Below are 115,343 nucleotides of genomic sequence, written 5' to 3' on the forward strand. Positions count from 1 at the left end.
GTCCGTGCAGAAACCTGGCATGGCACACAGTTGCAAAGTGAAGCGCGTTACCGCTACGACTGCTTGGGTCGGCGAATTGGCAAAGAGGTCACCCGCAACGGTCAGACCGAGCGCATTACGTTCCTGTGGCAAGGGTTGCGCCTGTTGCAAGAGCAGCAAGCGCAATTGCGCAGCCTGTATATCTACGAGCCGGACAGCTACGCCCCGCTGGCGCGCATCGACAGCGATCCCGAGCAGCCGGAACGACCCGGCAAGTGGTTGCCGTTGGTGCCCTGGATGGAGAGGGTGAGAGAACGCTGGCTTGCCTGCCTGAACATTTAATGCCGTTAAGGTCAGGTAGCGTTGAGGTGGTAAGCGCCGACGGCGCGGAGTACCGTCGGCAGGTTCACGCGTGGTTACACCGAGACCGGGGTACGCCAGTCGTCGGAGCCGGACGTGCCGGAGACCTCGTGGGTCCAAGTAATCTTGCGGTAGGTAAAGTAGACGTCTTCCAGATGGGTGAAGTGCGCCATGTTGGGGTCTTGGCAATTAGCCATGTTGGACTGCACGTCGACGATGATCGCGTCTTCGAGCTTGATGGTGTAGTAGTGCTCTTGAGTGCCGGAGGCCGAGGTGCGGAACCACTTCAGGGTGCACTCCTTCAGGCGCTCACCACTCGTCAGGGCAGTGAAGATCAGTGGTGAGGACTTATCGAACACCTTCGTGATCTTCAGTGGTTTGTGCACGCGCTGGCCGGTCGGCTGTCCGGACTGCGGGTCACGCGGAATGATCACCTGGTGGTCGAAGGCCTGCACCAGGATCTCGTCCTCATGGCCTTCCTGGAAGATGTTGCCGACCGAGTCCTGGGTGAAGGTGCCGGCGGTCATGAGGCCTTGTTTGGTGCCTTGCAGGGTCAGATACGCGGGTGTTGGCATTGCAGCTCTCCTTGCGGAATAGGTATGGATTGGCCGGGTATTTCTGGTCCGGTCACGCCAGTTCTAATCAAGTTGCATGCCATACATTAAGAAACCCAATAAAATCACGGGTTTGTTGATGTCGGACATTTTTCAGTGCGTCGGTATGATGGGATTCAGGGCGAATGTGCGCAGCTTTCTGCGCGGCAATGTGCAAGAAGTTGCGCACCGTGTCCCGGCGCCTGTCAAAAGGGTGCCTGATAGGTATCATCTTCTATTTCTTGTAAATGGTTGCGCAACTTTTTGCGCAGTTCGCTATCTGTGGATTTCCTGCTTTTAGCTCTTTGAGTGTGAGTGGGTGTTTTCTATGGTGCATATAAATAATGCGCACTCTAAGAGGTGCCAATATCTTGTAGGAAAATTCGTTGCAGCGTGTAGGACTCGCCCTTCGAGTGTGTAGGAAAGATTCTGCTACTTGACCTGAGTCGCGCGTCGAATCAATCGGTTCTATGCCTCTAGGGTGCAGGTTTCAAGGGTGATTCTGCTTGTTTTTAACGTGCTCGGACCTGTTCGAAAATACGTTGGGTGGCAAGATGTATAAATAGAGTGAGCGGTTTAAGGGCGCTTGCGTCTTGCTGGGTCACCATTTATGCTCCAATTAACTGCCCCTCTGGCGTAGCGTTCCAAGTATGCGAATCTTCATTAGCTTGTTTAATGAAGGGTTGCTCGTGGCACGCCAAAAAACCGTTAAAAGGCCGCGGATGGCGTATTCAAATAAGTTGTGCACTCGTTATCTAGAACTCGTGAAATCGCCTGTTTCTGGTGCTGCATTCGCTGGTGAGGACGTGCGCTTTTCCAACGAATTCGAGGCGCTGGAAGAAGAACTCAACAAGGACTCGGCAATGCATGATGTCGGGCGCACCGACTGGGCCAAAGTGATCGACGGCTGCGAGGTTCTGCTGCGCGACCAGACTCGTGATCTGCGCGTTTGCGTGTGGCTTATTTGGGCGCTGCATCAGCGCGAATCTTTCGTCGGACTGGTGGCCGGCTTGGGCATGTTGCGGTACCTATGCCGGCAGCACTGGGCCGAGCTGCACCCGCTGAAAGTGCGTACCCGCGCTGGCGCCTTTGTTTGGCTGATGTCGCGTCTGGAGCAGACGCTGACCGATGACGTACCGGTTAAAGAACAGCTGTTGCTGTTCCGTGCCATAGTTGAACACCTTGAGGCACTCGACGAAACGCTTGCCGCCCAGCTGGGCGATGACGCGCCGCTGATCCTGCCAATGTGCCGGCGCTTGGCCAAGATGGTCGAGCGCGGTGGCGAAGGCCAGCCTGGGCCCGGCAGCGTCGGTGCGATGTTGGCTCAGGTCAAGCACGCCGCCACCCAGTTAGTCACGCCGGGCGCAACCATCGACAATGAAAAGGATGCCCACAAGGCCTTGCGCGCCCTGCAGGACGGTGGGCGGCCGCTAGGTGCCTGGTGGCTGAAGCAGAAAGCAAGCGACCTGCGGGCGTTGCGGCTGAATCGCACTCTGGCCTGGTTGCCAATCGAAGGCTTACCTGGCCGCAACGCTGAGCAGGTCACCGCGTTGCGCGGCTTGCCCACCGACAAGCTTAACGACTATCGCCAGCGCTTCGAGGCCGGCAAGTACGCTGACCTGTTGGTGGACGTCGAGGCCAGCTTAGCGCTTTCGCCGTTCTGGTTCGATGGCCAGTGTTTGGCCTGGGAATGCTTGCACGCCTTGGGCAGCGAGGCGGCTATGCGCGAGGTGGAGATAACCTTCGCGCTGTTCCTGCAACGCCTGCCAGGCATCACCGACCTGCGTTTTCACGATGGTCAGCCGTTCGCCAGCGCCGCCACCTTGAGCTGGATAAGCGCCACAGTGTTGCCGCACCTGGCAGCCCCAGTCGCCGCGCGCCTGGTTGGGCCCGATGAGCAGGAGCGTCTGCCAGCCTGGGAGCTGGCGCTGGAGACTGCCCAATCTGTATTGCACGAGGACGGTCTGAAGGCTGCGGTTCAGCAGCTCAAACAGGGCATGCAGTCCGCTCAGGGCGGGCGGGAGCGGTTTTTTTGGCAATTTAGCCTGGCTCGGCTTTGCCACCATGCCAAGAAGTACGAACTGGCCCGTACCCAACTCGAATCCCTCGATCGCCAGCTGCATGGAGCAGGACTGGATCCCTGGGAGCCGGCGCTCGTGCTGCAGGTTCTGCAGTTGTTGCACAACTGCTGTGAACTGCTGCCGCAGAACCATGAGGTGCGCGAGCGCAAGGACGAGGTTTATCGCAGGTTGTGCCACCTTGATCTTGAGGTGGTGCTCGATTAGGCCCTCGGGCCGTAACCGCAAATGGAGAAGACCGATGGCCAAAGAAGGCTCGGTAGCACCCAAGGAACGCATCAACGTCACGTTCAAACCAGCCTTGGGTGATGCCCAGGAAGAAATCGAGTTGCCGCTCAAGCTGCTGGTGCTGGGTGATTTCACCCAGCGTGCCGACGATCGCAAGATCGAGGACCGTAAGCCAGTCAGTATTGATAAGAACAACTTCGACGATGTGCTGGCCAAGCAGAGCCTGAGCCTAACCCTCAGTGTGCCGAATCGCCTGCAGGACGACGTGGCCGAAGGCGAAGAGCTGGCGGTGGAAATCAAGGTCTGCTCCATGCAGGACTTCAACCCAGCCAACCTGGTCGAGCAGGTCCCGGAGTTGCAAAAGTTGATGGAGCTACGCGAGGCACTTGTGGCGCTCAAGGGGCCGCTGGGCAACGCCCCGGCCTTCCGCAAGGCTATCGAAGGCGTTTTGGCTGATGACGAAGCGCGCAACCGTGTGCTGGGCGAGCTCGGCATGGATGCCTCCCCCAAGCAGCACGCTTGAGCCCGGACTGTATAAGGACACTGACCCATGAGCACCGAAGTACAACAAGTAACCGAAAGCCTCGCCGAGTTCGGCATCCTCGATCAGATCATCGCCGAAACCAGTCTCACCCCGGAAGACGATGCCTACGGCATCGCCAAGCGTGGCGTCTCGGCCTTCATCGAAGAGCTGCTCAAGCCGCAGAACCAGGGCGAGCCGGTCAAAAAGGCAGTCGTCGACCGGATGATTGCCGAGATCGATGCCAAGCTCAGCCGACAGATGGACGAGATCCTGCACAGTCCCGAGTTCCAGTCACTGGAAGCTTCCTGGCGTGGTCTGAAGATGCTGGTGGACCGCACTGATTTTCGCGAAAACATCAAGCTCGAGCTGCTCAACGCCTCCAAGCAGGATTTGCTGGACGATTTCGAAGACTCTCCGGAAGTTATGCAGGGCGGCCTCTACAAACATGTGTACACCGCAGAGTACGGTCAGTTTGGCGGTCAGCCGGTGGGCGCGATCATCGCCAACTACTTCATGTCGCCCAGCGCACCTGACGTAAAACTGATGCAGTACGTTTCAAGCGTATCGTGCATGTCCCACGCGCCGTTTATCGCTGCCGCCGGCCCGAAGTTCTTTGGCCTGGAGGCTTTCACCGGTCTGCCAAACCTGAAGGATCTCAAGGATCACTTCGAGGGCCCGCACTTCGCCAAGTGGCAGAGCTTTCGTCAGTCCGAAGACTCGCGCTACATGGTTCTGACCGTGCCGCGCTTTCTGCTACGTAACCCCTACGATCCTGAAGAAAACCCGGTTAAGACCTATGCGTATCGGGAGATGGTTGCCAACAGCCACGAGCACTACCTATGGGGCAACACCGCCTTTGCGTTTGCTACCCGCCTGACCGACAGCTTCGCCAAGTTTCGCTGGTGCCCGAACATCATTGGGCCGCAGAGCGGTGGCGCGGTCGAGGACTTGCCGCTGCATCAGTTCCAGAGCATGGGCGAGATTGAGACCAAGATCCCGACCGAAGTGCTGATATCGGACCGCCGCGAGTACGAGTTGGCCGAGGAAGGTTTCATTTCCCTGACCATGCGCAAGGGCAGCGACAACGCCGCGTTTTTCTCTGCCAACTCGGTGCAGAAGCCCAAGTTCTTCGGCAACAGTGAAGAAGCCAAGAGCGCTGAGCTGAACTACAAACTCGGTACACAGCTGCCGTACATGATGATCATCAACCGCCTGGCACACTACCTGAAGGTGCTGCAGCGCGAGCAACTGGGGGCGTGGAAGGAACGCACCGACCTCGAGGATGAGTTGAACAAGTGGATCCGCCAGTACGTGGCTGACCAGGAGAACCCGAGCGCAGAAGTACGTGGCCGTCGCCCGCTGCGTGCTGCCGCCATTGCCGTCAGTGATGTCGAAGGCGAGCCGGGCTGGTACCGCGTGAGCCTGAACGTGCGCCCGCACTTCAAGTACATGGGGGCTGATTTCACCTTGTCTCTGGTCGGCAAGCTCGACAAGGCTTGATTGGAGTAGTGCATGAGCGGATACGGCAGTCTGTTCGAGCGCCTCGCTGGTGAGGCCGCCGGACGCAGCGAGTACGACCGCGAAGTCAGCGTGACCACCTCGGTGGCCAGCCACCTGAGCAAGATGCTTAGCACCCGCGCTGGCAGCGTGCAGATGCTGCCCGACTATGGGCTGCCGGACCTCAACGACATGCGTTTGAGCCTGCATGACGCCTTGGCCCAGGCCAGGGAGGCGATCCGACGCTTCATTGAAACCTACGAGCCGCGCTTGGGCAGCGTCCAAGTGGTCTCGCAGCCGCAGGGCGGCGATCCGCTCACTCTCACGTTCGCCATCGAAGGTTGGCTTGAAGTGGAGGGGATCCGCTGTGCGGTCTCCTTCACCGCCCACCTCGATGGCAGCGGCAAGGTCAAGGTTCGATAAGGAGTTTCGACATGGGCGAACCCGCTGCATGGGTCAGTGCCCCAACCATTTCGCAACAGAGGTAATTACCCAGTGTCGTTCAACCACTACTACCAGAGCGAACTCACCGCCCTGCGCCAGTTGGGACGGCGCTTCGCCGAACGTAGCCCGGCGCTGGCGCCGTACCTGGGCCAGAGCGGGCGCGACCCGGACGTCGAGCGCCTGCTCGAAGGTTTCGCCTTTCTCACCGGGCGCCTACGCCAGAAGCTCGATGACGAGCTGCCCGAATTGACCCACTCGCTGATGCACCTGCTGTGGCCCAACTACATGCGTCCGCTGCCGTCGTTCAGCATGCTGCAGTTCGAGCCGCTGCTACAAGCCGGCCCGGCGCAGACGGTCGCGCGCGAAACCCCGGTGGAAAGCGTCCCGGTCGATGGCGTGCGTTGTCGCTTTCGCACCTGCTACGCCACTGAGGTACAGGCCCTGGACCTGGCCGCCATCGATTACGCTGTCATGGGCGACGGCGCGGTGCTGACCCTGCGCACCGAGATGAGTTGCGATGGCTTTCTCGCCGAGCTGGAACTCAAGCGCCTGCGCCTGCATTTGGCCGGCGAACGCTATATCAGCCAGATGCTCTACTTGTGCCTGCTGCGCAACCTCGAAAGCATTGAGCTGGTGCCACTGGACCAGCACGGCAAGCCGTTCTCGCGCATCAGCGCCCCCGATCTGAGCTACACCCTGGGCGGCGACAAGGTTTCTGCGGTTGGCTTTGGTGAGGAGCACGCGCTGATTCCGTACCCGCTCAACACCTTCCGCGGCTATCGTTTTCTGCAGGAATATTTCTCCTTCCAGGACAAGTTCCTGTTCGTCGACCTCGAAGGCCTGGAGGCGCTGGCGGCCATTCCCGAGACGCTGCAGGAGCAAGTGCGCGGCGTGGCAATCCGCTTCAACATCCGCAAGAGCGGCATCCAGCGCCTGCGCCCGAGCCTTGAAAATATCAAGCTGCACTGCACCCCCATCGTCAATCTGTTCCGCCACGACGCGCTGCCGATTCGCTTGGACGGCAAGCAGGACGAACACCTATTGCTGCCGGCTGAGTATGACCTGCAAAGCTGCGGCGTGTTCGCTGTGGAAGGGGTGACCGGTTGGCTGCCGGGCGGCGTGGGCTACCGCAACTATGTGCCGTTCGAGTCGTTCGAGCACGACGCCAGCTTCGATGTGAAGGAATGCAGCCCGCACTACAGCGTGCGTCAGCGTAGCTCGCTGCTGCACGAAGGCCTGGACACCTATCTGAGCTTCGGCATCCGTCAGACCCAGTCCCACGAGACACTGTCGATCGAGCTCACCTGCACCAACCAAAACCTGCCGCTGCGCCTGCGTGAGGGCGATATCTGCCTGATAGCCGAAGGTACCCCGGAATCTCTGCGCTTTCGCAATATCACCGCCGCCACCCCTAGCTATGCGCCGCCCATCGGCCGGGACTTCCTCTGGCGGCTGATCAGCAACATGTCGCTGAACTACCTGTCGCTGGCAAACGTTGAGGCGCTCAAAGTGGCACTTGAGACCTACGACCTGCCGCGCTACTACGACCAGCATGCGGAAAAGGTCAGTAAGCGACTGCTCGGCGGCCTCAAGTCCGTGCGTCACGAGCATATCGACCGACTACACAAGGGCCTGCCGCTGCGCGGTCTGCGCACCGAGCTGACGATCGACCCGGAGGGCTACGTAGGGGAGGGCGACCTGTTTGTTTTCGCTTCGGTGCTCAACGAGTTCTTCGCACTCTACGCCAGCCTCAACTCGTTCCATGAGCTGAGAGTCAAAAGCACACAAGGAGAGGTGTACCAATGGGCACCACGCATGGGCCTACAGCCTCTGCTCTGAACGATCTGACGCGCCATATCCGCGAATATTCATTCTACCAAGCGGTGCTGTTGGTGGTCGATCGTCTGCGCGAAGACAGTCCGTGGCTCGACCAGGACGAGCTATACGAGCGCCTGGAGTTCGAAGCTAACCCGAGCTTGGGCTTCCCCGGCAGCGATGTTGATCGTGTGCAGTTTTTCCACGAGCGCGGTGAACTATGCGCGCGCTTGCGGCTGAACGTGGTTGGCCTTGTGGGCGCCAGCTCTCCATTACCCGCTTTCTACGCTGAGCAGGCGATCGGTGACAGCGACGAAGGCAATGCTACCCGCCAGTTCCTCGACCTGTTCCACCACCGGTTGCAGCGCCTCATGTTGCCGATCTGGCGTAAGCACCGCTATCACGTGCGCTTCGAGGCCGGCGCCACCGACCCGTTCTCGGCGCAACTGTTCGCCCTGATCGGCCTGGGCGGCGAAACCATTCGCCAGGCCAGTGAGCTGAACTGGCGGCGCCTGCTGCCATATTTGGGCCTGCTAAGCCTGCGCGCCCATTCGGCGGCGTTGATCGAGTCGGTGCTGCGTTACTACTTCAAGCACGAGGAGCTGCTTATCGAGCAGTGCGTTGAGCGCCGTGTGGTGATCCTCGACGAGGAACGTAATCACCTAGGTTTAGCAAACAGCCTATTGGGCAACAACGCGGTGCTGGGTGAGTGCTTGCGCGATCGCGGGGGCAAGTTTCGCATCCATGTGTATCAGCTCACATGGGAGCAATTTCACGGGTTCCTGCCGGTCGGGCCCGGCTATCAGCCCTTGTGCGCACTGGTGCGTTTCACCTTGCGCGATCCCCTGGACTACGACCTGCGCCTAGTCCTCAAACACGAGGAAATTCGCGAGTTGCGCATCGGCGAAAACAACGCCTGCCGCCTCGGCTGGACCAGCTGGCTCGGACGCGAACGCGCCGACGGGGTCGTCACCCTCGGCAGCCGGATTCATTGAGGACCAATAAAATGATCAACGTCGATTTGCAACAGCTCATCAAGGCGCTGGACGCCGAAACCCGCCGCGACCTGGAAGGCTGCGCGCAGCGTTGTGTCGGTCGGGGCGGCAGCAAGATCCTCGTCGAGGACCTGCTGCTGGCCCTGCTCGAGCGCCCCGAAGGCCTGCTGGCCAAGGCCCTGCAGGATGCCGAGGTGGACGCCCAGGTACTCGCCGCGGCGCTACAGCCGTTGCCCGAGCACAGCGCTTCGCGCAATCCCGTGTTCGCCCCAGAGTTGGTGCTATGGCTCCAAGACGGTCTGATGGCCGCCAGCCTGGAACTGGGGCAGAACCAGATCGACCAGGCCGCTCTGATCCTGGCCCTGCTGCGCAATCTGGTGCGCTATGCCGGCAGCCGCTACCAGCCGTTACTGGTATGCATCGATGCTGCTCGCTTGCGCGAATATGCGCTGGCCCAGCGCCCTGAGGTCGCCCCAGGCAAAACCGCCGCCGGTGGCGAGTCGCTGCTGGCCAAGTTCACCCACAACCTCACTCAGCAGGCCCGCGATGGCAAACTTGACCCGGTGCTGTGCCGTGACGGCGCGATCCGACAGATGGTGGATATCCTCGCTCGTCGGCGCAAGAATAACCCCATCGTGGTTGGCGAGGCCGGTGTGGGCAAGACCGCAATCGTCGAAGGCTTAGCCCTGCGCATCGCCGCTGGCGAAGTACCCGAGTCGCTCAGGGGCGTCGAGGTGGTGGCCTTGGACATGGGCTCGCTGCAGGCTGGCGCCAGCATCAAGGGTGAGTTCGAGCGTCGCCTGAAGGGCCTGATCGACGAGGTCAAGGCCTCACCCAAACCGATCATCGTGTTCATCGATGAAGCCCATACCTTGATCGGCGCGGGTGGCCAAACCGGCGGCGCCGATGCCGCCAATCTGCTCAAACCGGCCCTGGCCCGTGGCGAGCTGCGCACCATAGCGGCCACCACCTGGGTCGAGTACAAGAAGTACTTCGAGAAAGACCCAGCCTTGGCCCGGCGGTTCCAGCCAGTGCAGTTGCACGAGCCCACTGTCAGCGAGGCGGTGACTATTCTGCGCGGTCTGGCGCCGGTGTACGAGAAGAGCCACGGCATCTACCTGCGTGATGACGCGGTGGTCGCTGCTGTTGAGCTGTCGGCCCGCTACCTGTCCGGCCGGCAACTGCCGGACAAGGCTGTAGATGTGCTCGACACCGCCTGCGCCCGAGTGCGCATCAGCCTGGCCGCCGCCCCCGAACGCATCGAGTGCCTGCGCGCTGAACGGGCCGAGGGTGAGCGCCAGGTGCAGGCCCTGCGTCGCGATGCCGAAGCCGGCCTGCCGGTCGAACACGACGCCTTGCAAGCACTGGAAACCCGCCTGCAGCAGGCCAGCGACGAGCAACGTGCACTCCAAGCCCTGTGGCAGGAGCAGCGCAACCTGGCTGAACGCCTGCTCGACCTGCGCCAGCGCCTGGCCAACCCGCCGGGTGGCGACGAAAGCTCCGATGCCGTGCAGTGTCAAACCGAATTGCTGCAAGTGCATGGCGCGCTGACCGACGCTCAGCAGCGCGAACGCCTGGTCAGCTTTGAAGTGTGCCCGCGCCTTGTGTCTGAGGTCGTCAGCGCCTGGACCGGAGTGCCGCTGACCCAGCTGGCCCGCGAACACAATGCTAAGGTAATCAACTTCGCTGACGACCTGCGCCTGCGCATCCGTGGCCAGGAGCAGGCCGTCCTGGCCCTCGATCGCGCCATGCGCGCCACTGCTGCCGGCCTGAACAAGCCAGATGCGCCGGTGGGCGTGTTCCTGCTGGTCGGCCCCAGCGGGGTGGGCAAGACCGAAACCGCCCTGGCGCTGGCCGACCTGCTGTACGGCGGCGAGCGCTTCCTGACCACCATCAACATGTCCGAATTCCAGGAGAAACATACCGTTTCGCGCCTGATCGGCGCGCCGCCTGGCTATGTCGGTTACGGCGAGGGCGGCATGCTCACCGAGGCGGTGCGCCAGAAGCCGTATTCGGTGGTGCTACTGGACGAGGTGGAAAAAGCCGACCCTGACGTGCTTAACCTGTTCTATCAGATCTTTGACAAGGGCGTGGTCAACGATGGTGAAGGGCGCGAGATCGATTTTCGCAACACTCTGATCCTGATGACCTCGAACCTGGCCAGCGAGCGTATCAGCCAGCTCTGCGAAGACGGCCAGCGGCCCTCGGCTCAGGACCTTGAAGCGGCCATCCGCCCGGCCCTGAACAAGCACTTCAAGCCGGCCCTGCTGGCGCGCATGCGCGTGGTACCGTACTACCCGGTGGGCGGTGCAGTGCTCAACGAACTGGTGCAGATCAAGCTCGGCCGCCTGGGCGAGCGTCTGCAACGCCGCCAGTTGGGTTTCAGCCACTGCCAGGCATTGGTCGAGCACCTGGCCCAACGCTGCATTCAGAACGACAGTGGCGCGCGTCTGATCGACTACCTGATCGATTCGCACTTGCTGCCGAGCATCGCTGACCGCCTGCTGGATGCCATGGCTAGCGGTGAACGACTGACTCAGGTGCACGCAACCCTCGACGGCAACGGTGGGGTGGTTTGTGAGTTCGGTTGAGATGACCGGGCTGTTCGGCCAGATCCCTAGGCCGCTGGGCTACGCCGAGCGACTGCTGGCTGCGTTTGGCGTGCTGTCGCAAGCTGCGGAGCAGGGCGCGTTACTGGATGCCTTCGCAAGCCAGGCCTGCGCCCTGAGCGGCTGCGAGCTGGCACAGGTCTACCTGCTTGATGCTGGCCACAGTGCACTGCGCCTGGGCGTCGAGTGCCTGCGTGGCAAGCTGCGTACGGGCGATGGCGCGGTGCTGTCGGCCGACTACCGCGGCGATGAGCTGCTGCAGTTCAGCCTGTGCCAGAACCGCGTGCTGTGCCTGGACTCTCTCGGCGACGGGCTGTATTCGACCAACTTTCTTCCGGCCAGCGGCGACGCCTGGCGCAGTCTGCTGTGCGTGCCGCTGAACAATGCGGCGGGCGAGGTGGGCGGCTTGCTGATCAGCGCAAGCCCGAGGGCACTGGAACTGCAACATTTCGTCGCTTCGCTGGCACAGCTTGGTCGCTTCGTGCTCACTCAGGCTGCGCTGATGCTGCGTCTGCGCGGCAGCGCCGTGGTAGCAACTGCTACCCCCGACAGCAACGTGTGCCCCAGCGACTACGGCCTGATCGGCACCAGCGAGGCTATGCGCAAGACCTATCGGTTGATCAGCAAGGTGCTGCACAGCACCTACACCGTGCTGCTCAACGGCGAGACCGGCACCGGTAAGGAAGTGGTAGCCCGCGCCTTACACGAATGCGGCTTGCGCCGCAGCAAAAATTTCATCGTGCAAAATTGCGCGGCGTTCCCCGAGGACCTGCTGGAGAGCGAACTGTTCGGCTACTGCAAGGGCGCCTTCACCGGCGCCGATCGCACCCGGATGGGCCTGTTCGAGGCCGCCGACGGCGGTACCTTGCTGCTCGATGAGATCGGCGACATGCCCTTGGCGCTGCAGGCCAAGCTGCTGCGGGTGCTACAGGACGGCGAGATCCGCCCACTGGGGAGCAATCAGACGCGCAAGATCGACGTGCGCATCATCGCCGCTACCCATCGCGACCTACCTGCCATGGTTGCCCAAGGGCAGTTTCGCGAAGATCTCTACTACCGCCTGGCGCAGTTCCCTATCAGCCTGCCGCCTCTGCGCGAACGCGGCGATGACCTGTATTTACTGGCTGAGCACTTCGTCGCCAAGGCCTGTAACTGCATCGGCCGCGGCCCGCTGCGCTGGTCCGAGGCCGCGCTGGCGCATTTGGCAGGCCACGGCTTCCCCGGCAACGTGCGCGAGCTCAAGGGCATGATTGAGCGCGCGGCGCTGCTGTGCGACGGCGATGAACTGCGCGCAGAGCACTTCGGAGTATGTGACGAGGCGCCGGCAGAACCGAACAACCTGCACCTGCGTGAGTACATGGAGCGTGTCGAGCGCGCCTACATGTTGGGGTGCCTGCGCCGCAACAAAGGCAACCAGACCGTCGCCGCCCTGCAGTTGGGGCTGCCGCGTCGCACCCTGTTGTACCGACTCGACCGCCTGAACATCGACCCGAGCGAGTTCAAGGCGTGATCTTCGATTACTTGATATCGCATGGGGACTTTTTGATGCCTTCACGTCCATGGCTTCTCTCCGCCGGGCTGGTGCTGCTGCTCGGCCTTGCCGGTTGCCACGGCAACTACAAGTTTAACGATGACCAATACCGGCCCCTGGGTGAACCCCAGGTGGTAAACCGCGGCCGATGACCGCAAGGAGTGCACAAACACATGGAACTCGTGCTCGAGATTCAGAACACCCGGCAACTGATTCCCCTGCATGCCCGCACCTGCCTGTTCGGCGTCGCCGGCGGGATCATCGGTCGTGCCAGCGATTGTGAGTGGATCATCCCCGATGGTAAGAAGCACCTGTCAGGACACCACGCCAAGGTCAGCTGCGAGCGGGGCACCTTCTTCCTGACTGACCTCAGTCGCAACGGCGTGTTCACCGGCTCCGGCGCGCTGTTGCCCAAGGGCGAGCCATTTCGCATCGATCACGACAGCGTGTTCCGTCTGTGTGACTTCGAGATTCACGCACGCCTTGTGCGTGAGCCGGCGCGTTTCGACGGCGAGATCGGGCGAGCGGTGCCGGCCGGCAGCATCATCCCTGACGATGCCTTCCTCGCCCTCAACCCACTCAGCGCCTTCACGGCGTCGGCCGACAACGCCTTCGCCAGCGCTTGGCACGAGCCGGTGCAGCGCAGTGATTCTGCGCGCATCGACACTGAGAACCTGATCGTCCCGGAACTGGTGCCGGAGCCTGTGGACGAGCGGGGCTACCAGGCCCCGGCGTTCAAAGGGGAGGCAGTGTCGGAGCCGTTCTGGGCGCGCTTCGGCGAGGCCCTTGGGGTCGATGTGCATGCCCTTGATGGACCTGCCCGCGAGGCCCTGGCGGTGAAGGCTGCGAGCTTGCTCAAGCAGAGCATCGGTGGCCTGCAGCAGAGCCTGCGCACCCGCAACGACCTGAAGAACGAGCTGCGCCTGGGCCACACCACCGCACAGCAGAGCAGCAACAACCCGCTGCGCCAAGCCGGCGACAGTGCTCAGGCCCTGCGGCTGCTGCTGCAGCCCGGGCAGGGCTGTTCCGAGCAGGTACTGGCCAGGAGCTTGCGCGACTTGCAGGCGCATCAGGTGGCGCTGCTGGCCGGTAGTCGCGCGGTGGTGCGCAGCACCCTGGAGCACTTCACCCCTAGCCAACTGACCCTGCGTTTCGAGCGTGAGCGCGGCAAGCCGCTGCTGGCCACCGCGGGTAGCCGCTGGCGCGCCTTCCAGCGCTATCACCAGGCCTTGAGCCTGGACGACGATTTTGCCGAGCGGTTGCTGGCCCGTGATTTCGCCCAGGCCTATGAAGAGCAGGTTCGCCTGATCGCCACCCTGCACAGCGAGCATGAAGGATGAACCCCATGCCTCCCCTCAAGAACTTGATCAGTGCACTGGGCCTGCTGTTGCTGGCCGGCTGTTCGGCGCTGTCGCCGTATTCGACCCAAACCAAGCTGCAGCTGAGCTTGGTTAGCAACGAGCGCCTCAACCCCGACGTCAACGGCCGTGCCTCGCCGATTGTGCTGCGACTGTATGAGCTCAAGCACCCGGTGGCGTTCGAAAACGCCGATTTCTTCAGCCTGTACGAGCGTGGCAAGGAGGTGCTGGCCCAGGACCTGGTCAACAGTGAGGAGTTGGAACTGCGTCCAGGCCAGGTCATGGACCTCAAGCTCAGCGTCGCCGGTACGAGCCGCTTCGTCGGAGTGATGGCCGCCTACCGCGACATCACCGACACCCAGTGGCGCTACGTGATCACTGTGCTTCCCGAGAAGATCACCCGCATCCAGCTGGTGCTGGACCAGAACGGCATCCACGATGCCGCCGAGCCTATCGCCAAGGTGGATGACCGCACATGAACATCGACAAAGTCATCTGGCAGGAAGGCATGCTGCTGCGCCCGCAGCATTTTCAGCAAAACGATCGCTATTACGATAACCAGATGAAGTCGCGCACCCAGTTGCTGGGGCGTTACAACTGGGGCTTTCTCGGCCTGGAAATCGACCTGCAGTTCCTCGGTATGGGCAAGCTGGTGGTCAGCCAGGCCAGCGGAGTGCTGCCCGACGGCACCCTGTTCAACCTAGAGAGTAGCCGTGAACCGTTGGCTGTGGATGTGCCACCGAACATCACGAAGATCCCGGTGTACCTGGCCCTGCCGCTGGTCACCGGCGGCCATGTCGAGGCCCGCCGCCCCGACCAGCCCGATGTGCTGGCGCGTTACACCGCCTATGGCTTGGAAGTGAATGACTCCAACGCTGGCGAGGATGCCAGCAGCCAGGTCAGCTGCGCTCGCCCTGACTTTCGTCTGCTGCTGGGCGAGCAGCAGAGCGACCAGGCCTACGTCAAGCTCAAGGTGTGCGTGATCAACGACACCTCGCCCGACAGCGTGATCACCCTCGACAGCGACTTCGTGCCGAGCTTCGTCGACAGCCATTCTTCCCCATACCTGCTGTCGTGCCTGAAGGAAGTGATCAGCATCCTCGACAACCGCGGCGATATCCTCGCCGACCGTATCCACGCCAACGGCAAGGTCGGCGGCGCCGAGGTCGGCGATTTCCTCATGCTGCAGCTGATCAACCGCACCAGCCTGCTTTTGCGCCACTACATGGGCGTGGAGCAGGTGCACCCCGAAGAGCTGTACCGCACCCTGCTGACCCTGTTCGGCGACCTGTCGGCGTTTTCCAGCGACAGCAAGCGCCCGCGCAACGACAGCCGCTACGAGCACAGCGACCAGGGCGCGAGCTTCCGCAAGCTGATGGAATCGATCCGCCAGGTGCTGTCGATGGTGCTTGAGCAGCACGCCATCGAGATGGCCCTGCAGGAGCGCCAGTACGGCATCTTCGTGGCCCCGTTGCATGACCATCAGCTGCTCGGTCACGCCCAGTTCGTGCTGGCGGTCAAGGCCAACTGCGACACCGAGGAGCTGCGACACCGCCTGCCCAGCCACCTCAAGGTCGGCCCGGTAGAGCAAATCCGGCAGTTGGTCAATCTGCACCTGCCGGGCATCAAGGTACGGCCTATGCCGGTGGCGCCGAGGCAGATTCCATTCCACTCGGACAAAACCTACTTCGCTCTCGATTTCAGCACCGAAGACCTGGCTAGGCTCGAACGCTCTGGCGGTTTTGCCTTCCACGTTTCCGGTGAGTTCTGCGAGCTTGAATTGAAATTCTGGGCCATTAGGAACGCATGAGCATGACCAAGGAAATGGAGTGCAGCCAGGACGATCGTACGGTCCTGCTCAATCAGCACGGCGAGCGCCCAAGTAATGAAGCTTTGACCGACTTTGCCCGCCCGCCGCGCTATGAGGACCTTGAGGAACGCATGGTGTATGCCTCCAATCGGCGGCTGGAGCAGCGCTTCAACATCAGTCTGAATCCATTGGTAGCAGCAGCTTCACCGCTGCTGTCGGCGATCATCGAGATCAAGTCCAGCGGCGAGGGCAGCAACCTCAGTACCCTCAAAACCAGCCTCGTCGAGCACCTGCGCCATTTCGAGACACGAGTGCTTGAGGAAGGTGTGGACCACGGTGAAGTGATGATGGCGCGCTACGTGCTATGCACCGTCACCGACGAGGCGGTGGTAACCACCAGTTGGGGCAACGAGAGCGAGTGGTCGACCATCAGCTTGCTAAGTAGCTTCCATAACGAGACATCTGGGGGCGAGAAGTTCTTTCAGCTCTTGGAGAACATGGGGCGAAATCCGATGAAACATCTGGCCATGTTGGAGCTGATGTACATCTGTATGTCGCTGGGCTTCGAAGGCAAGTTCCGCGTCCAGGCACGCGGCAACATCGAGTTGGATGCCATCCGCGATGGCGTCTACCGGCAGATCCGCCAGTTGCGCGGCGATGTACCGCGCGAGTTGTCACCGCGCTGGGCGGGCTTTACCAGTGCTCGCCAGGGGGTGGTGCGCATGGTGCCCTGGTGGCTGGTGACGGTCTTCACCGGCATCTGCCTGGTGGTGATGTTTTCGGGCTTCGCTTATGTGCTGGGTGACAAGCGCGAAGCGGTACTGCAGCGCTACCAGCCGGCCGACCCGGTGGTGGTCGAGGCCAGGTCGTAACTTCAGGGACGTACCATGAACAACTTTTTCCGTAAGACCTGGGCATTCTTGACCAAGACCTGGGTCTGGACCCTGCTGCTGGTGCTTTTGACCGCATTGTTGGTGTGGTTTGTCGGCCCGTTGCTGGCGATCGCAGACAATAAATTCTGGGAGGACTCCAGTTCGCGCTTGCTGACCATCGCGGTGCTGTTTCTGCTGTGGGGCCTGTTCATCGTCTTCGCCAGCTGGCGCGGCAATGTGCGCAAGAAGGAGGTTGCGCAGAGCGAGACCGGCCAGGCCGACCTGGCCCGCCGCGCTGCAATCGAAGTCGCCGAGCGCACCCTGCGCGAGCGCTTCAAGGATGCTCTGCGCACCCTCAGGACCTCCAGCATGTACCGTGGTCGCAGTGAGCGCTGGCGCAACGACCTACCGTGGTACCTGGTGATTGGCCCCCAGGGCGCCGGCAAGACCAGTCTGCTGGACTTCTCTGGCCTTGAGTTCCCGATCAACAAGGTCGAGCGCAAGCTCAGCCGTGATACGAGCAGCACCGCTTTTTGCGACTGGTACTTCGCTGAAAATGGCGTACTGATCGACACCAGCGGCCGCTACATGGATCAGAGCGACAGTGACGTCGACGGCGCTGGCTGGTCGACCCTACTAGGGCTTTTGCGCTCGCGCCGCCGCAATCGGCCGCTCAATGGCGTACTGATCACCGTCCCGGTGACTACGCTGCTCAGCGGAGATCGCGAAGGCATGGTGGTCCTGGGGCGCTCCTTGCGCGACCGCCTGCAGGAGATCCAACAGCAACTGCACGCCGACGTGCCGGTGTATCTGGTGCTGACGAAGGCCGATAAGATTCTCGGTTTCGACGCCTTTTTTGACCAGTTAGCGCGCGAAGAGAGCGATCAGGTACTCGGCGCCAGCTTCGGCAAGGACCAGAATGGCGCCGATGTGGCAGTGCTTAACCACGAGTTCGAGGACCTGCTGTCGCGCCTTGGCGCCCAGGTGATCACGCGCATGCATCAGGAGCGCGATGCCCAGCGCCGTGGCCTCATCCTCGACTTCCCGCAGCAATTGGGTCAGGTGAGGGCCAACCTCGGCATGCTGGTGGATGCTGCATTCACCGGTAACCGTTATCAGCGCGCCAGCACCCTGCGTGGCTTTTACTTCACCAGTGCGCCGCACACCAACGCCGCCGGGGCAGTGGACGCCAAGGGCCAGCCGCTGCCAGTGACCTACAGCGGTCGCACACGCTTTATCTATGATCTGATGACCAAGGTGGTGTTTCCCGAGGCGGCCCTGGCCGGTCTCGACAAGCGCGAAACCAACCGTATCAAATGGAGGCAACGTGCGTTGTACGCCGGGGCGCTGTGCTGCATGGGGCTGTTCGGCCTGTTGTGGGCAGGTAGTTTTTCGGCCAACGACGGTAACCTGGAGAAACTCAGGGTCTTGGCCGACCGCCACGGCCGCGAGGGCTCCGCACTGACCGCCCGTGACGATGACATGGCAATCCTGCCGCTGCTGGACAACCGCTACGCCGCTACTCAAGTGTTCCCGGCTCCGGGCGATGCCTCCTACGCCGAGCGCGGTGGTCTGTATCAGGGCGATGAAGCCAGCGCGGTACTGCTGGAGGCTTACAACCGTGAGCTGATCGAGCAACTACTGCCACGTGTGGCGCAAACCCTCGAAGGGCAAATCCGCAGCAGTATGGGCAACCGCGAACGCCTGCTGGCCAGCCTGCGCGCCTACCTGATGCTGAACATGCCCGACCGGCGCGATAACGCGTTGCTCAAGGAATGGATGGCCAAACAGTGGTCGGGGCGCTACCCCGGCAACACCAAGCTGCAGGACGACCTTAACACCCACTTCGAGCGCCTGTTGGCGCTGGGTTACAGCCAGCCGCTGAACGACCCGCTGGTGGCTCAGGCACGCCAAGTACTGCGCCGTGAATCGCTGGCGGCGGTGGTCTATCGGGTGCTGCGCGAGCAGGCCCGCAGCCTGCCCGAGTACCGTCTGAGCCAGCACACCGGCCCGCAGGGTGCGGTGTTCGCCGGCATCGACTACGTGATCCCGGGTTTCTACACCCATCGTGGCTACCAGCAGTATTTCATAGCCCAAGGCTCTGTCCTGGTGCAGGAAATCCTGCGCGACAACTGGGTGCTCGGCGAGGGCGTCCGCCTCAGTGGCATGGACATGCGCAAGTTGCTGGTGCAACTGGAACAGTTGTACTTCAACGACTACGCCAACTACTGGAGCGAGGCCATTGGTCAAGTGCGCCTGGCAACCTTCACCAACAGCGACGAGGGCGCTAACCAGCTGGCCAGCCTGAGCGCGGCCAATTCTCCATTGCTGCTGATGCTCGCCGAAGTGCGCGAAAATACCCGCTTCCCGGCCGTGGCCGACGCCGCCGATGTGGCGACCGAAGCGGCGCAGCAGGCCGCAGGCAAGCTGGGCAACGTAGCCGCTGCTACTGCCGGGTCCGCCAGCCAGGCCCTGGCCAAGCGCCTGCCGGACACCTCGCGCAAGGCCCTGGAGCGGCGCTTCGAGTCGTTGCACCGGCTGTTGGACGAGGACAACGGCCCGACCGCTGATCTGGGCATGGCGCTGCAGGCGCTCAACGACCTGCAACTGCAGCTGCTGGGCCTGGCCCGATCCAGCCAGCCTGAGCTGGCCGCCTTCGAAGTGGCCAAGGGGCGCATGGTCGGTAATCAGGGTGACCCTATCAGCACCCTGCGCAACACCGCCAACCGCCTACCACGGCCGGTAAGTGGCTGGTTTTCGACGCTGGCCGAGGATAGCTGGATGCTGGTGCTGGACAACAGCTACGAGCACATCAACCAGCGCTACGAGACCCAGCTGTACAACGTCTACAGCAAGACAATCGACGAGCGTTACCCGTTCCATGCCCACAGCAGCAGCGATGTGGCGTTGAACGACTTCCGCGAGTTCTTCAAGGTCCAGGGCATCGCCGACCGCTTTTTCGACACCTACCTCAGGCCATTCGTGATCGGCGAGCCAGGCAGCTACCGCCTGCGCGCCGTCGATGGTCGCAGCTTGCCGGTGTCGCGTGAGTTTCTTGTCCAGATGAACAACGTGCAGACCATCCAGCGCGGCTTCTTTGCCGACAACCCCAACGAGCCGCAGGTACAGTTCAAGCTAGAGCCATACACACTGGATTCCACTGTCGGCCGCGCCGAGTTTCGCTTCGGTGCCCAGCAAATAGTGTACCGCCACGGACCGATCGTGCCGATGGCCTTCAAATGGCCGACTGATGCCGACGACGGGCGCACCAGCCTGGCTCTGGAAGGCCTCGACGGCAAGGCTACGGTGCTGGAGAAGAACACCGGCCCGTGGTCGCTGTTCCGCCTGTTCGACCTGATGCAGACCGAGTACCAGAGCGGCCGCGATGTACTGATGATCAAGGGCAATGTCGGCGGCATGCGGGTCAACTACTTGGTGCTGACCCAGCGTTCGCCCAACCCGTTCGATCTAAGCGCGGTGCGTAACCTGCGCATGCCGGTGGCGCTGTGACGCTGGTGACGGGACATTGGCGCAGCGCCGGGCGCACCGATCCAGGGAAGGTGCGCAGGCGCAACGAAGACGCCTACCTCGACTGCCCCGAGCGCTGCCTGTGGGCGGTCGCCGACGGCATGGGGGGCCACCAGGCTGGTGATCTGGCCAGTCAGATGGTGGTCGGAGCCCTCAACGGTCTGGCGCTGGAGGGCAGCCTAGACGAGCAGGTGCGTGAGGTGCGTCAGTGTCTGCATTGGGTCAATCGCCGCTTGGGCGAGGCGCTGACCGTGGTCGTTGGGCGCGCTGAGCCGATCATGGGTAGCACCGTGGTGGTGCTGCTAGTGCGCGAAGGGCGTGCTGCATGCATCTGGGCCGGCGACAGCCGCTGCTACCTGTGGCGCGGCAAGCGCTTGTTCCAGCTGACCCGCGACCACTCGTTGCGCGAGCAATTGATCGACCAAGGCCGCTACAGCAGCGAAGAGGCCGGGCAGCAGCCCGGCGCTCACGCCCTGACCCGCGCTCTGGGCGGTGATGAAACACTGCGTCTGGAGGTACTGGAATTCGGGGTGATGCCCGGCGACACCTTCCTACTGTGCAGCGACGGTCTGTATCAGGGGCAGAGCGACGAGAGCCTGAGCAAGGCGTTGAGTCAGGCCCAGCCGCCCCGGGCCCTGGAATTCCTGTTCGACAAGGTGCTGCAGGGTCGAGCCCCGGACAACCTTACCGGCGTGGTAGTGCGCCAATGAACGCTGTCGAGTTGCTGGGCAGCGCCAGCGATTACCGGAGTTACTTTGCTACGGTCGCCACGCCGCTGCCTGGCGTGCTGCCACCGCTGCTGAACGGGCGCTACAAGCTAGAAGGCTTGCTCGGTGCTGGCGGTGTGGGCATGGTCTACCGCGCCCGCGATCTGCTGGCTGAGCAGTGTGGCGAACCGCAGCCGTTGGTGGCGATCAAGCTGCTGCGCGACGACGTCGCCGCTTGTCCCGATAGTGCTGCTTTGCTGTACAGCGAGTACGCACTCACTCGCCATCTGTCGCACCAAGGCGTGGTACGGGTGCACAGCTTCGAGGTGGACGCCGCCAGCCAACGGGCCTTCTTCAGCATGCAGCTGTTGTCCGGTATGCCTTTGGACCGACTGCTGTGCGAGCAACCTCTGGGCTTGGCTTGGGGTGAACTGAGCAGCATTGCCATGGGCCTGTTGGACGCACTGGCCTTTGCTCATGGGCACGGTGTGTTACATGGTGATATCAAACCCAGCAACTTGATTCTCGGCGAGCAGGGCGTGCAGCTGCTCGACTTTGGCCTGGGCCAAGCCATGGACGGCGTGCTCGATGGCCTGGCCCGGCTCAGCCGCAATCGTATCAGGGCTTGGACCCCGGCCTATGCCGCTCCTGAGCTAATCGATGGCGCGCCCTTGTCGACAGCTTCCGACCTGTTCGCCGCCGCCTGCGTCATTTACGAGTTGGCCGGGGGCAAGCAACCGTTTGATCGCGTTGGTGCTCGAGCCATGGGTGAACAGTATCCAGGCCAGTCGCTGGACCGGCCTGCCAACCTGCCGGCCAAGGTGTGGCCGGCACTGCGCCAGGCCCTGGCGCTGGACCCTGCGGCCCGCCAGTCCGGTGCCCGGGGGCTGCAACAGGCCCTGGTGATCCCCTCCCTTTCGTTATTGCGCCGTTGGTTCGGCCAACCCCAAGGATATCTTGCGGACACGGAGAGCCCCCATGTTCAACCCTAGCGATGCAACTCACTTCAGCCTGACCCTGGAAAACGCCGATGTCGACTTTCAGGTGCTGTCGTTCACCGGCCACGAGGCCGTCAGCCAACCCTACTGCTTCAAGGTGGAACTGGTCAGCGAACGCCCTGACATCGATCTGGAAATCCTGCTGCACAAGCAGGCGTTCCTGGCCTTCGACCTTGACGGTAACGGTATCCACGCGCTTGTTTACCAGGTCGGCCAAGGCGATTCGGGCAAGCGTTTGCACCGCTACCGAATGGTGCTGGTGCCGCACCTGGCGTACCTGGCGCACCGCACTAACCAGCGCATATTCCAGCAACTGAGCGCCCCGCAGATCATCGGTACGATCTTCGAAGAGCACGGCCTACCGAGCGACGCCTACCGCTTCAGCCTCAGCACCCCGTGCCCTGTGCGCGAGTACTGCGTGCAGTACGACGAGACCGATCTGCACTTCGTGCAGCGCCTGTGTGAAGAAGAGGGCATGCACTACCACTTTGAGCACAGCCGCGAAGGCCATCTGCTGGTATTTGGCGACGACCAGACGTTCTTTCCCAAGCTGAGCGCTCCGGTGGCCTACATGCAGGGCAGCGGCATGGTCGCCGATGAGCCTGTGATAAAGCGCTTCAACGTGCGTTTAGAAACCCGCCCCAGCCGCGTTACTCGTCGCGACTACGACTTCCAGAAGCCACGCCTGCTAATGGAAGCCGCGTATAAACCAGCCCAGCCGGCTTTCGCTGAGCCAGATCTGGAGGACTACGACTACCCGGCTGGTTTTACCGATCGCACGCGCGGCAAGCAACTGAGTCAGCGCGCGTTAGAACGCCATCGTGCCGACTTTTGCCTGGCCGAGGGCCAGGGTGATGTGACCCGTTTGGTGAGTGGGCACTTCATGGGGTTGTCCGAACACCCGCGCGCCGAGTGGAACGACCTGTGGCTGCTGACCGAGGTGCATCACGAAGGCAAGCAGCCGCAGGTACTGGAAGAGTCGGTGACCAGCGACACAACCGACGATAAGGAAGACTTCCACCAGGGGTACCGCAACCGTTTCCTGGCTACCCCATGGGACGTGTTCTACCGCCCGCCGCACAAACACCCCAAACCCCAGGTGCTAGGCAGCCAGAGCGCCATAGTCACCGGCCCGAAGGGCGAGGAGATCTATTGCGACAAGTACGGCCGGGTGAAGGTGCAGTTTTTCTGGGACCGTGAAGGCCAGGGCGACGAGACCACCAGCTGCTGGCTGCGGGTGTCGTCCAGCTGGGCGGGCGGGCGATACGGCGGTGTGGCCATCCCACGGGTTGGCATGGAAGTGCTGGTCGGTTTTCTCGAAGGTGATCCTGACCGCCCGCTTGTGAGTGGATGCCTGTATCACGGCGAGAACGTCCCGCCTTATGAACTACCGGCGCACAAGACTCGCAGCGTGTTCAAAACCCTGAGCAGCCCCGGTGGCGGCGGCTTCAACGAGCTGCGTATCGAGGACAAGACAGGCCAGGAGCAGATCTTCGTGCACGCTCAGCGTGACTGGGACCAGCACATCGGCCATGACCAGAAGGTCTACGTCGGCAACGAGCGCCACGATACCGTGGTGGGCAACAGCTACAGCAAGTCCGAGGCCGAGGAACACCGCACCACGGTGGGCGACCGCAAGACCGAGATCAAGCTCGACGACCACCTGACCGTGGGCAACAGCCAGCACGTGAAGATCGGTGGCTCGCAGTTGGTGGAGGCGGGCAGGGAGATTCACATCAAGGCTGGGGAGAAGGTCGTGATCGAAGCGGGGCTGGAGCTGACGCTCAAGGCCGGTGGCAGTTTCATCAAGCTCGATCCCGGAGGGGTGACGGTGCTGGGCTCGCAGATCTTGCTCAATGCCGGTGGTTCGCCGGGCAGTGGCAGCGGGATAGCGGTGAAGGCGCCGGCGTTGCCGGGGGCGGTGGATGCAGATCAAGCGGGGGCGGTGCCTGCGCCGCTTCAGAAGCACCGTGGGCGGTATCAGCTGCTTGACGAGAAAACGGGCAAGCCTCTCGCGGGAGCCGCCTATGTACTCGTACAACCTGACGGGACGCGTTTGGCTGGGTATAGCGATGAAAAGGGCTTCACCTTCCAGGCGGTGACAGAGGGGCCAGCGGATTTGAATCTGCTGACGCCGCAACGCAAGCCTGAGCCGGTAGAGCAGTTGTTCAGGGCGGGTGAAGCAGCGCCTCAGGAGTTGAACATGGACCACAAAGATATCTAGTCAGAGGGATGACGTATGGCTATGCCACAAATGCCAGAACTGCCGCAGGGTTGTACCAAAACGAGTATCGAGGGTACGGTCAAGGACGCCCCGTTGCCTTCGCTTGGAAATAAGCCGTATTTGATGGAAAAGGCCGAGTATGCCATGAAGTTTCCCAAGCTGAGCATGCGGAGTAGTAAGAGTGGCGGGAGCAACTCTATTGAGCTGAAACAGATTGTTATGAGCGGCTTGATCAGGGCGGACGAGTACCGTTTTGCATTTAACTGGGCCTACAAGGCTGAGGTTAGCTTTGATATGAGGTTTTCTCCGCCTAAGCCCTTTTTAAGCTCGTCGGGCGGAGTGCAGGATTCAGGGCGGCGGCATTCATTGACACCATTTCCGAAAGGATTCATGGGGGGAAAGCTCAGGCGGCCCGATGTGACAATTGTCACGAATAAGAGTATCAGGTGGCCTGGGCAGGCGGGCCCAGATCATCAGGGAGTCGAGCATCCGAATAATTTGGAACGTATTGTTGAGGTCAAGTTTCCAGGTGATGTGCTAGGCAGTGAACAACGTAGGGACTATATCCGGATTGCGGGCAGTTCAAAAAAATTTTCGGTTCTGGAGGTGACTGACTGCCGAGAGAACGAAGAGCGTGAAAAGGATCGTGAGTACAATGCTCACACCAATCCGACGCAAGCGTACGACTCTCGACAGTGGCCTGTCCCGTTCGAGCGGCCTCGGAAGGCTCCAACACCAGTACCTGTTTATGGCCCAACAGCGACATCCAAACCTGCCTATGTTGAGGCGTGGACTTTGGCTCAGGAAGCTGTGGAAAGTTTACGCGAAGGCGGAAAGAATGCGATCGATGCTTTGTCTCAAGAGGTCAGGCAGTATTTGGAGAGCGCTAGCGCCTGGCTGACGCAGCAAGGTAAATGGATTCGCCAAGAAGCCGGAAAGGCCTGGGAGTGGGTGAGCGAGAGCACAGGAGAAGTGCTGCGATGGACAGATGAACAGTTGAGGGAAATGTGGCAGCAGGTACAACGCTACACTGACTTGACCCTTGACATGCTCAAGGAAATTGATTGGGTACAAGTTCTAGTAGATATCGGCATCGTCGTGGGTACCGTTGTGGTGGTAATTGCCATCGGTGCTGGGTTGGTGGCCGCTGGCGTACCTGCGGCTATTGTGAGTGCTCTTGTTGTTTTGGTCAGGCTTGCTCAAATGTTCTGGGGAGTTTTAGCGGCTGTTCTCGGAGGAGGGGCAGTGCTGACTGCCGCCTCAGCGTGAAGGATATGACAATGAACAATATTGAAAAAATTAAAAATGAACTCGCCGGTCTCGAATTCGACTCTTCCGAGGGCGTTCCGGTAGTCAGACTAGGCTTGGTCGTTACGTTGTATTTTAAAAATGGCTACACGCCTGCAGTTATAAGTAATATAGTCGCCTGCTTTCGGAAATTCTCAGTGGAGTTTGAAGGCTCGCTTCGAAGTATGGTTTATAAGCGCTACAAGAAGTACTCCGGCAAGTCGCTGGAAAGTGCCTTGGAGGCAGTTACAGCGAAAGCGGATCAATTTGAATTGTATTTGAGTAGCGCTTCCTCTGCTTATGACGTTGGTGTCTACAGTTTGGCGGTGCTTACTACCCTTGAGGATCTCGGTGATTCTCTAAGGTCTTACATTAAGTTGACCGTGCCCTGGGAGGAGTTGGGCACGCCTGACGGCGTTGAGCGGTTTCAGGAGTGGGTGCTGTATCTCAGTGAGCAGGTGGATGCCGAGCACGGCTATGGCGGCTTATCCACTTTGTTACCGTATGACTTCGACAGGTATATGCCAATCGAATACGAGCTTTCACAGAAGTACCCAGGATTGGAAGTCGATACCATGGCAATGGCCCATTCACTGAGGCTGGTCGGGTCTATCAAGGGCGTTAACTGGTTCACCATCGTGGGTCGATCACTGCTAGAGCGGCTGGGCGGCCTGGACACGGTTTGCCGCAAGCTGTCCTCTCAAGGAGGCATCCAATGCCTCGAGTACAGCAGTGGGTTGGTCGTCAGGGCCGGTGCCTTACCTGAGCTGGGCTCTGTAACAGAACTGCCCAAGCTGTACGTTGCCGCTAACCGTGTATTGAAGCCGTTGCGTTCGTCGGACCCGGATACGCTGCAATCGTACTCCGAGTATGGCAATGGCTATGACGAGGAACGTTCGCTGCGTTGGTATGCACGCTTCGATGAGGATGAGCCGGTCGCGCAAAGCCCGAGAAAAATCGCCGCAGGTGGCATCTGTACCCATACCGGGTATTGGTTCAGCCCAGCCCAGGCCGACTCCCGTCGTTTCTTCAACGCAGGCGAGGTTATGCCGGAGTTTGTAGGCTCTGCATGGGGGGCGACCTTCTGGTATTGGGCAGGCCAGGAATAGTGGTGCTGAAAGCTTAAGGTTGGGGTGTCACTTCGGATCGCTTCAACTTCGTCGGTGGCGAGTACACCTTCAATAACAAGTGTACGCTGCTTGGCGGGTGGGGGGCGGAGTTAAAGGATATCTGCCGCCAGCAGATGATCCAGATCACTCACAGTCAGCCCATGGGTAAATGGACCCTGGGTGCGAACATCCAGTGGTACACCGGTAAGGATGAAGGGCGGTCGCTGGCGGGGGATCTCGACAATCGGACCTGGTCCGGATTGTTTTCAGCGATGTATGGCGCGAACACCTTTTATATCGGCTTGCAGAAGGTTTCCGGTCAAGACGGCTGGATGAAAGTCAACGGTACTTCGGGTGGATCGCTGGCCAACGACAGCTTTAGTTCCAGTTACGAAAATGCCAATGAGCGCTCCTGGCAGGTGCGTCACGATTATAATTTCGTGGCATTGGGCGTTCCCGGTCTGGTCATTATGAATCGTTATATCAAAGGTAGCGGTATTCATGTAGGAGGTGAAATCGGCGTCAAAGAGTGGGGGCGGGAGACAGAGCTTGCTTACCTGTTCCAGGCTGGCGCGCTCAAAGACTTGAATATTAAATGGCGTAACTCGACCTTGCGTCGGGGGTGGGGTGCCACACGAGCTTTAATGAAAATCGTTTGGTCATGAACTATCCGCTCTCATTATTTTGATACTTTGTGATGCTCGGTGTTCTGTGCCCGCTGTACATAGTTGCAGCGGGGGCGGCTGACAGCGTCGAGCAGTGCCTCAATCACTGCCCTTTGGCAGCGGGCGCCAAGAAGCTAGTTACTGAGCCTCTGTCTTGATCCCCCACCCGCAAAATCAGTACGAACTCACCCCGCCTTCCCCTAGCCGTGACGCCGTGGGCTACCTGGGCATATCGCTGATCCCGTCAGCGGGCATTTCAAAAATTTCTGCCGCGCCCAACAGGTCCACTGCGGACAGCAAGACATCGTGGTCGATTGGGCCTTCCAGGATCAGGGTGTGCTGGGTGTGATTGTCGGTCAGGCGCAGCGTAGGGGTAGGGTTGAATCCGGTTTCCAAGGCTTCCGCTTTTTGCGTGTCCACGACTTGGGCTGCCCGTTCGCCGGCCAGGCAGCGTTGTAGGGACGGGCTGATGTCTGGATAGTCTTGTTCAGAAGCCAACCGACGGCCGTTGCCTTGGGTATGGAGGTAGATCCAGACCACCTTCCCCCACAAGCCTTCGCGTCCTTCAGGCTGACCCACGCATTCCATCCGCCGCGCTTCCCGACTGGCGGCCGGTTCATGCAGGGGGAGGGGCAGGTGACGCCAGGCGAGGTTGACGTGATCATTGGTGACGATCCAGCGCTGCAGTTGCGGCAGGTAGACCTGGCAGTGCGGGCATTCCAGGTCGGCGTAGAGGGTGATAGTGAAGCGCGCTTCGGGGTTGCCGTAGATCCGCGGCGGGCCATCATCGGCGGTGGACCGAAAAGGTAGCGGCAGCCACCAGCACAGTGCCAAAACCGCGGCTGCGAGCCAGCCGCAGGCCCACTTTAGGTTGGTTGCACTCATCCGTTCGTGCATGCTGTTGCTCCTCGCAATTCCAGGTCGAACGGCTCGATACCACGTGCACTGTCCATATCCTGAGGGGTGCGGATTGCGGCATCGAGTCCACTGATGCCGAGTTGCTGCATGAGGCTATGACGCTGGCATTTTCTTCAGGTTCCCTCATCGCCCATCGAGGCGGCGCGGGGGCGACTTGGAAGTAAATTCACAGGAGTTCGCGCTGGTCTGGCAGGACCAGGGTTTGCAGGTTGCCCGGCGCGTCATTGTGGGACTGCAACAAGCCAGCGCTAGCAGTTGCACGTTGGCGTCGTCGAAGTCTACAGCTTCTTCCAACAGCGTCTGGCCGAGCGCTACCCCTTCGTTGTCAGGGTACCCGACGCTTCGCTGGAAGACTTTGAAGCGTTCTTCGGGCCGAATGGGTGACTGCCGCCAGCCAGGCTATCGATAAACTGAAGTTGGGTGCGCGCGCGGTGCGTGTTCACGGGCAAGGAAGTACAGCCATGCTGAAGCGCTGATCAAGCCCACAACCCAACCAGCACCAACGCCGCCACACCAAGCCCGACTGCAACCGAGCAGCCACCCAGCGACAGCGCCGCCCGGCCTTGCCGATACCAGCCGTCATGGCCCAATTGCCGTGCCGGCGCCAGCAGGCTGCGCCACCGCAGTTCCGTGTCGTGAAACGCCTGCAAATTCGCCGTATCGGCATCCAGCCAGCGGCGGAAGTCGATCCGCTCGCACGCCGTCACCTGCGGGCTCTGCAAGCGCACATACCATTGCCCGGCCACGCTCGCCAGCACATCCCGGCGCGAGCGGCCAGCCTGCAGCGCCTGATCCATGTTGCGCTCGATACTCGCCAGTGGCAGGTCAAGGCGCACAGCAATGCTGGCGAAGTCCAGTTGATCGAGGCGGTTGAGCAGGAATACCTGCTGTACGCGCCGTGGTAGCCGCTTCAGTGCATACAGCAGGGCATCGTCGGCATCGTGCTCGGCAGCAGGAGCGGGGTGTTCAAGGGGCAGCATCAGACGGGTCATGGACAGCTCCTTGCTCTTTAAAGGGGGAGGGGGCATCTTCCGTGATGCGGAAACAGCGTAGGCGAAACGAGATTGATTCTCAAGTGCTGATTCCGCAAAGTTTTGTAACGAGCGTTCACGCCCTGAAACACCTTTGCTATCATGCGCGCCATCACGATCTTCATTAGCCTGAAGAGCCAAAAAAAAGACCCGGCAAAAAAGCCGGGTCAAAAACCGTGATTAGCCTGATGAGGAGATAATCTGAGAGCGACCTAAGCTTTCAGGTTATCCAGCGGATCTCGCGATCAGCTGAGTGCAATAATAATCGTTATCATTTGCCAGTCAAATGAATTTTCGCTAATCCGGTAAAAAAGTTTTACCGGCGCGCTTCCTTGTCCCGGCAATCGGGGCCTTTGCCGTTACCCGGCCATCACGTCTTCTCCCTTCTTTCGTAGCTAGAAACCCGGTTCGCCGTTGGGTTTGTGCTCCAGCAGGGCACGCGCCATATCCATCATGTGCATCAGGGCATAGGTCAGCTCGCGCTGGCTGCCGTGCTGGTGCGTGGCGGTTTCCTGCGCGGTAGCGGCGGCACAGCGCAGCAGGGCGATCGCATGTTCCAGCGCCTGCTCGCCGGTCACCCCTTCGTGCAGGGTCCAGATTTTAGTGTCCAGGGTCGGGCGTGGCGGGTTGGGGTTGAGGTAGTAGTCGAGCGCGCGGCGGGCAGCTTCGCTGTCGAGATCTGTTTCGTCGTTTTTCGGTGGTTTCATCCTGATACCTGCTAGAGCCAGTAGGGGAAGGGGTCCGACCGATAATAATACCTCGGGTATTTTCACGCCCTTTGATAAATAATACTGAATGTTTATTGAGCGGTGAAAGGCAGTCCGTATCGTGCCAGCGATGAATATGGATAAATGGATTGCCCTCGTCCGTGACCGGATGGAGGAGCTTGGTCTCACTCAAGAGCAGCTTGCCGAGCGCGTTGGCGTGTCTCAAGGCAGCGTAGGGCATTGGGTGAACAAGCGGCGTCAGCCGAAGATCGAGTCGATGAACCGCACGTTCGTCGAGATTGGCATGCCTCATTACAACGTCAGCCTGCAGCTGCGCATTCAGGGCCAGGCTGGCGAGGAGCGTGGCGTCTATCAGATGGATGAGGCAGATGACGATCTGGATCTCATGCAGTACATCGTGTGTTTCCGCTACCCGGTGTTGGCCTGGAATCAGCTAGGTGTTACAGAGCGTGATGAGCCTGGTGTGTTCGAGCAGACGGACTACCTGGCCCAGGGCAAGGCATTCTGGTTGACGGTTGAAAATGACGCGATGAGCGCCGTCAGCGGTCGCAGTGTGCCGCAGGGCATGCGGATGCTGGTGGACCCGGGTGTGGAGGCTGAGGCGGGGCGTTTGGTTATCGCGCGTCAGCCTGGCAAACCGGCGATTTTTCGCGAGCTGGCCGAAGAAGGTGGGCAGCGTTATCTGAAGGCATTGAACAGTAACTACCCGGCGCTGTTGTGCGAAGAGGGTTGCGAATTTCTCGGGGTGGTCGTGCGGGTGCATGGGGCCTTTTGAACGGGTTTGAATGGGTGATGGGGCTGGAGGGCGCAAGCCTTGGGTTTTGGGGCGCCTTCGAGATCGAGCGCCGCCCGCGCGGCGCTCGATCTCGAAGCCACCCCAACACTCAAGCCAAGCGCCCCCACCTCACTCAGCCAGTTCGACCAGCACCGTCCCTTCGCTGACCATATCCCCTTCCTGACAGAACAGCGCCTTCACCGCCCCGCCATGCGGCGCCCGAATGCTGTGTTCCATCTTCATGGCCTCCAGCACCACCAGCGCAGTACCCGCTTCCACCACCTGCCCAGGTTCGACCAACACGCGCACGATGCTCCCATTCATGGGCGCGCCCAGGCCGCCTTGATGGCTATGGCTGGCCTCGGCTTCAGCAACCGGGTCGAATGCCTGGATCGCGTGCATTTCGCCATCCCATTGCAGGTACAGCGTGGCACCGCGACGCATCGCCAAGTACTGGCGACGCACACCGGCCTGATCGTGTACCAGTTGCTCGCCCACCAGCTGCCAGGTGGATGCAGCGCTGTGCTCCAGGGCAACGGCCTGGTCCTGTCCGCCGCTCACCAGATGCAGGCTGCTGCGTGCCGGCAGGCCCAAACGCAGGCCGTTGCGCTCACCCCACGGCGAACAGCGGTCGTCATCGCGCTGATGCCCGGCCTGGCCCTGCAGCCAGGCTTCGGCTGCCGCCTCCCAGAAGCCAGCCGGCAGCGCACGTGGCGCCGGCAGCAGCACATCCTCGTGGCGGGGAATGAAGCCGGTGTCCAGCTCTGCCGCCGCGAACGCAGGGTGCGCGAGAATGCGGCGCAGGAAGGCGATGTTGGTCTTCAATCCGCCAATGGCAAACTCGTCGAGCATGGCCAGCAAGCGCAGGCGTGCCTGTTCGCGGTTTTCACCCCAGGCAATCAGCTTGCCCAGCATTGGGTCGTAGAACGGCGACACCACATCGCCTTCACTAACCCCGCTGTCCACGCGCCGGCCTTCGCCAGGCGCCGACTCACGGTACAGCACCAGCTTGCCGGTAGCGGGCAGGAACTCGTTGGCCGGGTCTTCGGCGTACAACCGTACTTCGATGGCATGGCCGATCAGTGGCACCTGTTCCTGAGTGATCGGCAGAGACTCGCCGCAGGCCACGCGAATCTGCCAGGCCACCAGGTCCAGGCCGGTGATGGCCTCGGTGACCGGGTGTTCCACCTGCAGGCGGGTGTTCATCTCCATGAAGAAGAACTCGCCACGTGCATCAAGCAGAAACTCCACGGTGCCGGCACCCACGTAACCGATAGCCTGGGCGGCACGTACCGCCGCTTCGCCCATGGCCCGGCGCAGTTCGGGCGACAGGCCGGGGGCAGGGGCTTCCTCCACCACCTTCTGATGGCGGCGCTGAATGGAACAGTCGCGTTCGTTAAGGTACAGGCAGTTGCCGTGCTGGTCGGCAAACACCTGGATTTCGACATGGCGGGGCTTGAGCACGTACTTTTCCACCAGCATGCGCGCATCGCCGAACGACGACTGTGCCTCACGCTGGGCCGAGGCCAGGGCGTCGGCCAACTGGCTTTCTTCCTCGACCACTTTCATGCCCTTGCCACCGCCGCCAGCGCTGGCCTTGAGCAGCACCGGGTAGCCGATGCGTTCGGCAGCGGCGCGGAAGGTGTCCAGGTCCTGGGCTTCGCCGTGGTAGCCCGGCACCAATGGCACGCCGGCCGCTTCCATCAGTGCCTTGGCCGCCGATTTGCTGCCCATGGCGTCGATGGCGCTGGCCGGTGGGCCGAGGAAGATCAGCCCGGCCTGTTCGATCGCGCGGGCGAAGCCTGCGTTCTCGGACAAGAAACCATAACCCGGGTGAATCGCCTGGGCACCGCTGGCCTTGGCTGCTGCCAGCAGCTTGTCGATCAGCAGGTAGCTTTCGGCGGCCTTGGTGCCACCGAGATCCACGCGGATATCAGCTTCGCGGCTGTGGCGGGCGTCACGGTCGGTGGCGCTGTGCACGGCGACAGTGGTCAGGCCCATGGCCTTGGCTGTGCGCATTATCCGGCAGGCGATTTCGCCACGGTTGGCGACCAGCAGGGTGGTCAAAGCGGGGCGGCTCATGGGCGCGGTTCCTTCTTGTCATCGGTTTGCCACGCGGGGCGGCGTTTTTCGAGGAAGGCGCGCAGGCCCTCCTGGCCTTCGGCGCTGACGCGGATGCGGGCAATGGTGTTTTCGCAGTAACGGCGCAGGGCCGGGCTCAGTTCTCCGTCGTCCACTTCGCGCAGCAGGTCCTTGGTGGCGCGCAACGCTTGCGGGCTGTTCTGCAACAGGTTATTCACCCACGCTTCGACCTGGGCATCCAGCTCACTGGCTGGGTACACTTCGGCCAGCAGGCCCAGTTCGCGGGCGCGTATACCGCTGAAACGCTCGGCGGTGAGGGCGTAGCGGCGCGCGGCCCGCTCGCCAATGGCCTTGACCACAAACGGGCTGATGACCGCCGGTGCCAAGCCGATGCGCACTTCCGACAGGCACAGCTGGGCGTCTTCGGCGCCAATGGCCATGTCGCAGCAGCTGATCAGGCCTAGCGCGCCGCCGAAGGCTGCGCCTTGCACCACGGCCAGGGTCGGGACCTTGAGGCGGTGCAGGGCGTACATCAGTTCGCCCAGTTCGTGGGCGTCATCCAGGTTGGTGTTGAAGTCCAGTTGTGCCGACTGCTGCATCCAGGCCAGGTCGGCACCGGCGCTGAAATGCCGGCCACGGCCACGCAGCAGCACAAAGCGCAGGCTGGCGTCTTCGGCCAACTGGTCGATGGCCACGATCAGTTCGCGGATCATCTGTGCGTTGAAGGCGTTGTTCTTGTCCTCGCGGCTGAGCCACAGGGTGGCAAAGCCGCGCGGGTCGCGGATCACTTCAAGGGTGCTGAAATCGCTCATGGGTCACATCCGGAAAATGCCGAAGCGGCTCGGTTCGATCGGCGCGTTCAGCGCGGCGGACAACGCAAGGCCGAGCACATCGCGGGTCTGCGCCGGGTCGATGACACCGTCATCCCACAGGCGGGCACTGGAATAGTAGGGGTGGCCCTGGTGTTCGTACTGGTCGAGGATCGGCTGCTTGAGCCTGGCTTCGTCTTCGGCACTGAATGGCTGGCCGCTGCGTTCGCTCTGCTCGCGCTTGACCTGTGCCAGCACGCCGGCGGCCTGTTCGGCGCCCATCACGCCAATCCGTGCGTTGGGCCACATCCACAGGAAGCGCGGGTCGTAGGCGCGGCCGCACATGCCGTAGTTGCCGGCACCAAAGCTGCCGCCGATGATCACCGTGAACTTCGGCACCTGGGCGCAGGCCACGGCGGTGACCAGCTTGGCGCCGTGCTTGGCGATGCCGCCTTCTTCGTATTTTTTGCCGACCATGAAACCGGTGATGTTCTGCAGGAACAGCAGCGGGATGCCGCGCTGGCAGGCCAGTTCGATGAAGTGCGCACCTTTTTGCGCGGCTTCGGCGAACAGGATGCCGTTGTTGGCCAGGATCGCCACCGGGTAGCCATGCAGGTGGGCGAAACCGCACACCAGCGTGGTGCCGAACAGTGCCTTGAACTCATCGAACACCGAACCGTCGACCAGGCGTGCGATCACTTCGCGTACATCGAACGGCTGCTTGGCATCCGCCGGCACCACGCCGTACAGCTCGTCGGCGGCGTATAGCGGCGCCACGGGGGCCAGGCGCTGCAGCTTGCCCAGCTTGTGCCAGTTGAGGTTGGCCACGCTGCGCCGCGCGATGGCCAGGGCGTGTTCGTCATTGTCGGCATAATGGTCGGCGACGCCACTGGTGCGGCAGTGCACATCGGCGCCGCCGAGGTCTTCGGCGCTGACCACTTCGCCAGTGGCGGCTTTCACCAACGGCGGCCCGGCGAGAAAGATGGTCGCCTGCTGGCGTACCATGATCGCTTCGTCGGCCATCGCCGGCACGTAGGCGCCGCCTGCGGTACACGAGCCCATCACCACGGCGATCTGCGGGATGCCTTGCGCGCTCATGTTGGCCTGGTTGAAGAAGATCCGCCCAAAGTGCTCGCGGTCAGGGAACACTTCGTCCTGGCGTGGCAGGTTGGCGCCGCCCGAGTCCACCAGGTAGATGCACGGCAGGCGGTTTTGCAGCGCGATGGTCTGCGCGCGCAGGTGTTTTTTCACCGTCAGCGGATAGTACGAGCCGCCTTTGACCGTGGCATCGTTGGCCACGATCATGCATTCCACGCCTTCGACGCGGCCAATGCCGGCGATCACGCCCGCAGCCGGCACGTCTTCGCCATATACCTCATGGGCCGCCAGCTGGCCGATCTCGAGAAACGGCGAGCCCGGATCCAGCAGGCGGTCTATGCGCTCGCGCGGCAGCAGCTTACCGCGCGAAGTATGCCGCTCCTGAGCCTTGGGCCCGCCGCCCTGGGCGACCTGGGCCAGCAGGCCGCGCAGGGCTTGGACTTGTTCGAGCATGGCCGCACTGTTGCCGGCGAATTCCGTCGAACGCGGGTTGATCTGGGTGTGCAAGGTAGCCATGTGCGCCCGTTCCTTATGTTCAGCGGGTTTCGTTGAACAGTTCGCGGCCAATCAGCATCCGGCGGATTTCGCTGGTGCCGGCGCCGATTTCGTACAGCTTGGCGTCGCGCAACAGGCGGCCAGCCGGGAATTCGTTGATATAGCCGTTGCCGCCGAGAATCTGGATCGCTTCCAGGGCCATCTGCGTGGCGCGCTCGGCGGTGTACAGGATCACCCCGGCAGCATCCTTGCGGGTGGTCTCGCCACGGTCGCAGGCCTGGGCCACGGCATACAGGTAGGCGCGGCTGGCGTTCAGCTGGGTGTACATGTCGGCAATCTTGCCCTGGATCAGCTGGAACTCGCCGATGCTCTGACCGAACTGCTTGCGGTCGTGGATATACGGCACCACCAGGTCCATACAGCTTTGCATGATGCCGGTCGGCCCGCCGGACAGCACCACACGTTCGTAGTCCAGGCCGCTCATCAGGACGCGCACGCCGCCGTTGAGTTGGCCCAGAATGTTCTCTGCCGGCACTTCCACGTCATCGAAGAACAGCTCGCAGGTATTCGAGCCGCGCATGCCCAGCTTGTCGAACTTGTTGCTGCGGCTGAACCCTTTCCAATCGCGTTCGACTATGAAGGCAGTGATACCGTGCGCACCCTTGTCCAGGTCGGTCTTGGCGTAGATCACGTAGGTGTTGGCGTCTGGCCCGTTGGTAATCCAGGTCTTGCTGCCGTTGAGCACATAGTGGTCGCCGCGTTTTTCGGCGCGCAGCTTCATCGAGACTACGTCGGAGCCGGCGTTGGGCTCGCTCATGGCCAGGGCGCCGATGTGCTCGCCGCTGATCAGCTTGGGCAGGTACTTGAGCTTCTGTTCGTGGTTGCCGTTGCGGTTGATCTGGTTGACGCACAAGTTGGAGTGCGCGCCGTAGGACAGTGCTACCGAGGCCGAGCCACGGCTGATTTCCTCCATCGACACCACGTGGGCGAGGTAGCCCAGGCCGGCGCCGCCGTATTCTTCCGCCACGGTGATGCCCAGCAGGCCCATGTCACCGAACTTGCGCCACATGTCGGCGGGGAACAGGTTGTCGTGGTCGATCTGCGCGGCGCGCGGGGCCAGTTCGGCGGCGACGAAGGTGCGCACCTGGTCACGGAGCATGTCGATGGTTTCGCCCAGGGCGAAGTTCAGGGAGGGGTAATGCATGCTGGGGCACCTTGTTGTTCTTGGAAATTGGGTAACACCGTAGCTCAAAGGCTTTGTGCCGACCCTGCGGGAGCGGGTCGGTGCCGTGCCGATGAACTCGGGATCGTTCATCACCTTTACGTTAACGTAAACCTGCAAGGGTGGACTGTCAATCTGCTTGTCACCTTTACGTAAACGTAAATCTGCGCCAGAGTATTCCCGCTTGCTTCAGCCGTGCCCAAAACAACCACAAGAAGGGACACCCATGAGTCAACCGAGCTATACCCGCGGTCGCCAGGACCGACCTTTGCTGACCCAGACCATCGGCCAGGCCTTCGATGCCACCGTTGCCCGCTGTGCCGACGGCGAAGCCTTGGTATCGCGTCACCAGGGCTTGCGCTACAGCTGGCGGCAGTTGGCCGAACAGGTCGAAGTACATGCCCGCGCGCTGATGGCGCTGGGCGTCAACACTGGCGACCGTGTTGGTATCTGGTCGCCCAACTGCGCCCAGTGGTGCATCTTGCAGCTGGCCAGTGCCAAGGTCGGTGCCATCCTGGTCAACATCAACCCGGCCTACCGTGGGGGTGAACTGGAATACGTGCTGCGCCAGTCCCGCTGCCGCTGGCTGGTATGTGCTGAGGCCTTCAAGACGTCTGATTACCACGCCATGGTGCAGGAGCTGGTGCCTGAACTGGCCAGCGCCGCGCCTGGTGAGCTGGCCAGTGAATGCCTGCCCGAGTTGCGTGGCGTCATCAGCCTGGCCGCCAACCCGCCTGCCGGCTTCCTGCCCTGGCACGCATTGACCGAGCGTGCAGGGCAGACATCTGCCGAGGCCTGCACAGCCCGCCAGCAAAGCCTGCAATTCGACCAGCCGGTAAACATCCAGTACACCTCCGGCACCACCGGTGCGCCCAAAGGTGCCACGCTCAGTCACTACAACATCCTCAACAACGGTTTCATGGTGGGTGAAAGCCTTGGCCTGGCAGCCAGCGACCGTATGGTGATTCCGGTGCCGCTGTACCATTGCTTCGGCATGGTCATGGCCAACCTCGGCTGCATCACCCACGGCAGCACCATGATCTACCCCAACGATGCCTTCGATGCCGAGCTTACCCTGCGCGCCGTGGCAGAAGAGCGCGCCACCATCCTCTATGGCGTACCGACCATGTTCATCGCCATGCTCGACCACCCGTCGCGTGCCCACATGGACCTGTCGACCCTGCGCAGCGGCATCATGGCCGGCGCCACCTGCCCGATCGAGGTGATGCGCCGGGTCATCGGCCAGATGCACATGGCAGAAGTGCAGATCGCCTACGGCATGACCGAAACCAGCCCGGTGTCGCTGCAGACCGGCCCGGACGATGATCTGGAGCTACGCGTGACTACCGTCGGCCGCACCCAGCCACAGCTGGAGAACAAGCTGGTGGACGCCGATGGCTGTATCGTCGCGCGCGGTGAGATTGGCGAGCTGTGCACCCGCGGCTACAGCGTCATGCTTGGCTACTGGGACAACCCCCAGGCCACGGCGGATGCCATCGACCCGGCCGGCTGGATGCATTCGGGCGACCTGGCGGTGATGGACGAGCAGGGCTATGTGCGCATCGTCGGGCGCAATAAGGACATGATCATTCGCGGCGGCGAGAACATTTACCCGCGTGAGCTGGAAGAGTTTTTCTACACCCACCCGGCGGTGGCCGATGCGCAGGTGGTCGGCATCCCGTGCAGCCGCTATGGCGAAGAGATCGTCGCCTGGATCAAGCTGCACCCGGGGCATAGCGCCACGGTCGAGGAACTGCAGGGCTGGTGCAAGGCGCGCATTGCCCACTTCAAGGTGCCGCGGTATATCCGTTTCGTTGACGAATACCCCATGACAGTGACGGGCAAGGTGCAGAAGTTCCGGATGCGGGAGATCAGTGTCGTGGAGTTTATGGTGGGATCGACCGAGTAACGTTGTAGCGGTGCCGGTCCGCAGGGCAAGACCCGCGAATGGCCGGCACAGCTAGCCCGTTTTGGTCAAGCCATCCTAACTAAAACCAGAGTTCCGGATGTTCCAAGGAACTACGAATAATACGTATATGTCCCATTAACTTTCTATATCGCTCCTGTGGGCTGATGTAGTAATCGGCGTCGCCGAAGTAGCTAGGGTTTTGCATTTTTCTTACCTCTGCTTCTATTCTGTCAAGGCTGGATATATCTGCTTTGGTTAGCAAGCCATCGTTTCGGTAATCGGTTACTTGTCCACCCATGATGTTTGCAGCCTGTTTCAAATATCTTTCTGTTGTGATGCGGTGGACAATTCTGGGCGTTACACCGGTTTTGAAGGGGTCTGAGGCTGCTGCGGTTAAATCCCCAGGTGCTAAATATTGGCCTATTTTTTCTACTGGGTGGGGGGCCGGCTTGGAGAGTTCATTCAGTATGCGTAGGCCGTCTCCCATAGCTATCAACCTGAGCCGTGCAGTTTCTTCAGGGCTTTGGCCGGGGAGCTGTACATTTTGCTTGTTAAAATTAACGTTTATGTTGGGCTTTTTGAAAAAGATTTTGTATAGCCAATTCAGGGGACGTAAAGCGAGTTGGGCGAGTCGAGCGAAAGCAACGGCTCCACTTGGGTCTGTGCGGTTGACTGGATCGCCATTGCAATAGGCGTAGCTATTAATTCCTCCACGTCCAAAGGGGCTAATACGATCCGGGGAGATGAATCTCATCAGTGTAGGGCTGAAGGCGCGATAGCCTTGTCCCAAATGGTAGTAATGTGCGTGATGGTCAAAATGTGCACCGTTGAAGCCGGTCAGGCGAGGTTTCAGGGTTAGCGCTTTGCTGTAGCCGTAAACGCAGTAGCTGACATGAGTGTCAGGGATGACAGTGGTGGATGCTGACATGGTACTGCCCCGTGTGAAAATCAATGTTGTCGAAGGCTTCAGTCTAGCCATGAGGCGTCTGACAAGTTTTATTGGCGCTGAACAGGGGGTGTTCATCGGTTCGGCGAGTTCACGAGCTTGAGCAACAAGGCGGTGGTCGCTCTCCCGACGGGTGTTGTGTGGTTTATATAGTGTAAGCAGCGATCTTACGAAACTGGTAAAAATAGCAGTTGTAAAAGGGGGCTACAGGTCCCGCGCTGCCCGGGCGTCGAGAATAATTGCCCTGATGGGGCGAAGTGCATACCGCCGCACACCTACCGTACAGCGTAATCCAAGCAGCGATAACGTATAGTCCAGATTGCCCGGGATGAACGCGCGGCGCCTAACTGCGAAAGTTGGCCCCTCACGCCATCCGTGCTACCAGATGTAATCGCGCGCTTCTGACATGACTCAACCATCTCCGGGCAAGGATCGATGGTCATGCGAGCTCCAGTAGAACGCAACTGACAGACATATCAGTTCCGTGGTCTACCCTTAAGCCTTCACCGGTGGCTCCTGGCTCGGCGGGTCACCTACCGTCGGCGGCACGGTCGGCTTGATCGGCAGCTCGTCCGGGTCTTCTTCCGGTACGGGTGGCGGCAAGCTCGGGTCGTCGATGTTCGGATCGGGGGTTTCCGGTGGAATGGGAATGTTCATGGCCTGACCTCGCGTGGGTGGGTGAAGAGGTGCTGTAGGCTCTGACCGCTGGCAGCTGCCGTTCGCTCAATTATTTTGAACCCCCCGCCTGTGCCCGGCTCTGAACCCTTACCGCCACCAGCCTGAGGGAGCAAGGTCGATGTCACGAAACGAGCCCTTTGAAAGCGTGCCCACGGCGAACGATCACCCGGATCAGGCCATTGGCCTGTCCCAGGCGCTGTTGGCGCCGCGCATCGTCATCGAAGACACCCAACCCGTGCTCGACGCTGGCACCTTCGCCGCCAAGGCCATCAGCGGCCAGCCAGTTGCGGTCAGCAGCAAAGTCTACAGCGATGGCCACGACCGCCTGGCGGTGATGCTCAACTGGCGCCAGGCCAACAGCCGGCGCTGGCATTGCGTGCCCATGCAGTCGCCGGGCAACGACCTGTGGCTGGCCGAATTCACCCCCACCGAGCTAGGCCCGCACCGGTTCAGCATCGAGGCCTGGATCGACCCGTTCGCCACGTACTGCCACGACCTGGAGAAGAAGTACCACGCCGGTGTCGAGGTCAGGCTGGAGCTGGAAGAAGGTCGCTTGATGCTGGGCCAGGGCATTGCCTTGTGCAACGGCGCCCTGCGTGAAGCGTTGCAGGCCCTGCAACAGCGCATGGGCGAGTTGGGTGTCGACGACCAGGTGGCACTGCTTCTCGACCCCACCACCAGCCGCCTGATGAGCGAAGCCGAACACCGCAGCTACCTGGCCCGCAGCCGTGAGTTCCCGGTGGATGTCGACCGCCCGGCGGCGCAGTTCGCCAGTTGGTACGAACTGTTCCCGCGCTCCATCACCGATGACCCCCAACGGCATGGCACCTTCAATGATGTGCACGAACGCCTGCCGATGATTCGTGACATGGGCTTCGACGTGTTGTACTTCCCGCCCATTCACCCCATAGGCATGCAGCACCGCAAGGGCCGCAACAATGCGCTCAAGGCCGAACCGGGCGACCCGGGTAGCCCGTATGCCATCGGCAGCGCAGAAGGCGGCCACGAGGCGATCCACCCGCAACTCGGCAGCCGCGATGACTTCCGCCGTCTGGTGGCTGCGGCTGCGGAACACGGCCTGGAAATCGCCCTCGATTTCGCCATCCAGTGCTCCCAGGACCACCCGTGGCTCAAGGAGCACCCGGGCTGGTTCAGCTGGCGCCCGGACGGCACCATCCGCTACGCCGAAAACCCGCCGAAGAAGTACCAGGACATCGTCAACGTCGACTTCTACGCCCCCGATGCCGTGCCCAGCCTGTGGCTGGCCTTGCGCGACGTGGTCATCGGCTGGGTCGAGGAGGGCGTCAAAACCTTCCGCGTCGACAACCCGCACACCAAGCCGCTGCCGTTCTGGCAATGGCTGATCGCCAATGTGCGCAGCCAGTACCCAGAGGTGATCTTCCTCGCCGAGGCGTTCACCAAGCCTGCGATGATGGCGCGCCTGGGCAAGGTCGGTTATGCGCAGAGCTACACGTACTTCACCTGGCGCAATACCAAAAAGGAACTGAGCGAGTACTTCGAGGAACTCAACCAGCCGCCGTGGAGCCAGTGCTACCGGCCCAACTTTTTCGTCAACACGCCGGACATCAACCCGTTCTTCCTGCACACCTCTGGCCGCGCCGGCTTCCTCATACGCGCCGCGTTGGCCACCATGGGCTCGGGCCTGTGGGGCATGTATTCAGGCTTTGAGCTGTGCGAGGGCACGCCGTTGCCGGGCAAGGAGGAATACCTGGATTCGGAGAAGTACCAGCTGCGCCCGCGCGATTTCAGCCAACCCGGCAACATCATTGCCGAAATCGCCCAGCTCAATCGCATCCGCCGGCAGAACCCTGCGTTGCAAACCCACCTCGGCGTGGCGTTCTTCAATTGCTGGAACGACAACATCCTGTACTTCGCCAAGCGCACCCCCGAGCGCGACAACTACATCCTGGTGGCGGTCAGCCTCGACCCGCACAACGCCCAAGAGGCGCACTTCGAGTTGCCATTGTGGGAATTGGGGCTGGACGACAACGCCGAAACCCATGGTGAAGACCTGATGAACGGCCACCGCTGGTCATGGTACGGCAAGACCCAATGGATGCGCATAGAGCCCTGGCACCAGCCGTTCGGCATCTGGCGCATCGAAAAAGCCCGTTAACCAGGCTCTGACTGTGCCCCCTGTGGTATCGAGCAAGCTCGGATGTCTGTGCATGCAATTGAAAGGAGTCGCACATGGCCAAGCGTTCCCGCCCGGCAGCCTTTATCGACGACCCGCTGTGGTACAAGGACGCCGTCATCTACCAGTTGCACATCAAGTCGTTCTTCGACTCGAACAACGATGGCATCGGTGATTTCGCCGGCCTGATCAGCAAGCTCGACTACATCGCCGAGCTGGGCGTCAACACCTTGTGGCTGCTGCCGTTCTATCCCTCGCCACGCCGTGACGACGGCTACGACATCGCCGAATACAAGGCCGTGCACCCTGATTACGGCAGCATGGCCGACGCCCGCCGTTTCATCGCCGAGGCGCACAAGCGCGGCCTGCGGGTGATCACCGAGCTGGTCATCAACCACACCAGCGACCAGCACCCGTGGTTCCAGCGCGCCCGCCACGCCAAGCCCGGCAGCAAGGCGCGCGAGTTCTACGTGTGGTCGGACAACGACCAGAAGTACGACGGTACCCGCATCATCTTCCTCGACACCGAAAAGTCCAACTGGACCTGGGACCCGGTCGCCGGCCAGTACTTCTGGCACCGGTTCTACTCGCACCAGCCGGACCTCAACTTCGACAACCCGCAGGTGCTCAAGGCGGTGATCGGGGTGATGCGTTTCTGGCTGGACCTGGGGGTCGACGGCTTGCGCCTGGATGCCATCCCTTACCTGATCGAACGCGACGGCACCAACAACGAGAACCTCGCCGAAACCCACGACGTGCTCAAGGCGATCCGTGCCGAAATCGATGCCAACTACCCCGACCGCATGCTGCTGGCCGAAGCCAACCAGTGGCCGGAAGACACTCGCCCGTACTTCGGCGAAGGCGATGGCGACGAGTGCCACATGGCCTTTCACTTCCCGCTGATGCCGCGCATGTACATGGCGCTGGCCATGGAGGACCGTTTCCCGATCACCGACATCTTGCGCCAAACTCCGGAAATTCCTGCCAACTGCCAGTGGGCGATCTTCCTGCGCAACCACGATGAGCTGACCCTGGAAATGGTCACCGACCGTGAGCGTGACTATTTGTGGAACTACTACGCCGAAGACCGCCGCGCGCGCATCAACCTGGGCATCCGTCGGCGCCTGGCACCGCTGCTGCAGCGTGACCGCCGACGTATCGAGTTGCTCACCAGCCTGCTGCTGTCGATGCCCGGCACGCCCACCCTTTACTACGGCGATGAACTGGGCATGGGCGACAACATCTACCTCGGCGACCGCGACGGTGTGCGCACGCCCATGCAGTGGTCGCCGGACCGCAATGGCGGTTTCTCCCGGGCTGACCCGCAGCGCCTGGTGCTGCCGCCGATCATGGACCCGCTGTATGGCTACCAGACGGTCAACGTCGAGGCGCAGAGCCACGACCCGCACTCCCTGCTGAACTGGACCCGGCGCATGCTGGCGGTGCGCAAGCAGCAGAAGGCCTTTGGTCGCGGCACGCTGCGTACCCTCACCCCGAGCAATCGGCGCATTCTTGCCTACATCCGCGAATACACCGATGCCGATGGCAACACCGAGGTCATCCTGTGCGTGGCCAACGTCTCCCGCGCCGCCCAGGCCGCGGAACTTGAGCTGTCACAATTTGCCGACAAAGTACCGGTGGAAATGCTCGGCGGTAGCGCCTTCCCGCCGATCGGCCAACTGCCGTTTCTGCTGACCTTGCCACCTTATGCCTTCTACTGGTTCCTGCTGGCCTCACACGACCGCATGCCCAGCTGGCACATCCAGGCCACCGAGGGGTTACCCGAATTGACTACGCTGGTACTGCGCAAGCGCATGGAAGAACTGCTGGAAGCACCTTCCAGCGATACCCTGCAAACCGCCATCCTCCCGCAGTACTTGCCCAAGCGGCGCTGGTTCGCCGGCAAGGAAGGCCCGATAGACAGCGTACGCCTGTGCTACGGCGTACGCTTCGGCAGTGCCACCACGCCCGTGCTGCTCAGCGAAATCGAGGTCATCAGCGAGGGTACAGCCAACCGCTACCAACTGCCGTTCGGCCTGCTGCGCGAGGAGCAGATCAACAGCGCGCTGCCGCAGCAGCTGGCGCTGTCGCGGGTGCGCCGTGCCCATCAGGTCGGCCTGATCACCGACGCCTTTGTGCTCGAACCCTTTATCCGCGCCGTGTTGAGCGCCTGCCAGGACGGCCTGCGCCTGCCCTGCGGCAATGGCGAGGGTGACCTGCGGTTTGAGAGCACCGCGCAATTGGCCAGCCTTGAACTGAACGACGAAAGCGAAGTGCGCTACCTCAGCGCCGAGCAATCCAACAGCTCGGTGGTGATCGGCGACCGTGTGGTGCTCAAGCTGATCCGCCGGGTCAACCCGGGTATCCACCCAGAGCTGGAAATGAGTGCCTACCTGACCGCTGCCGGCTTTGCCAATATTTCGCCGCTGCTGGCCTGGGTCAGCCGCGTTGATCAACAAACGGCACCCCATTTGCTGATGATCGCCCAAGGCTACCTGAGCAACCAGGGCGATGCCTGGGCCTGGACCCAGAACACCCTTGAGCGAGCCATTCGCGACCAGATGCAGCCCACCCCAAGCGACGCCGAAGTGCATACCGACGCCCTGGCCGAACTCACCGGCTTTGCCGCCTTGCTCGGCCAGCGCCTGGGCGAGATGCACCTGTTGCTGGCTGCGCCGACCGACGATGAAGCCTTCCAGCCGCGCCCAAGCGATGCGCAAGACAGCCAGCGCTGGAGTGCACAGATCGGCGCTGAACTGACCCACGCGCTTGACCTGCTGGCCCAACACCGCGACAGCCTCGACAGCGACAGCCAGGCACTGGTCGACGACCTGCAGCAACAGCGTGAGGGCCTGGCCCAGCACATAAGCCGGTTGGCCGAACAGGCTGAAGGTGGTTTGCTGATGCGCGTGCACGGTGACCTGCACCTGGGCCAGGTGCTGGTGGTGCAGGGCGATGCCTACCTGATCGATTTCGAAGGCGAGCCGGCCCGGCCACTGGAAGAACGGCGGGCAAAACACAGCCCCTACAAAGATGTCAGCGGCGTGCTGCGATCCTTCGACTATGCTGCTGCGATGATCTTGCGCAGCGCGTCTGCCGTGGACCTTTCCGACCCGGCGCGGCAAGCCCGGCAACGGGTTGCGCGGCAGTACTTGCACCAGTCGCGGCATGCCTTTGTCGAAGCCTACGGCTTGGCCACCGCTGCCATGCCCCACGCCTGGCAGCAGGCCGAAGGCGAGCGTGCGGCACTGGAATTGTTCTGCCTGGAAAAAGCCGCCTACGAAATCACATACGAAGCCGAGAACCGTCCAAGCTGGCTGGCCGTACCTTTGCATGGCCTGCATGGACTGATCAGTACCTGGGGAGAGTCAGAATGAACGTAACAACGCGTGAAAACGGCGGCCTTCGGCAACGGGACCTCGATGCCCTGGCCCGCGCCGAACACGCCGATCCATTTGCGGTACTCGGCCCCCACGGCGACGGCGCAGGCGGGCAGGTGGTTCGTGCCTTCCTGCCCACTGCCCTGAATGCGCGCATCCTCGCCCGGCATGACGGGCGCATCCTTGCCGAAATGGAGCAGGGCAGCCTGCCCGGGTTGTTCAGCGCGCACCTCGATGAGGCACAGCCCTACCTGTTGCAAATTGGCTGGGCCGGTGGCGAGCAGGTCACCGAGGACCCTTACAGCTTCGGGCCGCAGCTAGGTGACATGGACCTGCACCTGTTCGCCGAAGGCAACCACCGCGACCTGTCCGGGCGTTTCGGTGCGCAGCCGATCCAGGTCGAGGGTATCGACGGCGTCTGCTTCTCGGTCTGGGCTCCCAACGCCAGGCGGGTCTCGGTGGTCGGTGACTTCAACAACTGGGACGGCCGCCGCCACCCTATGCGCCTGCGTCACAGTGCCGGGGTGTGGGAACTGTTCATCCCGCGCCTAGGCGTGGGGGAAACCTACAAGTTCGAAGTGCTCGGCAAGGATGGCATCTTGCCGTTGAAGGCTGACCCGCTGGCCCGCGCCACCGAACTGCCGCCGAGCACGGCGTCCAAGGTGGCCGGTGCGCTCAGCCATGCCTGGCAAGACCATGAATGGATGGCGCAACGCGCCCAGCGCCATGCCTACAACGCGCCACTGTCGATCTACGAACTGCACCCGGGCTCATGGCGTTGCGAGCTGGACGAGGCGGGCGAAGTCGGGCGCTACTACAACTGGCGCGAACTGGCCGAACGTCTGGTGCCGTATGTGCAGGCGCTGGGCTTCACCCATATCGAACTGCTGCCGATCATGGAGCACCCGTTCGGTGGTTCCTGGGGCTACCAGCCGCTGTCGATGTTCGCACCCACCTCGCGCTACGGCACGGCCGAGGACTTTGCCGCCTTCATCGATGCCTGTCACCAGGGCGGTATCGGTGTGCTGCTGGACTGGGTACCGGCGCACTTCCCGACTGATGAACACGGCCTGGCGCGGTTTGACGGCACGGCGCTCTACGAATACGACAACCCGCTGGAAGGCTACCACCAGGACTGGAACACGCTGATCTACAACCTGGGCCGCAACGAGGTGCGTGGCTTCATGATGGCCTCGGCGCTGCACTGGCTGAAGCACTTCCACATCGACGGCCTGCGGGTCGATGCGGTCGCCTCGATGCTGTACCGCGACTATTCGCGCAAGGCCGGCGAGTGGGTGCCCAACCGCCACGGCGGGCGCGAGAACCTTGAAGCCATCGACTTCATCCGCCACCTCAATGGGGTGGCAGCACACGAGGCCCCGGGCGCGCTGATCATCGCCGAAGAGTCCACCGCCTGGCCCGGGGTCAGCCAGCCTACCCAACAGGGCGGCCTGGGCTTTGCCTACAAGTGGAACATGGGCTGGATGCACGACACCCTGCACTACATCCAGAACGACCCAGTGCACCGCACCTATCACCACAACGAGATGAGCTTCGGGCTGATCTATGCCTATTCCGAGCACTTCATCCTGCCCATTTCCCATGATGAGGTGGTGCACGGCAAGCACTCGCTGATCGACAAGATGCCCGGCGATCGCTGGCAGAAGTTCGCCAACCTGCGTGCCTACCTCACCTTCATGTGGGCCCACCCGGGCAAGAAGCTGCTGTTCATGGGCTGCGAGTTCGGCCAGTGGCGTGAGTGGAACCACGACAGCGAACTGGACTGGTACCTGCTGCAATACCCCGAGCACCAAGGGGTGCAGCGCCTGGTGGGCGACCTCAACCGTCTCTACCGCGAAGTGCCGGCGCTGCACGAGCAGGATTGCCAGCCGCAGGGCTTCCAGTGGCTGATCGGTGACGACGCGCAAAACAGCGTGTACGCCTGGCTGCGCTGGAGCAGCAGCGGCGAGCCAGTGCTGGTGGTGGCCAACTTCACCCCGGTGCCGCGTGAGGGCTACCGGATTGGCGTGCCGTTCGGCGAACGTTGGCAGGAGCTGCTGAACAGCGATGCCGAGCTGTATGCCGGGTCCAACGTGGGCAATTTGGGCGCAGTGGCCAGTGAGGCAGTGGCCAGCCATGGGCAGCCATTGTCGCTTGCGCTGAACCTGCCGCCGCTGGGTGTGTTGATTCTCAAGGCCGCCTGATCGGCTGCTCATCAAGAATGACTACTTTCCCAGGGGGAACAAGCGAAGGGCTGTTATTTCTGCTAGTTGTGCCGCTGCGATGCCAAGTGACATCTTGCTCCTGATCATTCCTGATCTCAGCTGGAAAGGAGCAGAACCATGCCAGCATGCAGAAGTTTTTTTTACCAACGAGAGCGGCTGGCGGTGTCAACGGACCCAGTCGAAAAGTGGCCCAGTCGTATCCTGCGACATGGGCCCGTTGCTTTGTCTTGTCGTACGGACGGCCCGCAGGCGGGCTCGACGAGTTTGTACAAAGTTGACGTGGCCGGATCGGTGCATGGGGACCAGCAGTCGCACACTATTGCCTATTCTCCATATGGGCATCGACCCGAGTGTCCAAACATACAACTGGGCTTTAACGGCGAATGCAAGGATCCTGTCATCGGTGGGTACTGGCTTGGGAATGGAAAAAGAGTCTACAGCCCAATACTCATGCGCTTTTTTAGCCCTGACGACTTGAGCCCATTTGCGGAAGGCGGGCTGAATTGTTACGCCTACTGCCAGGGTGACCCCGTCAACAAATCCGATCCCACAGGCAGGTCACCTGCTTTGCTTTCGAAAATCGACATCTTGTTCAACGTCCTCAAGAGGGCGATCGGTTTTATGAGCGGCCTGCGCCTGCCAGGGAGTCAACATTTACGGGTGAAGGGTTTTATCATGCATAAGAAGGGGGCTAGCGGAACCCCCTTTACACTGAAGCTCGCGGGCGATAGCTATGAAGTGAAGTTCCATCCACAATCCGGTCCGCCCGAGGTCTTGACGGGCTATCGTCATCGTAAAACCAATACGTACTTCTATGTGGGTAAATCGGGTACGCCCCCAAGGCAGTCACGTCCCTTTGCTCGGTCAGCTGCGCCGCGCCCATTGGCCGATGTTGCTGCTCCAGCACAGACAGGTCAGTCTGATGTAGCGACTCAGTGGTCAGCCTCCGAGTCTCATAAGGAGCTTTTGGCGTTAAAAATCGACTATGCAGAGTGGAAAATGTTCAATGATCCCGAGGTCTATGCCTACGTTCAGCCTATCAGGCAGGGGACTGCGCTAGGTAATGTCTAGACAGCTGTAGCTGTGGACACTGGCCTGCCGCTTGGCAGTGCTGAATATGTTCAACTTCCGTTTATGAGCGGCGGTGTAGGTTGTCAGGCGCATCAACGCGCCTGACAACTTGAATAGTCGTTTTACCACCGCATCCGCACACCCAGGCTGCCAATCAGTCCATTCAGATCGTTGTCATCCACATCACTGCTGTAATCGGCACTCACGAATAACGCCACTGCCGGTGTCACTCGTGCCACCAACCCCAACCCCAATTCCACCGTGGTCGAATAGCGCGAACTGGAGATCTTGTCGACCTGGTCCAGCTTCACCTCATCGGCATTGCTGAAGTCATACCACACGTTGGTCCGCACATAGGGCTCGATCGGCATGCCGCGCACTTCGTAGCGCCCGGACAGTTTGGCACCGACCCGGCCGCTCCAGCTCGGCTGGCTGTCGAAGGCCTGCAGGGTCTCCTCCTGCACCTGGTTGCCAGGGAAGAACTGCTGGTTGATCAACTGTGCCTGGGGTTCGATGACCCAGTTGCCGCCCAGGCGGATCGGGTAGCCGCCTTCCACCGAGAACGTCATTGCATGGCCGCTTTCATCAAGGCGCTGGCCGTTTTCGCCCCGGCCCATCACATCGATCCGCGAACCCATTGCCACGGCATCAAGGTGCCAGCCCTGCTCATGGGTCATGCTCCAATATACGCCTAGGCTTTCCCCGCTCAGGTTCACGGCGTTGCGTTGCTTGTCGCCCAGCAGCGGGCGCATGCCGTTGAAGCTGCTCTGCAAATTGTTTTGCCCCACGAAAATCCCCGCCCGGTGCACGTTGCCCGCGGCCGTCTCGCGCACGAACAGGTCTGGGCCGATCATCAACTGCTGGCTGGGAGCTTCCAGCTGCTCTGGGGGCTGCGCCCCGTTGCGTGTGCCAGTGGGGAAGAATTGCGACCACTGGCTGGCGATCAGGTCCGGTGCGGCCTGGCCGTGACGCCCGCTCATTTGCTGGGAAAACGCATTCAGGGTACCGAGACTCAAGCCACTGGCGCTCACCGGATCAAGTGACAGCTGCGGTACTGCCGCCTGCTGCAGATAACGGGGTGATAGGGGGTCATCCTGCAGCTCGTACGCGAAGGTTTCCACCGGGGTTGCCAGAAGCAGCGACGTGGAAACCGCGTAGAAAATACGGTCGAAGCTTTTGGGGCCCGAGGTGTTTTTCATGGCGGATCTCCTTTGTTTTTGTGGGGTACAGCCCGAGGACCTGGCCTGTTGTCACGAGCTGTACGGCAAAAACAGAGGGCGACCCAAACCAGCACGCCAGCTTTCGCAAGCGCGCACAAAGGCGCGAGCTAGAGGCCCGGCGCGAGATCTTTACTACTAGATAATGTTCAGCTAAGGAGAGGACGACGCTTGCGTCAAGAAAGCGTGAAGAAACCGTTCATCTTTCGTGGTCTGCACCAACTGATTGATATTGCTGTAGAAAGACCGCTGCATAGCGGGGTTCGCTATTTGCCGCCGCCTGGCTATGAAGAATGATTGCTAGAGGTGCACTTCCACCGCCAATGGCAGATGATCTGACAGGTGCGACCAAGGTTTGTGCCCCAGAATCCGCGGCCCGTGGCTTTCGGCGTTGCGCAGGTAGATCCGGTCCAGGCGCAGCAAGGGCAGGCGAGCAGGGTAGGTGCGGGCGAGGTGGCCATGATGGCGCTCGAACGCCTCGTGCAGGTCACGTTGCAACCCGAGGGTGCGATTGCCATGCGCCTTCCAGTCGTTGAAATCGCCGGCGATGATCACCGGTGCGTCGACCGGCAACGCATCCAGCAATTTGCGCAGCAGCTGCAGTTGCTTCTGGCGGTGGCTTTCCAACAGTGAGAGGTGCACGCAGATCGCGTGCACCTGGCCTTGGCCGGGCACCTCCAGGATGCAGTGCAGCAGGCCTCGGCGCTCGGGGCCGGTGATCGACACATCGAGGTTGCGGTGCTCGACGATCGGGTACTTGGACAACAGCGCGTTGCCGTGGTGGCCGTCGGGGTAGACGGCGTTGCGGCCGTAGGCGAAGTCGCTCCACATGCTGTCAGCGAGGAACTCGTACTGCGAGGTCTGCGGCCAGCCAGGGTAGCGTGCGGCGTGTCGGTCGTGGCTGCCGAGCACTTCCTGGAGGAAGACGATGTCGGCCTGGGTGCTGCGTACCGCTTCGCGCAGCTCCGGCAGGATGAAGCGCCGGTTGAAAGCGGTGAAGCCCTTGTGCGTGTTCACCGTCAGCACCCGCAGCCGCTTCACGGCTGGGGCCTGGTCGACACTGGCGAAACCTTTACTGCCGGCCTCGAGGCTCACAATTCCTCCTGAAATCAGCCCTTTCCAAATGCCGCTAAATCCTGTGGGAGTGGGTTTGCCCGCCCCCACAGGTATGGCGTGGCAATTAAAATGTAGGACCCGCCTGGGTTATCACGGTTCACTCCTCGTCATGCTGCAACACCATCAGCAGCATCGACCGGCCCTTCACCTCGAAGGTGCTGTCGAACTGCAGGTGCTGCCCCTTGCGCAGCTCTGGCCGGTCGGTGTCCACCAGGCAGCTCCAGTAGTCGCCTTCGGGTACGGTCGGCAACTTGAACGGCACGACATCATGGTGGGCATTGACGATCAGCAGCACGGTAGCCTCGGCACCAGGCCGGGCGATGCCACTGACCTGCGCGCGGCCATCGATCAGCATGCCCAGGCAGCGCCCGTGCGGGTCTTCCCACTGCTCCACGCTCATCTCGCCGCCATCCGGTGCCAGCCAGGTCACGTCCTTGACCCCGATCGCCTCATTGTAGTCGCCGACCAAAAAGCGCGAACGACGCAGCACCGGGTAGGCCAGGCGCAGGCGGGTCAGGCGCTTGACGAAGGCCAGCAGCTCCTGGCCTTCCTCGTCCAGGTCCCAGTTCACCCAGCCGATCTCGCTGTCCTGGCAGTAGGCATTGTTGTTGCCGTGCTGGGTGCGGCTGAACTCGTCGCCGGCCACAATCATTGGCGTGCCTTGGGCCAGCAGCAACGTGGCGAAGTAGTTGCGCATCTGACGCATGCGCAGGGCATTCACCGCCGGGTCATCGGTCGGCCCTTCGACACCGCAGTTCCACGACAGGTTGTTGTCGGTCCCGTCCTGGTTGTTCTCGTCGTTGTCTTCGTTGTGCTTGTGGTTGTACGACACCAGGTCACGCAAGGTGAAACCGTCGTGGGCGGTGATGAAATTGACCGAGGAGTAAGGCCGCCGGCCGCGGTTGTTGAACATGTCGCCCGACGCGGTCATGCGGGCGGCAAAGTCGGCAAGTTGGCCCTCGTCGCCTTTCCAGAAGGCGCGTACGGTGTCGCGGAAACGGTCGTTCCACTCTGCCCAGCCCGGGGCGAAGTTGCCCACCTGATAGCCGCCCGGGCCGCAGTCCCACGGCTCGGCAATCAACTTGACCTGGCTCAGCATCGGGTCCTGGCGGCAGGCGACGAGGAAACCGTGGCGCTCGCTATAGCCGTCGTGGTAGCGGCCAAGGATGGTCGCGAGGTCGAAGCGGAAGCCGTCCACGTGCATTTCACCGGCCCAGTAGCGCAGCGAGTCGGTAACCAGTTGCAGCACGCAGGGGTGGCTCAGGTCCAGGGTGTTGCCCGTACCGGAGTCGTTGATGTAGTAGCGCTTGTCATCCGGCATCAGGCGGTAGTACGAGGCGTTGTCGATACCGCGCATGGACAGGGTCGGGCCGCGTTCATTGCCTTCGGCGGTGTGGTTGTAGACCACGTCGAGAATCACTTCCAGCCCGGCATCGTGCAGGTGCGCGACCATCTCCTTGAACTCGGCGATCTTGCCACTGGCCAGGTAGCGCGGGTGCGGTGCAAAGAAAGCGATGCTGTTGTAGCCCCAGTAATTGTTCAGGCCCTTGTCCAGCAGGTGCTGGTCGTTGACGAAGGCGTGGATCGGCAGCAGCTCGATGCTGGAAACGCCCAGGTCCTTGATGTGCTTGAGCAGTTCGTCATTGGCCAGGCCGGCGAAGGTGCCGCGCAGTTTTTCCGGCACTGCCGGGTGGCGCATGCTGATGCCGCGGGTGTGCGCCTCGTAGATGATCGTGCGTTCCCAGGGGATCTGCACCCGCTGGTCGCGGCCCCAGGTGAAGGCCGGGTCGATCACCTTGCATTTGGGTACGAAAGGCGCGCTGTCGCGTTCGTCGAATGACAGGTCGCCATCAGGGTGGCCGATGGTGTAGCCGAACAATGCCTCGGACCATTTCAGGCTGCCGACCAGTTGCTTGGCATACGGGTCGATCAGCAGTTTGTTGGGGTTGAAGCGGTGGCCGTTTTCCGGTTCGTAGGGGCCGTACACGCGGTAGCCGTAGACCAGCCCAGGGTGCGCGTCGGGCAGGTAGCCGTGGTAGATCTCGTCAGTGTATTCGGGCAGTTCGATGCGCTCGATTTCCTGTTCGCCGGTGGAGTCGAACAGGCACAGTTCGACCTTGGTGGCGTTGGCCGAGAAGAGGGCGAAGTTGACCCCAAGGCCATCCCAGGTGGCGCCGAGGGGGAAGGGCATGCCTTCGCGGATGCGCGATGGTGCGACCGAGCGGGTTTTCTTTGGGGTGCGGGGGCTCATGACGATCCTCAAGTGGCCGTGATGGAAGGGGAATGTGCAGTCCTGCGGTGGCCTGTTTACCGGGAAACCCGATGCCACAGGTACTGCATGGCTTTGAGCGCCTGTGATGAACCTGTGGCAGTGGGTTTACCCGCGAAGAAAGCCGGGACAGGCTTAACCGGCAGTAGGCTTTTTCACCGCCCGAGGCTTTTTCGCCGCAGCCGGTTTAACGCCCGGCAGGGCAGTTACCTTGGGCTCGGCAGGCGCTTTGGGCTCCGCTGCAGCCTTGGGCTTGGCCGGCGCCCGCTTGCGCGGCGCTGCCTTGGGTGCCAAGGCTTCAGCCTCGGCCAGCTTGCGGGCCATTTCCCAGTGGCGATCTTCCTGGCCGGCGGGTTTACCTTCGGACTCCCAGATCTGGTAGGCAAATTCGCGAATACGCTTTTCATCGACACTCATCGTGACGCTCCTGATGCTCAAGATTGTTGTATCAACAGGTTGACCGGAAACTCCGCCAGCACGGCGCTCACATGCAGCTCCCTAGAAGGGCTGACCGCAGCACTGGAAAAAAGTCCCGTCGAGTTGGCAGGCGACAAGGCAAACGGCAAGATCACCCGGGTGTCGTCCCAGTTCTGTGCCGGGATCAACGGTGTAGCAGCGCCGCCAAGCAGGCCGCTGGCCAGGCGCGGGGCGACGACAATGGCGCGTTCACTGTCACCCAGGCGGGCAAAAGCGATCACCTTGTCAGCGTGCCGGCCGTGTACGGCAAGTGGCAGGTAGGCGCCACGGCGGAACAGTTCGGCATGGGCCTGGCGGCAATCGAGCACCTTGGCGACCAGGGCCTGCTTGAGGCGGCCGTCGCGCCAGTGCGCCAGCAATTCGGTCAGCGGCGCGGCATCGTCCAGGGTGCGGCGCCTCAAAGCGTAGTCCACGGGGCGGCGGTTGTCCGGGTCGACCAGGCTGAAGTCCCAGTATTCATTACCTTGGTACAAGTCGGGCACGCCCGGTGTGGTCATGCGCAGCAACGCCTGGACCAGGCTGTTGAGGGCGCCGGGGCAGGCCAGCAGTTGCGCGGCATCCGCCAGGGATTTGCGCAGTTGCTGGTTTTCGCTGCCCAGCAGCAGGCTGTCCAGATAGCGTGCACAGGCCGTTTCGTAGGCCTCGTTCGGCGCGCTCCAGCTGCTGCGCAGCTTGGCTTCGCGCAGGGCCTTCTGCTGCCACTGGCGAACGCGCTCGGCGTACTGGCGCACGGCGTTGTCGTCGTGCAGGTCAAGCTCCAGCGGCCAGCTGCCGAGCAGGGTCTGCAACAGCATCAGCTCGTCGCCGGGGCTCGGCGCCAGGCCATCGTCCAGCTGCGCACGCAGCGGCGCCGCCAGTTCGCGCCAGTGCTCCACCCGGCTGGCCAGCCAGGGGCCGCGTTCGCTGAGCACAGCCAGGCGTGCGCGGGTGTCTTCGCCGCGCTTGTGGTCATGAGTAGCGGTGGCCAGCAGGTTGTCAGGGAAGTCGCGCAGGCGCCGCTGGGCCTCGTTGTGAAAGTCCATGAGCGGTGCGCTGAAACGCTCGGCCTCGAACCCCACATCGTTGCGCGACAGCAAGCGCGCACTGCGGTAGAACGCAGTGTCTTCCACGGCCTTGGCGGCGCTGGGGGCGGTCAGTTGCTGGAAGCGCACGCAGGCATGGCGCAGCTGCTTGCGTACCCGGCCCGGTGGTAGCTGGCGCCAGGCTTGGCCGCCCAACCATTGTTCCAGCTGCTCGAGCAGTGGCCAATCGGCTTCGCCCAGGTCTTGGCGGGCATCGGCCAGTGCTTGCTGGAAAAAAACCTCGTCTTCAGCCGGGCGCCCGCAGGCATTGAAGTAGGTGCGGTACACCGGGTAGTGCGCGACCAGCGCCTGCAAGGCGCGGCGAATGGCGCCCAGGGTCAGGTCGCGGGTCATCAGGTCGTTGCGTGCCACCTGCAGCAGCGCCTGGGCCACCGACTCGCAATCGCCGGCCAGGCTGGCGTTGAGCACCAGGTGGCGGGCTTGGCGCACTTCTTCGGGGAAGTCCGGGCGCTCGCTGACAGTGGCCCACAGCTCGGTCAGCGGCGCTTCCCCGGCCGGATCGTGCTGCAGCAACGACACCTGGTTCATGAACTCGTAGCCGGTGGTGCCGTCAGTGAGCCAGTCGCGGTGCAGGTGTTCGTTGGCGCCGAGGATTTTCTCGACGTAGATCGGGAAATGCTCCAGGGCCGCGTTCAGTGGCCGCTTCGCCATCAGGCCATCGACCCTGCGACGCAGTTTGCGGCAGTAGCCACGCGGGTCGGCGAGGCCGTCGATATGGTCGATGCGCAGGCCGTCGACCAAGCCCCGTTCGATCAGCTCGAACAACTTGGCGTGGGTGGCCTCGAACACCACTGACCGCTCGACGCGCAGGCCGCCGAGCTCATTGATGTCGAAGAAGCGCCGCCAGTTGATGTCGTCGGCGGCCGTGCGCCAGCTGGCCAGGCGGTAGGTCTGGCGCTCCAGCAGCAGGTGCAGGCGCTTGAAGCCGTTTTCGGCGCGGCTGTCGAAGGCTATCAGGGCCGATTCAAGGTCGGCCCCTTCACTTACCAGGCGCGCCAGTTCAGCGTGCAGGGGCAGGGCATCGGCCAGCGGTGTGGCGGATTCGCCCAATGCCGTGAAATGCTCTGCCAGTGCCTTCAGGGCCGGCTCCGGGCTGAGCGCCAGGATCCAGCCGTAGTCGACCGGGCAGATCGGGAAGCGGTGCTCGTAATGGGCCACCTGCAGCAGGCCCCGTTGGTTGTCGAACTCAAGCGGGATTTCGCCATTTTTCAACGCTACCCCGTAGTCGCTGCCGAGGAACGGCAGCAGCAATTGCCCGGCCAGCAGCGGGTCGCTGGAATGCCACTGGATATCGAAGAACGCTGCATAGGGGCTGCGCCGGCCCCAGGCCAGCAGGCTTTGCCACCAGGGGTTGTCGGCCCCGCCCACGGCCATGTGGTTGGACACTGTGTCGAGAATCAGCCCCATGCCGTGCTGGCGCAGTGCGGCGACCAGCCGTTCCAGTGCGGCCTCACCGCCGAGTTCGGGGTTGACCCGGGTCGGGTCGACCACGTCATACCCATGCCGTGAGCCGGCGCGGGCCTTGAGAATGGGCGAGGCATACAGGTGGCTGATGCCCAACTGGGCAAAATACGGCACCAGCGGCACGGCCTGGTCGAGGGTGAAGTCGCTGTGAAACTGCAGGCGCAAGGTGGCGGTCATTGGCTTCATTGGTCACGCTCCCAAGCCTGTTCGCGAGCCTGGGCCAATAGCTCCAGGCGCCTTGCGGCATCTTCGTCGTCCAGCAGTTCCCGCACCGGGCGGGCGAAGCGCCGCCGCCAGTTGGGGTGGCCGCTGGTGGTGCCCGGCAGGTTGGGTTGTTCGTCGCAGCCCAGCAGGTCTTCCAGCGGTACCAGCACCAGCGGCGCGCGGGTATGGCCCACGTAGCGGATAGCCGCGTCGATCAGCGCGTCGGTGTCCTTCATTTCGCCGTAGTTGGCTTGCAGGGTGTGGCGCAGGCCGTCATGTTCCTTTTGGCGTTCGTGGCGCCAGTGGAGTTCGGTGGCAGTGTCGATCAATTGCAAACGGTGGCTCCAGTCGATATCGCGGTTGGCCAGCCAGCCGGCTAGCGGTGCCAGGTCGTGGGTGCCGGTAGTGGCCAGGGCATGGTCCGGCCAGTCCAGAATCGGCTTGAACTGGCCGGGCTGGGTCTGTTCGAACGGCAGCACGCGCATGCCCAGCACGGCTTTCTCGGCCAGCGTTTCGCGCAGGCCTTCCGGCACCGTGCCGAGGTCTTCACCAAGAATGATCGCCTGGTGGCGCACCGACTCCAGCGCCAGCAGGCGCAGCAGGTCCTCCAGTGGGTAATTGAGGTAGGCACCCTCACTGGGCTTGGCCCCTTGCGGGATCAGCCATAGCCGACGCAGGCCCATGACATGGTCGATGCGCAGGCCCCCGGCGTGCGCCAGGTTGGCCCGCAGCATTTCGATGAAGGCGCGGTAACCGTTGCGCTTGAGGCCTTCGGGCGAGAAGGCGCAGATGCCCCAGTCCTGCCCGGCGCGGTTGAGGATGTCGGGTGGCGCACCGACTTTCAGGCCTGACAGCAGTTCGTCCTGGCGGCTCCAGGCCTGGCTGCCGGCACCGTCGGCGCCCACTGCCAGGTCGGCGATCAGGCCCACTGCCATGCCGCTGCTACGGGCGGCTTCCTGGGCACGTTGCAGGCTGCGCTCGGTCAGCCATTGGCAGAAAGCGTGGAACTCGACCTTGGCCGGGTAGGCGTTGGCGAAGGCTTCCACTTCGGGGTGGTACGGGTCGTGCCAGGCCTTGGGCCAGTTGCGCCAGTCGGCGCCCAGCCCGTTCTCCACCGCTTGCGCCTGCAACACTTCGAAGCGGCAGTGATGCTCAAGGGCCTGGCCGCCAGCGTCACGGAAACTGTCGAAATCCCTGCGCAGTGGGTGGTTGCCCTGGCTGAAACCCTGGTACAGCGCTTCGAGCAAGCGCAGCCGGGCGCTGGCGGCGCGCGGCCAGTCGACCAGTGTGCCTTGCTCCAGGTCTTCAAGCTGTTGCTCTAGGCCGCAGGCTTCGATGGCCATGCGCACTTCCCGCTCGCCCAGCAGGGCAGCCGGGCTGGCGTACAGGGCATTGAGCAGCAGGCGGCTGGACGGCGAGTAGGGGCTGTAGTGCTCCTGGTCGATGGCAGCCAGGGCGTGAATCGGGCTGATGGCCAGGGCGTCTGCGCCGCGCTCGGCGGCCGAACGCGCTAGCTGTTCCAGGGCCAGGCAGTCGCCGTAGCCGCCATCGCCGGGGCGGCGCAGGCTGTACAACTGCACCGCCAGCCCCCAGCAGCGTGGTGGTGGTTGCTGCACGTCGTCATCCAGGCTGTGGCAGCGTGGCGGGGCCACGGCCACGGTGAACTGGCGGCCGTCTATCTGCACCTGATGGTAGCCAATCGGCAGCTCACCGGGCAGGCGTGCCTGCTCATCAAGGGTGAGGGTAAGCGAAGCGTGGTCTTCCAGGGTGCAATGCGCGATGCTGGCGGCGCTGAAGTAGCGCGCCAGCGCCAGCGGCTGGCCAAGGTCGGCGGTTAGCAGCGGCGGCAGGTGCTCGCTGTCGTCGGCGGCTTCCACGGCACGCAGGCTGGCGGCAATGGCGCTTTCATCGGCGGCAGGATGGCCAAGCCCTTCGAGGATGTTGCGCAGCGCGTCGTCACTGACGCGCTGGGGACGAGCATTGGCGTCGATCCAGTCGCGGCTCAGCCCGACGCGGCGCGCCAGGCGATGCAGGGCGGTTTCGCTCATGGGCGCTCCTGGGCAGGTGGAAGCAGGCTGACCACGCAGCTGTAGGCGGCCAGGTGGGTATCGGGGTGGCGGGTGTCGCTGCTGTCGAACAGCCGCCAGGCTGGGGCGGGCAGTTCGACTGCCTCTGCGCTGTCGGCCAGGTTCAGGTCGATGCGCAGGATGCTGCCATTGCCCAACCGCCAGCGTGCGGTCAGCGCCTTGTCGCCGTGGACCTCGGCGCCCAGTGCACGGCTGCCGGGCAGGTGCGGGATGACATGGCGGTGGCGCAGGTGGAGTAGATGCTGGTACAGACCGTGCCAGCCGGCGATCACTTCCTTGTTTTGCGGGCGTGATGACTCGAAAGTCTGCTCGGCATTGGGGTCGGGAATGTGCTCGCGCTGCTCGGGGTCGGCGAACGCGGTGAAGTGGGCGAATTCGCCACGGCGGCCTTCACGCACGGCGTCGGCCAGCTGGTCGTGAAAGTCGGTGAAGAACAGGAACGGCCGGCAGCTGCCATCGTCGTCGCCCATGAACAGCAAGGGGATCATAGGGGCCAGCAACAGCAGGCTGGTAGCTGCCCGCAGGGCCGGCGGCGGGCACAGGCGGGTCAGGCGCTCGCCGAGGGCGCGGTTGCCGACCTGGTCGTGATTCTGCAGGAACAACACAAAGGCGCTGGGCGCCAGGTGCCCGCTGGGTTCGCCGCGTGGCGTGCCATGTCGATTGGGCTGGCCCTGGAACACAAAGCCCTCGCCCAGGCAGCGCGCCAGTTGATCGATGGGGCGTTTCTGGTAGTCCGCGTAGTAGCCTTCGGTTTCGCCGGTCAATAACACATGCAGGGCATTGTGGCCGTCGTCATTCCACTGGGCATCGAAACCCTGCTCCAGCAGGCCAGCCTGATTGTGCTCGTTCTCCAGCACCAGCCACACGTGCCGCCCGGGTTCCACCGCGGCACGCACTCGCTGGGCCAGCTCGACCAGAAAGTCGGGCTGGTCGATGGCATGTACGGCATCCAGGCGCAGGCCGTCGCAGCGGTAGTCGCACAGCCACATCAGCGCGTTCTGGATGAAGTACTCGCGCACCTGCGGGCGGCGAAAGTCGATGGCCGCGCCCCAGGGGGTCTGGCGGTCCTCGCGGAAGAACGGGCTGGCGTACTGATGCAGGTAATTACCGTCGGGGCCGAAGTGGTTGTACACCACGTCCACCAACACCATCAGCCCTTCGCCGTGGGCCTGATCGACCAGCGCGCACAGCTGCTCAGGGCTACCGTAGGTATTCTGCGGTGCATACGGCAGCACGCCGTCATAGCCCCAGTTGCGCTCGCCAGGGAACTGCCCCAGCGGCATCAGCTCGACCGCGCTGATGCCCAGTTCGGCCAGGCGTGGCAGTTGCCGGGCCACGCCGTCGTAGCCATCGAACAGGCCAACGTGCAGTTCCTGGATGACCGCCTCGTGCCAGGGACGGCCTTGCCACGGATGTTGCCAGGGGTAGCAGGTAACATCCACCACCTGGCTTGGCCCCTGCACGCCGTCGGGCTGATAGCGCGACGCCGGGTCGGCCACCTGCAATTCATCATTGATACGGTAGCGGTAACGGTCACCGGCCTGGCAGGGAACCACGCCGGTGTACCAACCATCTTCTGCGGGCTGCAGCGCGAAGGCCGGCTGCTGCTCCAGTTCCACGCTCACGCTGCGCGCATCGGGTGCCCAAAGGGCGAAGCGCGCCGACGTGGCGTCCAGCAAGTGTGCGCCATGCCTGTGCATCTTCCACCCTCGCTCAGTAGTGGCTCAGTTGCGTCTGCTTGACCAGGTCCTCGTACAGGCGGGCGTAGGGTTCCACCGCTTGGCACCAGTTGAATGGCTGGGTCATCGACAGGCAGCGCATGGCGTTCAGCAAGTCCTTCTTGCCATACACATAGAAGGCGCGGCCCAGTGCTTCGCGGTAGCTCTCGACGGTCGACTCGTTGAACAGGAAGCCGGTGACGCCGCACTCGATGGTGTCGGCCAGGCCACCGGTGTTACGCGCCACCGGTAGCGAGCCGAAACGCTGCGCGTACATTTGGCTCAGGCCGCACGGCTCGTAGCGCGACGGCATCAGCAGGAAATCGCTGCCGGCGAACATGCGACGCGCGTCGGTTTCGTTGAAGCCGATACGCACGCCGATGCGGCCCGGGTGGCGGAGCGCCAGCTCGCGCATGGCCTGTTCTTCTTCCGGCTCGCCACGGCCGATAATCGCAATCTGCCCGCCTTGCTCGACAATGTAGTCGGCCACGCCCAGGGTCAGGTCCAGGCCTTTCTGATACACCAGTCGCGAGACCACGGCGAACAGGGGGCCTTCGGAGTCATCCAGGCCGAACAGTTCGCGCACCTCCTGGGTATTGCGCGCCTTGCCTTCCCAGTCGTTGATGCTGAAGTTGTGCTGCAGGTGCTTGTCGGTGGCCGAATCCCAGCTTTCGTCGATGCCGTTGGGGATGCCCCCCAGCAGGCCTTGCTGGGCCTTGCTGGCAAGGAAGCCGTGCAGGCCGCAGCCAAATTCCGGGGTGGTGATCTCCTGGGCGTAGGTGGCGCTGACCGTGGTGATGTGGCTGGAGTAGGCCAGGCCGGCCTTGAGGAACGACAGCTTGCCGTAAAACTCCATGCCCTCCTGTTGCATGGCATGGTCCGGGATTGCCAGTTCCGGGCTGCAGCCACGGCTGTACACGCCCTGGTAGGCCAGGTTGTGGATGGTGAACAGGGTCGGCGTGTTCAACCCGCGCCAGTGCATGTAGGCCGGTGCCAGCCCGGCAGGCCAGTCGTGGGCGTGCACCAGTTCAGGCTTCCAGTGGATCATGCCTTCCCCGGCGGCGATTTCGGCGGCGGCCAGGCCCAGGCGGGCGAAACGGATGTGGTTGTCGGGCCAGTCGCGGCCGTTGTTGGCACCATAGGGCGTGCCGTCGCGCTGGTACAGTTCGGGGCAGATCAGTACGTAGATCACCAGGCCGTCAACCATGTCCATACGGCCGATCTTGCAGGGCGGAAGAGCCGCGTGGCCGCCCAACTCACCGACGATATGGATCGGGTTGTCGCTTTCCATGACCTGGGGGTAGCCCGGGATCAGCACCCGCACATCATGCAGGTGCGCCATGGCGCGGGGCAGCGCTGCGGATACGTCACCCAGGCCGCCGGTTTTCACCAGGTCGGCGATTTCCGAGGTCACGAACAGGATCTTGCGCTTGTTGGGATTGTGCTGGCGCTGGGCGCCGGGTGCCTTGCCTGTCGTGGCGAAGTCCGGGGTGAGCGGCTCGCGGTTGTCCGGTTTGAATGAATCTGCGTGAGGCTCGACAGCGGCACTGATCATACTTCTCTCCGTCCCTATGCTTGGCCGGGTGCTGGCACCCATGGCGATATTTCGTGTTGGTTCTCTCTGCTTGCTGAATGCTGCGTAGTGCGTTCCATGCCCCAGGGTCGTGCGCGCACGCACGGCGCGATCGGCGTTCCGGCCGAAAGCGATTGGGCTGGTGGGTTGGTGGCCGTGGCTGGGAAGTCCCTTTGCATTTGGCCTACTTAGTTCCTGACCTGCCCGCTTTCCGTAAAGTTCGACTTTTTTTCGTCACTCTTCCATTGAGCAAATGGCGGGCCGAAACCCGAGTGTAGGAGAGAAAAAGGTGAAATGGTGACCCACTGGTCACTATTGTGATGCCGCGGAATAGACGCAAACGTTGGCGTATGGGAACGGATGTGAGTGCACGGCTGGCGAGGGGGGATGAGGTGGCGGCCGGCATGCCCTATCATGATGAGGGTGCACTATTTTGGTGCGTGCCTTGGTCGCCAATGGGACACACTGCTGCACGTTCAGATGTGCGCAGTCCTTCATCGGTGCGACGCCCTGCGCAGGTTCTTGTCTTATCGGTGATACGGTCTAATGATGGGCCGGGGTGGGCTCGAGACAGGGGGCGACGGCGTTTGCGCTATTGCGAGCAGGTACGTACTGCCCGGCAAGTGCAGCGCGGCGATCACCAGCGGCTCGGCACTGATGATGGACGAAGGACAGCCGCTTGCAAGGGTTGGCGATGCTACCCGTCATGGTGGCATCCGGGAAAGCGGCGATAGCAGTTGGTTGCTCGATTAAGCAAAGTGGGAGCTGTTCAGCCCCCACTGGGAAGGACCAAGGTCAGAGGCTGACGGCTTTGCCGTCGGTGCGCGCTTGCGCCAGCAGCAGGTTCAGTTGGGCAACCTGCTGGCGCAGCTGGTCGCGTTCGTCCTTCAGTTTACGCAGCTCATCACGGCGCACGGAGACATAGAGGGTCTGGGTTGGAGTGGCAGGCATCAAGGTACCCATGAGCACACCTCGCGGTTTTGGCTGGTGACAAGTTAAAGCGTAGACGCTTCACGCGGGGCGCATTCTGAATTCTTTTACAGGTCTTGGGAACTTTTTTGTTTATCGTGGTCTCGCCGTTCGTCGCTGAACCCTCGGCCGGCATGCTGGACTAATCTGAACAGCTGGACTGTGTTGACATCCATTTTTGAAAGGGGAGCATCGGCTCATGCAACTGGGAATCGTCGGGCTGGGCCGCATGGGCGGCAATATCGCAAGGCGCCTGATGCGCGCCGGCCACCGTACCGTGGTGCACGACCGTAACCGTGAGGCCATCAATGGCCTGGAGGGCGAGGGCGCCCAAGGGGCGCACGACCTGGGTGCGCTGGTACAAAAGCTGAAAGCGCCGCGCGCGGTGTGGGTGATGCTGCCAGCAGGTGAGCCCACCGAACAGACCATCGCCCAGCTGGCCGAGTTGCTGGAACCGGGTGATGCGATCATCGACGGCGGCAACACGTTCTATAAGGACGACATGCGCCGCGCGGCTGAATTGGCCAAGCGCGACCTGCATTACCTGGACGTCGGCACTTCCGGCGGGGTGTGGGGCCTGGACCGCGGCTATTGCATGATGATTGGCGGCGAGAAGGATGTGTTCGAACGCTTGGAACCGCTGTTCAAGGCGTTGGCACCGGGTGTGGGCGACATCCCGCGTACCCATGGCCGCAGCGGCGAGCACCAGCGTGCCGAGCATGGCTATATCCACGCCGGCCCACCTGGGGCCGGGCACTACGTGAAAATGGTCCATAACGGCATCGAGTACGGCTTGATGCAGGCCTATGCCGAAGGCTTCGACCTGCTGCGCAGCAAGGGTGGCGACGAGCTGCCGGAAGACCAGCGCTTTGACCTCAACGTGGCCGAGATCGCCGAAGTGTGGCGGCGTGGCAGCGTGGTGACCTCGTGGCTGCTCGACCTTACCGCCGATGCGCTGGTGGCCGACCCGCAGCTTGCCCAGTTCAGTGGTTCGGTGTCCGACAGTGGCGAAGGCCGCTGGACCATCGATGCCGCGGTGGAGCAGGCCGTACCGGTGCCGGTGTTGTCCAGCGCACTGTTCGCGCGTTTCCGTTCACGCCAGCAGCAAGGCACCTACGGTGACAAGATTCTCTCGGCCATGCGCCTGGGCTTCGGTGGCCATGTCGAGAAAAAAGGCGAATGACTAAACAGACCATACCCGCTGCCCCTCCATGCACCCTGTTCCTGTTCGGCGCCAATGGCGACCTGGTCAAGCGCCTGCTGATGCCGGCGCTGTACAACCTCAGCCGCGACGGTTTGCTGGACCGTAACCTGCGCATTGTCGGCGTCGACCATAACCCGGCCAGCGCCGAAGATTTCGCCGAACGTCTGCATGCGTTCATGGTCGAGCGTGACAAGGGCGTCGAGGGGGCTGCAAGGTGCCTGGACGAAAAACTCTGGGCCCGCCTGGCCAAGCGACTGGATTACCAGACTGGCGATTTCCTCGACCCGGCCACTTATGCTGCCATCGGCAAACGCATCGACAAAACCAGCCACGGCAACGCCATTTTCTACCTGGCTACCTCCCCGCGTTTTTTCCCGGAAGTGGCACAGCGTCTGGGCGAAGCCGGCTTGTTGGACGAGTCCGCCGGTGGTTTTCGCCGGGTAGTGGTCGAGAAACCTTTCGGCACCGATCTGGCCAGCGCCGAGGCCCTCAATGCCTGCCTGCTGAAAGTGATGGGCGAGCGGCAGATCTACCGCATCGACCATTACCTGGGGAAGGAGACGGTGCAGAACATTCTGGTCAGCCGCTTCTCCAACGGGCTGTTCGAATCGTTCTGGAACAACCACTACATCGACCACGTGCAGATCACCGCTGCAGAAACCGTCGGTGTCGAAACCCGCGGTGCCTTTTACGATGGCACCGGCGCCCTGCGCGACATGGTGCCAAATCACCTGTTCCAGTTGCTGGCGATGGTGGCCATGGAACCGCCAGCTGCGTTCGGTGCTGACGCCGTGCGCGGCGAAAAGGCCAAGGTGGTCGGCGCCATCCGCCCGTGGTCGGCCAAGATGGCGCTGAAGAACTCCGTGCGTGGCCAGTACAGCAGTGGCAGGCAGGGGCGCAAGCAACTGCCCGGCTACCGCCAGGAGGCCAACGTTGCGCCTGACAGCCAGACCGAAACTTACGTGGCGCTGAAAGTGATGATCGACAACTGGCGCTGGGCCGGCGTGCCGTTCTACCTGCGTACCGGCAAGCGCATGAGCGTGCGCGATACCGAAATCGCCATCTGCTTCAAGCCTGCGCCGTATGCGCAGTTCCGCGAGTCTGAACTGGAGCGGCCCAAGCCCAACTACCTGAAAATCCAGATCCAGCCCAACGAAGGCATGTGGTTCGACCTGCAGGCCAAGCGGCCTGGGCCGGAGCTGGTGATGGAGAACGTCGAGCTGGGTTTCGCCTACAAGGACTTCTTCAAGATGACCCCGGCCACTGGCTACGAAACGCTGATCTACGACTGCCTGACCGGTGACCAGACGTTGTTCCAGCGGGCCGACAACATCGAGAACGGTTGGCGTGCTGTGCAGCCATTCCTTGATGCCTGGGCCCAGGGTGGTGAGGTGCATGAGTACCCGGCTGGTGAGGATGGGCCCGAGGCTGGCCATGAGCTGCTGACCCGGGACAAGCGCGAGTGGCACCGGTTGGGGTGAGACGTTTGCAAGCGCCTGAGCCGCGAAAGGGCCGGCACAGGCGATCAAATCAAGGAGGCTTGATGCCCGCCCATATTGAAGACTACGCCCTGCTGGGCAACTGCCGCAGTGCCGCCCTGGTCAGCCGTGATGGCTCGCTCGACTGGCTGTGCCTGCCACGGTTCGACGCCCCCGCGGTATTCGCCGCCCTGTTGGGCAACGAAGAAAACGGCCGCTGGCGCCTGGCCCCTTGCGACCCGGTCGAGCACATCAGCCGCCAATACCTGGGCGACACCCTGGTACTGGAAACCACTTGGGTCACCGCCACCGGCCGTGCCCGTGTACTCGATTTCATGCCGCTGGGCGAAGTCAATTCGGTCGTGCGCATCGTCGAAGGCATCGCTGGCGAAACCCATTTCGAAATGGACCTGGTCATGCGCTTCGACTACGGCCGCAGCGTGCCCTGGGTCGAGCGCCTGGAGCCGTTGATCCTCAGCGCTGTCGCTGGCCCTGACCGGTTGATCTTGAGCAGCACCGTGCCCCCGCAAGCCCGCGACCACCATACCGGCTGCCGCTTTCGCGTCAGCACGGGCCAGCGCCAGGTCTTCAGCCTGCGTCACCAGCCCTCGCACTTGCCGGTGCAGCCCGACTGCAACATCGACGAAGCCCTGGCAAACACCTGCGAGCAGTGGCAGGCCTTCGCCGACCGCTGCCCGCAGGTCGGGCCGTATACCGCCCTGGTGCGCCGCTCGCTGCTCACCCTCAAGGCCATGACCTACGCCCCTACCGGCGGCATTGTCGCCGCCGTCACCACCTCGCTGCCCGAGCGTGTAGGTGGCGAACGCAACTGGGACTACCGCTTCTGCTGGCTACGCGACGCCACCATGACCCTGCTGGCGTTCATGAACCTCGGCTACTTTGATGAGGCCCAGGCCTGGCGTGAATGGCTGCTGCGCTCGGTGGCCGGCAACCCCGAACAGATGCAGATCATGTATGGCCTGGCGGGTGAGCGCGACCTGCAGGAATACACCCTGCCGTGGCTGGCCGGCTACGAGCACTCGCAGCCGGTGCGGGTGGGCAATGCCGCCTCGCAGCAGGTGCAGCTGGATATCTACGGCGAACTGGCCGACGCCATGAGCCAGGCGATCAGGGGCGGCTTGCCGCGCCACCCACGCAGCGCCGCGATCTCTCGGTTGATCCTGCCCTACGTCGAGCGCATCTGGCGCGAGCCGGACGAAGGTATCTGGGAAGTGCGCGGTGGCCGCCAGCAGTTCGTCCACTCCAAAGTGATGGCCTGGGTGGCGTTCGACCGTGCCGCCGGGTTGGCCGACACCACCGAAGAGGGCCGCGAACAGGGTCAGCATTACCGCCAGGTGGCTGACGAGATCCGCCGGGAAGTGTGTGAGCACGGCCTGGACAGCAGCGGCACGTTCTTCGTCCAGGCCTATGGTTCGAGCGAGATGGACGCCAGCTTGTTGCAGATTGCCCTCACAGGCTTCCTCCCAGCCGATGACCCCCGCTTCTTGCGCACGCTGGAGCAGATCGAACAGCGCTTGCTGAAAAATGGCCTGCTGCTGCGCTACGACACCGACAGCTGCACCGATGGCCTGACCCCGGGTGAGGGCACCTTCTTGGTCTGTTCATTCTGGCTGGCGGATGTCTACGTGCTGCTGGGGCGCCAGGCCCAGGCGCAGGCGTTGTACGAACACCTGACTGGTCTGTGCAACGACCTTGGCCTGCTGGCTGAACAGTACGAGCCGGCCGGCCAGCGCATGCTCGGCAACTACCCCCAGGCGTTCAGCCATATCGGCATCATCAACACCGCACTGAATCTGCACCGCGCACAGTGCCCGGCGCGCGACCGTGCGCGTTGCGCATAAGCCAGCCACGGCTGCACAGGGATTGCGCTCGCATCGAGAAACAAGCGGAGTAGACTAGGCCAAACACCATTCGGCACGGAGCATACATGGGTATTCGCGGTACGGATCGGCAGATCGACAACATAGAGTGCAACAAGGGTGGCTTCGACACGTTTGGGCCAGTGCGACCAAATGAACGGCGCTTTCATTTCATCGATCCGAACGGTCATGAACTGGCGGTGTGGGCGGCCCAAGCCTGATGGCCAACCACAAGATCGAAATCCGTCGGCGCAACATCGACAAGATTCTGCAAGCGGCGGAAAAAGTGTTTGCCGAGAAAGGCTACGGCGCCACCTCCATGGGCGATATCGCCGAGCAGGCCGAATTGCCGCGCTCCAACCTGCATTACTACTTCAGCACCAAGGACGAACTGTTCCGCGCGGTGCTGCACGACCTGCTGGACGTGTGGAAGCAGGACGCACTCTGCTTCGAGAACTTCGATGACCCGCGCGTGGTGCTGACCAGCTACATCCGGGCGAAAATGGGCCATTCGCGCTCGCGGCCGCTGGGCTCGAAAATCTGGGCCGAAGAGATGCTGCACGGGGCGCCAGTGCTGGGGGTGAACCTGGATGAAAGCCTGGTGCCCTGGGCGAAAATGAAGGAAGCCAAGATTCGCCGTTGGGTGGAGGAGGGGCGGATTCTGCCGGTCGAGCCGTCGGCGTTGCTGTACATGATCTGGGCGTCCACCCAGCACTATGCCGACTTTGGTTACCAGGTGCAGTTGCTCAATGGCGGGGAGGTGCTGTCTGACATGGCCTTCGAGAATGCGGTGCAGACGGTGACCAGCGTGATCTTGCGGGGAATAGGGCTGGAGCCGTGATCCGGCATTCCAGGTGGACGTGGTCTTTTTGTGGGAGCGGCCTTGTGTCGCGATCGGGCCGCGAAGCGGCCCCTCGATGTCTGTATCGCGGCAAAGACTGCTGGGGCCGCTGTGCGGCCCAATCGCGACACAAGGCCGCTCCCACAGGGATCGCGCCAGCTTTTAGAAATTGAGCAAGACAGTTGCTCCCACAGGGGCCGCGTCAGCTGTTCAGGCGGTGACCCGCTTCAACTGGCCTCACGGTAGGGGTTACGCGGATCCTGCGTCCAGTTCAGGTACGGCTTGCCGGTGTCTTGTGCCTCCATTTCGATGCAGTTTTCCACTGGGCAGGTGATCTGGCACAGGTTGCAGCCCACGCATTCCTCCTCGATAACGCTGTAGGCATGCGTACCGTCAGCTTTCAGCGTGCTGGCAATGGCCTGGTGCGAAGTGTCCTCGCAGGCAATGTGGCAACGCCCACAGCCAATGCACGCCTCCTGGTCGATACGCGCCACCGACTTGAAGTTGATATCCAGGTACTTCCAGTCGGTGGTATGCCCCACCGCCTGTCCGCGGAACGCCTCGATGTTGTGGTGGCCATGCTGGTCCATCCAGCGCGCCAGGCCATCCTTCATGTCTTCGACAATGCGGAAGCCATGCAGCATCGCCGCCGTGCACACCTGCACCGCACCGCTGCCCAACGCCATGAATTCCGCTGCGTCGCGCCAGTTGCCGATCCCACCAATGCCACAAATCGGCAGGCCACGGGTTTCTGGGTCGCGAGCGATTTCCGCCACCATGTTGAGCGCGATCGGCTTCACCGCCGAACCGCAGTAACCGCCATGGGTGCTCTGGTCGCCAACGATGGGGTGGGCCACCATGCGGTCGAGGTCGACGCTGGTGATCGAGTTGATGGTGTTGATCAACGACACCGCATCAGCCCCGCCCCGGTGCGCAGCACGCGCCGACTGGCGGATATCGGTGATGTTCGGCGTGAGCTTGACGATCACCGGCAGTGAGCAGTACGTCTTGCACCATCGGGTGACCATTTCCACGTACTCCGGCACCTGGCCTACCGCTGCACCCATGCCGCGCTCCGGCATGCCGTGTGGGCAGCCGAAGTTCAGCTCGATGCCATCGGCCCCGGTGGCTTCCACCAGCGGCAGGATGAACTTCCACGATTCCTCCACGCACGGCACCATCAGCGACACGATCAGCGCGCGGTCTGGCCAGTCCTTCTTCACCTGGGTGATTTCACGCAGGTTGATCTCCAGCGAGCGGTCGGTGATCAGCTCGATATTGTTGATGCCTTGTACCTGGCGGTTGGCGCCGTAGTGCGCTGAGTAGCGCGACGATACGTTGACCGCCGCCGGGTCTTCGCCCAAGGTCTTCCACACCACGCCGCCCCAGCCGGCTTCGAAGGCGCGGACCACGTTGTAGGCCTTGTCGGTGGGCGGTGCGGAGGCCAGCCAGAACGGGTTGGGTGCCTTGATACCGGCGAACACGATAGACAAGTCGGCCATTTACGCTGCCTCCACGTTGAGCATGAGTTGGGCATGGATGGCTTCGGCGGCCAGCTTGCCGTGTTGCACGGCCTGGACGGTGAGGTCCTGGCCAAGTGCCGTACAGTCGCCGCCGGCGTATACGCCTGGCAGGTTGGTCTGCATGCTGGCGTCAACGCGGATGCGTTCACCCTCGCGGGCCAGTTGGGCTGCCACCGGGTCGGTGAGGCTGGCATCGTCGAAGCGCTGGCCGATGGCTTTGAAGATGGCGTCGGCGGCCAGTTCGAAGGTCTCCCCGGTATCGCGCAGGCGGCCTTCGGCCAGCTCGGTGCGGGCGAAGCGCATGCCGCGCACCTGGCCGACGTCATCCAGCAGCACGGCGTCGGGGCGGGCCCAGGTGTGCAGGCGTACCTGGTTGGCCTTGGCGATGTCCTGCTCGTGGCCGGTGGCGCCCATGTCCGCGTGGCCACGGCGATACACCAGGTTGACGTCGCGAGCGCCGAGGCGGCTCATTTGCACGGCCATGTCGATGGCGGTGTTGCCGGCGCCAATCACCAGGCAGCGGTCGGCCAACGGTAGCTGGCTCAGGTCATCGGCCTGGCGTAGCTCACGGATGTACTCGGTGGCGGCGAGTACCCCGGGTGCTTCCTCGTCGGGCAGCCCTAGCTGGCGCACGGCATTCAGGCCAAGGCCCAGGAACACCGCGTCGTACTGATCGCGCAGTTCGCCCAGGCTGAGGTTGCCACCCAAGCGTTGGCCATGGCGGACTTCGATACCGCCAATCCCCAACAAGAAATCCACTTCGCGCTGGGCATAGTCGTCTACCAGTTTGTAGCGGGCGATGCCGTACTCGTTGAGGCCGCCAGCCTTGTCGCAGGCCTCGAACACCACTACCTCATGCCCGTGCATGGCCAGCCGGTGGGCGCAGGACAGCCCCGCAGGGCCGGCGCCGACCACGGCGATACGCTTGCCGGTGGCGGGTGAGCGCTGGAACGGGTGCTCGCTGAATTGGGCGTTGTCCAAGGCATAGCGCTGCAGCTGGCCGATCAGCACCGGGGCGCACTCCTGCGCGTTGTTGCGTACGCAGGCTTGCTGGCAAAGGATTTCGGTAGGGCAGACGCGGGCGCAGCTGCCGCCGAGGATGTTGGCCGAGAGGATGCGTTCGGCGGCGCCTTGCAGGTTTTCGTCGCTGATGCGGTGGATGAACGACGGAATGTCGATTTCGCTGGGGCACGCGTTGACGCAGGGGGCGTCGTAGCAATACAGGCAGCGTGCGCTCTCCACGGCGGCCTGGCGGGCGGTGAGGGGTGGGGCCAAGTCGCTGAAGCGCTCGGCCAGCTGGTCGGCGCCGGCGCGGGGGCGCGGCAAATGGTTCAGGGCGTTGGTCACGGTTGTAGCCTCTCTATTTTTTTAGGTGCAGGCGACAGGGAGTGCGGTGGATTCTGGGGCTGCACAGCAGCCCCAGTGGTTTCAGCGCTGAACAGGTATCGGCCGCTGCTGTTCCGCCCTGCGCCCCAGCACCTCGTACACCGAGGGATAGGCCGGCCGTTCCACATACCGCCCCGCGCCCGGTTCGGCGCGCAGGTCGCCATCCGCCCAGAGCACCTTGCCCTGGCTGATGGTGTGGCTGGGGACTCCGCGCACGGTGCGGCCTTCGAAGATGTTGAAGTCCACCCGCTGGTGGTGCGTCTGCGCCGAGATGGTGCGCGTGCCCTGGGGGTCCCACAGCACCAGGTCGGCATCAGCGCCCACCCGAATGGCACCCTTGCGCGGGAACAGGTTGAAGATCTTGGCCGTGTTGGTCGACGTCAGCGCAACGAACTCGTGCATCGACAGGCGCCCGCTGTTCACCCCAGCATCCCACAGCACCGCCATGCGGTCTTCGATGCCGGCGGTGCCGTTGGGGATGCGGCTGAAGTCGTCGCGGCCCATGGCTTTTTGCTCGGCGCAGAAACAGCAGTGGTCGGTGGCGGTGGTGTGCAGGTTGCCCGACTGCAGGCCGCGCCACAGTGCTTCCTGGTGCTCACGCGGGCGGAACGGCGGGCTCATTACATAGCCGGCAGCTGTGGCCCAGTCCGGGTCACGGTAGACGCTGTCGTCCAGCAGCAGGTGGCCGGGCAGGACCTCGCCGTATACCGGCTGGCCCTTGGCTCGCGCGTAGGCGATTTCATCCAGCGCCTCACGGCTGGAAATGTGTACGACATACAGCGGCGTACCAATGGTTTCGGCGATGCGGATGGCACGGCTGGCCGCCTCACCTTCCACTTGCGAGGGGCGCGACAGGGGGTGTGCCTCAGGCCCGGTCAGGCCCTGGGCCAGTAGTTTCTTCTGCAGGTGGTAAACCAGTTCGCCGTTCTCGGCATGCACGGTGGGCACCGCGCCCAGTTCCAGGCAGCGCTCGAAGCTGGCCACCAGGGTGTCGTCGGCGGCCATGATCGCATGCTTGTAGGCCATGAAATGCTTGAAGCTGTTCACGCCATGCTTGGCCACCAGTTCGCCCATTTCCTCGGCCACCTGATCGCTCCACCAGGTAATGGCGACGTGGAAGCCATAGTCGCTGGCGCTTTTCTGGGCCCAGCCGCGCCAGGTATGAAAAGCCTCCAGCAACGACTGCTGCGGGTTGGGGATGACGAAGTCGATGATCGACGTGGTGCCGCCGGCCAGGCCTGCCGCAGTGCCACTGAAGAAGTCTTCGCTGGCCACGGTGCCCATGAACGGCAACTGCATGTGGGTGTGCGGGTCGATGCCGCCTGGCATCAGGTACTGGCCGCTGCCGTCGAGGATCTCGCAGTCGGTGGGTGGTTCGAGGTTTTGCCCAATGGCACGGATCAGGCCATCGGCACACAGGACATCGGCGGGGTAGCTCTCTTCGTGAGTAACCACGGTGGCGCCACGGATCAACAGGGACATGCCGTTTTCCTCGCAGGCTGACCGGTCTTGGCCGGTTCTTTGCATTGTCATGGAGGCCGGGCGGACAGGGCGGTCAATCCTGTCAGGCCTGACAAGATTCGAGGCTAGATGCTGATTCTGGATTCAGCAAGAAAATTTTCCCATTAATTTTGTGGTTTTTAACTGATTGATATTAAAGGAATTAATTTAAGACGAAGATCGGCGTCGGGGTTTTCAGGCTATTTGACTAACTTGACAAGATGAAAATCTGGTCGAGATTTCTAAGCACATTCCGCGTGCGAACTCCGGTCATCGAATCAGCCTGATGAGCGAAAAATAGAAGAAAAACTGGAGAAGGGCCTATGCAACAGAGCAGATCGGAAGTGGTCGAGCAAGATGGCCTGTACGAGCTGTCCGAGGGCAGCGATGTTCTCGACAGCCCGCGCTACAACCACGATATAGCACCGACCAAAGTACACCAGCGCACCTGGAACAAATGGCACATCACCGCCCTGTGGGTGGGCATGTCCATCTGCGTACCCACCTACACCCTCGGCGGCGTGCTCACCGCCTACTTCGGCCTCAGCGTTGGCGAAGCGCTGCTGGCGATCCTGCTGGCCAACGTCATCGTACTTATCCCGCTTACCCTCAACGCCTTCCCCGGCACCCAGTACGGCATCCCGTTCCCGGTGCTGCTGCGTTCGTCGTTCGGCATTCTGGGCTCCAACGTACCGTGCCTGATCCGCGCGGTGGTGGCCTGTGGTTGGTTCGGTATCCAGACCATGTTCGGCGGGCTGGCCATTCACCTGTTCCTTGGTTCGGTGTTTGACGGTTGGAAGGCGCTGGGCGGGACAGGTGAGGTGATTGGCTTCATGATCTTCTGGTGCCTGAACCTGTGGGTGGTGCTGCGCGGCGCCGAGTCGATCAAGTGGCTGGAAACGCTGTCGGCACCGCTGCTGGTGGCAGTGGGCGTCGGTCTGCTGTTCTGGGCCTTGCCGCACATGTCGATGACCGAGCTACTGGCCCAGCCACCCAAACGCCCGGAAGGCGCCAGTGTGGTCAGCTACTTCTGTGCCGGGCTCACGGCCATGGTCGGCTTCTGGGCCACGTTGTCGCTGAACATTCCCGATTTCAGCCGTTACGCCCGCAGCCAGAAGGACCAGATTCTCGGGCAGATCTTCGGCCTGCCGCTGACCATGTTCCTGTTCGCCTCGCTGGGCGTGGTGTTGACTGCGGCCTCGGCGTCGCTGGTGGGCGAGACGGTGTCCGACCCGGTGAGCCTGATCGGCAAGATCCACAGCCCGTTCTGGGTAGCGTTGGCCATGGCGTTGATCGTGATTGCCACGCTGTCGACCAACACTGCGGCGAATATCGTGTCGCCGACCAATGACTTCCAGAACATCGCCCCACGCCTGATCGGGCGCAGCCGTGCGGTATGGCTGACCGGCTTTATCGGCCTGGCGCTCATGGGGCATGAGCTGCTGAAGAAGCTGGGCTGGATCGTCTCTGACCTGAGCCTGGAGAGCGTGTATTCCAATTGGTTGCTGGGCTACTCCAGCCTGCTCGGGCCGATAGCCGGAATCATGGTGGTGGACTACTTCCTGGTCCGCCGTCAGCAGCTGGACCTGGCCGGGCTGTATCGCGACGACGTGTATCCAGCGTGGAACTGGCCCGGTTTTGCCGCCTTCGCAGTGCCGGTGGGCCTGACGGTGATGGCGATTGGCAACAGCAGTTTCAGCTGGTTCTACGACTACGGCTGGTTTACCGGCTCGCTGCTGGGCGGCGCACTGTACTACGTCTTCGCCGGTTTGGCTGTGGGGGCGGGTTCACCCGCGAGGAAGCCTGCACCGACCACCAAAAAAGCCTGAAGGAGAAGCCCGTGACCCCAGTCAAAGAGATCCTGAAGACCACTAGCCGGCACGTCGACAGCAACCGCTTGTGGCAATCGCTGATGGACCTGGCCCGCCTCGGAGCCACCGCCAAGGGCGGCGTCTGCCGCCTGGCACTGACCGATCTCGACCGGCAGGCCCGCGACCTGTTCGTGCAATGGTGCGAGGCTGCCGGCTGCACGGTCAGCATTGACGCCGTCGGCAACATCTTCGCCCGCCGCCCCGGGCGCAACCCCAAGTTGCCGCCGGTCATGACCGGGAGCCATATCGACACCCAGCCCACCGGGGGCAAGTTCGATGGCTGCTTTGGGGTGATGGCCGGGCTGGAGGTGATCCGCACCCTCAATGACCTGGGCGTGGAAACCGAAGCACCGTTGGAAGTGGTGGTGTGGACCAACGAAGAGGGCTCGCGCTTTGCCCCGTGCATGATGGGGTCGGGGGTGTTCGCTGGCAAGTTCACCCTGGAAGACACCCTGGCCAAGCGCGATGCCCAGGGCGTCAGTGTTGGCGAAGCGCTGAACGCCATCGGTTACGCCGGCTCGCGCGCTGTGCTCGGCCACCCGGTGGGGGCGTATTTCGAAGCGCATATCGAGCAAGGGCCAATTCTTGAGGACCAGGCCAAGACCATCGGGGTGGTCCTTGGCGCCCTGGGTCAGAAGTGGTTCGACCTGACCTTGCGCGGCGTCGAAGCCCATGCCGGCCCAACGCCCATGCACCTGCGCAAGGACGCCCTGGTGGGCGCCGCCGCCGTGGTGGAGGCGGTCAACCGCACCGCCCTCGGCCACCAGCCGCACGCCTGCGGCACGGTGGGTTGCCTGCAGGCCTACCCCGGTTCGCGCAATGTGATCCCGGGTGAGGTGCGCATGACCCTGGACTTCCGTCACCTGGAAGGCGAACAGTTGAATGCGATGATTGCCGACGTGCGCACGGTGATCGAAGCGACCTGTGCCAAGCATGGCCTCAGCCACGAACTGGTGCCCACGGCCGACTTCCCGGCGTTGTACTTCGACAAGGGTTGTGTCGATGCGGTGCGTGAATCGGCCAAGGCGCTGGGTTTGCCGCACATGGACATTGTCAGTGGGGCCGGGCATGACGCCATCTTCCTGGCCGAGCTTGGGCCGGCGGGGATGATTTTCGTCCCGTGCGAGAACGGCATCAGCCACAACGAGATCGAGAACGCCACACCTGATGACCTGGCGGCTGGCTGCGCAGTGTTGCTACGGGCGATGTTGGCGGCGTCGGAGGCAATTGCCAGCGGGCGACTGGCGGCCTAAGCACTGGCCTCAAGATGGCCGTTACGGCCAAGGTGGTAGCGCTGCAGGTCCTGCGCCAAGGTCAGCTGCCCGCTGTAATGGGCGAGGGCCTCGACGCGCACGTTGTCAATGTGCGGGCTGCGCCGTGGGTCGTTCTGGTAGCGGGCGCTGAAATGCGTCAGTACCAGGTTGCGCACGCCAGCGGCCTCGGCAAAGCGTGCCACCTCAGCGGCCGTGCTGTGGCCGAACGTGCCCCCGGTGCGTTCGACCACCGCCTGGGTGAAGGTGGCTTCGTGCACCAGTACATCCGCCCCCCTGGCGACCGCTGCCAGCAGTTCTGGTTGGTCGTTGTCCCCGCACACGATTACCCGCCGTGGCGGGCGCGAAGGCCGCAGGTAGTCGTTGCCGTTCAGCAACTGCCCGTTGTAACTGACGGTCAACCCCTTGGCCAGCCCGCCCCACAGCGGGCCACGGGGTACGCCCTCGGTTTCCAGACGCTGGATGTCCAGGCGTGGCTCAGGGTTGATTTCGGTGAATACGAAACCCACGCTGGGCACCCGGTGCGACAGTTGCACGGTGGTCACCTGCAGGGTCTCGCTGCGCCATTCGCTCAACGCTTCCACGGGCAACAGGCGTAGCTCGAACGGCAGGAAGGTGTCGCTGGCAAGCAGGCCCTGCCGTACCCAGTCGTGCAGTGCGGCGGGCAGGATCACTTCCAGCGGCTGGGTGCGCCCGCTCATGCCCGCGCTGGCCAGCAGGCCGGGCAGGCCGAAGCAATGGTCACCATGCACGTGGGTGATGAAGATCGCGCGCAGGTCGCGGATCGAAAGCGGGGTGTGTAGCAGCCGGTGCTGGGTACCTTCGCCACAATCGACCAGATACCAGTGGCTGCCACTCGCTTCGATCACGGCCGTGGCGCTGACATTGCGTGCCTTGGTGGGCACCCCGGCGGAGGTGCCGAGGAACAGCAGGTCCATACTCAGGCTCCTGTTTCAGGCCAGAAGCGACCGAGATGATAGGGGCGGCACACCTTAGCCGGATTGCCGCCCGCCGTCGATGGCCTGCTAGTCAGCCTGTCGCCAGATGAGCTTGCTGGTGTCATAACCTTGCTCGCGGGCGATGGTCAGCAGCTGCTCGCGCTGCTGGTCCGTGACCGCAGGCGTGCGCGAGAGCAGCCACAGGTATTCGCGGTTGGGGTGGCCGACCAGCGCCACACGGTAGTCCTTGTCGTGGTACAGCACCCAGTACTCGCCTTTGGTCAGGCCCGGTGCCAGGCGGCTGAACCAGTTGTCGAAACGCACCCACAGCTTGTCAGTGCTGCCTGGTTGCTGGGCCTCGGCGATGCCTTTGGCTTCATTCCACTGGCCGTCCTTTTCCTGGCAGCGGTTGGTTACATCGATACGGCCGTCCTCGCGCAAGCCGTAGCGTGCCTCGGACTTCACACAGTTACGTTGGAAGAACATCGGCAGTCGCGCCAGTTCATACCAAGTGCCCTGGTAGCGTTGCAAGTCGACCTGCTGGGTGCGCGGCGGTGCCGGGTGATCGTTGCCGGCGCAGCCGAGCAGGGCCAGGGTCATGCAGGAAAGCAGCAGTGTGGTGCGCAGCGCCATGAGAGACCTCCTTGGAGCGGATGGGGCTTACCTGGGGTTTGATGCGCGCGTGGCGCAAAAGTTGTATGGGAGTGGGGCATGTCTTTACATTGCATTATGGCTGCGGGCGGCGCTCGATCTCACAAACGACATCCCCCTGAAGCCATGCACCTCCAAACTGATGCACCCTCGCGCCAAACAGAGCACCTCACAGCCAGTACGTCACCGCCCACCACCCCAACCCGCCCATCACCACGGTATAGGGCAGGGCCATCCACACCATCCGCCCATACGACAGCCGGATCAGCGGCGCGATTGCCGAGGTCAGCAGGAACAGGAATGCCGCCTGCCCATTCGGCGTCGCCACGCTGGGCAAGTTGGTGCCGGTGTTGATTGCCACTGCCAGCGTCTCGAAGTGCTCGCGGCTCATGCCGCCGTTGAGAAACGCTTGCTTCACTTCGGTGATGTAGATGGTGGCAACGAACACATTGTCGCTGATCGCCGACAGCAAGCCGTTGGCCAGGTACAGCATGCCTGGTTGCTGTTCGGCCGGTAGCGTCAGTACCCAGCTGATCAACGGGCTGAACAGTTGCTGCTGGTGGATCACCGCGACCACGGCGAAGAACACCACCAGCAACGAGGTGAACGGCATGGCGTCCTGGAAGGCCCGGCCCAGCCGGTGCTCATCGGTGATACCGGTAAACGCCGTGATCAGCACGATCACCATCAGGCCGATCAGGCCAACCTCGGCCACATGCAGCCCCAGGCACACGATCAGGATCAACGCAGCGACCCCCTGGACCCACAGCGCCAGACGCTGGGCCTGGGTGCGTGCGGCATCATCCTCGGCGGCATAGGCAGCCAGTACCTGGCGCACTGTCTCAGGCATCAGCGTGCCGTAGCCAAACAGGCGCAGCTTCTCCAGCAACACGCAGGTCAGCAGGCCGGCACCCAGCACCGGTATGGACACGGGCGCCACCTTGAGGAAAAAGTCAGCGAAGTGCCAGCCCATCTCGTGGCCGATCAGCAGGTTCTGCGGCTCGCCCACCAGCGTGCAAACGCCACCCAGGGCAGTACCCACTGCGCCGTGCATCAGCAAGCTGCGCAGGAACGCGCGGAACTGGTTCAGGTCATCACGGTGCAACTGCGCCACTTGCTGGTCGCTGTCCAGTGCGCTGTCTTCACGTGGGTTGGCACCGGATGCCACGCGATGGTAGACCGCGTAAAAGCCGACCGCGGCGCTGATGATCACGGCCGTGACGGTCAGCGCATCGAGAAACGCCGAAAGAAACGCCGACAGTACGCAGAACAGTAGCGACAGCATGGCTTTCGAACGCACACCCAGCAGAATGCGCGAGAACAGGAACAGCAGCAGCTCCTTCATGAAATGGATACCGGCGACCATGAACATCAGTAGCAGGATTACCGGGAAGTTGTGCAGCAACTCCTCGTACAGCGCCTGCGGCGTGGTCATCTGCAACAGCAGCGCTTCAATCAGCAACAGGCCACCGGGCATCAGCGGGTAGCACTTCAGCGCCATGCCCAGGGTGAAGATGAACTCGAGCACCAACGCCCAGCCGGCTGCAACCGGGCCTACGGTTACCAGCAGCAGTGGGTTCAGCAGCAGGAACAGGCAGATGACCGCCTTGTACCAAAGCGGCGACTGGCCCAGAAAACCGTGGGCGAGGGTGCCGGTCAGTGAGCGTGACATGAATATGTATCCTTATAATTCGGCGATGGCGCACGGTGCCGGATCGGCGCGCCTTAGGCAAGGCGTGCAGTCCCGTTTTTGGCACAAGTGCGGCCATTGGGCTGGGTTACCATCCGCGTCATGAATTCTTCACCCACAGGAGTGCCGCCCGTGACCGAGTACAGCGCATTCAAGGTCGAACTGACCGACAATATCGCCCACGTTCAGATCAACCGCCCGGAGAAGGTCAATGCGATGAACGCGGCTTTCTGGGAAGAGATCGTTGCTATCTTTCGCTGGATCGATGAAACCGATGCTGTTCGGGTGGTGGTGATCAGCGGCGCTGGCAAGCACTTCTCCGCCGGTATCGATCTGATGATGCTGGCTTCGCTGGCCGGGCAAATGGGCAAGGACGTAGGGCGCAATGCGCGCTTCCTGCGCAGCACCATCCAGCGCCTGCAGGCCTCATTCACCGCTGTGGACAAATGCCGCAAACCCGTACTGGCGGCCGTGCAGGGCTACTGCATCGGGGGCGCCATCGACCTCATCTCGGCGTGCGACATGCGCTACTGCAGCGGTGATGTGCAGTTCTCGATCAAGGAAATCGACATGGGCATGGCCGCGGATGTCGGCACACTGCAACGTTTGCCACGTATCATCGGCGACGGCATGATGCGTGAGCTGGCGTTCACCGGGCGCAACGTTGCGGCCGATGAGGCCCTGCGCATCGGCCTGGTCAACCGGGTCTATGATGATCAGGCCGCGCTGATGGACGGAGTCTTTGCCATCGCCCGCGAGATTGCCGCAAAATCGCCGATCGCCGTGGCCGGCACCAAGGAAATGCTCAGCTACATGCGTGACCATCGCATCGACGATGGCCTGGACTACATCGCCACCTGGAACGCCGCGATGCTGCAGTCCGAAGACCTGCGCGTGGCTGTGGCGGCGCACATGAGCAAACAGAAACCGACGTTCGCCGACTGATCGGGCCGGGGGACGCGCAGTAAAGGAACCCCCGACATGTCAGCACGCTGGACTACCGCAGTACTCGACCCGCAGATTTCCGGGGGGCTGGCCGTGGCGCGCAGCCCGGAAGGTTTTTTGCTGGACGCCAATGGCGCGCTGTTCCCCCGCGACTGGCTCAAGCGCCAGGACCTCGACGTATTGTGCGAGCACGGCATCGGCCACTTCGACGGCCAGCCGGTGTTCCTGTTGGAGCTGCGCAGTGCCAGCGACGTGCCCGGCTGCAGCTGGCGGGGGTTGCGTGCGTTCATGCTGGAAGGCGACTCCGATCTCTACAAAGTGCTGGGCTATGCCGCGCAGATCGGCACCTGGGCCCGCGAGCATCGTTTCTGCGGCAGCTGCGGCCAGGCGATGACGCAAATTCACTGGGAGCGGGCGATGTATTGCCAGCCCTGCGACCTGCGTAGCTATCCGCGCATTTCACCCAGCATGATCGTGCTGGTGACCCGCGGTGATGAAATCCTGCTGGCGCGTTCGCCACGCTTCGTCACCGGCGTGTACAGCACCCTGGCAGGTTTTGCCGAGCCGGGTGAGTCGGCCGAAGACTGCCTGGTGCGCGAAGTGCGGGAAGAGGTGGCGGTAGAGGTGCAGAACATCCAGTACGTCGGCAGCCAGTGCTGGCCGTTCCCGCATTCGATGATGTTGGGGTTCCATGCCGAGTATGCCGGGGGCGAGATAGTCATGCAGCCGGACGAGATCGAGGACGCCCAGTGGTTCAACGTCCACGACCTGCCCCCGCTGCCGGCCGGGCGGTCCATTGCCCGCTACCTGATCGACTTGTACGTTGCGCGGCGGCTAGGCTGTGCTATTCCGGCTTTCCCGTCCTGACTGCAGTCAGCAATGTTCTCCGACTAGGCGCAGGGCTTTGGCAATGCTCATTCCATTGCCAAAGCCCCTCAGGCCTGCCCGAACCAGTGCTGCCACGCTAAGCGCACCGTCAACGCCAGCACCACGGTGATGAACACCGGGCGGATGAATTTGCTGCCGCCGCTGATCGCCGTGCGTGCACCAAAAAAGGCGCCGACCATCACCGACAGGCCCATGCACAGGCCGACGATGTAGTCCACCTGCCCGGAAATGATGAACACCGTCAGCGCCGCGATGTTGCTGACGAAGTTCATGCTGCGCGCCACGCCGCTGGCGCGGACCAGGTCGATGGGGTACAGCAGCAGGGTACTGACCGTCCAGAAGGCCCCGGTACCTGGGCCCGCCACGCCGTCGTAGAAGCCCAGGGTGAAGCCTTGCGGCACTTGCCACTTTTTCTTGATGGGCGCATCGGCATCCAGCGGCGCCTTGGGCGTGCCGCCGAACAGCAGGTAGATGCCACAGGCGAAGACGATCACCGGCAGCATCTTGTTCAGCCATTCGGCAGGCATGTAGTGGGCGATGACCGCACCGAGCAATGCCCCGGTCAAGGTGGCGAACAACGCCGGGCGCCACTGCGCCGGGTGAAACAGTTTGCGTTTGTAGTACGTGAAACCTGCAGTGGCCGACCCGAAGGTGGAACTGAGCTTGTTGGTGCCCAGTACCAGGTGCGGTGGCATGCCGGCGGTGAGCAGGGCCGGGGTGGTGAGCAGGCCGCCGCCACCGGCGATGGCATCGATGAAACCGGCGACGAAGGCCACCAGGGCCAGGATCAGCAGGGTGAGGGGTTCTACGGTGAGTTCGAAGGGCATGGGGTCTTGGCAGGCAGGGAAGGCAAAGGGGCGGCAAATGGCCGCGCTAGAAGGGTGACATGGTAATCCTGGGGGCGGTGCGTTGCCAGTGCTGGCCCTTTTGCGGGTAAACCCGCTCCTACAAATATGGCGGAATCCTGTAGGAGCGGGTTTACCCGCGAAAGGGACGGTAGAGGCTATCGCATCAGCTACGGATAAACGCCAGCAGATCCGCGTTGATCACATCGGCATGGGTAGTCGGCATGCCGTGCGGGTAGCCTTTGTAGGTTTTCAGGGTGCCATTGGGCAGCAGCTTCGCCGACAGCACCCCGGAGTTTTCATACGGCACGATCTGGTCATCGTCGCCATGCATCACCAGTACTGGCTGGTTTATGCCCTTGAGGTCTTCGGTGAAATCGGTCTGGGAAAACGCCACGATGCCATCGTAATGGGCCTTGGCGCTGCCGATCATGCCCTGGCGCCACCAGTTGGCGATGATGCCTTCGCTGGCTTTGGCACCGGGGCGGTTGTAGCCGTAGAACGGGCCGGCCGGTACGTCCCGGTAAAACTGCGCGCGGTTGCTGGCGACCTGGGCCTGGAAGTCGTCGAACACCGACTTGGGCAGGCCGCCAGGGTTAGCGGGCGTTTGCACCATCAGGGGTGGTACGGCGGCGATCAGCACCGCTTTGGCCACCTTGTCCTGAGGGTACCGGGCCATGTAGCGAACCACCTCACCACCACCGGTGGAGTGGCCGACATGCACGGCGCCCTGGGTGCCCAGGTGGGCAACCACAGCTGCCACGTCGTCGGCGTAGTGGTCCATGTCGTGGCCATCCCATACTTGGCTGGAACGGCCATGGCCACGGCGGTCATGGGCTACCACGCGATAGCCCTGGGCGAGAAAGAACAGCATCTGGGCGTCCCAGTCATCTGCGCTCAGCGGCCAGCCATGGTGGAAATGAATGACCGGCGCGTCGCGGGAGCCCCAGTCCTTGTAGAAAATCTGCACGCCATCCTTCGTGGTTACGTGACTCATGATCGTGTCTCCTGTCTGCAGGAACCGAAGGGAGCTATTGAGAATAGGGGAGATTTCGGCGCAGCAAGTGCCGGTGGTCTTCAGAGCGTGTCACGCATTCTGTACCAGGCCTTGGCGGCGGCTTCCAGCGGTGCTGCGAGCAGGTCCCCGCCGGGGAAACGACCGTTGTCGATGCCTTGGTACAGCGCCAACAGGTCGTCGTCACCGAGAATGGCATCACTGACCGCTCGTGCCGCGGCCAGGGTCGGCAGTACGCCGTGGCCGGAGAAACCCTGCAGCCAATAGCGCTGCCCTTCGTGGCCGACGTCAGGGGTGCGCCGGAGGCTGCAATCGATATGGCCGCCCCAGGCATAGTCAATGGCGACTCCGGCCAGTTGCGGGAACACCCGCTCCAGGTAAGGGCGGGTGGCGCTGGCGACGTCCTTGGGAATGCCGCCCAGGTAAGTGCAGCCACCGCCGAACAGCAGGCGGTGGTCTGGGGTGAGGCGGAAGTAGTCGGGTACGAACTGGTTGTCGATCACGCAACTGTTGCGAGGTAGCAACGAATGGGCGAAGTCGGCGTCCAGAGGCGCGGTGGCCACCTGGTAGGAACCGACCGGCAACAGGCGCCGCGACAGGTCACGGTCGAGGTGGTCGATGTAGGCGTTGCAGGCCAGCACCAAGACTTGGCAGCGCACTTCGCCGTTGTCCGTCCGGGCGATATAGCCGTTGCCGGCTTGTTGATAGCTGAGTACCTGGCTCTGTTCGTAGATGTGCCCACCACCGGCTTCGAGGGTGCGGGCCAGGCCTTGGGCCAGCTTGAGGGGGTTGAGGTGGGCGCCTTTGCCGTCATACAGCGCAGCTTGGTAACGGGGGCTGTCGATCCATTCCGGCAGCTCGTCGCGGCCGATCAGGCGCAGGGCGTCGTAGCCCCATTTGTGTTCGGCGTCGTGCAGGGCTTCTTCAAGCATTTTCACCCGGCGCGGCAGCACGGCGGTCCATAGGCTGCCCAGCCGATAATCGATATCAAAGCCGTGGCGTTGGGGCAGTTCGCGCAGTTCGTCGGCCGCCCAGCACATGCTTGCCCACAGCCGTTGGGTGCGTTCCACGCCCAGGGCCTTTTCCAGTGGCGGCATGTCGCAAGACCAGCCGAGCAGGGCCTGGCCGCCATTGCGCCCAGAGGCAGCCCAGGCCACGCGGCTGGCTTCCAGCACTGTCACGCGCTTACCGGCCTGGGTCAGGCGCAGGGCCGTGTGCAGGCCGCTGAAGCCGGCGCCGATGATCAGCACGTCGGTGTCATGGCTGCCTTGCAGGGTAGGGCGTAACGGGATGTTGGCGGGGTAAGTCTGGGCGTAGTAGCTGGCGACGTGCTGGGCGGACTGTTTGAACATGCAGAAGCCTCGTGAAAATTATTGTGATTATTTTCATGAAAACTTAGCAGGTAAATTTCATGGTGCCAATGTGTCGTGCGGGGCTTGTGGTTTTCCCCATTGAGGTGTGCTGTCTGTACCGGCTTGTTCGCGGATTACCTTCACTACAACGGCTAGGTTGTTGCTTTTTTCCGAGGCTGGCGGGGTTTGCTGGCGGTAGTCTTGCCTCCAGCCGCTTTACTCTTGCCACCACCGCGACGCTTTTTCTTCCAGGGCGGCGCTGCCCCGGCTGCCGGCCCGCTGATGGTCATGCGCAGCCCGCTGCAGCGTTCCACCAGCTTGCCCATCCACGCCGATTGCCGGGCGACGAACTCTTCGAGGGTCATCTCGCCACTCTGCACCATGTCCAGTGCCTGCTCCCAGATCGCCGTGGTGCCAGGGTCTGCGATGGCGCGGGGCACGGCGTCGATCAGGCTGAAGGCCGCAGGCGTGGCCGCGAGCGCTTTGCCGTTCTTCACCAGGTAGCCGCGGTCGAGCAGGCCCTGGATGATGCTGGCGCGGGTGGCTTCGGTGCCGATGCCGGTGGTTTCTTTCAGCTTCTGCTTCAGGCGCGGGTCCTCCACCAGCTTGGCCACGTTTTTCATCGCCTTGATCAGGTCGCCCTCAGTGAACGGCTTGGGCGGCTGGGTCCACAGGTCTTTCAATTGCAGCCCTTGCACGGTGCAGTCCTGGCCTTCGCGCAGCACTGGCAACACTTGAGCCGGCGGTGCTTCACGACCCTTGGTGGGGGTCAGTGCCTCGGGCAGGGCGCGGCGCCAACCCGGCTCGACGATCTGTTTGCCGACGGCGCGCAGGGCATGCCCGGCACAGTCGAAGTCGGCCTGGGTGCGGTCGTACTCGTGGTTGGGCAGGAATTGCGCCAGGTAGCGGGCGCGGATCAGGGTATACACAGCCTTGTGCTTGCCCGACAGGCGCGACGGGTCGCTGGCAGCGGCAGTGGGGATGATGCCGTGGTGGGCACTGACCTTGGCGTCGTTCCAGGCCCGCGAGCGGCGCTGGGGCTCCAGGAACGGCTGCAGCGGCGCCAGGCTGGTGTCGGCACGCTGCAATGCTGCGAGAATGGCTGGCGCCTCGGCATGCTGGCTTTGCGGCAGGTAACCGCAGTCGCTGCGCGGGTAGGTGATCAGCTTGTGGGTCTCGTACAGCGCTTGGGCGATGTCGAGGGTTTCCTGGGCGCCGAGGCCGAATTTTTTCGAGCACAGCTCTTGCAGGGTGCCAAGGTCGAAGGGCAGCGGTGCGGCCTCGCGCACGCGCTCGGTGGCGACCTTTACCGCCCGGGCAGTGCCGGCCTGGCCGATATCCGCGGCGGCTTTTTGCGCCAGCTCCTGCTTCAGGCAGCGGCCCTGGTCATCGCAGGCGTCTTCGGGGGCGCGCCATTGGGCGTTGAAGCGCTGGCCGGCGTGCTCCAGCTGCACGTCGATGGCCCAGAACGGCACCGGCACAAAGTCGGCGATGCTGCGGTCGCGGTCGACCACCAGGCGCAAGGTAGGCGTTTGCACCCGGCCCACCGGTAGCACGCCCTGGTAGCCGGACTGGCGGCCAAGCAGGGTGAACAGCCGGCTCATGTTCATGCCGATCAGCCAGTCGGCGCGCGAGCGGCCCAGCGCCGAGTGGTACAGGTTGAACGTTTCGTGGCCGGGCAGCAGGCGCGCCAGGGCCTTGCGGATGGAGGCGTCGTCCAGTGCCGATAGCCACAGGCGCTGCACCGGGCCACGGTAGCGGCAGTGCTCGACCAGTTCGCGGGCGATCATTTCGCCTTCGCGGTCGGCGTCGGTAGCGATCACCAGCTCCCGGGCTTCGCCGAGCAGGCGCTTGACCGCCTTGAACTGGCTGGCGGTCTTGGGCTTGACCAGCATCTTCCATTTTTCCGGGATGATCGGCAGGTCGGCCAGGTTCCAGCGCTTGTAGCGTTCGTCGTAGCTGTCGGGCGGGGCGGTTTCCAGCAGGTGGCCTATGCACCAGGTGACGCAGACGTCGGTGCCTTGCCAGCAGCCGTCGCCCTTGCGGCTGGCGCCGAGCACTTTGGCGATGTCTTTTGCCTGGGAGGGTTTTTCGCAGAGGAACAGGCGCATGGCCGGGACGCTTTATCGGGGTGGTGGGCCATAGAATGCGCAAGCGGGGGCGCAGAGGCAAGTTTTATCTGGATGGATGTACAGGTTTTTGTCAGGGGAAATGTCTTTACCTGAGCCGGCCGCTTCGCGGACAAGCCCGCGAGGCGGCCGGTGCAGGTTGTGGATCAGGCGCGCGAGTCGCGCACCATGTCCACGTGCGGGATGCCCGCTTCAAGGAACTCTTCGCTGACTACGCGAAAGCCCAGCCGCTCGTAGAACGGCGTGGCATGCACCTGGGCGCTGAGCATCTGCTGCTTCAGGTCGCGGTTCTGCGCTTCGACGATCACGGCGTTCATCAGCGCATCACCCACCTTCAGGCCACGCCAGTCCTTGAGCACCGAAATGCGCCCGATCGTGCCATCGGCCAGCAGGCGCGCAGTACCGATCGGATAATCACCTTCCAGTGCCAGGAAATGCTGCGCGTCCATATCCTCCGAATCGAACTCCAGTTCCGGCGGAATGTGCTGCTCGGCCACGAATACCGCTTCACGGATTCGACGGATGTCGGCATTGTCCTTGTGCCAGTCTGCGAGGCGCACGCTGATTTTATTCATTGGCGAATCCCAGGCTTCCTTGTTTGATCAGTTGCTGTACCAGCATGAGGCCATCTTCGTCTTGCAGCCATTCCGCCAGGTTGTCGATGTGCAGGGCGTCGGCCGCACACACCAGCTTCAGCAGCTCGCGCAGTTTCCCCGGCAGTGGGCAGCTGCGACCGCTGGCGAACAGCAGCAGGTCATCTTCGAATTCCGACCAGGCCATGCGTGCAGCCGGGTTACGGATCAGAATGGCACCTTGCTCCAGGGCGTCGATCAGCTCTTCCTCGCTCAGCTCTTCGCCGACGATCTGCTCGGGGTAGCGCGGCTCGGTCATGAACTGGCCGAACCAGGTCAGCAGCAGGTCCTTGTCGCCCATGTGCTTGTCGAGCAGCGCCTTGAGGCGGTCGAGGGCGTCATGCTGGATCTGGTGCGGGTCGCTGACAGGCTGGGCGTCGGCGTCGCTGTAGCGTTCTTCGTCGGGCAGGAACTGGCCGAGGAAGTCGGTGAAGTGGGTCAGCACTTCAGCAGCGCTTGGGGCGCGGAAGCCGACCGAGTAGGTCAGGCAGTCATCCACGGCCACCCCGTAGTGGGCCAGACGCGGTGGCAGGTAGAGCATGTCGCCTGGTTCCAGGGTCCACTCTTCACTCTGCTCGAATTCAGCCAGGATACGCAGGTCGGCGTGCTCCAGCAGCGGGCTGTCGCTGCTGCACATCTGGCCGATCTTCCAGTTGCGCTGGCCGTGGCCCTGCAGCAGGAACACGTCATAGTTGTCGAAGTGCGGGCCAACGCTGCCACCCGGGGTGGCGAAGCTGATCATCACGTCATCGATACGCCAGCTTGGCAGGAACCGGAAGTTCTCCAGCAGTTCGGCCACCTCCGGAACGAACTGGTCGACGGCCTGTACCAGCAGGGTCCAGTCTTTTTCGGGCAGCTCTGCGAAGGTGTCTTCGTTGAACGGACCACGGCGCAGCTCCCACGGGTGGGCGCCGTGTTCCAGCACGATGCGCGACTCGACTTCGTCTTCCAGGGCCAGGCCAGCCAGTTCGTCGGGGTCGATCGGGCTGATGAAGTCCGGGAAGGCCTGGCGCACCAGCAGCGGCTTCTTCTGCCAGTAGTCGCGCATGAATTCGCGGGCCGAGATGCCGCCGAGCAGCTGCAGTGGAGTATCAGGATTCATGTTCAACCTATTGAAAAAACGTAATTTTCGTCCGGGAATAAAAACGCCCGGCCAGGCCGGGCGTTGTACGCGACGGTCAGCTTAGATGCGTTTGGCCTGGGCTGCCGCGTTACCGATGTAGGTAGCAGGGGTCAGCAGCTTGAGCTCGGCCTTGGCGTCGGCTGGCATCTCCAGGCCGTCGATGAAGGTCAGCAACGCGTCAGGGGTGATTCCCTTGCCACGGGTCAGCTCTTTCAGCTTCTCGTAGGGGTTTTCGATGTTGAAGCGGCGCATGACGGTCTGGATCGGCTCGGCCAGCACTTCCCAGCAGGCGTCCAGGTCGGCAGCGATACGAGCTTCGTTGACTTCCAGCTTGCCAATGCCTTTCAGGCTGGCTTCGTAGGCGATGACGCTGTGGGCAAAGCCCACGCCCAGGTTGCGCAGCACGGTGGAGTCGGTCAGGTCACGCTGCCAGCGCGAGATCGGCAGCTTGCTGGCCAGGTGCTGGAACAGCGCGTTGGCGATACCCAGGTTGCCTTCGGAGTTTTCGAAGTCGATTGGGTTGACCTTGTGCGGCATGGTCGACGAGCCGATTTCGCCGGCCACGGTCTTCTGCTTGAAGTAGCCCAGCGAGATGTAGCCCCACACATCGCGGTCGAAGTCGATCAGGATGGTGTTGAAGCGGGCGATGGCGTCGAACAGCTCGGCGATATAGTCGTGCGGCTCGATCTGCGTGGTGTACGGGTTGAACTGCAGGCCCAGCTCGTCTTCGATGAACGCGCGGGCGTTGGCTTCCCAGTCGATCTGCGAGTAGGCCGACAGGTGGGCGTTGTAGTTGCCCACGGCGCCGTTGATCTTGCCCAGCAGCGGTACGGCGGCAACCTGGGCGATCTGGCGCTCCAGGCGGTACACGACGTTGGCCAGTTCCTTGCCCAGGGTAGTCGGCGAAGCCGGCTGGCCGTGGGTGCGTGACAGCATTGGCACGTCGGCGTGAGCGTGGGCCAGGGCGCGGATGGCGTCGGCGATCTGACGCATCAGCGGCAGCAGCACGTCGTCACGGCCGGCGCGCAGCATCAGGGCGTGGGACAGGTTGTTGATGTCCTCGCTGGTGCAGGCGAAGTGGATGAACTCACTGACCTTGGCCAGCTCAGGCAGCTGGGCAGCCTGCTCCTTGAGGAGGTATTCGATCGCCTTGACGTCGTGGTTGGTGGTGCGCTCGATTTCCTTCACACGCTCGGCGTGCTCCAGCTTGAAATCGCTGGCCAGGTTGTCCAGCAGGGCGTTGGCTTCGGCGGAGAACGCCGGCACTTCGCTGATCTGCGGGTGGGCGGCCAGGCGCTGCAGCCAGCGCACTTCGACCAGGGCGCGGAAACGGATCAGGCCGAATTCGCTGAAAATGGGGCGCAGGGCCTGGGTTTTGCCGGCATAACGGCCGTCTACAGGGGAAACCGCAGTGAGCGAAGAAAGCTGCATGGGGTGTTCTCGGACAGTCAGGCTTTTGGAAGGGCGCATATCATACATGAAAATTGCGCCTGGGTCGGGTGGCTGACCAAAGGTCGGCCCTACAAAAAAGCTTAATGCGATGCCTGTGGGAGCGTGTTTACCTGCGAATGCGGTAGCGAGGCCAATATTGCATTCGCGGGTGAACCCGCTCCCACAGGGTTCAGCGTGCGCCTGTCACGAAGGCGTACGCATCATGTCGTACAGTTCATTCAGCAACTTGCGCCGGCTGAACACCAGCTGCCAGCGGTGCCCGCCCAGCTGGCGCCACAGGCGCGCAGCGCGGATGCCGGCCAGCAGCAAGGCGCGGATCTTCGAGGCGTTGTTGGGCTGCTGCAGGAAGCGCATGTCGCCGTGTACCTGGATGCGCTGGCGCAAGGTGCTGAGGGTGTCCTGGTACAAGGCTCCACTGGAAGCGATGACGTTTTCGTGAACCAGGCCAAAATGATCCGCTTGCGACTGGATCTGTGGCAGGCGGTTGCCGATGGTGTCGAGCAGGTCGCCACGCTTGTTCAACTGGCGTTCCAGGCCCAGCATCGACAGGGCGTAGCGCAGCGGTTCGCGCTGCAGGCTGCTGGGGTCCCGCTCCAGGGCGCCGACCAGTGCGCGATAGCCGTCGCGCAGGTTCAGGTCGTCACCGCCGAACACTTCCAGGGTGTTATTGGGGTCACGTACCAGCAGGCTACCCAGCATGCAGGCGATGTTGGCCTCACTGGCCTGGCCGGTACGGGCGATGCGGTCGACCAGCACGGCGGCTTGGAACACGCCGCCCAGGGCAATCAATTGCTCCTGCAGGTTGCTCATGCGCGCGGGCTCCACGGCTCTGCGGCTTCGATCACGCCGCCACCCAGGCACACCTCGCCATCGTAGAATACGACCGACTGGCCAGGCGTTACCGCGCGTTGCGGCTCGTCGAAGACGGCGCGGTAACCGTTTGCGGTCAGCGCCAGGGTGCACTGCTGGTCGCTCTGGCGGTAGCGCACCTTGGCGGTGAGCTGGCGCGGGCTGCTGAGGTCGACCGGGTTGACCCAGAAAATCTCCGAAGCCAGCAGGGCGCGGGAGAACAGCCACGGGTGTTCGTTGCCCTGGCCGACCACCAGCACGTTGCGGGTCAGGTCTTTGTGCAGCACGTACCACGGCTCGTCACCGGCATCCTTCAGGCCGCCAATGCCCAGGCCCTGGCGCTGGCCGATGGTGTGGTACATCAGGCCGTGGTGGCGGCCGATCACTTCACCTTCGGTGGTTTCGATATTGCCAGGCTGGGCCGGCAGGTACTGCTTGAGGAAGTCGCTGAAGCGGCGCTCGCCAATGAAGCAGATACCGGTGGAATCCTTTTTCTTGGCGGTGGCCAGGCCGTGTTTTTCGGCGATGGCGCGTACTTCGGGCTTTTCCAGCTCGCCGACCGGGAATAGCGTGCGGGCGATTTCCTTGCCGCCGACGGCGTGCAGGAAGTAGCTCTGGTCCTTGTTCGGGTCCAGGCCCTTGAGCAATTCGGTGAGGCTGCCGGTGTCGCGGCGGCGCACGTAGTGGCCGGTGGCGATCATGTCGGCCCCCAGCGACAGGGCGTAGTCGAGGAACGCCTTGAACTTGATTTCGCGGTTGCAGAGGATGTCAGGGTTGGGCGTTCGGCCGGCCTTGTATTCTTCAAGGAAGTGCTCGAACACGTTGTCCCAGTACTCGGCGGCGAAGTTGGCGGTGTGCAGCTTGATACCGATACGGTCGCACACGGCCTGGGCGTCGGCCAGGTCTTCACGGGCGGTGCAGTATTCGGTGCCGTCGTCTTCTTCCCAGTTCTTCATGAACAGCCCTTCCACCTGGTAGCCCTGCTCGATGAGCAGAAGGGCGGAGACGGAAGAGTCCACGCCGCCGGACATGCCGACGATGACGCGGGTCTTGGCGGGGTCTTTGAGTGCTGGGCTGGTCATGGGTACCGGTGTGTATCAAAGGGGAAAAACGCCGATTCTATCAAACCCGCAGCGCCGCGTCAGTCGCGTAGCAGGTCGAGGCTGTGCAGCGGGCCTTTGAGGTAGTCATCCAGGCAGCGCGGCACCAGCTCGCTGCGCCAGCGAGTGGGGTCGGCCAGCAGTTCGTCGCGGGTCAGCCACACGGCGCGGACGATGTCGCTGTCCAGTGCCAGGTCGGCGTGATGGCGCACGGGGCGGGCGGCGAAGCAGATGCGCTGGTAGGTCACGCCGTTGCTGGGGGCGGTGTACAGGTAGATGCCGACCACGCCGGTCAGCTCGACTTCCCAGGCGGTTTCTTCCAGGGTTTCGCGCAGGGCGGCCTGGGGCAAGGTCTCGTTGGGCTCGAGGTGGCCGGCAGGCTGGTTGAAGACGTGCTGGTTGGCTTTGAACTCCTCGACGAAGAGGAACTTGCCTTCGTGTTCGACGATGGTCGCTACGGTGATGTGGGGTTGCCAGGTCATTTGCCATGTCCTTTCAGATTGCCGGGACCGCCTTGCGGTCCTTCGCGGGCTCGCCCGCTCCCACAGGTGCCGTGCAGGTCTTGCTGGCAGCACCTTTCCTGTGTGTGAGCGGGCAAGCCCGCGAAGGGCTGCGCAGCGGCCCCGATCCAGAAAGCACAAACCCCGGTGCGTGGCCGGGGTTTGTGCTGTTACTTCAAGCGAACCTTACAGGGCGGCAATGGCGCTGTTCAGGGTCTGGCTTGGGCGCATCACCTTGGCAGTCAGCTCGGCATCCGGCGCGTAGTAGCCACCGATGTCGGCCGGCTTGCCCTGAACGGCGTTGAGCTCGGCGACGATAGTCTCCTCGTTCTCGGTCAGGGTCTTGGCCAGCGGGGCGAAGCGTGCCTGCAGGGCAGCGTCGTCGCTCTGGGCAGCCAGGGCCTGGGCCCAGTACAGGGTCAGGTAGAAGTGGCTGCCGCGGTTGTCGATACCACCGACTTTGCGCGATGGCGACTTGTTGGTGTCGAGGAACTTGCCGGTGGCCTGGTCCAGGGTGTTGGCCAGGACCTTGGCGCGCGGGTTGTCGTAGGTGTTGCCCAGGTGCTCCAGGGAAGCGGCCAGGGCCAGGAATTCACCCAGCGAGTCCCAACGCAGGAAGTTCTCTTCAACCAGCTGCTGCACGTGCTTCGGTGCCGAACCGCCGGCGCCGGTTTCGAACAGGCCACCGCCGTTCATCAGCGGCACGATCGACAGCATCTTGGCGCTGGTGCCCAGCTCCATGATCGGGAACAGGTCGGTCAGGTAGTCGCGCAGCACGTTGCCGGTCACCGAAATGGTGTCCTTGCCTTCGCGAATGCGGGCCAGGGAGAACTTGATGGCGTCGACCGGAGCCAGTACACGGATGTCCAGGCCGGTGGTGTCGTGATCCTTCAGGTACTTCTGTACCTTCTCGATCATCACGCCGTCGTGGGCGCGGGCCGGGTCCAGCCAGAACACCGCAGGGGTGTTGCTCAGGCGGGCGCGGTTGACGGCCAGCTTGACCCAGTCCTGGATCGGCGCGTCCTTGGTCTGGCACATGCGGAAGATGTCGCCGGCTTCGACGTTCTGCTCCAGCACGACGTTGCCCTTGCCATCGACTACGCGAACCACACCGTCAGCCTTGATCTGGAAGGTCTTGTCGTGGGAGCCATACTCTTCGGCTTTCTGCGCCATCAGGCCAACGTTCGGCACGCTGCCCATGGTGGTCGGATCGAAGGCACCGTTTTTCTTGCAGTCTTCGATGGTGGCCTGGTAGATACCGGCGTAGCAACGGTCCGGGATCACGGCCTTGGCGTCTTGCAGTTCGCCAGCAGTGTTCCACATCTTGCCCGAGTCACGGATCATGGCCGGCATCGAGGCGTCGACGATCACGTCGCTCGGCACGTGCAGGTTGGTGATGCCTTTGTCGGAGTTGACCATGGCCAGGGCCGGACGCTCGGCGTACAGGGCCTGGATGTCGGCTTCGATTTCGGCCTGCTTGTCAGCTGGCAGGTCCTTGATGCGGGCGTACAGGTCGCCGATACCGTTGTTGGCGTTGAAGCCGACCTCGGCCAGCGCTGCGGCGTGCTTGGCCAGCACGTCGCCGTAGAATTCTTCGACGATGACGCCGAACATGATCGGGTCGGAGACCTTCATCATGGTGGCTTTCAGGTGCACCGACAGCAGCACGCCAGAGGCCTTGGCATCGGCGATCTGCTCGGCGATGAAGGCTTTCAGGGCCTTGCGGCTCATGGTCGCGCAGTCGATGACTTCGGCAGCCTTGACCGCAGTCTTTTCTTTCAGCACGGTGGTGCTGCCGTCTTTGCCGACCAGCTCGATGCGCAGGCTATCGTCAGCTTCGATCAGTGCGGCTTTCTCACTGCCGTAGAAGTCGCCCTGAGTCATGTGGGCAACGTGCGACTTGGAGTCGGCGGCCCAGGCGCCCATTTTGTGCGGGTGCTTGCGGGCGTAGTTCTTGACCGACAGCGGCGCGCGGCGGTCGGAGTTGCCTTCGCGCAGCACCGGGTTCACGGCGGAACCCTTGATGCGGTCGTAGCGGGCACGGGATTCTTTTTCGTCCGCGGTGGCCGGCTCGTCGGCATAGTCAGGGATGTTGAAGCCCTTGCCTTGCAGTTCCTTGATCGCGGCCTTGAGCTGCGGTACCGAGGCGCTGATGTTCGGCAGCTTGATGATGTTGGCTTCAGGGGTGGTAGCCAGCTGGCCCAGTTCCGCCAGGTGATCGCCTACTTGCTTCTCTGCGCCCAGTTGCTCCGGGAAGGCGGCAAGGATACGGCCAGCCAGGGAGATGTCGCGAGTTTCGACAGCGATGTCAGCCGAAGCGGTGAACGCTTCGATGATCGGCAGCAGCGAGTAAGTGGCGAGGGCGGGGGCTTCGTCGGTGAAGGTATAGATGATCTTGGAACGGGTGGGCATGCGGGTTAACTCTCTGTGTGCTGAGCGTGCTCGAGTCTCGTGGTGCGCAGGGTAGGCGCATCGCCCTGGCAGCGCCATGAGCGGAAAGTCGAGAGGCTGCGAGCGGTGATGGTGGATGCATCAGTCGAGCGTCAAGTGCTGAGCTGCGGTAACAACCCAGGCTTTACGGCCATTCATGGCCTAGGGCGGTCCGCATTTTCCTGGGATTCGCCCCGATGACCCTTCGGTCGCGGCGGAGTATACCAAACCATTCGGGCTAATCAGCAAGGCCAAGTGATATCGGCCCGTTTATAAGACCAAAGACTAAGCGGCAATGTGGCGTAACGCCGCATGCCTTGCAGGTCGGCAGATGTGGTTTAGGCTGATTGCAGCGCATGATGTCCAAACCACACCCGACAGCGGAGTAGTGCAAGCATGGGATACCAGAAAATCAAGGTTCCGACCGACGGCGCCAAGATCACCGTCAATGCAGACCATTCGCTCAACGTGCCTGACAACCCGATCATTCCTTATATCGAAGGCGACGGAATTGGCGTCGATGTTTCGCCGGTCATGATCAAGGTGGTCGACGCCGCCGTGCACAAGGCCTATGGCGGCAAGCGCAAGATCGCCTGGATGGAGGTGTATGCCGGTGAAAAGGCCACCCAGGTGTACGACCAGGACACCTGGCTGCCCCAGGAAACCCTCGATGCCGTGCGTGATTTCGTGGTGTCGATCAAGGGCCCGCTGACCACCCCGGTCGGGGGTGGGATCCGTTCGCTGAACGTCGCCCTGCGCCAGCAGCTCGACTTGTATGTGTGCCTGCGCCCGGTGCTGTGGTTCCAGGGGGTGCCGAGCCCGGTGAAGAAGCCGGGTGATGTCGACATGGTGATCTTCCGCGAGAACTCCGAGGACATCTATGCCGGGATCGAGTGGAAGGCTGGCTCGCCCGAAGCGAACAAGGTGATCAAGTTCCTGAAAGAGGAAATGGGCGTCACCAAGATCCGCTTCGACCAGGACTGCGGCATTGGCGTCAAGCCGGTGTCCCGCGAGGGCACCAGGCGCCTCGTGCGCAAGGCCCTGCAATATGTGGTGGACAACGACCGGGAGTCGCTCACCTTGGTGCACAAGGGCAACATCATGAAGTTCACCGAAGGGGCCTTCAAGGACTGGGGCTACGAGGTGGCCCGTGAGGAATTCGGCGCCGAACTGCTCGACGGCGGGCCGTGGATGAAGTTCAAGAACCCGAAAACCGGCCGCGAGGTGATCGTCAAGGACGCCATCGCCGACGCCATGCTGCAACAGATATTGCTGCGCCCGGCCGAGTACGATGTGATCGCTACCCTCAACCTTAACGGTGACTACCTGTCCGACGCCCTGGCGGCTGAGGTGGGGGGTATCGGCATCGCCCCGGGCGCCAACCTGTCCGACACCGTGGCCATGTTCGAGGCCACCCACGGCACCGCGCCCAAGTATGCGGGCCAGGACAAGGTCAACCCCGGCTCGGTGATCCTGTCGGCGGAGATGATGCTGCGCCACATGGGCTGGACCGAGGCGGCCGACCTGATCATCAAGGGCACCAATGGGGCGATTGCGGCCAAGACCGTGACCTATGACTTCGAGCGCTTGATGGAGGGGGCGACGCTGGTGGGCAGTTCAGGGTTTGGCGATGCGATGATCAAGCATATGTGAGGCAATGGAAAACCGGCCGCTCCATGAAGAAGCGGCCGGTTTTTTCATCTGCCGGCAAAGCGAAGCAGGTCAGGCGTTGGCCGTGACGACCTCCGGCGTGATATCTGCCTTCACGGCTGCGTTACCGGAAATGTTCACCGCGTGCTTGCCCTTGGGGCCCTGCACGATGTCGAACGTCACGGTCTGGCCGGCCTTGAGGGTCTTGTAGCCGTCCATCTGGATGGCGGAATAATGGGCGAAGAGGTCTTCGCTATCGCCATCGGCATTGACGAAACCGTAGCCTTTGGCGTTGTTGAACCACTTGACTTTACCGCTTGCCATCCCAATGTCCCTCTGCAAAGGACTCCATCACTGGAGTATCATCCACTTCATCCGCATACGAACCTGCGAAAAATCTGGTTGACTGCGCGGATCTTTATCGACCACGGTGGGTTCTTATTGGTTGTAACACCGTTTTGCCGATAGTCAAGGTCACGCGGCGCCTGCGCCGGCCGCGGCCTGTGCAGTCAACCCACTACTTTAACCTGACGCTCATGATGAAATTCTTTCCATGCATGCACCTAGTGAGATTCGACTAACATTCAATCAGGATCGCCCGCAATCGAATGAGGACGACGGCTCAGGTCTTGCAGTTCAGGAAGCCAAGCCGATCCTGCAGGCACCACCGATGTACAAGGTGGTTTTATTCAACGATGACTACACACCGATGGATTTCGTCGTCGAAGTGCTCGAGACGTTCTTCAGTCTGAACCGCGAGCTGGCGACCAAGATCATGCTGACCGTCCATACCGAGGGGCGGGCAGTGTGCGGATTGTTTACCCGTGACATCGCCGAAACAAAGGCAATGCAGGTCAACCAATACGCCAGGGAAAGCCAGCATCCGCTACTCTGTGAAATCGAGAAGGACGGTTAATCGCCGACCACTTGGGTATGAGGTGAAGCTATGTTAAACCGCGAGCTCGAAGTCACCCTCAATCTTGCCTTCAAGGAGGCCCGTTCGAAGCGTCATGAGTTCATGACCGTCGAACATCTGCTGCTGGCACTCCTTGACAATGAGGCTGCCGCGACCGTTCTGCGCGCCTGTGGCGCCAATCTCGACAAGCTCAAGCACGACCTGCAAGAGTTCATCGATTCCACCACCCCGCTGATTCCCGTCAATGACGAAGACCGTGAAACCCAGCCAACCCTGGGCTTCCAGCGCGTGCTGCAGCGTGCCGTGTTCCACGTGCAAAGCTCCGGCAAGCGCGAAGTAACCGGCGCCAACGTGCTGGTGGCGATCTTCAGCGAACAGGAAAGCCAGGCCGTGTTCCTGCTCAAGCAGCAGAGCGTGGCGCGCATCGACGTGGTCAACTACATCGCCCATGGCATCTCCAAGGTGCCGGGGCATGGTTCGCAGTCTGAAAGCGACCAGGAAATGCAGGACGAAGAGGGCGGCGAAACCTCCTCTTCGAGCAACCCGCTGGATGCCTACGCCAGCAACCTGAACGAACTGGCGCGTGCCGGTCGTATCGATCCGCTGGTCGGTCGCGAGCAGGAAGTGGAGCGCGTAGCGCAAATCCTTGCCCGTCGACGCAAGAACAACCCGCTGCTGGTGGGTGAGGCTGGGGTGGGCAAGACCGCCATCGCCGAAGGCCTGGCCAAGCGCATCGTCGATGGCCAGGTACCCGATCTGCTGGCGCAAAGCGTGGTGTACTCGCTCGACCTGGGTGCGCTGCTGGCTGGTACCAAGTACCGCGGTGACTTCGAGAAGCGCTTCAAGGCGCTGCTCGGCGAACTGCGCAAGCGCCCGCAGGCCATTCTGTTCATCGACGAAATCCATACCATCATCGGTGCCGGTGCGGCGTCGGGCGGGGTGATGGATGCTTCGAACCTGCTCAAGCCGCTGTTGTCTTCGGGTGAAATCCGTTGCATCGGCTCGACCACCTTCCAGGAGTTCCGCGGCATCTTCGAGAAAGACCGTGCCTTGGCGCGCCGCTTCCAGAAGGTGGATGTGAGCGAGCCATCGGTCGAAGATACCGTGGGCATTCTGCGCGGCCTGAAAGGGCGTTTCGAAAGCCACCACAACATCGAGTACAGCGACGAAGCGCTGCGCGCCGCTGCCGAGCTGGCCTCGCGCTACATCAATGACCGCCACATGCCAGACAAGGCCATCGATGTGATCGACGAAGCTGGCGCATACCAGCGCCTGCAGCCGGAGGCCAATCGCGTCAAGCGTATCGATGTGCCGCAAGTCGAGGATATCGTGGCCAAGATTGCGCGCATTCCGCCCAAGCACGTGACCAGTTCCGACAAGGAGCTGCTGCGTAACCTTGAGCGTGACCTGAAACTGACCGTGTTCGGCCAGGACCAGGCCATCGACTCGCTGGCGACTGCGATCAAGCTGTCGCGTGCCGGCCTGAAGTCGCCAGACAAGCCAGTCGGTTCGTTCCTGTTCGCCGGCCCGACCGGCGTGGGTAAAACCGAGGCTGCCCGGCAGTTGGCGAAGGCGCTTGGCGTAGAACTGGTCCGCTTCGACATGTCCGAGTACATGGAGCGTCACACCGTGTCGCGCCTGATCGGTGCGCCACCCGGTTACGTCGGCTTCGATCAGGGCGGTTTGCTGACCGAGGCGATCACCAAGCAGCCGCATTGCGTCTTGCTGCTCGACGAAATCGAGAAGGCCCACCCGGAAGTCTTCAATCTGCTGCTGCAGGTGATGGACCACGGTACCCTGACCGATAACAACGGGCGTAAGGCTGACTTCCGTAACGTGATCCTGATCATGACCACCAACGCCGGTGCCGAAACCGCGGCGCGGGCGTCGATCGGCTTCACTCATCAGGACCACGCGTCCGATGCCATGGAAGTTATCCGCAAGAGCTTCACGCCTGAGTTCCGCAACCGCCTGGATACCATTATCCAGTTCGGCCGCCTGAGCCACGAGACGATCAAGAGCATCGTCGACAAGTTCCTTATCGAACTGCAGGCGCAGCTGGAAGACAAGCGTGTGCTGCTGGAAGTCAGTGATGACGCCCGCGGCTGGCTCGCGGCATCGGGCTACGACGTGCAGATGGGTGCGCGGCCGATGGCGCGGCTGATCCAGGACAAGATCAAGCGGCCGCTGGCCGAGGAGATCCTGTTTGGCGAACTGGCCGAGCATGGCGGCGTGGTGCACGTCGACCTGCGCGATGGCGAACTGGTGTTCGACTTCGAGACCACGGCTGAGGTTGCGTGATGTGCGGGGGCTGCCTTGCAGTCCCCTTTGAATTTCGTAAGGCACAAAAAAGCCCGGCACATGGCCGGGCTTTTTCATGGCTTGAGCTTAGCGCGCACGGTAGGTGATGCGGCCCTTGCTCAGGTCGTACGGTGTCAGTTCGACGCGGACCTTGTCGCCAGTGAGAATACGAATGTAGTTCTTGCGCATCTTTCCGGAGATGTGCGCGGTTACGACGTGCCCGTTTTCCAACTCCACGCGGAACATGGTGTTGGGCAGGGTGTCGACGACAGTACCTTCCATTTCGAAGCTGTCTTCTTTCGACATGCAGTTGAGCCCTCGGTATCCAGTGTTAGCCCGACGCATAACCGCAGCGGGCAAAAAAGTGGCGTGGATTATGCCCGAAAACTGCGTGTCAAGCCAATGCTTTCAGTTGAGGGTGACCCAGCGCTGGTTTATCAGCAACTCGATAGGCCGATACTGCGTCTTGTAGTTCATTTTCTTGCAGTTCTTGATCCAGTAACCCAGGTAGACCGCCTCCAGGTTCTGGCGCAGGGCTTCGGTGATCTGCCAGAGGATGGCGAAGCGGCCAAGGCTGCGGCGCTCTTCGTCCGGTTCGTAAAAGGTGTACACCGCCGACAGCCCGTTGGGCAGCAGGTCGCACACCGCCACTGCCAGCAGGCGGCCTTCCAGGCGGAACTCGTAGAACCAGCAGAATGGCAAGTCGCGCACCAGGAAGGTGGAAAACTGGTCGCGGCTGGGCGGGTACATGTCACCGTCGGCGTGGCGCGTTTCGATATAGCGTCGGTACAGCTCGAAGTATTCTTCCTTGAACGCCGGGCGCGCCGCGGTCACCGTCAAGTCGGTGTTGCGCTTGAGAATGCGCCGCTGCTGTCGGTTGGGGATGAAGCGTGCCGCTGGAATGCGCGCCGGCACGCAGGCGTTGCAGTTTTGGCAGTGCGGGCGGTACAGGTGGTCGCCGCTACGGCGAAAGCCCATTTCCGACAGGTCGGCGTACACGTTCACGTCCATCGGCTGGCTGGGGTCGAGGAACAGTGTGGTCGCCTGCTCGTCGGGCAGGTAGCTGCAGGAGTGGGGTTGAGTGGCATAAAACTTCAACCGCGCCAGCTCTGTCATGATCAACCCCCATCGGTGAGACGTTGCTTTAAGTGTAAGCCAGCTATGGCAACTCGCCTAGGCAACCACCCAGGTAGCGCTGTTGGGCTGGTCGAGGTGGCGTGCCAGGTAGCCGGCGAACTCGGCGCGGCTGATGGCCTGGGCGCCCAGGCTGTGCAGGTGGTTGGTCGGCATCTGGCAGTCGATCAGCACGAAGCCGGCCTGGCGCAGGTGCTCGACCAAGGTCACGAAGCCTACCTTGGAGGCGTTGTCCGCACGGCTGAACATCGATTCGCCGAAGAACAGCTGGCCCATCGCCAGGCCATACAGGCCGCCGACCAGCTCGCCGTCCTGGCGTACCTCCACCGAGTGGGCGATGCCGCGCCGGTGCAGTTTGCAGTAGGCGTTGCGCATGGTGTCGGTGATCCAGGTGCCGTCGGCGTAGTCGCGGGGCGCGGCGCAGGCGGCGATCACCGCCGGGAAGTCGGTGTCGAAACTGACCTGGTAGCGGCCCTGGCGCATCAGCTTGGCCAGCGACCGCGACACGTGCAGTTGGTCTGGCAGCAAGACCGTGCGCGGGTCGGGTGACCACCAGAGGATCGGCTGGCCGTCCTGGTACCAGGGAAAGCAGCCATGGCGATAGGCCTGCACCAACCGCTCCGGGCTCAGGTCGCCGCCAGCGGCGAGCAGGCCGTTAGGGTCGTGCAGGGCCTTTTCCAGGGGCGGGAAGGTGAGCGAGTCGCGGGTCAGCCAGGTGAGCATGGTCTATCGTGCGGTGGGGGAGGGGAGAGGGCAGCATGGCGCGGGTGAAAACCAGGGTCAATGTCTTTGAGGTCCCCACGCCTGTGGGTCGTGCAAGTTGGGCAATTTCCTACACATTCATGAAACCACAGGCACCAACCGCTACATTTGCTGTCACACCTGTGCAAAAACACAGCATAAGCCTTTGTCACAAAAGAAAATGCGTGCTCAAATTGCAGCTATACGAAAGTCGCCCCCACTCAAGCGCCTTATGGCGCGCCGTCATGGCAGTGGGCGGGCAGTAATGTTAAAAGTAGTGGTTCATTGGCCGCACCGCCGGCCGATCACTATTGGACGCGCACCACGCGCAGGAATAGACGCGTTTTGAAGAAAACCACCGCAACCCCAGCTCCATTGCCCGTGCCCCTGTGGCGGCAACAGCTGCACTATCGCCTCAAGGAAGGTGCGTTGATCGCTGTCGGCGCCCTGTGCCTGTACCTGTGGATGGCGCTGCTGACCTACGACACCTCGGACCCGGGCTTCAGCCACACCGCCACCGTGGACCAGGTACAGAACGCCGCCGGGCGTGCCGGTGCCTACTTCGCCGACATCCTGTTCATGGTGCTGGGGTACTTCGCCTATATCTTCCCGCTGCTGCTGGCAGTCAAGACCTGGCAGATCTTCCGCCAACGCCACCAGCCGTGGGACTGGAGCGGCTGGCTGTTCTCCTGGCGGCTGATCGGCCTGGTATTCCTGGTGCTGTCGGGGGCGGCGCTGGCGCATATCCACTTCCACCCGTCGGCGAGCCTGCCGTTCTCCGCCGGGGGCGCGCTGGGCGAAAGCCTTGGCGACCTGGCGCGCAACCTGTTGAACGTGCAGGGCAGCACGCTGATGTTCATTGCCCTGTTCCTGTTCGGCCTGACCGTGTTTACCGACCTGTCGTGGTTCAAGGTGATGGACCTGACCGGCAAGATTACCCTCGACCTGTTCGAGCTGGTGCAAGGCGCCGCCAACCGCTGGTGGGAAGCCCGCAACGAGCGCAAGCGCCTCGAAGCACAGCTGCGCGAGGATGAGCCGGTGGTCAAGGCCGCGCCGATGGCCGCCGAGAAGCGCGAACCGGCCAAGCCGGCCCTGCGTGAACGTATCTTCAAGCGGGAAGAAGCACCTGCCCCGGTGGCGGAGCCGCGTGAGCCGACCCTGAGCCGCGAACCGGTCGTGCCGCGCGAGCCAACCCTCGCCCGCGAGCCGGTGGTATCACGCGAGCCGATAGTGCCCCGTGCGCAGCCCGCCACCCCGATGATCGTGCCGCCGTCAGCCGACAAGGCGCCAGAGCCGAGCAAGCGGGTGATGAAGGAGAAGCAGGCGCCGCTGTTCATCGACAGCGCCGTGGAAGGCACCTTGCCGTCGATTTCCATCCTCGACCCGGCCGAGCAGAAGAAGATCGAGTACTCGCCAGAATCCCTGGCCGGTGTCGGTCAGCTGCTGGAAATCAAACTCAAGGAATTCGGCGTGGAGGTGTCGGTAGACTCGATCCACCCCGGCCCGGTCATTACCCGTTACGAAATCCAGCCTGCCGCCGGCGTGAAGGTCAGCCGTATCGCCAACCTGGCCAAGGACCTGGCGCGTTCGCTGGCGGTGACCAGTGTGCGTGTGGTCGAGGTCATCCCCGGCAAGACCACCGTGGGTATCGAGATCCCCAATGAAAACCGGCAGATGGTGCGCTTCTCTGAAGTGCTGGCCACGCCGCAGTATGACGAACAGAAATCGCCGGTCACGCTGGCCCTGGGGCACGACATCGGCGGCAAGCCGGTGATTACCGACCTGGCCAAGATGCCCCACCTGCTGGTGGCCGGTACCACCGGTTCTGGTAAGTCGGTGGGTGTGAACGCGATGATTCTGTCGATCCTGTTCAAGTCCAGCCCGGAAGACGCGCGGTTGATCATGATCGACCCGAAAATGCTCGAACTGTCGATCTACGAAGGCATTCCGCACCTGCTGTGCCCGGTGGTGACCGACATGAAGGACGCCGCCAACGCGCTGCGCTGGAGCGTGGCCGAGATGGAGCGGCGCTACAAGCTGATGGCGGCCATGGGCGTGCGTAACCTGGCCGGTTTCAACCGCAAGATCAAGGATGCCCAGGAGGCAGGTGAAATCATCCATGACCCGCTGTACCGTCGCGAGAGCATGGACGACGAGCCGCCGGCGCTGAAAACCCTGCCAACCATCGTGGTGGTGGTGGACGAGTTCGCCGACATGATGATGATCGTCGGCAAAAAGGTCGAAGAGCTGATCGCCCGTATCGCGCAGAAGGCGCGGGCGGCGGGTATCCACTTGATCCTCGCCACCCAGCGCCCTTCGGTGGACGTGATCACCGGCCTGATCAAGGCCAACATTCCGACCCGTATGGCGTTCCAGGTGTCCAGCAAGATCGACTCGCGGACCATCATCGACCAGGGTGGTGCCGAGCAGCTGCTGGGCCATGGTGACATGCTGTACATGCCGCCGGGCACCAGCCTGCCGATCCGGGTGCACGGCGCCTTCGTGTCCGACGATGAGGTGCACCGCACGGTCGAGGCGTGGAAGCTGCGTGGCGCCCCGGACTACAACGATGACATCCTCAACGGCGTCGAAGAAGCCGGTAGCGGCTTTGATGGCGGCGGCGGTGGTGGCGACGGTGACGATGCCGAAACCGACGCCCTGTATGATGAAGCGGTGCAATTCGTGCTCGAGAGCCGTCGTGCTTCCATTTCTGCCGTGCAACGCAAGCTGAAGATCGGCTACAACCGTGCCGCGCGCATGATCGAGTCGATGGAGATGGCCGGCGTTGTCACCCCGATGAACAGCAACGGCTCGCGGGAAGTGATTGCCCCGGGCGGCCCGCGCGACTGATGAACACCCTGCCGGGCGCCAACGGTGGCGTCCGGCCTTTTCAACGCTCAATGAGGATTCCCATGCGCGCGATTCGCATGCTGTTGGTTTCTGCCCTGACCCTGGGCTCGGTTACTGCTTATGCCGGTGAGCAAGACGTACAACGCCTGACGCAGCTGCTGGAAAAGTCGCAGACCCTCGAGGCCAACTTCTCCCAGCTGACCCTGGGTGCCGACGGCACCAGCCTGCAGGAAACCTCGGGCAAGATGACGGTCAAGCGCCCGGGCCTGTTCTACTGGCACACCGATGCACCGCAGGAGCAGGTGGTGGTGTCGGACGGCAAGAACGTCACCCTGTGGGACCCGGACCTGGAACAAGCCACCATCAAGAAGCTCGACGTACGCCTGAACCAGACCCCGGCGCTGCTGCTGTCGGGTGATGTGTCGAAGATCAGCCAGAGCTTCGACATCGCCTCGAAGGAGCAGGGCGAAGTGATGGACTTCACCCTCAAGCCCAAGACCAAGGACACCTTGTTCGACTCGCTGCGCGTGTCGTTCCGCAAGGGCCTGATCAATGACATGCAACTGATCGACAGCGTCGGCCAGCGCACCAACATCCTGTTCAATGGCGTCAAGGCCAACCAGCCGGTGCCGGACAGCACGTTCAGGTTCGACATCCCCAAAGGCGCGGACGTGATCAAGGAGTAACCGGAGCTCGTCATGGACCTGTTTCGAAGCGAACCTGTCGCCCAGCCCCTGGCCGCCCGCCTGCGCCCGTCCAACCTGGACGAGTATGTCGGCCAGGAGCACCTGCTGGCGCGCGGCAAACCGCTGCGTGAAGCGCTGGAGCAGGGCGCGCTGCACTCGATGATCTTCTGGGGGCCGCCAGGGGTGGGCAAGACCACGCTGGCGCGGCTGCTGGCGCAGTTCTGCGACGCCCACTTCGAAACCGTCTCGGCGGTATTGGCCGGGGTCAAGGAGATCCGCCAGGCGGTCGAGGTGGCCAAGCAGCAGGCCGGCCAGTATGGCCGCCGCACCATCCTGTTCGTCGATGAAGTCCACCGGTTCAACAAGTCTCAGCAGGACGCGTTTTTACCCTATGTGGAAGACGGCACCCTGCTGTTCATCGGCGCCACCACCGAAAACCCGTCGTTCGAGCTTAACAACGCGCTGTTGTCACGGGCGCGGGTCTACGTGCTCAAGAGCCTCGACGAGGCGGCGCTGCGCAAGCTGGTCAACCGTGCGCTGACCGAAGAGCGTGGCCTGGGCAAGCGCAACCTGCGGGTCGGTGACGAGGCCTTCAAGATGCTGATGGCCGCCGCCGATGGCGACGGCCGGCGGATGCTCAACTTTCTCGAAAACGCCTCTGACCTGGCCGAAGACGGCAGTGAGATCGATGTCGAGATGCTGCAGAGCCTGCTGGGTGACAGCCGCCGCCGTTTCGACAAGGGTGGCGAGGCGTTCTACGACCAGATTTCTGCGCTGCACAAGTCAGTGCGCGGCTCCAACCCCGATGGCGCCCTGTACTGGTTTGCGCGCATGCTCGACGGTGGCTGCGACCCGTTGTACATCGCCCGCCGCGTGGTACGCATGGCCAGCGAAGACATCGGCAACGCCGACCCGCGCGCGCTCAGCCTGTGCCTGGCGGCGTGGGATGTACAAGAGCGCCTGGGCAGCCCCGAGGGCGAGCTGGCAGTGGCACAGGCCATCACCTACCTGGCCTGCGCGCCGAAAAGCAACGCCGTGTACATGGGCTTCAAGACCGCCCTGCGTGAAGCGGCCGAACATGGCTCGCTGGAGGTGCCGCTGCACCTGCGCAATGCCCCGACCAAGCTGATGAAGCAGCTGGGTTACGGCGACGAGTACCGCTATGCCCACGATGAGCCCGACGCTTATGCTGCCGGTGAGGACTACTTCCCCGACCAGCTTGAGCCCCGCCAGTACTACCAGCCGGTGCCGCGTGGCCTGGAACTGAAAATTGGCGAGAAGCTGCGCCACCTGGCCGACCTTGACCGCAACAGCCCCCGTCAGCGGAGAAAACCGTGATTGCAGTGATAGCCGCGGTCAGCGCGGGTGGTATCGCCGGTACCCTGTTGCGCTTTGCCACTGCCAACTGGGTAACGGCCCACTGGCCACGGCACTTCTATGCCGGTACGCTGGCGGTCAACCTGGTTGGCTGCTTGCTGATCGGCGTGCTCTATGGCCTGTTCTTGCACAGGCCGCTGGCGCCGGTCGAATTGCGTGCCGGCCTGATTGTCGGCTTCCTCGGCGGCCTGACGACCTTTTCCTCCTTCTCGCTCGATACCGTGCGCCTGATGGAAAGCGGGCAAGTGCCCCTGGCCTTGGGCTATACCAGTATCAGCGTGGTGGGCGGGCTGCTCGCGACCTGGGCCGGCCTGTCCCTGACCCGATTCTGAACCAACACCTACACATAACGAGAGAACGATATGCTCGATTCCAAACTGTTACGCGGCCAACTTCAGGAAGTGGCGGATCGCCTGGCCTCCCGTGGCTTCAGCCTGGATGTCGCGCGCATCGAATCACTGGAAGAGCGCCGCAAGGCGGTGCAGACCCGCACCGAGCAACTGCAGGCCGAGCGTAATGCCCGTTCCAAGTCCATTGGCCAGGCCAAGGCCAAGGGCGAAGATATCGCGCCGCTGATGGCTGACGTTGAGCGCATGGCCAACGAACTGGCTGCCGGCAAGGCCGAGCTGGATGAGATCCAGGCCGAGCTGGACGGCATCTTGTTGACCATCCCGAACCTGCCTGACGCCAGCGTACCGGTCGGTGCCAGCGAAGACGACAACGTCGAAGTGCGCCGTTGGGGCACGCCGAAGGCCTTCCACTTCGCAATCCAGGACCACGTCGCCCTTGGCGAGGTTAGCGGTGGCCTTGACTTCGAAGCCGCTGCCAAGCTGTCCGGCGCGCGTTTTGCCGTGCTGCGTGGGCCGATCGCCCGCCTGCACCGTGCCCTGGCGCAGTTCATGATCAACCTGCACACCGGCGAGCACGGCTACGAGGAGCACTACACCCCGTACCTGGTGCAGGCCCCGGCCCTGCAGGGTACCGGCCAGCTGCCGAAGTTCGAGGAAGACCTGTTCAAGATCACCCGTGAAGGCGAGGCGGACTTCTACCTGATCCCGACCGCCGAAGTGTCGCTGACCAACCTGGTGGCCGGGGCAATCCTCGACGCCAAGCAACTGCCGTTGAAACTGGTCGCGCACACCCCTTGCTTCCGCAGTGAAGCCGGCGCTTCTGGCCGTGACACTCGCGGCATGATCCGCCAGCACCAGTTCGACAAGGTCGAGATGGTGCAGGTGGTGGAGCCGGCCAAGTCGATGGAAGCCCTGGAAGGCCTGACTGCCAACGCCGAGCGCGTGCTGCAACTGCTGGAGCTGCCGTACCGTGTGCTGGCCCTTTGCACCGGCGATATGGGCTTTGGCGCGGTGAAAACCTATGACCTGGAAGTGTGGGTGCCTAGCCAGGACAAATACCGCGAGATCAGCTCGTGCTCCAACTGCGGCGACTTCCAGGCGCGCCGCATGCAGGCCCGCTGGCGTAACCCGGAAACCGGCAAACCAGAGCTGGTGCACACCCTCAACGGCTCTGGCCTGGCGGTGGGCCGTACCCTGGTGGCCGTGCTGGAAAACTACCAGCAGGCCGACGGCTCGATCCTGGTGCCGGAAGTGCTGAAGCCGTACATGGGCGGCGTCGAGGTCATCCGCTAAATGGATTACCTGCCGCTGTTCCACAAGCTGCAGGGCGGCCGCGTGCTGGTCGTCGGCGGCGGCGAAATTGCCCTGCGCAAAGCGCGCCTGCTGGCGGATGCTGGCGGTGTGCTGCGCGTGGTGGCGCCGGATGTCGACGGCCAGCTGGCCGCGATGGCCAGGGAAGGTGGCGGTGAGGTGCTGGTGCGTGGCTATCAGGCCGCCGACCTGGTCGGCTGCCGGCTGGTGATTGCGGCGACCGACGACCCTGGGCTGAACGCCCAGGTGTCGGCCGATGCACAGGCCCTCAGCCTGCCGGTCAACGTGGTGGATGCGCCAGCCCTGTGTACGGTGATATTCCCGGCGATCGTCGACCGTTCACCGCTGGTGATTGCGGTATCCAGCGGCGGTGACGCCCCGGTTTTGGCGCGTTTGATTCGCGCCAAGCTCGAGGCCTGGATCCCGGCAGCCTATGGTGAGCTGGCCGGGTTGGCGGCGCGTTTCCGGCACAAGGTCAAAGCCTTGTACCCGGACGTCAACCAGCGACGCGGCTTCTGGGAAACCGTGTTTCAGGGGCCGATTGCCGAGCGCCAGCTGGCCGGGCAGGGCGCCGAAGCCGAGCGTCTGTTGCAGGCGATGGTAGAAGGCGCGCCGCTGCAGCAGGGCGGTGAGGTGTACCTGGTAGGGGCGGGCCCGGGTGATCCGGACTTGCTCACCTTCCGTGCCTTGCGCCTGATGCAGCAGGCCGATGTGGTGCTGTACGACCGCCTGGTAGCGCCCGCCATCATCGAGATGTGCCGGCGTGATGCCGAGCGCATCTACGTAGGCAAGCGCCGCGCTGACCATGCCGTGCCCCAGGACCAGATCAACCGCTTGCTGGTCGATCTGGCCCAGCAGGGCAAGCGCGTGCTGCGCCTGAAGGGTGGCGACCCGTTTATCTTCGGCCGGGGCGGCGAAGAGATCGAAGAGCTGGCCGAGCATGGCATCCCGTTCCAGGTGGTGCCGGGCATTACTGCCGCCAGTGGCTGCTCCGCGTATGGCGGGATTCCGCTGACTCACCGCGACTACGCGCAATCGGTGCGCTTCGTCACGGGCCATCTGAAAGACGGCACCAGCAACCTGCCGTGGAATGACCTGGTGGCGCCGTCCCAGACACTGGTGTTCTACATGGGATTGGTGGGCTTGCCGACCATCTGCGCCGAGCTGATCAGTCATGGTCGGGCGGCAAGCACCCCGGCGGCGTTGGTGCAGCAGGGGACTACGCGTAACCAGCGGGTGTTTACCGGTACACTGGCAGACTTGCCGGACCTGGTGGCCCAGCATGAGGTGCATGCGCCGACCCTGGTGATTGTTGGGGAAGTGGTGCAGCTGCGCGACAAGCTGGCCTGGTTCGAAGGTTCGCAGAACAGCTGAGAACGTTTGGGGCTGCAATGCAGCCCCGGCTTTCTCAAGCCTGCCAAATTCCTTTACCCACCAACCGCGCTCGATCATGCGCCAAGCCAAAGTCCTGCAAAGGCCCTTTAGGCACGATCCCGTTCGGGTTGATGGTCTTGTGGCTCATGTAATAGTGCTTCTGGATATGCTCCATATCCACGGTCCCCGCCACTCCCGGCCACTGGTACAGCTCACGCAGCCAGTTCGACAAGTTGTGGTAGTCGCTGAGGCGCCGCAGGTTGCACTTGAAATGCCCGTGGTACACCGCATCGAACCGCACCAGCGTGGTAAACAGGCGTACATCTGCCTCGGTCAGGTACTCACCGGCCAGGTAGCGATTGCGGCTCAGCAAATCTTCCAGATAATCGAGTTCGTTGAACACATCGTCAAATGCCGCCTCGTAGGCGTCCTGCGTTGTGGCAAAGCCGGCGCGATACACGCCGTTGTTCACCGCCGGGTAAATGCGCCCGTTCAGTGCCTCGATAGCCGGGCGCAGTGGCTCGGGGTAGAGGTCCAGGGTATTGCCGGTCAGCTCGTTGAACGCGCTGTTGAAAATACGGATGATTTCTGCCGACTCATTGTTGACGATGCGCTTTTCTTGCTTGTCCCACAGCACAGGCACAGTCACGCGGCCGGTGTAGTGCGGGTCATCCTGGGTATAGCGCTGGTGCAGGTACTGCAGGGCGTCGAGGTGGTCACCGCTGGAGCCTTGCTGCTGGTCGAAGGTCCAGCCATGGTCTTGCATCAGCCAGCTGACCACCGATACATCGATCAAGGGTTCCAGGCCTTTGAGGGCGCGCACAATCAGGGTACGGTGGGCCCATGGGCAGGCGAGCGACACGTACAGGTGGTAGCGGCCGGCCTCGGGGGCGGGCAACTGATTGCGGCGTTGGGCGTTTTCGCGTTTGAACGTGCCGTCCTTGCCGTTTTCATACCACTGGTCATGCCAGCGGCCGTCGATCAAAAGGCCCATGGTGAGCTCCTGAAACAAAGTTGTTTGTCGTTGGAGCCCAGTCTAGGCCAAATCGTTCGAACGAATAGCGCAAATATCGGGGTTTTATAATCGATCAAATCGATTTGTTTCGTGTATCCCAGTAGCCTTGGGCGGTCGCAAAGGCCTGCTCACGGTCCTGTCCCAAACCGCGCAGGGCCAGGGCCATGGTCGCAATCAGGGCCTTCTCGCCGTAGCTGTCTTCCACTTCCCCGCGCCAGAACGCCTGCAAGTGCTCGGCCTGCAGGCTGGCTGGTTTGACGTGGCGGCGCTCGCTCAGCGCCGGCCACTCTTCGTCCCACGCTTCGCCTGCGGTGGTGCCGTAGAGGTGGCTGATGACATCCGGGTTGACTTCGATCTCGCCGCCATCACCCTTGATCACCACGGCATGGTCGCCGAGCAGGCGGCTGGCCTCCCGGTGCACCGCTTGGTAACCGGGGTGGAAGATGCTCTGCAGACCACAGCGTGCGCCCAGGGGGTTGAGCACCCGGGCCAGGGAGTGGATTGGCGAGCGCAGGCCCAGGGTGTTGCGCAGGTCGATCATGCGCTGCAACTGCGGCGCCCAGTCGTGCAGCGGGAAAAACGCCAGATGGTGCTGGTCCAGCGCGTTTTCGACTGCAGCCCAGTCGCGGCACAGCGGGATCTGCAACAGGTCGAGCAACTGCTCGGTGTACATGCGCCCGGCGGTATGTGCGCCGCCGCCGTGCATCAGGATGCGCACACCGTTGCCGGCCAGGCATTTGGCGGCCAGCAGGTACCAGGGCAGGTGGCGCTTCTTGCCGGCGTAGGTCGGCCAGTCCAGGTCCACGGCGATGCGCGGCGCCTGCAAGTGGGCACGCAGGGCTTCGGTGAAGCCGGCCAGCTCTTCGGCGCTTTCTTCCTTGTGCCGCAGCAGCATCAGGAAAGCGCCGAGCTGGGTGTCCTCGACCTTACCCTCCAGCAGCAGGGTCATGGCCGCGCGTGCCTCCTCACGGGTCAGGCCGCGCGCGCCGCGCTTGCCTTTGCCGAGAATGCGCACGAATTCGGCGAACGGGTGTTCGGCGGGGGTTTCCAGGGTAAGCGGGCGAACGTCAATCAAGGATGGTTGGGTCATATGCAGTTGGTCGGCTTGGGCAGGCCCGCCAGCTTGGCGGCAAGTTTGGCGGGGGTGCCGTTGAACAGACGGTTCAGGTGCGGGCTGTTGCCCTTGTCCGGGCCCAGCTTCAGGGCGGTGTACTTGATCAGCGGGCGAGTGGCCGGTGATAACTGGAATTCCTGATAGAACTGGCGCAGCAGTTCGAGGATTTCCCAGTGGTCCGGCGTCAGCGCAATGCCTTCGCGCTCGGCCAAGGCTTCGGCGGCAGCATGGGACCAGTCTTGCAAGTCGACCAGAAAGCCGTCCTTGTCCACGGCGATCGCCTGATCGCCAACGGTAAGCGTATTCATAGCCAGCTGTTGACCTTGTCGTATTGCAGCGACAGTTCGACGAAACCGGCGTAGTCCACGGCCTTGGCCAGGTCGTTGCCGATCGCGCGGGCTTGCAGGTCTTCGTCCAGCGCGAACAGGCGCTGAGCCAGGCCGGCATCGTGCAGTTGGCGGTGCGGTTCGCTGTCGCTACGCAGGGCGTATACCGCATCGCCACACAACATCAAGGCGTCATCGGTGCCGAGCAGGCGCAGGCAGCTGGCCAAGCGGTCGTCACCAAACGGGGAGTGGGCAAGTACATGCAAGGTTGTCATCAGAGTGTTACCACCTGGTCGAAACGGGCGATCAGCGCGGTCAGTGCCGCGTCATCGAGCACTTGCACCGGCAGCGTCAGGCTATCGGCGGCCAGGCCACGGCGGGCCAGGCTGTGGCTGCAGGCGAACAGTTCTTCGACGCCGAACATTGGCAGCGCCTGCAGGTTGGCGGCCAGGTTCTTCTGTTCCACGGCGGCAGGTTGCTGGCCGGGTGCAAGCTGGAAAACGCCATCATCGAGGAACAGCATGCCCAGCGGCAGGTCGAATGCGCCGCCGGCCAGGGCGATGTCCAGTGCTTCGCGGGCGGATGGGCCCCTCCACGGGGCCTGACGGCTGATGATCAACAAGGATTTGGCCATGGTCAGTCGCCTCCGAAGCAAACAAGGCGGTCGGCAACTTGCGCTGCTTCGTGCAATTGGCCCAGGCCGGACAGCTCCCATGGTTTGGGCAGGTTGATGGCCGGGCGCTGGTAACGGTTGGCTTCCGCTTCGTCGAGCACGCCACGGCGCAGGGCGGCGGCGATGCACACCACCGCGTCCAGCTGATGGGCCTCGATAAAGGCACGCCACTGAGCGGCCACATCGACTTCGTCCTGGGGGGCGACCACGTTGGCCGAGGCACTGTGCACCCCGTCCTGGTAGAAAAACAGCCGGGCAATCTCATGCCCGCCGGCCAGTACCGCCTCGGCGTAGCGCAAGGCGCGCCGCGAGGAGGGCGCATGGGCCGGGGAGAACACCGCGATAGCGAATTTCATGGATAACTCATGCAAAGGAATGCTGCCATGATAAAGCAAAAAAGCCCGCGCCCGCTTGTGCAAGCGGCGTGGGCTTTGTATGTATCCGTGTGTGCTGCGCGCCCCCTGTAGGCGCGGCACCTTGTGTCGCGATGAGCTGCAAAGCAGCCCCCATCGCCCTAACAGGCAGGCACCCTACTCAAGCCTGCTCCTTGCTCTCCGGCAAGAACCAGTTCAGTACCAGCGCGCAGATCCCCCCAGTCGCCACACCCGACTCCAGCACATTGCGAATCGCCGCCGGCATATGCGCCAGGAACTCCGGCACCTGCGCCACGCCCAGGCCCAGCGCCAACGACACGGCAATGATCAGCAGTGCACGACGGTCCAGCCGGGTGCTGGCCAGAATATTGATACCCGACGCCGCAACCGCCCCGAACATCACCATGGCCGCGCCACCCAGCACCGGCTCCGGCACTGCCTGGATCACCCCGGCAACGCTCGGGAACAGCCCCAGCAGCACCAGCATCACGGCAATCCACATACCGATGTGGCGACTGGCGATACCGGTCAGCTGAATCACCCCGTTGTTCTGGGCAAAGATCGAACTGGGGAACGTGTTGAAGACACCGGCCAGCAGCGAGTTGGCACCGTTGACCAGCACGCCACCCTTGATCCGCTGCATCCATACCGGCCCTTCGACCGGCTGGCGCGACACCTTGCTGGTGGCGGTAACATCACCGATGGCTTCCAGCGAGGTGACCAGGTAAATCACCAGCATCGGAATGAACAGCGCCCACGAGAAGCTCAGGCCAAAGTGCAGCGGGGTCGGCACCTGGAACAGCGCGGCTTCGTGCATGCCGGTGAAGTCCAGGCGGCCCATGTAGCCGGCCAGCGCGTAACCGACCGCCAGGGCGATGACGATGGCGCAACTGCGCATCCACACCACGGGTACGCGGTTGAGGATCACGATGATCGCCAGCACCACGCCCGACAGCAGCAAGTTATCGCCGTTGGCAAAGGTGCCGTTGGCCATGGCGCCAAAGCCACCGCCCATGCTGATCAGACCTACCTTGATCAAGGTCAGGCCAATCATCAGCACCACGATACCGGTCACCAGCGGCGTGATCAGGCGTTTGACGAACGGCAGAATGCGCGACACGCCCATCTCCACGAACGAGCCCGCAATCACCACGCCGAAGATGGCGGCCATCACACCCTCTACCGGCGTGCCTTGCTTGACCATCAGCGCGCCGCCCGCAATCAGCGGGCCGACGAAATTGAAGCTGGTGCCCTGCACGATCAGCAGCCCGGCGCCGAACGGGCCAAAGCGCTTGCACTGAACGAAGGTGGCGATACCCGAGATCACCAACGACATGGAAACGATCAGGTTGGTATCGCGCGCAGAAACGCCTAGCGCCTGACAGATCAGCAGCCCTGGGGTAACGATCGGCACGATGATCGCCAGCAGATGCTGCAGGGCAGCCAGCAAGCCGATCAGCAGCCGCGGCTTGTCCTCCAGGCCAAGCACCAGTTCATTGGCAGGCGCCGCTGCGCCTGGGCTGTGTTCGTGTGAGCTCATTGCTGAAAGCCGCCCCGGAAGAAAAAAGGAGCGCATTCTACGGGGTGATGAGGGATTGGGGTAGAGAAAAGCACGATGGCGGCACGATCGGCGAGCATTTGCCTGGATATCTGACTTTTTGGTCAATAATTACGGTTGGCAGGGGCGTGGGGGCAGGTGTCCGGCTTGAGTTATTGGGAGGGGCAGAAATCGAGCGCCGCCCGCGCGGCGCTCGATTTATCAGGCGCTGAACCTCTACCGACGTACACCCCGAACCCCAATCCCCTTTCGAAAATCCACAAAAAAGCCCGCCGAAGCGGGCTTTCTCACACAGCAATCAATCAGTCATCACGACCCATGATGCCAAACAACTGCAGCAGGCTGACAAACAGGTTGTAGATCGACACATACAGGCTGATCGTCGCCATGATGTAGTTACGCTCGCCACCATGAATGATCGCGCTGGTCTGGAACAGGATGCACACCGACGAGAACAGCACGAAGCCCGCGCTGATCGCCAGTTGCAGGCCGCTGATCTGGAAGAAGAAGCTGGCAACGACAGCACCCAGCAATACGAAGAAGCCTGCAGTGATGAAACCACTGAGGAAGCTCATGTCCTTGCGGGTAATCAGCACGTAGGCCGACAGACCGCCAAACACCAGCGCCGTCATGGCAAACGCCGAACTGACCACTTCAGCGCCACCGGCCATGCCCAGGTAGCGGTTGAGGATAGGGCCGAGGATGAAGCCCATGAAGCCGGTGAGGGCAAAGGTAGACACCAGGCCCCAAGCCGAGTCACGCAGTTTGTTGGTAAGGAAGAACAGCCCGTAGAAGCCGATCAGCACCACGAACACATTCGGGTAGCCGACGCGCATCTGCTGGGCAACGAAGGCCATGACACCGCTGAAGGCGAGGGTGAGCGCCAGCAGGCTGTACGTGTTGCGCAGGACCTTGCTGATCTCCTGCTGCTCGACCTGCTGGCCGTGGTGTACGGCGTAATCCTGTTCGCGCATGGCGACACTCCTTGGTAAACCTGTGGTTTCGAACGTTCAGATGCTAGGAGTCTATCAGAGCTCCTGCAACCCGCGACACAGAGAGTTTGACAGCGTGTTTCATTAAGGTATTATGGCGGCCGCAAAACAAGCTGGAAGCGTGGCCGAGTGGTTTAAGGCAACGGTCTTGAAAACCGTCGATGGGCAACTATCCTAGAGTTCTTATCTAAGGTTTCAAT

General features: G+C 62.6%; 91 protein-coding genes and 3 pseudogenes. 46 read left to right on the forward strand and 48 right to left on the reverse strand.

What is annotated here, in order from left to right:
- Window positions 1-321 (forward strand): annotated as a pseudogene (locus E8E68_RS21740) (hypothetical protein); the annotation flags it as partial.
- A 74-nt stretch (window positions 322-395) separates the two neighbouring features.
- Here the strand turns inward: E8E68_RS21740 and E8E68_RS21745 are convergent.
- Window positions 396-914 carry an Hcp family type VI secretion system effector gene (locus E8E68_RS21745; RefSeq protein ID WP_110744683.1) on the reverse strand — a complete coding sequence of 173 codons (519 nt, stop codon included), beginning with the start codon at window positions 912-914 and terminating at the stop codon, window positions 396-398.
- 740 nt (window positions 915-1,654) lie between these two features.
- On the opposite strand from E8E68_RS21745, the gene tssA reads away from it, so the two are divergent.
- From tssA to E8E68_RS21845, 20 genes and pseudogenes are all read left to right on the forward strand, one after another.
- On the forward strand, window positions 1,655-3,217 hold the full coding sequence (gene tssA, locus E8E68_RS21750; RefSeq protein WP_266032238.1) for a type VI secretion system protein TssA: 1,563 nt from the start codon (window positions 1,655-1,657) through the stop codon (window positions 3,215-3,217).
- Window positions 3,218-3,251: 34 nt separating this feature from the next.
- Entirely contained in the window at window positions 3,252-3,761 is a 510-nt protein-coding gene (gene tssB / locus E8E68_RS21755) for a type VI secretion system contractile sheath small subunit (RefSeq protein WP_266032216.1), read from the forward strand.
- Window positions 3,762-3,788: 27 nt separating this feature from the next.
- Window positions 3,789-5,261, forward strand: coding sequence for a type VI secretion system contractile sheath large subunit (gene tssC / locus E8E68_RS21760; RefSeq protein ID WP_280344630.1), 1,473 nt, complete (start codon window positions 3,789-3,791; stop codon window positions 5,259-5,261).
- 12 nt (window positions 5,262-5,273) lie between these two features.
- Entirely contained in the window at window positions 5,274-5,681 is a 408-nt protein-coding gene (gene tssE / locus E8E68_RS21765) for a type VI secretion system baseplate subunit TssE (protein ID WP_280344632.1), read from the forward strand.
- A gap of 72 nt (window positions 5,682-5,753) precedes the next feature.
- Window positions 5,754-7,541 (forward strand): type VI secretion system baseplate subunit TssF, encoded by a 1,788-nt coding sequence (tssF, locus tag E8E68_RS21770; RefSeq protein WP_280344635.1) that lies wholly within the window; start codon window positions 5,754-5,756, stop codon window positions 7,539-7,541.
- Window positions 7,505-8,512, forward strand: coding sequence for a type VI secretion system baseplate subunit TssG (tssG, locus tag E8E68_RS21775; RefSeq protein ID WP_280344637.1), 1,008 nt, complete (start codon window positions 7,505-7,507; stop codon window positions 8,510-8,512). The genes tssF and tssG overlap by 37 nt, the downstream gene beginning before the upstream one ends.
- 11 nt (window positions 8,513-8,523) lie before the next feature.
- On the forward strand, window positions 8,524-11,103 hold the full coding sequence (tssH, locus tag E8E68_RS21780; RefSeq protein ID WP_266032220.1) for a type VI secretion system ATPase TssH: 2,580 nt from the start codon (window positions 8,524-8,526) through the stop codon (window positions 11,101-11,103).
- Window positions 11,104-11,113: 10 nt separating this feature from the next.
- Window positions 11,114-12,631, forward strand: coding sequence for a sigma 54-interacting transcriptional regulator (locus E8E68_RS21785; protein WP_266032239.1), 1,518 nt, complete (start codon window positions 11,114-11,116; stop codon window positions 12,629-12,631).
- 35 nt (window positions 12,632-12,666) lie between these two features.
- Window positions 12,667-12,804 carry a type VI secretion protein gene (locus E8E68_RS21790; protein WP_110744738.1) on the forward strand — a complete coding sequence of 46 codons (138 nt, stop codon included), beginning with the start codon at window positions 12,667-12,669 and terminating at the stop codon, window positions 12,802-12,804.
- Window positions 12,805-12,825: 21 nt separating this feature from the next.
- Complete coding sequence (gene tagH / locus E8E68_RS21795) at window positions 12,826-13,992, forward strand: type VI secretion system-associated FHA domain protein TagH (protein WP_266032221.1); 1,167 nt, start codon at window positions 12,826-12,828, stop codon at window positions 13,990-13,992.
- A 5-nt stretch (window positions 13,993-13,997) separates the two neighbouring features.
- A complete protein-coding gene (gene tssJ, locus E8E68_RS21800; protein ID WP_110744674.1) occupies window positions 13,998-14,489 on the forward strand; it encodes a type VI secretion system lipoprotein TssJ in 492 nt (163 codons plus the stop codon).
- Window positions 14,486-15,820, forward strand: coding sequence for a type VI secretion system baseplate subunit TssK (gene tssK / locus E8E68_RS21805; protein ID WP_110744673.1), 1,335 nt, complete (start codon window positions 14,486-14,488; stop codon window positions 15,818-15,820). Before tssJ ends, tssK begins: the two co-directional genes overlap by 4 nt.
- Before the next feature lie 2 nt (window positions 15,821-15,822).
- Window positions 15,823-16,692: a type IVB secretion system protein IcmH/DotU gene (gene icmH, locus E8E68_RS21810; RefSeq protein WP_266032223.1), complete on the forward strand. Its 870-nt coding sequence runs from the start codon at window positions 15,823-15,825 to the stop codon at window positions 16,690-16,692.
- A gap of 15 nt (window positions 16,693-16,707) precedes the next feature.
- Window positions 16,708-20,202 (forward strand): type VI secretion system membrane subunit TssM, encoded by a 3,495-nt coding sequence (gene tssM, locus E8E68_RS21815; protein WP_280344646.1) that lies wholly within the window; start codon window positions 16,708-16,710, stop codon window positions 20,200-20,202.
- Between the two features lie 2 nt (window positions 20,203-20,204).
- Window positions 20,205-20,930 carry a PP2C family serine/threonine-protein phosphatase gene (locus tag E8E68_RS21820; RefSeq protein WP_266032240.1) on the forward strand — a complete coding sequence of 242 codons (726 nt, stop codon included), beginning with the start codon at window positions 20,205-20,207 and terminating at the stop codon, window positions 20,928-20,930.
- Window positions 20,927-21,919 carry a serine/threonine-protein kinase gene (locus E8E68_RS21825; protein WP_280344648.1) on the forward strand — a complete coding sequence of 331 codons (993 nt, stop codon included), beginning with the start codon at window positions 20,927-20,929 and terminating at the stop codon, window positions 21,917-21,919. Before E8E68_RS21820 ends, E8E68_RS21825 begins: the two co-directional genes overlap by 4 nt.
- Window positions 21,906-24,149: a type VI secretion system tip protein TssI/VgrG gene (gene tssI, locus E8E68_RS21830; protein WP_280344651.1), complete on the forward strand. Its 2,244-nt coding sequence runs from the start codon at window positions 21,906-21,908 to the stop codon at window positions 24,147-24,149. Before E8E68_RS21825 ends, tssI begins: the two co-directional genes overlap by 14 nt.
- Before the next feature lie 15 nt (window positions 24,150-24,164).
- A complete protein-coding gene (locus tag E8E68_RS21835; RefSeq protein WP_266032227.1) occupies window positions 24,165-25,418 on the forward strand; it encodes a VRR-NUC domain-containing protein in 1,254 nt (417 codons plus the stop codon).
- A gap of 11 nt (window positions 25,419-25,429) precedes the next feature.
- On the forward strand, window positions 25,430-26,545 hold the full coding sequence (locus E8E68_RS21840) for a type VI immunity family protein (RefSeq protein WP_266032228.1): 1,116 nt from the start codon (window positions 25,430-25,432) through the stop codon (window positions 26,543-26,545).
- 29 nt (window positions 26,546-26,574) lie between these two features.
- A pseudogene (locus E8E68_RS21845) lies at window positions 26,575-27,233 on the forward strand (OprD family outer membrane porin); the annotation flags it as partial.
- A gap of 196 nt (window positions 27,234-27,429) precedes the next feature.
- Here E8E68_RS21845 and E8E68_RS21850 read toward each other — a convergent pair.
- The 3 genes from E8E68_RS21850 to E8E68_RS21860 all read right to left on the reverse strand — a co-directional run bounded on the left by E8E68_RS21850 (window position 27,430) and on the right by E8E68_RS21860 (window position 29,866).
- Window positions 27,430-28,107, reverse strand: a complete 678-nt coding sequence (locus E8E68_RS21850; RefSeq protein WP_266032229.1) for a thioredoxin domain-containing protein — start codon at window positions 28,105-28,107, stop codon at window positions 27,430-27,432.
- Window positions 28,108-28,604: 497 nt separating this feature from the next.
- A complete protein-coding gene (locus E8E68_RS21855) occupies window positions 28,605-29,120 on the reverse strand; it encodes a DUF4880 domain-containing protein (protein WP_266032230.1) in 516 nt (171 codons plus the stop codon).
- 434 nt (window positions 29,121-29,554) lie between these two features.
- On the reverse strand, window positions 29,555-29,866 hold the full coding sequence (locus tag E8E68_RS21860; RefSeq protein WP_266032231.1) for a DUF3077 domain-containing protein: 312 nt from the start codon (window positions 29,864-29,866) through the stop codon (window positions 29,555-29,557).
- A 130-nt stretch (window positions 29,867-29,996) separates the two neighbouring features.
- Here E8E68_RS21860 and E8E68_RS21865 point away from each other — a divergent pair, with 130 nt between their 5' ends.
- Complete coding sequence (locus tag E8E68_RS21865) at window positions 29,997-30,662, forward strand: LexA family transcriptional regulator (RefSeq protein ID WP_266032232.1); 666 nt, start codon at window positions 29,997-29,999, stop codon at window positions 30,660-30,662.
- Window positions 30,663-30,791: 129 nt separating this feature from the next.
- On the opposite strand, the gene E8E68_RS21870 is transcribed toward E8E68_RS21865, so the two are convergent.
- The 4 genes from E8E68_RS21870 to E8E68_RS21885 are packed head-to-tail and all read right to left on the reverse strand — an operon-like array spanning window position 30,792 to window position 36,350.
- Complete coding sequence (locus E8E68_RS21870; RefSeq protein WP_280344658.1) at window positions 30,792-32,744, reverse strand: acetyl/propionyl/methylcrotonyl-CoA carboxylase subunit alpha; 1,953 nt, start codon at window positions 32,742-32,744, stop codon at window positions 30,792-30,794.
- Window positions 32,741-33,556, reverse strand: coding sequence for a gamma-carboxygeranoyl-CoA hydratase (locus tag E8E68_RS21875; protein WP_266030474.1), 816 nt, complete (start codon window positions 33,554-33,556; stop codon window positions 32,741-32,743). Before E8E68_RS21875 ends, E8E68_RS21870 begins: the two co-directional genes overlap by 4 nt.
- A 3-nt stretch (window positions 33,557-33,559) precedes the next feature.
- The gene (locus E8E68_RS21880; protein WP_266030473.1) at window positions 33,560-35,167 is read right to left on the reverse strand and encodes a carboxyl transferase domain-containing protein; all 1,608 of its coding nucleotides are present in this window, start codon (window positions 35,165-35,167) and stop codon (window positions 33,560-33,562) included.
- A gap of 19 nt (window positions 35,168-35,186) precedes the next feature.
- Complete coding sequence (locus E8E68_RS21885; protein WP_266030472.1) at window positions 35,187-36,350, reverse strand: isovaleryl-CoA dehydrogenase; 1,164 nt, start codon at window positions 36,348-36,350, stop codon at window positions 35,187-35,189.
- A gap of 244 nt (window positions 36,351-36,594) precedes the next feature.
- Here E8E68_RS21885 and E8E68_RS21890 point away from each other — a divergent pair, with 244 nt between their 5' ends.
- Window positions 36,595-38,277: an AMP-binding protein gene (locus tag E8E68_RS21890; protein ID WP_280344663.1), complete on the forward strand. Its 1,683-nt coding sequence runs from the start codon at window positions 36,595-36,597 to the stop codon at window positions 38,275-38,277.
- Window positions 38,278-38,356: 79 nt separating this feature from the next.
- Here E8E68_RS21890 and E8E68_RS21895 read toward each other — a convergent pair whose 3' ends face one another.
- Together E8E68_RS21895 and E8E68_RS21900 are read right to left on the reverse strand one after the other, a co-directional pair.
- Window positions 38,357-39,205: an RHS repeat-associated core domain-containing protein gene (locus E8E68_RS21895; RefSeq protein ID WP_280344666.1), complete on the reverse strand. Its 849-nt coding sequence runs from the start codon at window positions 39,203-39,205 to the stop codon at window positions 38,357-38,359.
- A gap of 513 nt (window positions 39,206-39,718) precedes the next feature.
- Window positions 39,719-39,880, reverse strand: a complete 162-nt coding sequence (locus E8E68_RS21900; protein ID WP_003251307.1) for a hypothetical protein — start codon at window positions 39,878-39,880, stop codon at window positions 39,719-39,721.
- Between the two features lie 139 nt (window positions 39,881-40,019).
- On the opposite strand from E8E68_RS21900, the gene E8E68_RS21905 reads away from it, so the two are divergent.
- The 4 genes and pseudogenes from E8E68_RS21905 to E8E68_RS26885 all read left to right on the forward strand — a co-directional run.
- Complete coding sequence (locus tag E8E68_RS21905) at window positions 40,020-42,038, forward strand: alpha-1,4-glucan--maltose-1-phosphate maltosyltransferase (protein ID WP_266030469.1); 2,019 nt, start codon at window positions 40,020-40,022, stop codon at window positions 42,036-42,038.
- Window positions 42,039-42,112: 74 nt separating this feature from the next.
- Entirely contained in the window at window positions 42,113-45,433 is a 3,321-nt protein-coding gene (gene treS, locus E8E68_RS21910) for a maltose alpha-D-glucosyltransferase (RefSeq protein ID WP_266030468.1), read from the forward strand.
- Complete coding sequence (gene glgB, locus E8E68_RS21915; protein ID WP_266030467.1) at window positions 45,430-47,640, forward strand: 1,4-alpha-glucan branching protein GlgB; 2,211 nt, start codon at window positions 45,430-45,432, stop codon at window positions 47,638-47,640. Before treS ends, glgB begins: the two co-directional genes overlap by 4 nt.
- A 309-nt stretch (window positions 47,641-47,949) precedes the next feature.
- A pseudogene (locus E8E68_RS26885) lies at window positions 47,950-48,222 on the forward strand (RHS repeat-associated core domain-containing protein); the annotation flags it as partial.
- A gap of 632 nt (window positions 48,223-48,854) precedes the next feature.
- Here the strand turns inward: E8E68_RS26885 and E8E68_RS21925 are convergent.
- Window positions 48,855-49,931 (reverse strand): autotransporter outer membrane beta-barrel domain-containing protein, encoded by a 1,077-nt coding sequence (locus E8E68_RS21925; RefSeq protein ID WP_280344674.1) that lies wholly within the window; start codon window positions 49,929-49,931, stop codon window positions 48,855-48,857.
- Window positions 49,932-50,120: 189 nt separating this feature from the next.
- On the opposite strand from E8E68_RS21925, the gene E8E68_RS21930 reads away from it, so the two are divergent.
- On the forward strand, window positions 50,121-50,246 hold the full coding sequence (locus tag E8E68_RS21930; RefSeq protein ID WP_280344678.1) for a hypothetical protein: 126 nt from the start codon (window positions 50,121-50,123) through the stop codon (window positions 50,244-50,246).
- A gap of 3 nt (window positions 50,247-50,249) precedes the next feature.
- Here E8E68_RS21930 and E8E68_RS21935 read toward each other — a convergent pair whose 3' ends face one another.
- The 8 genes from E8E68_RS21935 to E8E68_RS21970 all read right to left on the reverse strand — a co-directional run bounded on the left by E8E68_RS21935 (window position 50,250) and on the right by E8E68_RS21970 (window position 62,902).
- Window positions 50,250-51,044: an endonuclease/exonuclease/phosphatase family protein gene (locus E8E68_RS21935; RefSeq protein ID WP_280344681.1), complete on the reverse strand. Its 795-nt coding sequence runs from the start codon at window positions 51,042-51,044 to the stop codon at window positions 50,250-50,252.
- Between the two features lie 118 nt (window positions 51,045-51,162).
- On the reverse strand, window positions 51,163-53,316 hold the full coding sequence (gene glgX / locus E8E68_RS21940) for a glycogen debranching protein GlgX (RefSeq protein ID WP_110744653.1): 2,154 nt from the start codon (window positions 53,314-53,316) through the stop codon (window positions 51,163-51,165).
- A 153-nt stretch (window positions 53,317-53,469) separates the two neighbouring features.
- On the reverse strand, window positions 53,470-53,751 hold the full coding sequence (locus E8E68_RS21945) for a DUF2934 domain-containing protein (protein ID WP_266030459.1): 282 nt from the start codon (window positions 53,749-53,751) through the stop codon (window positions 53,470-53,472).
- Window positions 53,752-53,768: 17 nt separating this feature from the next.
- On the reverse strand, window positions 53,769-56,543 hold the full coding sequence (locus tag E8E68_RS21950; RefSeq protein ID WP_280344686.1) for a malto-oligosyltrehalose synthase: 2,775 nt from the start codon (window positions 56,541-56,543) through the stop codon (window positions 53,769-53,771).
- Window positions 56,540-58,609 carry a 4-alpha-glucanotransferase gene (gene malQ, locus E8E68_RS21955; protein ID WP_280344689.1) on the reverse strand — a complete coding sequence of 690 codons (2,070 nt, stop codon included), beginning with the start codon at window positions 58,607-58,609 and terminating at the stop codon, window positions 56,540-56,542. The genes E8E68_RS21950 and malQ overlap by 4 nt, the downstream gene beginning before the upstream one ends.
- On the reverse strand, window positions 58,606-60,348 hold the full coding sequence (gene treZ / locus E8E68_RS21960) for a malto-oligosyltrehalose trehalohydrolase (protein WP_266030455.1): 1,743 nt from the start codon (window positions 60,346-60,348) through the stop codon (window positions 58,606-58,608). The genes malQ and treZ overlap by 4 nt, the downstream gene beginning before the upstream one ends.
- Before the next feature lie 13 nt (window positions 60,349-60,361).
- On the reverse strand, window positions 60,362-61,921 hold the full coding sequence (glgA, locus tag E8E68_RS21965; RefSeq protein WP_266030454.1) for a glycogen synthase GlgA: 1,560 nt from the start codon (window positions 61,919-61,921) through the stop codon (window positions 60,362-60,364).
- Window positions 61,922-62,734: 813 nt separating this feature from the next.
- A complete protein-coding gene (locus E8E68_RS21970) occupies window positions 62,735-62,902 on the reverse strand; it encodes a DUF6026 family protein (protein ID WP_013973320.1) in 168 nt (55 codons plus the stop codon).
- 205 nt (window positions 62,903-63,107) lie between these two features.
- On the opposite strand from E8E68_RS21970, the gene gnd reads away from it, so the two are divergent.
- From gnd to E8E68_RS21995, 5 genes are all read left to right on the forward strand, one after another.
- On the forward strand, window positions 63,108-64,091 hold the full coding sequence (gene gnd / locus E8E68_RS21975; RefSeq protein ID WP_266030452.1) for a phosphogluconate dehydrogenase (NAD(+)-dependent, decarboxylating): 984 nt from the start codon (window positions 63,108-63,110) through the stop codon (window positions 64,089-64,091).
- Entirely contained in the window at window positions 64,088-65,593 is a 1,506-nt protein-coding gene (gene zwf / locus E8E68_RS21980) for a glucose-6-phosphate dehydrogenase (protein WP_280344694.1), read from the forward strand. The genes gnd and zwf overlap by 4 nt, the downstream gene beginning before the upstream one ends.
- 5 nt (window positions 65,594-65,598) lie before the next feature.
- Window positions 65,599-67,452: a glycoside hydrolase family 15 protein gene (locus E8E68_RS21985; protein ID WP_280344697.1), complete on the forward strand. Its 1,854-nt coding sequence runs from the start codon at window positions 65,599-65,601 to the stop codon at window positions 67,450-67,452.
- Between the two features lie 86 nt (window positions 67,453-67,538).
- Window positions 67,539-67,691 (forward strand): hypothetical protein, encoded by a 153-nt coding sequence (locus E8E68_RS21990; RefSeq protein WP_266030447.1) that lies wholly within the window; start codon window positions 67,539-67,541, stop codon window positions 67,689-67,691.
- Window positions 67,691-68,311 (forward strand): TetR/AcrR family transcriptional regulator, encoded by a 621-nt coding sequence (locus E8E68_RS21995; RefSeq protein ID WP_280344700.1) that lies wholly within the window; start codon window positions 67,691-67,693, stop codon window positions 68,309-68,311. Before E8E68_RS21990 ends, E8E68_RS21995 begins: the two co-directional genes overlap by 1 nt.
- Before the next feature lie 227 nt (window positions 68,312-68,538).
- On the opposite strand, the gene preA is transcribed toward E8E68_RS21995, so the two are convergent.
- The 3 genes from preA to hydA form a co-directional block, all read right to left on the reverse strand.
- Complete coding sequence (preA, locus tag E8E68_RS22000; protein WP_280344703.1) at window positions 68,539-69,813, reverse strand: NAD-dependent dihydropyrimidine dehydrogenase subunit PreA; 1,275 nt, start codon at window positions 69,811-69,813, stop codon at window positions 68,539-68,541.
- A complete protein-coding gene (locus tag E8E68_RS22005) occupies window positions 69,814-71,181 on the reverse strand; it encodes an NAD(P)-dependent oxidoreductase (protein WP_266030441.1) in 1,368 nt (455 codons plus the stop codon).
- Between the two features lie 81 nt (window positions 71,182-71,262).
- Window positions 71,263-72,702, reverse strand: coding sequence for a dihydropyrimidinase (gene hydA, locus E8E68_RS22010; protein WP_110744641.1), 1,440 nt, complete (start codon window positions 72,700-72,702; stop codon window positions 71,263-71,265).
- Window positions 72,703-73,043: 341 nt separating this feature from the next.
- Here hydA and E8E68_RS22015 point away from each other — a divergent pair, with 341 nt between their 5' ends.
- Both E8E68_RS22015 and E8E68_RS22020 read left to right on the forward strand, forming a co-directional pair.
- A complete protein-coding gene (locus E8E68_RS22015) occupies window positions 73,044-74,549 on the forward strand; it encodes an NCS1 family nucleobase:cation symporter-1 (RefSeq protein WP_280344706.1) in 1,506 nt (501 codons plus the stop codon).
- 11 nt (window positions 74,550-74,560) lie between these two features.
- Complete coding sequence (locus tag E8E68_RS22020; protein ID WP_266030437.1) at window positions 74,561-75,844, forward strand: Zn-dependent hydrolase; 1,284 nt, start codon at window positions 74,561-74,563, stop codon at window positions 75,842-75,844.
- On the opposite strand, the gene E8E68_RS22025 is transcribed toward E8E68_RS22020, so the two are convergent.
- From E8E68_RS22025 to nhaB, 3 genes are all read right to left on the reverse strand, one after another.
- Complete coding sequence (locus tag E8E68_RS22025; RefSeq protein ID WP_280344709.1) at window positions 75,841-76,800, reverse strand: ribonuclease Z; 960 nt, start codon at window positions 76,798-76,800, stop codon at window positions 75,841-75,843. The two genes, E8E68_RS22020 and E8E68_RS22025, sit on opposite strands and share 4 nt — an antisense overlap.
- 87 nt (window positions 76,801-76,887) lie before the next feature.
- Complete coding sequence (locus E8E68_RS22030; protein ID WP_266030433.1) at window positions 76,888-77,433, reverse strand: lipocalin family protein; 546 nt, start codon at window positions 77,431-77,433, stop codon at window positions 76,888-76,890.
- 187 nt (window positions 77,434-77,620) lie between these two features.
- Entirely contained in the window at window positions 77,621-79,123 is a 1,503-nt protein-coding gene (gene nhaB, locus E8E68_RS22035) for a sodium/proton antiporter NhaB (RefSeq protein WP_266030431.1), read from the reverse strand.
- 150 nt (window positions 79,124-79,273) lie between these two features.
- Between nhaB and E8E68_RS22040 the strand changes: the two genes are divergently transcribed.
- Window positions 79,274-80,086, forward strand: a complete 813-nt coding sequence (locus E8E68_RS22040) for a crotonase/enoyl-CoA hydratase family protein (protein ID WP_110744635.1) — start codon at window positions 79,274-79,276, stop codon at window positions 80,084-80,086.
- Window positions 80,087-80,122: 36 nt separating this feature from the next.
- Window positions 80,123-80,953: an NAD(+) diphosphatase gene (nudC, locus tag E8E68_RS22045; RefSeq protein WP_266030428.1), complete on the forward strand. Its 831-nt coding sequence runs from the start codon at window positions 80,123-80,125 to the stop codon at window positions 80,951-80,953.
- A gap of 68 nt (window positions 80,954-81,021) precedes the next feature.
- On the opposite strand, the gene E8E68_RS22050 is transcribed toward nudC, so the two are convergent.
- The 11 genes from E8E68_RS22050 to E8E68_RS22100 form a co-directional block, all read right to left on the reverse strand.
- Window positions 81,022-81,801 (reverse strand): TSUP family transporter, encoded by a 780-nt coding sequence (locus E8E68_RS22050; protein ID WP_003251244.1) that lies wholly within the window; start codon window positions 81,799-81,801, stop codon window positions 81,022-81,024.
- Window positions 81,802-81,985: 184 nt separating this feature from the next.
- Window positions 81,986-82,816 carry an alpha/beta hydrolase gene (locus E8E68_RS22055; protein ID WP_266030426.1) on the reverse strand — a complete coding sequence of 277 codons (831 nt, stop codon included), beginning with the start codon at window positions 82,814-82,816 and terminating at the stop codon, window positions 81,986-81,988.
- An 80-nt stretch (window positions 82,817-82,896) separates the two neighbouring features.
- Window positions 82,897-84,186 (reverse strand): FAD-binding oxidoreductase, encoded by a 1,290-nt coding sequence (locus E8E68_RS22060; protein ID WP_280344718.1) that lies wholly within the window; start codon window positions 84,184-84,186, stop codon window positions 82,897-82,899.
- Window positions 84,187-84,338: 152 nt separating this feature from the next.
- Window positions 84,339-86,297 (reverse strand): DNA topoisomerase III, encoded by a 1,959-nt coding sequence (locus E8E68_RS22065; RefSeq protein WP_266030424.1) that lies wholly within the window; start codon window positions 86,295-86,297, stop codon window positions 84,339-84,341.
- A gap of 164 nt (window positions 86,298-86,461) precedes the next feature.
- Window positions 86,462-86,890, reverse strand: coding sequence for a GNAT family N-acetyltransferase (locus tag E8E68_RS22070; protein WP_110744630.1), 429 nt, complete (start codon window positions 86,888-86,890; stop codon window positions 86,462-86,464).
- Window positions 86,883-88,049, reverse strand: coding sequence for a cupin domain-containing protein (locus E8E68_RS22075; RefSeq protein WP_110744629.1), 1,167 nt, complete (start codon window positions 88,047-88,049; stop codon window positions 86,883-86,885). The genes E8E68_RS22070 and E8E68_RS22075 overlap by 8 nt, the downstream gene beginning before the upstream one ends.
- 81 nt (window positions 88,050-88,130) lie before the next feature.
- Entirely contained in the window at window positions 88,131-89,501 is a 1,371-nt protein-coding gene (gene purB, locus E8E68_RS22080) for an adenylosuccinate lyase (protein WP_280344723.1), read from the reverse strand.
- A gap of 204 nt (window positions 89,502-89,705) precedes the next feature.
- The gene (gene hflD, locus E8E68_RS22085; protein ID WP_266030416.1) at window positions 89,706-90,332 is read right to left on the reverse strand and encodes a high frequency lysogenization protein HflD; all 627 of its coding nucleotides are present in this window, start codon (window positions 90,330-90,332) and stop codon (window positions 89,706-89,708) included.
- A complete protein-coding gene (gene mnmA, locus E8E68_RS22090; RefSeq protein WP_110744627.1) occupies window positions 90,329-91,453 on the reverse strand; it encodes a tRNA 2-thiouridine(34) synthase MnmA in 1,125 nt (374 codons plus the stop codon). The genes hflD and mnmA overlap by 4 nt, the downstream gene beginning before the upstream one ends.
- 59 nt (window positions 91,454-91,512) lie before the next feature.
- The gene (locus E8E68_RS22095) at window positions 91,513-91,953 is read right to left on the reverse strand and encodes an NUDIX hydrolase (RefSeq protein WP_003251227.1); all 441 of its coding nucleotides are present in this window, start codon (window positions 91,951-91,953) and stop codon (window positions 91,513-91,515) included.
- A 204-nt stretch (window positions 91,954-92,157) separates the two neighbouring features.
- A complete protein-coding gene (locus tag E8E68_RS22100) occupies window positions 92,158-94,383 on the reverse strand; it encodes an NADP-dependent isocitrate dehydrogenase (RefSeq protein WP_280344729.1) in 2,226 nt (741 codons plus the stop codon).
- Window positions 94,384-94,797: 414 nt separating this feature from the next.
- Between E8E68_RS22100 and icd the strand changes: the two genes are divergently transcribed.
- The gene (icd, locus tag E8E68_RS22105; protein ID WP_280344733.1) at window positions 94,798-96,054 is read left to right on the forward strand and encodes an NADP-dependent isocitrate dehydrogenase; all 1,257 of its coding nucleotides are present in this window, start codon (window positions 94,798-94,800) and stop codon (window positions 96,052-96,054) included.
- A 69-nt stretch (window positions 96,055-96,123) separates the two neighbouring features.
- Here the strand turns inward: icd and cspD are convergent, their stop codons facing one another.
- Window positions 96,124-96,375, reverse strand: coding sequence for a cold shock domain-containing protein CspD (gene cspD, locus E8E68_RS22110; RefSeq protein ID WP_146230358.1), 252 nt, complete (start codon window positions 96,373-96,375; stop codon window positions 96,124-96,126).
- Between the two features lie 229 nt (window positions 96,376-96,604).
- Here cspD and clpS point away from each other — a divergent pair, with 229 nt between their 5' ends.
- Together clpS and clpA are read left to right on the forward strand one after the other, a co-directional pair.
- A complete protein-coding gene (clpS, locus tag E8E68_RS22115; RefSeq protein WP_003251220.1) occupies window positions 96,605-96,967 on the forward strand; it encodes an ATP-dependent Clp protease adapter ClpS in 363 nt (120 codons plus the stop codon).
- A gap of 30 nt (window positions 96,968-96,997) precedes the next feature.
- The gene (gene clpA / locus E8E68_RS22120; protein ID WP_110744623.1) at window positions 96,998-99,268 is read left to right on the forward strand and encodes an ATP-dependent Clp protease ATP-binding subunit ClpA; all 2,271 of its coding nucleotides are present in this window, start codon (window positions 96,998-97,000) and stop codon (window positions 99,266-99,268) included.
- 87 nt (window positions 99,269-99,355) lie between these two features.
- Here clpA and infA read toward each other — a convergent pair whose 3' ends face one another.
- The 3 genes from infA to aat all read right to left on the reverse strand — a co-directional run bounded on the left by infA (window position 99,356) and on the right by aat (window position 101,125).
- Window positions 99,356-99,574, reverse strand: a complete 219-nt coding sequence (gene infA, locus E8E68_RS22125) for a translation initiation factor IF-1 (RefSeq protein ID WP_002553999.1) — start codon at window positions 99,572-99,574, stop codon at window positions 99,356-99,358.
- Window positions 99,575-99,676: 102 nt separating this feature from the next.
- Window positions 99,677-100,384, reverse strand: a complete 708-nt coding sequence (locus E8E68_RS22130; protein WP_266030406.1) for an arginyltransferase — start codon at window positions 100,382-100,384, stop codon at window positions 99,677-99,679.
- 57 nt (window positions 100,385-100,441) lie between these two features.
- Window positions 100,442-101,125 carry a leucyl/phenylalanyl-tRNA--protein transferase gene (gene aat / locus E8E68_RS22135; protein ID WP_280344741.1) on the reverse strand — a complete coding sequence of 228 codons (684 nt, stop codon included), beginning with the start codon at window positions 101,123-101,125 and terminating at the stop codon, window positions 100,442-100,444.
- A gap of 363 nt (window positions 101,126-101,488) precedes the next feature.
- Here aat and E8E68_RS22140 point away from each other — a divergent pair, with 363 nt between their 5' ends.
- From E8E68_RS22140 to cysG, 6 genes are all read left to right on the forward strand, one after another.
- Entirely contained in the window at window positions 101,489-103,993 is a 2,505-nt protein-coding gene (locus E8E68_RS22140; protein ID WP_266030403.1) for a DNA translocase FtsK, read from the forward strand.
- Between the two features lie 62 nt (window positions 103,994-104,055).
- Window positions 104,056-104,679, forward strand: a complete 624-nt coding sequence (gene lolA / locus E8E68_RS22145; RefSeq protein ID WP_110744620.1) for an outer membrane lipoprotein chaperone LolA — start codon at window positions 104,056-104,058, stop codon at window positions 104,677-104,679.
- A 12-nt stretch (window positions 104,680-104,691) separates the two neighbouring features.
- The gene (locus E8E68_RS22150) at window positions 104,692-106,017 is read left to right on the forward strand and encodes a replication-associated recombination protein A (protein WP_266030400.1); all 1,326 of its coding nucleotides are present in this window, start codon (window positions 104,692-104,694) and stop codon (window positions 106,015-106,017) included.
- Window positions 106,014-106,388, forward strand: a complete 375-nt coding sequence (gene crcB, locus E8E68_RS22155) for a fluoride efflux transporter CrcB (protein WP_280344746.1) — start codon at window positions 106,014-106,016, stop codon at window positions 106,386-106,388. The genes E8E68_RS22150 and crcB overlap by 4 nt, the downstream gene beginning before the upstream one ends.
- A 30-nt stretch (window positions 106,389-106,418) precedes the next feature.
- Entirely contained in the window at window positions 106,419-107,699 is a 1,281-nt protein-coding gene (gene serS, locus E8E68_RS22160) for a serine--tRNA ligase (RefSeq protein ID WP_280344749.1), read from the forward strand.
- The gene (gene cysG, locus E8E68_RS22165; RefSeq protein WP_266030395.1) at window positions 107,700-109,091 is read left to right on the forward strand and encodes a siroheme synthase CysG; all 1,392 of its coding nucleotides are present in this window, start codon (window positions 107,700-107,702) and stop codon (window positions 109,089-109,091) included.
- Between the two features lie 34 nt (window positions 109,092-109,125).
- On the opposite strand, the gene E8E68_RS22170 is transcribed toward cysG, so the two are convergent.
- The 8 genes from E8E68_RS22170 to E8E68_RS22205 all read right to left on the reverse strand — a co-directional run bounded on the left by E8E68_RS22170 (window position 109,126) and on the right by E8E68_RS22205 (window position 115,125).
- The gene (locus E8E68_RS22170) at window positions 109,126-110,085 is read right to left on the reverse strand and encodes a glutathione S-transferase family protein (protein ID WP_280344752.1); all 960 of its coding nucleotides are present in this window, start codon (window positions 110,083-110,085) and stop codon (window positions 109,126-109,128) included.
- A 94-nt stretch (window positions 110,086-110,179) separates the two neighbouring features.
- The gene (locus E8E68_RS22175; protein WP_266030391.1) at window positions 110,180-111,196 is read right to left on the reverse strand and encodes a glycosyl transferase family protein; all 1,017 of its coding nucleotides are present in this window, start codon (window positions 111,194-111,196) and stop codon (window positions 110,180-110,182) included.
- Window positions 111,193-111,528, reverse strand: coding sequence for a TusE/DsrC/DsvC family sulfur relay protein (locus tag E8E68_RS22180; RefSeq protein WP_110744613.1), 336 nt, complete (start codon window positions 111,526-111,528; stop codon window positions 111,193-111,195). The genes E8E68_RS22175 and E8E68_RS22180 overlap by 4 nt, the downstream gene beginning before the upstream one ends.
- Window positions 111,525-111,821 (reverse strand): sulfurtransferase complex subunit TusB, encoded by a 297-nt coding sequence (gene tusB, locus E8E68_RS22185; RefSeq protein ID WP_266030390.1) that lies wholly within the window; start codon window positions 111,819-111,821, stop codon window positions 111,525-111,527. The genes E8E68_RS22180 and tusB overlap by 4 nt, the downstream gene beginning before the upstream one ends.
- On the reverse strand, window positions 111,821-112,180 hold the full coding sequence (tusC, locus tag E8E68_RS22190; protein WP_266030388.1) for a sulfurtransferase complex subunit TusC: 360 nt from the start codon (window positions 112,178-112,180) through the stop codon (window positions 111,821-111,823). The genes tusB and tusC overlap by 1 nt, the downstream gene beginning before the upstream one ends.
- Before the next feature lie 2 nt (window positions 112,181-112,182).
- Entirely contained in the window at window positions 112,183-112,575 is a 393-nt protein-coding gene (gene tusD / locus E8E68_RS22195; RefSeq protein WP_266030387.1) for a sulfurtransferase complex subunit TusD, read from the reverse strand.
- A 178-nt stretch (window positions 112,576-112,753) separates the two neighbouring features.
- A complete protein-coding gene (locus E8E68_RS22200; protein WP_280344757.1) occupies window positions 112,754-114,133 on the reverse strand; it encodes a uracil-xanthine permease family protein in 1,380 nt (459 codons plus the stop codon).
- A gap of 320 nt (window positions 114,134-114,453) precedes the next feature.
- Window positions 114,454-115,125, reverse strand: coding sequence for a Bax inhibitor-1/YccA family protein (locus E8E68_RS22205; RefSeq protein ID WP_003251184.1), 672 nt, complete (start codon window positions 115,123-115,125; stop codon window positions 114,454-114,456).
- Between the last annotated feature and the right edge of the window lie 218 nt (window positions 115,126-115,343).

Origin of the sequence: Pseudomonas sp. BN607, assembly GCF_029871175.1 — a bacterium.
Lineage (GTDB): Bacteria > Pseudomonadota > Gammaproteobacteria > Pseudomonadales > Pseudomonadaceae > Aquipseudomonas.

Coding starts and splice junctions, on each gene's coding strand:
- serS (WP_280344749.1), top strand. CDS start 106,419: ATGCTCGATTCCAAACTGTTACGCGGCCAACTTCAGGAAGTGGCGGAT.
- E8E68_RS21745 (WP_110744683.1), bottom strand. CDS start 914: ATGCCAACACCCGCGTATCTGACCCTGCAAGGCACCAAACAAGGCCTC.
- E8E68_RS21995 (WP_280344700.1), top strand. CDS start 67,691: ATGGCCAACCACAAGATCGAAATCCGTCGGCGCAACATCGACAAGATT.
- hydA (WP_110744641.1), bottom strand. CDS start 72,702: ATGTCCCTGTTGATCCGTGGCGCCACCGTGGTTACTCACGAAGAGAGC.
- E8E68_RS22180 (WP_110744613.1), bottom strand. CDS start 111,528: ATGAATACGCTTACCGTTGGCGATCAGGCGATCGCCGTGGACAAGGAC.
- tssA (WP_266032238.1), top strand. CDS start 1,655: ATGGCGTATTCAAATAAGTTGTGCACTCGTTATCTAGAACTCGTGAAA.
- E8E68_RS21925 (WP_280344674.1), bottom strand. CDS start 49,931: ATGAAAAACACCTCGGGCCCCAAAAGCTTCGACCGTATTTTCTACGCG.
- clpS (WP_003251220.1), top strand. CDS start 96,605: ATGCATGCACCTAGTGAGATTCGACTAACATTCAATCAGGATCGCCCG.
- tssI (WP_280344651.1), top strand. CDS start 21,906: ATGTTCAACCCTAGCGATGCAACTCACTTCAGCCTGACCCTGGAAAAC.
- E8E68_RS22175 (WP_266030391.1), bottom strand. CDS start 111,196: ATGACCCAACCATCCTTGATTGACGTTCGCCCGCTTACCCTGGAAACC.
- E8E68_RS22095 (WP_003251227.1), bottom strand. CDS start 91,953: ATGACCTGGCAACCCCACATCACCGTAGCGACCATCGTCGAACACGAA.
- E8E68_RS21855 (WP_266032230.1), bottom strand. CDS start 29,120: ATGACCCGTCTGATGCTGCCCCTTGAACACCCCGCTCCTGCTGCCGAG.
- E8E68_RS22050 (WP_003251244.1), bottom strand. CDS start 81,801: ATGCCCTTCGAACTCACCGTAGAACCCCTCACCCTGCTGATCCTGGCC.
- E8E68_RS21950 (WP_280344686.1), bottom strand. CDS start 56,543: ATGAAGCCAATGACCGCCACCTTGCGCCTGCAGTTTCACAGCGACTTC.
- E8E68_RS22170 (WP_280344752.1), bottom strand. CDS start 110,085: ATGGGCCTTTTGATCGACGGCCGCTGGCATGACCAGTGGTATGAAAAC.
- malQ (WP_280344689.1), bottom strand. CDS start 58,609: ATGAGCGAAACCGCCCTGCATCGCCTGGCGCGCCGCGTCGGGCTGAGC.
- E8E68_RS22025 (WP_280344709.1), bottom strand. CDS start 76,800: ATGGACCTGCTGTTCCTCGGCACCTCCGCCGGGGTGCCCACCAAGGCA.
- tssG (WP_280344637.1), top strand. CDS start 7,505: ATGGGCACCACGCATGGGCCTACAGCCTCTGCTCTGAACGATCTGACG.
- E8E68_RS21840 (WP_266032228.1), top strand. CDS start 25,430: ATGAACAATATTGAAAAAATTAAAAATGAACTCGCCGGTCTCGAATTC.
- infA (WP_002553999.1), bottom strand. CDS start 99,574: ATGTCGAAAGAAGACAGCTTCGAAATGGAAGGTACTGTCGTCGACACC.
- E8E68_RS22030 (WP_266030433.1), bottom strand. CDS start 77,433: ATGGCGCTGCGCACCACACTGCTGCTTTCCTGCATGACCCTGGCCCTG.
- E8E68_RS21900 (WP_003251307.1), bottom strand. CDS start 39,880: ATGAACATTCCCATTCCACCGGAAACCCCCGATCCGAACATCGACGAC.
- E8E68_RS21945 (WP_266030459.1), bottom strand. CDS start 53,751: ATGAGTGTCGATGAAAAGCGTATTCGCGAATTTGCCTACCAGATCTGG.
- cspD (WP_146230358.1), bottom strand. CDS start 96,375: ATGGCAAGCGGTAAAGTCAAGTGGTTCAACAACGCCAAAGGCTACGGT.
- preA (WP_280344703.1), bottom strand. CDS start 69,813: ATGGCCGACTTGTCTATCGTGTTCGCCGGTATCAAGGCACCCAACCCG.
- E8E68_RS21865 (WP_266032232.1), top strand. CDS start 29,997: ATGAATATGGATAAATGGATTGCCCTCGTCCGTGACCGGATGGAGGAG.
- lolA (WP_110744620.1), top strand. CDS start 104,056: ATGCGCGCGATTCGCATGCTGTTGGTTTCTGCCCTGACCCTGGGCTCG.
- cysG (WP_266030395.1), top strand. CDS start 107,700: ATGGATTACCTGCCGCTGTTCCACAAGCTGCAGGGCGGCCGCGTGCTG.
- nhaB (WP_266030431.1), bottom strand. CDS start 79,123: ATGTCACGCTCACTGACCGGCACCCTCGCCCACGGTTTTCTGGGCCAG.
- tusC (WP_266030388.1), bottom strand. CDS start 112,180: ATGGCCAAATCCTTGTTGATCATCAGCCGTCAGGCCCCGTGGAGGGGC.
- E8E68_RS21890 (WP_280344663.1), top strand. CDS start 36,595: ATGAGTCAACCGAGCTATACCCGCGGTCGCCAGGACCGACCTTTGCTG.
- treZ (WP_266030455.1), bottom strand. CDS start 60,348: ATGCACAGGCATGGCGCACACTTGCTGGACGCCACGTCGGCGCGCTTC.
- E8E68_RS21885 (WP_266030472.1), bottom strand. CDS start 36,350: ATGCATTACCCCTCCCTGAACTTCGCCCTGGGCGAAACCATCGACATG.
- E8E68_RS21850 (WP_266032229.1), bottom strand. CDS start 28,107: ATGCACGAACGGATGAGTGCAACCAACCTAAAGTGGGCCTGCGGCTGG.
- E8E68_RS21835 (WP_266032227.1), top strand. CDS start 24,165: ATGGCTATGCCACAAATGCCAGAACTGCCGCAGGGTTGTACCAAAACG.
- zwf (WP_280344694.1), top strand. CDS start 64,088: ATGACTAAACAGACCATACCCGCTGCCCCTCCATGCACCCTGTTCCTG.
- tssK (WP_110744673.1), top strand. CDS start 14,486: ATGAACATCGACAAAGTCATCTGGCAGGAAGGCATGCTGCTGCGCCCG.
- tssE (WP_280344632.1), top strand. CDS start 5,274: ATGAGCGGATACGGCAGTCTGTTCGAGCGCCTCGCTGGTGAGGCCGCC.
- glgX (WP_110744653.1), bottom strand. CDS start 53,316: ATGAGCCCCCGCACCCCAAAGAAAACCCGCTCGGTCGCACCATCGCGC.
- E8E68_RS22150 (WP_266030400.1), top strand. CDS start 104,692: ATGGACCTGTTTCGAAGCGAACCTGTCGCCCAGCCCCTGGCCGCCCGC.
- gnd (WP_266030452.1), top strand. CDS start 63,108: ATGCAACTGGGAATCGTCGGGCTGGGCCGCATGGGCGGCAATATCGCA.
- tusB (WP_266030390.1), bottom strand. CDS start 111,821: ATGACAACCTTGCATGTACTTGCCCACTCCCCGTTTGGTGACGACCGC.
- tssM (WP_280344646.1), top strand. CDS start 16,708: ATGAACAACTTTTTCCGTAAGACCTGGGCATTCTTGACCAAGACCTGG.
- E8E68_RS21970 (WP_013973320.1), bottom strand. CDS start 62,902: ATGGGTACCTTGATGCCTGCCACTCCAACCCAGACCCTCTATGTCTCC.
- tssB (WP_266032216.1), top strand. CDS start 3,252: ATGGCCAAAGAAGGCTCGGTAGCACCCAAGGAACGCATCAACGTCACG.
- hflD (WP_266030416.1), bottom strand. CDS start 90,332: ATGAGCAACCTGCAGGAGCAATTGATTGCCCTGGGCGGCGTGTTCCAA.
- E8E68_RS22100 (WP_280344729.1), bottom strand. CDS start 94,383: ATGCCCACCCGTTCCAAGATCATCTATACCTTCACCGACGAAGCCCCC.
- E8E68_RS22060 (WP_280344718.1), bottom strand. CDS start 84,186: ATGTTCAAACAGTCCGCCCAGCACGTCGCCAGCTACTACGCCCAGACT.
- E8E68_RS22200 (WP_280344757.1), bottom strand. CDS start 114,133: ATGAGCTCACACGAACACAGCCCAGGCGCAGCGGCGCCTGCCAATGAA.
- treS (WP_266030468.1), top strand. CDS start 42,113: ATGGCCAAGCGTTCCCGCCCGGCAGCCTTTATCGACGACCCGCTGTGG.
- clpA (WP_110744623.1), top strand. CDS start 96,998: ATGTTAAACCGCGAGCTCGAAGTCACCCTCAATCTTGCCTTCAAGGAG.
- tssC (WP_280344630.1), top strand. CDS start 3,789: ATGAGCACCGAAGTACAACAAGTAACCGAAAGCCTCGCCGAGTTCGGC.
- tssH (WP_266032220.1), top strand. CDS start 8,524: ATGATCAACGTCGATTTGCAACAGCTCATCAAGGCGCTGGACGCCGAA.
- tssJ (WP_110744674.1), top strand. CDS start 13,998: ATGCCTCCCCTCAAGAACTTGATCAGTGCACTGGGCCTGCTGTTGCTG.
- E8E68_RS22130 (WP_266030406.1), bottom strand. CDS start 100,384: ATGACAGAGCTGGCGCGGTTGAAGTTTTATGCCACTCAACCCCACTCC.
- E8E68_RS22055 (WP_266030426.1), bottom strand. CDS start 82,816: ATGAGTCACGTAACCACGAAGGATGGCGTGCAGATTTTCTACAAGGAC.
- E8E68_RS22065 (WP_266030424.1), bottom strand. CDS start 86,297: ATGCGCCTGTTCCTCTGCGAAAAACCCTCCCAGGCAAAAGACATCGCC.
- tagH (WP_266032221.1), top strand. CDS start 12,826: ATGGAACTCGTGCTCGAGATTCAGAACACCCGGCAACTGATTCCCCTG.
- purB (WP_280344723.1), bottom strand. CDS start 89,501: ATGCAGCTTTCTTCGCTCACTGCGGTTTCCCCTGTAGACGGCCGTTAT.
- E8E68_RS21990 (WP_266030447.1), top strand. CDS start 67,539: ATGGGTATTCGCGGTACGGATCGGCAGATCGACAACATAGAGTGCAAC.
- E8E68_RS21880 (WP_266030473.1), bottom strand. CDS start 35,167: ATGGCTACCTTGCACACCCAGATCAACCCGCGTTCGACGGAATTCGCC.
- E8E68_RS21875 (WP_266030474.1), bottom strand. CDS start 33,556: ATGAGCGATTTCAGCACCCTTGAAGTGATCCGCGACCCGCGCGGCTTT.
- icd (WP_280344733.1), top strand. CDS start 94,798: ATGGGATACCAGAAAATCAAGGTTCCGACCGACGGCGCCAAGATCACC.
- E8E68_RS22075 (WP_110744629.1), bottom strand. CDS start 88,049: ATGAATCCTGATACTCCACTGCAGCTGCTCGGCGGCATCTCGGCCCGC.
- E8E68_RS22015 (WP_280344706.1), top strand. CDS start 73,044: ATGCAACAGAGCAGATCGGAAGTGGTCGAGCAAGATGGCCTGTACGAG.
- E8E68_RS21825 (WP_280344648.1), top strand. CDS start 20,927: ATGAACGCTGTCGAGTTGCTGGGCAGCGCCAGCGATTACCGGAGTTAC.
- icmH (WP_266032223.1), top strand. CDS start 15,823: ATGACCAAGGAAATGGAGTGCAGCCAGGACGATCGTACGGTCCTGCTC.
- nudC (WP_266030428.1), top strand. CDS start 80,123: ATGTCAGCACGCTGGACTACCGCAGTACTCGACCCGCAGATTTCCGGG.
- mnmA (WP_110744627.1), bottom strand. CDS start 91,453: ATGACCAGCCCAGCACTCAAAGACCCCGCCAAGACCCGCGTCATCGTC.
- E8E68_RS21895 (WP_280344666.1), bottom strand. CDS start 39,205: ATGTCAGCATCCACCACTGTCATCCCTGACACTCATGTCAGCTACTGC.
- E8E68_RS22070 (WP_110744630.1), bottom strand. CDS start 86,890: ATGAATAAAATCAGCGTGCGCCTCGCAGACTGGCACAAGGACAATGCC.
- E8E68_RS21860 (WP_266032231.1), bottom strand. CDS start 29,866: ATGAAACCACCGAAAAACGACGAAACAGATCTCGACAGCGAAGCTGCC.
- E8E68_RS21905 (WP_266030469.1), top strand. CDS start 40,020: ATGTCACGAAACGAGCCCTTTGAAAGCGTGCCCACGGCGAACGATCAC.
- tusD (WP_266030387.1), bottom strand. CDS start 112,575: ATGAAATTCGCTATCGCGGTGTTCTCCCCGGCCCATGCGCCCTCCTCG.
- E8E68_RS21870 (WP_280344658.1), bottom strand. CDS start 32,744: ATGAGCCGCCCCGCTTTGACCACCCTGCTGGTCGCCAACCGTGGCGAA.
- glgB (WP_266030467.1), top strand. CDS start 45,430: ATGAACGTAACAACGCGTGAAAACGGCGGCCTTCGGCAACGGGACCTC.
- glgA (WP_266030454.1), bottom strand. CDS start 61,921: ATGATCAGTGCCGCTGTCGAGCCTCACGCAGATTCATTCAAACCGGAC.
- E8E68_RS22205 (WP_003251184.1), bottom strand. CDS start 115,125: ATGCGCGAACAGGATTACGCCGTACACCACGGCCAGCAGGTCGAGCAG.
- aat (WP_280344741.1), bottom strand. CDS start 101,125: ATGCTCACCTGGCTGACCCGCGACTCGCTCACCTTCCCGCCCCTGGAA.
- E8E68_RS21790 (WP_110744738.1), top strand. CDS start 12,667: ATGCCTTCACGTCCATGGCTTCTCTCCGCCGGGCTGGTGCTGCTGCTC.